A 115,343-nucleotide genomic window follows, 5' to 3' on the forward strand; every position below is an offset into this window, starting at 1 on the left:
GAGTAGGGCTCGCTAGAGCGCATCCGGGTCCGATCGTGACACCGCAGTCAACCGAAAATCCCTCAGGGACAACGTCCATGCCGCCACCGCGGCCAGCACGGCACCGCCGACCGGAAACACCGTCCATGGACTGCCGATGATCGGGGTGAACGACGACGATGACGCGTCGTCGACAGCAGCATCAGAACTGTAGAGATTTCCGACGTAACCCTCATCGTCCTGAATACTGACGCCGGACAGACCCCCGGTTGCGATCCCGAACGGCGACTCCGGTGACTCGGCGGTGCCACCGAGGATAACGATGGATCGTGCCCACATCGCTGCCGGATCCGGAGCACTTTCCGATTGATGTGGCGGCCAGTGCGTCCACGCGAAGGCGCTGCCCGCTCCCAGCGCGGCACCGACGACGATCAGCAACGTGAACAGGTGGGCGGAACTGTACTGACGGTCTCTGACGACGCGCATTCCGGAATCGACGAGAAACCACGCCACCACCAGAGCCAGAGCCACTCCGGCGGCAACGAGATACAGCGACACAGGGAACCAGCTCGGTCGCAGATGTGCCGTCCCAGGAGTGTCCGGCGGTTCGGTGATCGCAACGTGCCACACCACTGCGGCCGCAGCCCCTGTGGCCGCACCGACGCCGGCGAGCACTGCGACGAGCGCTCTGCCGGATGGTCTGTCCACGCGCGAGACTCTACCGGCCAGTCGGTCTCTTGACCTGAAGCATTGTTCAGGTTCTACCGTTCGATGCATGACGACACAGCGCCCCATGCAACCACCCGACAAGCAACCCATCGGCTTCTGGACCGTCCGCGCCGGGGAGGCCGTCCGCGCTCGAACGCGCGGAGTGCTCCGCGACATCGGCATCACCCAGGCCGAATGGTGGCTCCTGCATCAGATTTCACTGCATCCCGCTGGTGCCGATCGAGCGAAGACGATCGACACGATCGGACACAACGACACGCCCGAAGCGATCGTCGACGCAATCGACTCCGCTACCGAGAAGGGTTTGATCATCGAATCCGATTCACGCCTGAAGTTCACACCGGAAGGTCAGCAACGATTTGCCCGCGGCGTGGACATTCAACGAATGCTGCAGGACGAACGCATGCAGGGAATCAGTCAGGACGACTTCGCGACCACCATCCGCGTCCTGCAACGAACCATCGAGAACGTCGGCGGCGACGCATGGCACTGGTAGGGCAGTCGCCCGGAAACGACAGCGTCAGCGTCGCTTTCTGGTGAACAGAACACCGACAACGAGGCCGAGAACAGCGCCGAGGATGGGTAGGCCGAAGACAACGAACGCCGTTGTGTAGGTGATTCCCAACGAGCGGATGTAACTCGAACTGTCCACGACGAACGCGTAGTTGACCCGTCGCGGCCTGATCTCCCACAGCAAGTATCCGAGCGAACCGATCAATCCGAGACACAACCCGACCAGGGTGCTCAACCTACGCATTGCCGTGCGTCCCGCGGGCTGCGTCGGCGAACTCTGCCATGCTCGGGAACTGCACCGCAAAACCGTAGTCGCCGTTCGGCTCCGGTGTTGCGCCCCACCCTGGCCGATCGTGTCTGCGATCGATCCACACCGACGCAAGGCCGTGACGCCGCGCCGGGACGTGATCGTGGAACAGACTCTGTGCCACGTGCAGGAGACGTGATTTGGGCACACCGAAGTCGTCGAGGATCGCGTCGAGCGCATCGAAATGGTTGTCCGCCGGCTTGTATGCGTGCACATCCTCGGCTGTGACGATGGCATCGAATTCAACGCCGAGCCGACGGTTGCTACCGGCAAAACCCGCGCGGTGCACGTTGGACAGAATCACCAGCTTGTAGTGCTCGGCGAGTGATACCAGTGCGTCCGCCGAGTCCGGAAAGGCCGGCCAGTCCGGAACGGAACCGGCGAGTCTGCCTGACCATTCCGGGGTGACCGGAATACCGAGCGCGTCGCCTGTTCGTCCGAATGCGTCGGCCAGGATGTCGGGATAGAGCATCGACGGTGAATCCTGCTGCGCCTGTGCTTCGTTGGGGGCATAGGCGGCGAGCAATTCGTCTTCGGACATCGGCGATCCTGCATCCGCAGCCCATGCGCCGAGCACGTCGCCGATCCCCGACTCCCAATCGATCAGCGTTCCGTAGCAATCGAAGCTCAAGACGTCGTAGTCGGCCAGGTTCATCGGGCTCCCTTGGGTATTCGGTGGCGGTCGGATCCGGATGCCTCTATCGTCTGCAGGTCATGAGCATCGTACTGCGGTTGGCCGACCCTCGACCGATCGATGGTCGGCGGTTGTGACGTCGACCCGGCTACGGCGGGCAACTGCCACCGATGCCGAATTCCTGTACTCGATGGCCTCGGACGCCTCCGTCATGCGGTGGGTGGGCGACGGAAAACCCTGGACAAGAACATATTTCGACCGTCGATTCAGCCGAGCACTGGCGACGACGGACCTCGACACACCCGACCTGCCGATGTGGTCGATCGGCGTCGACGAGGACGTGGTGCCGGTCGGACTGTTGAGCCTCATCCGTCGATCCGATCATGTCGAGGTGGGCTATTGGGTGCATCCGGACCACTGGGGACGCGGCTGTGCTGGGCACATGCTGGGCCAGGTCCGCGAGACCGTGGGCAACCTCGCGTCGGTTGCGACAGTCGCACGCGGCAATGCCGCGTCGCGCCGAGTGCTGGAAAAAGCAGGTTTCACGGTCGTGCAGGACGGTGATCCGTTGACCTATCGTCGATCACCGTCGTCCTGATTCGACTGCTCACCAGGTCCGATCACCAGGACCGCGGCGGACGTGGGCGCACCGATGTTCGCCCGCTCGTGACCCCGCGGACCATCGGACGCGCCAGGAATTCGTGCGGAAAGCCCATGTCGATGGCGCTGACCGAATGCAGCCGAGCCAACTGCGACTCGTCGAAAACGACATCGAGGGCACCGATGTTGTGCTGCAACTGTTCTGCCGTCCGCACACCGATCAACGAACTGACGACGGCGGGATGCAGCAGCGTCCATGCCAACGCCACCTGGGCCGGAGTCGCACCCAGCTCTCCTGCCACCTCGACGACGACATCGGCTGTGCGCACCATCTGAGCCCGACCCAGCCGGGCTCGAAAAGTCGAGCCAACCGTGCCTCCGCCTCCCTATCGTTGTCACCAGAACGAAGGAAAGGCCACCGGCACATGCTCGAACGATGGAATGCAGCACTGGACTACATCGAGGACAACCTCGACCACGACATCGACCCGGCACAGCTTGCTCGCATCACCCTCACGTCCGACTATCACTTTCGACGCGTGTTCTCCGCACTGGCCGGAATCCCACTGTCGGCGTACATCCGACAACGGCGAATGTCGTTGGCAGCCGCAGACATTCTCGCCGGCAACGGGGTGCTCGACGTCGCGACCAAGTACGGCTACAGCGGTGACGCATTCACTCGCGCATTCCGAGACATGCACGGGGTCACACCATCCCACGCCCGCAAGCCAGGGACCACCCTCCGCTCCAGACCACCCTTGGCATTTCACCTGACCATCGAAGGAAAGAGCACCATGGACTACCGCATCACCGAACTGCCCGCATTCCACATCATCGGCAAATCGACGCGAATCCCCCTCACATTCCACGGCGAGAACACCGCCATGACCCAGTTCCACCAGACCCTGCCCACCGGATTCGGCGAACGACTCCGCCGACACGCCGACCTGCCCGAACTCCCCCACATCCTCTTCGTCAGCGATGGCTTCGAGGCCGACCGAACCGACGGCAGTCTCTTCGACTACTACTTCGCCGTCGCCACCACAGCCCCCGTACCGGCCGACCTGGACTCCCTCAGCGTCCCCGCATCGACATGGGCGGTCTTCGAAACACGCAGCGACACCGCACTCGCCCCAGCACTACAACAACTCTGGGCCGACGCATTCAGCGAGTGGTTCCCCTCCCACCCCTTCCACATCACCCCCGGCCCGGAAATTCTGACCGTCACCGACAACACGCCCGACTGGTCATCGGGAGCCGGAGAACTCTGGATCCCGGTTGCCCGCAACCAATGACTCCCCGCCCGCCCTGGTCACTCAATGTGACATTCGGTGGCCTTTTCGGGGGTCAATGGCACATCCAGTGGACTGTGGGGGCGGGGTGTCGGTGCCAACTCATGACTAATCTGGCGTGATGTCCAGTGGTCGCCGGAACGAGTTACGGCGACGGTATCTGTCGCTCGGCCTGGGTGAGGTGTCCGCCGCAGCGGTGTTTGCTTCGATTGCGCTCACCATGGCAGAACCACGGCTCGACGGCAGAGAGGACTCACTGGCCATGTGGTCTGCTCTCACCCCGTTGCTCGCCGTCCTCGTGCAGGCGGGAATCTACTGGTTGATGGCGCGATCCTGGGTCGAACTCAACCCGATGCCACCGGTCATTCGCGCGTTCTATCGCGTATGTCGAGTCGCAAACGTCCCACTGTTGGCGGCTGGGCTCATCGGTGTCGTCGTATGGTTTCCGTCGAGCGCCGGAATTGGCGTCGCACTGCTCGTCGTGTGGCTGTTCGCCGTTGTCGAATTCGTCAACTACTTCGTGGTTCGACTGTCGTATCCCGTACACCGCTGGTGGTCGACAGTCGGTCAGATGCGCACTCCTCGGCTTGTCCTCGACATCAACACGCGTCGCTGATCGAAACAGGGAGCATTAGCACGACATCCCGGTACTCAATGTGACATTCGGTGGCCTTTTCGGGGGTCAATGGCACATCGAGTGGACTGCGTGGGTGCGGGCGCGCCGCCGAGAATCAGGAGCTGCGGCGGGAGAGGATGCTGGTGATTTCCGCCAAGGCCGGCAGAGCTGCGGCGATGGCTTCGCGGTTGTGTCGACTCAGTTCGTCCAATGCGTCCGCGAGTACTTGGGAGCTCGCCGCGTCGTATTCGGCGAGGAGCTTCACAGCTTTCGGCGATGCGGTGAGTGTCGCCCCTCGAAGGTCACCGGCGGTTATCGATCTTTCCACCATGCCGGCGTCGACCATCGCTCTGATCAGGTTGCTCACGGTGGATCGGGCCAGGTTGAGGCGGGTGGCAAGGCGTCCCGGACTCATGGACGGTTCTGCTGCGAGGGCTCGCATCACCTCGATGTGCGAGTCGGCGATGTCGGGCAGCTGCGCGACATCCCGCGTCGCCCGGAGCAGTGATCGCCGCAGGGGCCCCAGCTGTCGGCCCAATTCCGTTGCGGTGGAGTCCATGCGTCGATGATCGCACAGATAGTTTTGCCGCAAACATAGTTTTGTGACAAAATGAAGACCATGACCACAGTCGAGAACCCCATCCCCAGCCAAGATCTGAGCGGCATCGTCGGGCATCGCTTCATCTACACGTACGCCAACAGCTGGCAGTACGAGATGTATGTGAAGAACGCGACCACGATCGACTACCGAATTCACACCGGCATGGTCGGCGGACGCTGGGTCAAGGACCAGGAAGTCGATCTCGTCCAGCTCGACGACGACGTCTACAAGATCTCGTGGAACGAGCCCACCGGGACCTCGGTCGTCGTCAACGTCATCCCAGGAAAGCGTCGTCTGCACGGAACCATCTTCTTCCCGCAGTGGATCGAACTGGACGGAACCAAAACGGTCCTCTACCAGAACGATCACCTCGACGAAATGCGTGCGTACCGCGACGCCGGACCGACCTACCCCATCTATGTCGTCCCCGAGTTCGCCACGATCACGCTCTTCGAGAACGTCGGAGCCGACGACGAGACCATCGTGTCCGACGCACCTGGCGATCTTCCCGACGGCTTTGCAGACCGAACGAACTGACGTGCGCCCCGATCTGACGTTCGTCGCGCACTTGTCCGTCACGGTCGGGGAGCCCATCGATCTCGGCCAGGTCAGCGACGGACATCGACGCCTCGTGCCGATCCTCGGTGGGACCGTTGACGGGCCGGCGATACGAGGACGCGTCCTGGCCGGCGGCGCCGACCACCAGGTCCTCAGATCGGCCACTGTCACCGAACTCGACGCCCGATATGCACTCGAGACCGACGCAGGCGAACGAATCTCGGTCCACAACGTCGGGATGCGCACCGGCAGCGAACAGGACATCGACGCACTGACACGCGGCGAGCAGGTTCCCGCCGACCGAATCTACTTTCGCACCTTTCCCCGACTGTCGACGTCCGCCGACTCCCTCAGCTGGATGAACGGGACACTCTTCGTGGCCACCGGTGAACGTTTACCGAATTCCGTCGAACTGGACGTCTACCAACTCACATGACGGAGGCAGATATGCACCGACCCCAGTGCACTCAATGGCACATTCAGTGGCCTTTTCGGGGGTCAATGGCACATCGAGTGGACTGCCTAGGCGATCAGGTGAGGCTTTCGCCGTAGACGTGGTCGACGGCGATGGTCACCAGTACGCGGCGATCCGCGGCCATTGCGGCGCGGTATTCGGTCCAGTCGGGGTGCTCTCCGGCGGCGGCGCGGTAGTAGTCGACCAGCGCATCGATTTCGGGGCTGTTCGGGTTCGCTCCCGGTCCGGTGAGGGTGACGGTTCCTTCTGCTGTTGCCCAGGCCTTGCCGTCGGCGCTGGTCACTTCGAGTGCAGCGCGCGGGTCTCGGCGTAAATTTGCCGTCTTCGCTCGTCCTTCGGTGACCGAAATCTTGATTGTTCGCTCGGTGCGATCGTAGAACGGCGTCACCGGCGACAGTTGCGGCAGGCCGCTCGCTTTTATCGTGGCGAGTACGCCGAGTCGGCTGCGCTCGAGGAGGTCGTGTGGATCGAATGCTCCGCTGGTCATGGCTTCACCTCGGGGTCGTCGAGCGAACTGGCACGATCATGGTGGGCAACACGGTCGTCGGTGCCGTTGTTCCTCGGCCTGTCGGTACGGAGGTCGTCGGCATATGTTCCGATTGCGCGACGGTATGTGCCGAGCGCAGGCTTCGCTGCCTGCAGTGCCGCCCGCAGCGCGCCAGCACCATCGCCCAGATCCCACAAGATCAGGGCATTGAATGCATCTCGCGCAGAGGAGAATTCGTCGGAAAACTCGAAGTCTTCCAACACACGCGACGCGTCCTCGAGTCGCCCGACATTACGCAGCGAACTGGCGAGCTGAATTCTGGCCTTGCTCTCGTGACGGAATCGAGCCCACTCGACAGCGCCGCCTCGTACAACGGAATCGCAGCCGATTCTTCGCCCAGAAAATCCTCGAGCGACGCACGTTCGAACAGGGCCCGTGCTCGGGAAAGCCTTGTCGCCGAGAGCAACTGATTCATCTCCGACCGCATCAAAGCAGGCTCGCCGTCATCTGCGTGGCACCAGAACGCAGCTATGGAGTCCATCTGGGCCCCCCGGGATTCGGCCGGACCGCTACCGACGAACGACATGCGCTCACGTTCGTCCCCTCACCAGTCCATCCTTGCAGAGCATGCCTACGCTTGGAACCTTCACTCTGCGATGTTCTGTGAACCGAAGCGAAGTACACAATCGGTGTGAGTCGTCATCGACGGTATCGGCCGGGCTGCGAACTCGAAAAGATGGTGAACAGCACCACCACCGACCTGGGTGAAGCCGGGTCTCGAAACGTCCCACTCGATTGACACGTCGGTGAACGGTAAGCAAACGTATAGCCATGCAACTGAGATTTCTGGCCGGCATCTCGACGGCCTTCGCATGCAAGCTTCTGCTGATGCGAGTGCTGACCCTCAAGTTGCAGCGAGACATCGAGGCGCTCAACAACGGAAACTATCGCCCACTGCTCTCGTCGTTCCACCGAGACGCGGTGCTCAAATTCGCCGACGGTGACAGCCGATGGTCGGGCACCCACCGCGGACGACCGGCAATCGAAAAGTTCTTCCAGGACTTCGTCGCCGCCGGCATCCGCGGGCAGGTCACGGAAATCTACAGCGGCGGAGCCCCCTGGCGCATGACCCTCCTCGTCCGCTTCGACGACCAAGCACACGCAGCCGACGGCACCGAGTTGTACAGCAACCGAACGGTGCTCCTTGTCCGCACCAGCTGGGGCAAAATCGTCTCGCAAGAGGACTTCTTCGAGGACACCACACGCATCGACGCATTCGAGCGGAAATTGCGCCAACTTTAGATTCGGTCTCCCCTCCCCCCAGTTTTGCCCCTTCACCCCGGTACTCAATGTGACATCTAGTGGCCTTTTCGGGGGTCAATGTCACATCGAGTGGACTCCGGGGGCGGTCGGGCGGGGGCGGCGATAGGTCACCTGGGGGTAGTCGTCGGTATGCGAGACGCTCGCGTGCACGTTGTACACCTCGCGCACCAGGTGTTCGGTGATCACTTCGTGTGGGGTTCCCGATGCCACGATGCTGCCGTTGTTCAGGACGATGATGCGGTTGCAGAACATGGCGGCGAGGTTGAGGTCGTGGAGGGCGATGTAACTGCTCAGGGGTAGGCCTGCGACGAGGGTGAGGATGTCGAGTTGGTGTTGGATGTCGAGGTGGTTGGTCGGCTCGTCGAGCAGTAGTTCGGTGGGTTGTTGAGCGAGGGCCCGTGCGATCTGGGCGCGTTGGCGCTCTCCGCCGGAGAGGGTGTGCCAGCGTCGGGTGGCTTTCGACGCCATGGCCGTGTCGGTGAGTGCCTGTTCGATCGCGGCGTCGTCGGCGGCTGTGTCTCCGCCGAGGATGCCGTGGTGGGGGATGCGGCCCAGGCGTACGACGTCGCGGACGGTGATGTCGACGTCGGTGTCGGAGTGTTGGTCGACCATCGCTACGCGGCGGGCGATGCTGCGACGACGTTGGGTGCGCAGGTTCTTTCCGTCGAGCAGCACGTCGCCGCTGTCGGGTGCCACGATGCCGGCGAGGATTCGTAGTAGCGACGATTTGCCGGATCCGTTCGGGCCGATGAGCCCGATGGTTTCGCCCGGTTCCGGCGCGAAGCTGATGCCGTCGAGAATCGGGTTCCCGCCGCGTGTCCAACGAATATTGTTCACGTGCAACGTCATCGGGATCTCCTGAGTCTAAACAGAATGAGCGCGAATGCCGGCACGCCGATGAGTGCGGTCACCACTCCGACGGGTATTTCCTGCGGCGCGAACAGCGTTCGGGCGATGGTGTCGACCCACACCATGAAGATCGCGCCGATGACCACCGTCGTCGGAAGCAGTCGTCGATGCCGTGCGCCGACGAGAAAACGTGCGGCGTGCGGCAGAACGAGACCCACGAACCCGATGGCTCCGGCGGCGCTGACAAGCGAGGCCGTGATCAGTGCGGTGATGATCAGCAACAGGATTCGCACCCACTTGACCGGTACGCCGAGGGACGCGGCCGCGTCGTGCCCGAATGTGAAGGCGTCGAGGGCCGAGGTGTTGAACAGACACACCACCATTCCGAGCAGCGCAACCGATCCGCACAGCGCCACGTCCGTCCAGTCGGCACCGCTCAGCGATCCGAGGAGCCAGAACAGCACGCCGCGTGTCTGTTCGGCGTCGGCCGAGGAAATGACGATGAACGACGTCAAGGCCGAGAACAGCTGCGTCCCCGCGACCCCGGCCAGCACCACGCGGTCGTTTCCGCCACCTGCGCCTGCGGCCAGCAGCATCACCAGGACGAACGAGAGCAGCGCACCGGCGAATGCCCCTGTGGACAAGGACAAAGCGCCACCGCCGACGCCGAGAACCGCGACGAGGACCGCTCCGGTGGATGCACCGGACGAAATGCCCAGGACGAAGGGATCGGCGAGGGGGTTACGCAGCAGTGATTGCATGATCGCCCCGCACAGCGCGAGACCCGCGCCGCACACGGCGGCCAGCAAGGTCCGGGGCAGGCGCAGCTCCCAGACGATTCCGTCCTGGATGCGACTGACTCCCGAACTCCCGATACCCATGTGCGTCGATATCACTCGATACACGTCGGGCACCGACACGTTCGCGGGTCCAATGGTGACGGCGACGCCGATCGAGAGCACCAACAACGCCGATCCTGCGAGCAGCAGTGGGACGAGCACCCCGCGATCGGTGCGGCTCATCGCGACGCCATTCCCCAATCCTGCAGGGCGGCCGCGACTTTCTCGACACCGTCGATCGTCCGAATGGACGGGTTCAGATCGGCACCGTTGACAACGATGTACCGCTTGTTCTCGACGGCGGGCATTCGGTTCGTGACCGAGTTCGACTCCAGGAAGCCGATCTTGCTGTCCAGGGCGTCCCCGGCGATACTGCGTCGACTCAGATCTGCGAGCACCAGTGCAGTCGGGTTGCGATCGAGCACACTCTCCCAATTGACTTGTGGCCATTCGTCGGTGGTGTCGGCATAGATGTTCTCGGCGCCGACGGAGTCGGTGATGATGCCCGACGATCCGCAGCAACCGGCCATGTACGGCGTATCGGTGTCGGCGAACCAGTAGGCCAACGACACACCTGACGCGTCGACCGAACCGGAGGCCTTCTCGAACCGATCCTGCAGTTCGGCGACCAGGCGCTCGCCACGGTCTCGTACGTCGAAGACCGCCGCGAGATCACGAATCTCCCGATAGACGGTGTCGATCACCAGCGGCTCCGTGCGAGCACCGTCGGAATTGACGCTCTCGTCCGTCTTGCCCTGACAGTCGGTGGGCGAGAGGTAGTTCGGGACGCCGAGTTGCTCGAACCTGCTCCGATCTGCGACTCCCCCGGGTCCGAGGGTGCCGCCGAAGGACGCGGTCACGAAGTCGGGCTCGGTATCCAACACGACCTCGAGCGATGGCTTGTTGTCTGCGAGCCTCGGCACCCTGGCGTTCTCGGATTCGAGGTTCGAGCGGACCGGGTCGGTCCAGGTGGCGGTGCCCACCATCCGGTCTGCGAGGCCGAGCGAGAGCAGTATTTCCGTCGAGCTTTGGTTCAACGACACCGCCCGTTGCGGTGGTGCGTCGACGACGACGTCGCGTCCGCAGTTCTCGATGGTCAGGGGATAGTTCCCGGAGGTGTCGGTGGACGCGTCGGGGGTCGACGCGGTCGAACAACCGGAGACCAGAAGGATGGAGACAGCGCCTAGTGCGGCGAGAGAGGTACGCATCGAAGAGCTTCCTGCTTGGGGCTCGTGTCGCGGAGCCGCGGGTGGGGTTCGATCACGACGTCCGAGCATTCGGACTTCGAGCTCTCACCCGTCACCGTTGCGCGCCAGCTCCGGAGTTGCACCGGATTCCCTCGTTCGTCGCGTGCTGACCCTATCGCGCGAGAGCGCCGAGAGGTCAGTGCGCCGGCGTCGAGACCGGTACCGACGGATACGAGCTCGGAAAGGCTCCGCGCGCGACCACTACGACTGTGAGTGCCACAGCCACCAGGATCGTCGCCGCAGCGGTCACCGCCCCGATGCCTCTGGCGTCGACGACGACGCCTCCCACCAGGGCCCCGGTGGCAATGGCCAGTTGGAAGGCGACGACGTAGATCGCCGACGCCTTGTCGGCGTCGGCAGGGGCGGCCCGAACCACGGCGGACTGGATGCAGACCGGCAGTGTGGTGAAGGCCAGACCCCACAACGCGATCGCCCCGACAGCAAGGACGGCCAGGCTGCCCGGTGCTGCGCTGAGGGTGCCCCACAGGATCGCCGTCGCGGCCGCGACGGCACCCAGAGCTGCGATGGTGGAGGGCCGCGGCCAACGGTCGTACGTTCTGCCGATCACCCAGATACCGACGACTCCGAACAAACCGTAGAGCATCAGCATCAGCGTCAAAGTGGTTCCGGCCGAACCGATTGCGCGATCGACGATAAGCGAGAAGTACGTGTACGCGGCGAAATGGCCGAGGACGGCCAGGAACGTCACTCCACACAGGATCGCCAGGGTGCCGTCGAGCACGCGCGGTGATTTCTTGTTGCCCGCAGCTGCCCGGGTGACCGGTAGTGCGGGGAGGACGAAGTAGAGCGCCACCGCGATAGCGGCGGCGACGACACCGAGAATCGTTGCAGCAGTGCGCCACCCGAACCACTGACCCATGGCCGCGGTGATCGGATTTCCGGCGACCAACGCCAACGAGGTGCCGGCGTACACCGTGGCGATCGCTTTTCCTTGCTTACCGGGAAGTGCGAGTGACGCCGCGACGGGTGCGACCACGGCCCAGAAGACTCCGTGGGTGGCCGCGCACAGCATCCTCGACAGCACCAGCATCGGGTACCCGACGGACACCGCGGACAGCAGTTGCGAAAGGGCCAGTGCTGCAACGGTGATGACGACGACCCGTCGCCGCGGCCAGTCGCGTACGAACCTGATCAACGGCATGGTCATGACGGCGACGCCGTATGCGTAGAAGGTCAGCAGCAGACCGACAGCGGATTCGCCGACGCCGAGATCGCCCGAGATCTCCGGAAGCAGACCCACGGGCAACGTTTCGGCCGTGACATAGATGAAGGCGGCTGCACCGAGGACCAGCAGCTTGGGGAGGGGCGACGACATGCTGTGTATCGTTACACAGGACGTCGACGCACGCTAAGGTGACCCCGTGAACAATCGGGTGACGATGGCCGACGTCGCGGCGTCTGCGGGAGTCTCCACGATGAGCGTCTCGTACACCTACAACCAACCCGACCGCGTCTCGCCTGCCACCCGAGACCGCGTCCACGCAGCGGCGGCGGCCCTCGGATACGCAGGTCCCAACCGTGCGGCACGCTCGCTCCGCAGCGGAAAGCACAACAGCGTCGGCGTCGTACTCGGTGAAAAACTCACCTACGCCTTCGAGGATCCCCAGGCCCGACGGTTCCTCTCGGGCATCGCCGACGCGTGTCTCGACGCCGACACCGCGCTGGTGATGTTGCCGAACCTGCACCGCGACAGCGATATTGCGAGAATTCGCGACGCGCAGGTCGACGGCTATGTCGTCTGGACCACCGGCGTCGACGACCCCGTCCTCGACGTGCTCGTCGGCACCGGTCGACCCACCTGCGTCCAGGGCGGCCCTCAGCATCCGGGATTGCACTCCATCGGAATCGACGACCGCGCGGCCGCCGACGCGATCGCCACCATTGCTCTGCGCAATCGGCGTCGGCCCGCGATAGTTGCACTGCGACCCGATTCGCGACGCGAATCGACGGTGGTGCACGGCGCCGACGCGTCGGGCATCTCGATGCCGGTGACCCGCGCACGACTCGAGGGCTACCGCGATGCGTGCGTGCGTCGAGGAATCGAGTGGTCGACGGTACCGACGCTGTTCACCACCCACAATTCGCGCGAAGAGGGCACACGGGCAGCACGACTGTTGTTGCGCGACAACGTCGTCGATGTGATGTTCGCGATGAGCGACGAACTCGCCTTCGGCGCACTCGACGCGGCGACGGGTGCCGGTATCGACATTCCCGACCACGTCGCACTGACCGGATGGGACGACTCCCCTGCAGCGGCGGCGGCCCACTTGACCACCGTCGCGCAATCGTTGTTCGACCAGGGCCGATCGGCGGCCCGGTGGGTGCTCGGTCTCAGCGACGCCGTCGACGCCGCGGTGTGGAACATCGAGACGCGAGGGTCGACGGGCACGCTGCGTGAGGGCCAGTAAAAAGGGCGTGCTCCCCGTTTATAGGCGTTAAGCAAACTCTTCGGCTAGTATCGCCGGTGGCCGTCCGGCTACTAGGGGGCACTGTGAGTCGAGAACACGACACGCCGCTCCGCCGTGCCGACCCCAACCCGACGCTCGACGCCCTCACCGGGCTTGCGAACCGGGACGAAATCCTGGCCACCATCACCGCCGCGCTGGTCGACCTAGGCCCTGACCAGCACTTCAGCGTCCTCCTCGTCGACATCGACGGCTTCCGTGAATTCAACGACGCGCTCGGACCGGCCCAGGGCGACGAGCTGCTGTGCATGGTCGCCGACCGACTCACCGCATCGACTCGACCCGGCGACACCATCGGCCGACTCACCGGGGACGAATTCGTCATCGTCGCCTACGGCTGCCATTCCCTGGCAGCCCGAGCGATGGCCGCGGGATTCGCCAGCATCTTCGAGCCCCCCTTCGAGCTCGGCGGCCGTCAACTCACCCTCACCGCCAGCGTCGGTGTCGCGTCCACCACCGGGAGCACCGATCGCGCCACCCAGCTGGTGCACAACGCGACCGCCGCGATGCACGCCGCCAAAGCCACCGGCCGCAACCGGCATCACATCTTCACCGACGAGCTGCACCACACCAACCGCACTCGGCTCGAGCTCCTCGAACGACTGCGCGGAGTCGCCATGACCGCGCGCGAGCTCACCATGGTCTACCAACCCATCGTCGAACTCGCGACCGGAGCCGTGGTCGGAGCCGAAGCCCTCGTTCGCTGGAACCACCCCGAACTCGGACTTCTGATGCCCGACGCCTTCATCCCCCTCGCCGAAGACAACGACCTGATAATCCCCCTGAGCATGTGGATTCTCACCGACGTCGCGGCAACCATCGCCGACTGGCAATCCCGAGCGATCATGCTCCAGGTCGGTGTCAACGTCAGCCCCGCGCACTTCGCCGCAGGAACCCTGGCCACCGACGTCATCGACATCGTCGACACCCACGGCATCGAACGCGGTCGACTCGCACTCGAACTCGCCGAATCGCAGACGCTGCACGACCTCGACGCCGTGCACTACCAACTCCGCGACGTCCAACGCCACGGCGTCCTCATCGCCATCGACGACTTCGGCTCCGGCTTCTCCTCCCTCGAACGACTCGCCACCCTGCCCGTCGACATCCTCAAAATCGACAGATCCCTCACCCAACACCTCGACAGCACCAACCTGCACCGACGCCGCGCCATGACCACCCTCTGCACCGCCCTCGTCGACGTCACCACCACCCTCGGCAAAGACACCGTCATCGAAGGCATCGAGACCACCGAACAACTCCGAATCTGCACCGACATGGGCGTAACCTTCGGCCAAGGACACCTCCTCGGACGACCCATGCCCGTCGCCGAACTGGAGCAATACATCACCCGACACAGCAGCCACAGCGAATCCGCATGAGGAACCGAACGTGAAGATAGACAACGAAATTCAACGCTTCACCGACGCACCCCGCGCCCAACTCTCCACCATCAACCCCAACGGCACCCCACACCTGGTCCCCATCGTCTTCGCTGTCGCGCCCACCGGCGATCACATCTACACAGCCATCGACTGGAAACCCAAAACCACCCAGAAACTGCAGCGACTCGACAACATCCACGCCGATCCCGCCGTCAGCCTCATCGCCGACCACTACTCCGACGACTGGTCCCAACTCTGGTGGATCCGCGCCGACGGCAACGCCCGCATCGTCGACGCGGGAAGCGCCGAAGGCACAGTCGGTACCGACACCCTCGTCGCGAAATACAGCCAATACAAGAACAACCGACCCGAGGGGCCGGTCATCGTCATCGACAAACTGTCCTGGAGATCGTGGTCAGCTTCCTGATCGTTTTACTTCCTCTCCCCCAAGCATCGCCCACCCCACCGCCAGACCTCTACCGTCTGACCACTCCCGGCTGACCACTACCGTCTGACACCACTACCGTCTGACACCACTACCGTCTGACCACTCAATGTGACATCCGGTGGCCCTTTCGACCGTCAATGGCACATCGAGTGGACTGCACGTGGGTCGGAGGGCACCGAAAACCAGTGGAATCGGCAGTAGCAGGGAGTCAGACTGTCGCAATGGTCAGCAAACCTCCCGTTCGGATTGTCACCGACCGTCTCGTGGTTCGACGCGAGACGGCAGACGATGCTGTTGTCATAGCCGAGGCGATCGACCGAAATCGGGTCCGCCTGCTGCCGTGGCTCGGTTGGGCCACCGAGGACGCTGCAAACAGGTCGGCGCAGATCGTCCGCATCGCGGAAAGCCGGAAGTTGTGGGACGCCGACGAAATGTACGACTACGGGATTTTCGGTCGATCCACCAGCGCATTCCTGGGGAAGATTGCATTGCACCGACGAGTCGGACCGGGTGGGATCGAAATCGGGTACTGGCTCGACAGTGCAGCCGAGGGTGACGGCATCATCTCGGAAGCCACCGCGACCCTCACGCAAGAGGCATTGAAACTCGCCGACGTCGATCGCGTCGAAATTCATTGTGATGCAGCCAATTCGAGGAGTCGAGCCGTTCCGCGGCGGCTGGGTTTCGTCCTCGACAGGATCGAGCCGCGAGCTTTGGCCGCTGCGGCCGAAACCGGAGACCACATGATTTGGGTGTATCAGCCCGATCGGCGGTAGGACGGGTCGACGGTGACGTGGGGGCGCGGACGCGCGAGCGCCTGTCGGTACCGGGACCGCAGGTCGGAGAGAACACGTTCCGGATCGTCGCGAATATCGCTCGGCAGGTGAGTCACGACAATGATGCCGGCGTTCTGAGCGCGCTCCCGTCGTTCCACGGTGGCGCGGTGCGCCGCGGGTGACAGGTGATATTCGAGCGAGTCGATCTCCCAGTCGAGGGCGACGTCGTCGAGCCAATTGTCGGCCACCAGTAGCAACCTGCCCGACTCGTCGCGTACCGCGACATTGTGAGTCATCGGGGGAAGACCGCTGCGTGCGTACAACTTCTGCGCGTGTGCTTCGGCAACGGAGTGCGCGCCGGCGGCCAGTTCGCGAAGTACTCGACGAGGCATCGCGGTTCCACGCGTGGTGCCGGCGTCCAGTTCCTTCATGATCGCCTCGATCGTTGCGGCACCCCGCTGAACGACACTGGCAACGAGCGCCATGCACTGCTCGGCGTTCTTCATGCGGCGAATTGCGTCGCACAAACACCGAACAACCGGCGCGACGGGAAGACCCGACTTACTTTCCGCCGTTGGCATCCGCCACGTACGTTCCACCGCGGCGAAGCTCACGGACCTGCGGTGCTGCGCCTCGGGAATGAGCACGAACGTCTCCTCGAACGAGCCGGACGTACCGAGACCATGCAACGCCAGCCCGGCCCGACCACTGATGACGCCATCACGACCGCAGTAGATGGACGCGGCAACCGCCCGCTCCAAGGGCGTCAGCGAACGGTTCTTCAAGAACACCAGGCCAGGTAGCGCCCGTGACCAGATACCGTCCGGCAGCGTGCGCCGAACAATCGTCTTCGACGCGACGCCGAGTTCGAGAAGATGAGCAGTCCGCACCAGCCCGCGATCCGATGCGGCCGCAATTACCCTCGCATCGACCCGTGCGCCGCCCCTCTTCATACAGACAATCCTGCACGCTCGGCCGGACACCGATCGCACCCGACGTCGCACTATCAACAGCCCTGTGGATAACCGAATACCTGTGGACAAACGCATACAGGAGGGGTCGCCCACACTCTGACTCGAGCACGGCCAGGCGCGCTCTCGTGACCGGCCGCGAGTCCACTCGATGTGCCATTGACTGCCGGAAAGGCCACCAAATGTCACATTGAGTGGACGGCGGGGCGGCAACAGGCAACCCACCCACCTCAGCGGGGATACCGTCTATCTTGCAACTCGTGCGTTCTTATTTCGGGAGTGAGACATGACGGCGACAGCAGTTCCCTCGGATCGGTCGGGTACTACGGCACCACGGTCGTTTTCGCCGCCGCAGCGCGGTCGGTTGAGTGAGGTTCCGCATATCGCGGGGCTGGTGCTCGGTGTGTTCGCGGCGGCGCTGTTTCTGTGGAGTCTGTCGCCCACTTTGCGGTATCTGGTTCATGCGCCGCGGGAGTATGTCGACACGTATTACTTCGATGCTCCGGATACGAGTTTGTCGTGGGCGTTGGTTGTCGGGTTGTTGGCGGCGGCGTTGGCGAGTCGGAAGCGCATTGCGTGGTGGCTGCTGACGATCTATTTGGTGTTGTTGGCGATCACGAACGTCGCGGAGGGCATCGAGGACAAGAACGTCAGTTCGTGGATTGCGTTGGCGGTTCATGTCGTCGTGACGGGTCTGCTGATCGCGTCGCGCAAGGAGTTCTACACGCGGGTTCGGCGTGGTGCGGTGTGGAAGGCGCTCGGGGTGCTCGTGCTGGGAGCGGCCGTCGGCACGATTGTCGGGTGGGCGTTGGTGGCGTTGTTCCCGGGTTCGTTGCCGGAGGGTCAGACGTTCCTGTGGGCGTTCAACAGGGTGACGGCGTTGGCGACGGTGGACAACGAGCAGTTCGACGGTAGGCCGAACGGTTTTGTCAATACGGCGTTGGGACTGTTCGGAGCGCTGGCGTTGCTCGGTGCCGTGGTCACGTTGTTCCGGTCGCAGCGGTCGAGCAATGCGTTGACCGGCCGCGACGAGTCGGCTCTGCGCGGCCTGCTCGACAAGTGGGGTGCCGACGATTCCCTCGGCTACTTCGCGACCCGCCGCGACAAGGGCGTCATCTTCGCCACCAGCGGCAAGGCGGCGGTGACGTATCGCGTCGAGGTCGGGGTGTGTCTGGCCAGTGGTGACCCGATCGGCAACCCCGAGGCGTGGCCACATGCGATATCCGAATGGCTCGACCTGGCCGAGAAGTACGGCTGGACCCCAGCTGTCATGGGGGCCAGCGAGATCGGGGCCACGGCCTACAAGCGGGCCGGCCTGAGTGTTCTCGAACTCGGTGACGAAGCAATCCTGAAAACCAAAGATTTCAACCTCAATGGACGCGAGATGCGTCCCGTGCGTCAGGCCGTCAACCGGGCTCGCAAAGCGGGTGTCGTGGTCACCGTGCGTCGTCATCGCGATATTTCGGCCGAGGAGATGGACGAGATCATTGCGTGCGCGGATGCGTGGCGCGATACCGAGACCGAGCGTGGTTTCTCGATGGCGCTGGGCCGGTTGGGCGATCCGCTCGACGGCGATTGTCTTCTGGTGCAGGCGGTTCAGGGCGAGAAGATCGTCGGTGTTCTGTCGCTGGTGCCGTGGGGTCGGACCGGCGCGTCGTTGGACCTGATGCGCCGCGATCCGGCGTCGCCGAACGGTGTCATCGAGTTGATGGTGACCGAACTTGCCACCGGCGCAGATCATTTCGGTGTCAGCAAGATTTCGCTGAACTTCGCGGTGTTCCGTGCTGCGTTCGAGGAGGGTAGTCGGATCGGGGCCGGTCCGGTCCTGCGAATCTGGCGCAGCGTATTGGTGTTCTTCTCGCGCTGGTGGCAGCTCGAGGCGCTGTATCGCTCGAATGTGAAGTACTTGCCGGAATGGGAGCCGCGCTACCTGTGCTTCGCCGACAATCGGGTGCTGCCGAAGGTCGGTGTCGCGTCGGCCATCGCCGAAGGCTTCTTGACTCTGCCGACCTTTCGGCGCGCCTCGAAGCACACCGGGTCCCACGTCGCGGTGCCGGCAGCGTTGGTCGACGCCGAGGACATTCATCCCGACGGCAGCGGACCCGAGACTCCCGCAGACGACACCGTGCCCGGACGTAAACGTCCCGACCAGGTACGCGTGCGCATGGCCAAACTCGATCGTCTCGAAAGTGACGGCATCGAGGGCTATCCCGTCGCCTATCCCCCGACTCACACCGTCGGTGAAGCGGCGGCATCGCCCCAGGGCACGACGGTGCGAATAGCGGGTCGAATACTGCGCATTCGCGACTACGGCGGCGTGTCGTTCGCCGTCATCCGGGACTGGTCGGCCGATATTCAGGTGCTGTTCGACCGCGAACGCGTCGGCGACAGAATCGAGGAGTTCGATGCCGACTTCGACCTGGGTGACCTCATCGAAGTCAGTGGCACCATCGGATACAGCAGGCGTGGTGAACTGTCGCTGTTGGCCACCGAGTGGCGAATGAACGCCAAATGCCTGCACCCCCTGCCAGACAAGTACCGCGGTCTGACCGATCCGGAAGCGCGAGTACGGCAGCGGTACGTGGACCTGGCGATCAACCGCGATGCGCGCGCGCTGATGATCGCACGCTCGAATGTGGTGAAGTCGCTTCGTGATTCACTGAGCGATCGCGGCTACATGGAGGTCGAGACACCGATCCTCCAGCAGGTCCACGGCGGTGCGAACGCTGCCCCGTTCGTCACCCACATCAATGCCTACAACCTGGATCTGTACCTGCGCATCGCGCCGGAGCTCTATCTCAAGCGGCTGTGCGTCGGCGGCATGGAGAAGGTCTTCGAGATCGGCCGGGTGTTCCGCAACGAGGGAGCGGACTTCAAGCACAATCCGGAGTTCACGATCCTCGAAGCGTACGAGGCACACAGTGACTACGAGCGCGCAATGGTGTTGTGCCGCGAACTGATTCAGCGTGCCGCCGTCGCAGCCCACGGCCGCGAGATCATCCTGCGGCCCGACGGCCCGGACGGCGAGATGATCGAGATCGACATCTCCGGGGAATGGCCCGTCAAGACACTGCACGGTGCCGTCGCCGAAAAATTGGGTGTCCCCGTCGAGCCGTCGACGCCCCTGGACGAGCTGCAGCGGCTGTGCGACGAGAACGACATCCCCTACGAGAAGTCGTGGGATGCGGGTGCCGTCGCCCAGGGCATGTACGAGCACCTGGTGGAGGACTACACCGAATTTCCCACCTTCTACAAGGACTTCCCGACGTCGATGTCGCCGTTGACGAGACCGCATCGGAGCATCCCCGGCGTCGCCGAAAAGTGGGACCTGGTGGCGTGGGGGGTCGAACTGGGCACGGCCTACAGCGAGCTGACCGATCCCGTCGATCAACGTCGACGCCTCACCGAGCAGTCGTTGCTGGCTGCGGGTGGCGACGAAGAAGCGATGAGCTTGGACGAGGACTTCCTGCAGGCGCTCGAGCACGGGATGCCCCCGACCGGCGGCCTCGGAATGGGCGTCGACCGCGTCGTCATGCTCATCACCGGCGGCAGCATTCGCGAGACACTCGCATTTCCGCTGGCCAAACCGCGACAATGACGGTCTTCCCGAGGCGATCCTCCACGGGAAAGTTGCAAAACGGGGCGAATGGTGGAAACTGGAGGCTCAAACAAACTTCGAGTAGGCAATGCATGGTGGGGACGAAAACATGGATCACGGGAATCGAACCGAGCGCGAGGCATTGTTTCCCGTGAAACATCCTCCCGGGCGGTACATCGAAGTGGACGGCCAACGTCTGCATCTGTTCGTCCGGGGAACCGGCCCCACGATCGTTCTCTGCGGCGGCCTGGGCAGTAACTGGTTCGACTGGAACGACACCGTCGATATCTTGAGCGCCCGACATCATGTCGTGGTTCTCGACCGCCCCGGCTTCGGACTCAGCGACCCTCTGCCCGATGGCGCCACTCCCACCGTCCGCGGCGAGGCCGACAGGATCGTCGGCGTCCTCGACGCGCTCGGTGTCACCGAGCCGGCCGTCGTCGCGGGTCACTCGATTGCCGGCTTCTACGCAGAAGCGGTGGCCCGGCTGTACCCGTCGCGCATACGTGGTGTTCTTCTCCTGGACTCGAGCGCCGAGTCCGACCCCCGCCGCATCCTTCCGGCGGCTCTGCGAGTGCGCGCAGCGCATTCCCTGTCGACGCTCCTGAGCCGCACGGGCCTTCAGCGTCTCGTCGGCCCGCGCGTCCGACCGATACTCAACCAGGCGACGCCACCCGACGGCACACCGAAGGACGTCGTCGACTGGGTCGACGACATCTACCGCAGGCCCACCTATCTCACGGCTGCACTCGTCGAAGATGTCGTCTACCCGGACCTCGCGGCCGAACTGAACCGACTTCGGAAGCGATTGCCACTGGTCGTTCCCGTTATCGTCGCGGCCGCCCACACCGGACGCCCGTCCCCGTGGGGACGCAGATGGATCAAGACCCAGCGCAAGCTGGCCACATACTTGCGAGCCGATTTCACCGTCGTCATACCCGCCCATCACCACGCCATGATCGACAAACCCGCCGAGGTTGCGGCGCTCATCACCGAACTGGTGTGAACCTCTCCCGTCGACGCACGTAACGTGTGTCGACGAGCCCGTAGCCCAAGACCCGAGCCGAAGCTCGGCGATGGCGCGGTAGCACGAGAGGAAATTGAAGATGGGTGCGATCAGCACAACGCAAGGTCGACAGTCGAAGATGCTCGGTCTGGGCGTTCACCGCCCCGAACGGATAGTCACCAACGATGAGATCTGCGAGTTCATCGACTCCAGCGACGAGTGGATTCAGACGCGATCCGGCATCAAGAACCGCCGATTCGCCGATCCCGAAGAAAACGTCGTCCAGATGTCGATCTCGGCAGGCCGAAAAGCACTCGAAGCCAGCGGCATCTCCGCCGAGCAGGTCGACACCGTCATCGTCGCGACCTCCACACACCTCGAACTGACACCCCAAGCAGCCGCCAAGGTTGCCCACGGACTCGGCACCAAAGGACCGGCCGCGTTCGACATCTGCGCCGGATGCGCAGGCTTCTGCTACGCACTCGCCGTCGCATCGGACCTGGTCAAGGCCGGGACCTCGCAGTACGTCCTCGTCATCGGAGCCGAGCAGCTCAGCGTCACCACCGACCCGTACGACCGCACCACCCGCTTCATCTTCGCCGACGGTGCCGGAGCCGTCGTCGTCGGACAGAGCGACGAAACCGAAATCGGACCCGCCGTATGGGGATCCGACGGCTCGCAGTCCGACGCCATCGTGCAGACCACGGACTGGTACGAATACATCACGACAGCCAACATGGAACGACCCTGGATCAGGATGAACGGAATCTCCGTCTTCCGCTGGGCTGCATTCGAGATGGGCAAGGCCGCGCAGAAGGTACTCGACGTCGCCGGCATCAAAACTGACGAACTGCACGCCTTCATCCCGCACCAGGCCAACAGCCGCATCACCGATCTGCTGGCGAAGAGTCTCAACCTGGACGAAGGCACCGCCGTCGCCAACGACATCGCCGAAACCGGCAACACCTCGGCTGCGTCCATCCCCCTGGCAATGGAAGAACTACTGCGCACCGGAAAAGCCAAAGCCGGAGACACCGCACTCCTGCTCGCCTTCGGTGCAGGACTGTCCTACGCCGGACAAGTCGTCAAACTCCCGAAGCTGTAATCACTCCACCTGTCCGCAGCCCACACCCACCCGCAGTCCACCTATCCGCAGTCCACTCGATGTGACATTCAGTGGCCTTTTCGGCAGTCAATGTCACGTTGAGTGGACTCGGGCCGGGTGGGGTGGGTGCGGGTGGACTCGGGCCGGGTGGGCGGTCCGCCGAAGGTCTGGCCGAGTCAGCTCTCGGGTCGTAGTGTTGGTTCATGCCCAAGCCTCCGTTGCCCGTTGATGCTGTCGAGTTGCTGAAGAAGGCGAATCCCGCTGTCATGGCGGTGGTTCGTGCCGATGGAACTCCGATCACCGCGCCCACGTGGTATTTGTGGGAGGACGGGAAGATCGTGCTCAATTTCGATGCCTCACGTAAGCGGCTGGAGCACATTCGGGCCAATCCCAAGGTCTCGATTTCGGTGATGGACGAGGCCAGTTGGTATACGCATGTGACGGTGCACGGTTCGATCGAACTGCAGGACGACCCGGATCTGGTGGATATCGATCGCATCGCGACGCATTACACCGGCGAGCGGTATCCGGTTCGCGATCAGCCGCGCGTGACCGGCTACGTGACCGTCGACGCGTATGTGGGCTGGGGCAAGGTCGGTTCGTAGACGTCGCGTTGCCGCTTGCGACGGTCCAACTCAGGTGCAAGACTCCCGCAATGGTCAATCCGCAGGGTGAAGGTAGCGACGCGTTCGAGAAGGACGAGCCGTACGGGGGTCAGCAGTACCCGCCGTATCAGGACCCGAACACGAGCTACCAGAACCCGCAGTACGGACAACCCCAGTACCAAAACCCTCAGTACCCGAACCCTCAGTACGGGCAACCCCAGTACGGACAGCCGCAATACGGTCAGGCCCCGTATGTCGGAGCGGGTTTTCGGCCGGCACCCGCCACGAACACGTTGGCGATCGTGTCGCTCGTGTTGGCGGTGTTGGGTCTGACGTTCATCCCGCTGATCGCGTCGGTGTGTGCGGTGGTGTGTGGCCACGTTGCGAAGGGCCAGATCAAGCGCACCGGCGAGGGCGGGTCAGGATTCGCGACGGCAGGTCTGATCGTCGGCTACGTGTCGGTCGCCCTGTTCGTCCTCGTCGTGGCTGCTATTTTCATCTTCGCGATAGCAGCCTCGAATTCATCCACGTATTGAGTTCGGTTGCTGCGCCAGTCGGCCGTTCATCGCTGCGGCCCACAGGCCGGCGATGACTGCCAACGCAATGACGAACAGCGCCAAGGCGTTCCATCCGAGTGACTGAAAGACCACTCCGCCGAGCCAGCCGACGACGGACGATCCTCCGTAATAGAACAGGTTGTACAGCGATGTCGCCTGCGCCCGTCCGTGGACGGCTCGCTGGCCGGTCCATCCCGACGCGATGGCGTGGGCGGCGAAGAATCCCATCGTGAAGATCACCAGCCCGGTGAGGATCACGGCCAGGTTCGACGCCATCGTCAGTGCGACTCCGGCGATCATGGTGGCGGTCGATCCGGCGAGGACGATCGACCGGCCGTGCTTCGTCGCCAACTTCCCCGCCACTCGCGAGGACACCGTGCCACTGAGGTAGGCCACGAAGATCAGGCTGATCAGAGACTGTGGAAGTCCGAAAGGTGCTGCCTCGAGCCGGAATCCGAGGAAGTTGTAGACCGCGACGAATCCTCCCATCAGCAGGAACCCCTGGCCGTACAGCGCCAGCATCCCCGGCTCTCGAAGATTCACCCACAACCGACCGGGTAGGTCACCGATCTTGCTGTGCACGAGGGTGGTTCGCGGCCGCGGTGCCAACCACACGAACAGTCCTGCTGCCAGCGCCGCGATCACCGACACCGTGAGGGTTCCGATTCGCCAATTGGTCTGTTCTGCAACGGGTCCTGAGACTATTCGCCCCAGCAGCCCACCGAGCGTCGTACCGGACACGTAGGTCGCCGCTGCCAGCGCGGTGTGATTGCGGTGCACCTCCTCGCTGAGATAGGCGATCGCGATGGCCGGAAGTCCACCCAGCGCAGCACCTTCGAAGAATCGCAGGACCAGCAGCACCTCGAGAGAAGGCGACAGAGGCACCAGCAAACCCAGTGTCGTCGCGACGAGTATCGAGGCGGTCATCGCTCGAACGCGTCCGATTCGGTCGGCCGCTACCGACCACGGAATGACCGACACCGCGACGCCGACGGTCGCCAGGCCGACGGCGAGCGAGGACTGAGACGGAGTGATGTCGAGACTGGACGCGATCAGCGGCAGAATCCCCTGTACCGAGTAGAGCTGCGCGAACGTCGCCACTCCGGCGAACAGCAGCGCCAACACGAGACGCCGGTACTCGGTCGATCCCTTGGGATGCCCCTCCCACTCCAGAACCTCGGGCTGCGTCGTAGTCATGTCCAAGACGTTAGAAGCGCTCACGGTATACGTCCAATGCATGAGACCTCAGCGTTCGATACGTCAGCGGTATGCTTCGCCCATGCGCCGCCAGACCACCGAGCTGCTACCACTTCTGCCGACACTGGTCGCGGTGGCGGACACCGAGCACATCACCGACGCCGCCCACGTCCTGGGAGTCCCGCAACCCACCGTCAGTCGGCAGGTCGCCCGCGCATCGGCGATCCTCGGCGTCGACATCGTGGAACGACGGGGTCGCGGCATCGTGCTGACCAGTGCCGGCCGCGTCCTCATCCCGTATCTGCAACGAGCCCTGAGCGACATCGATGCCGGTATCGACGCCATGACCGAGCACGACGCCCGAGCACGTGGCCGCATAGCCGTCGCGTTCCAGAACACACTCGGTGAGGACGTCGTGCCCGCACTGATCCGGCACTTTCGCGTCGACCATCCCGCGGTGACGTTCGATCTCGACCAAGGCGCACGCGCACGCTGCCTGGATCGCCTCGCAGACCGCACGTCCGACCTGGCGTTCGTGTCTTTGAGCGCCGAACACACCGACACGAATTCCTTCCAGCTGTACGACGAGCGGCTGATGCTGGTGGTCCCCGAACATCACCGCCTCGCGTCGCGGAAGACGGTCGATCTCGCAGACACCGCCGACGAGAACTACATCGCCATGGGTCACGGCTTCGGAATGCGATCCATCTGTGACGAGTTGTGGGCCGATGCCGGGTTCAGTCCGCGCATCGCGTTCGAGGGACAGGACACCCATACCGTGCGCGGACTCGTCGGCGCCGGCCTCGGCATCGCCATCCTGCCGCGGATCCGTGCACACGGCGCCGAGGGTGGAACGGTCGACGTGGGACTCACCCAACCGGCTGCGCGCAGGCGAATCGGCATGGTGTGGGAGCCGGGAACGGACATGCCCCGCCAGGTGGCGGCCTTCCGCTCGATGGTGCAACGCAGTGGACGCACACTCGTGATTAGGTGAGTCGATGCAACTGGTTCTGGTACGGCACGCACTTCCGCGACGATCGGAGTCCTCGGCCGATCCCGATCTCGACGAACTGGGCGTCGAACAATCCCGCAGAGTGCCCGATGCGCTGGCACGCTTCACGGTGTCCCGAGTCGTGTCGAGTTCGCAGCAACGCGCGATCCGGACCGCGCAGCCACTCGCCGAACGGCTCGGTCTTGAGATCACGACCGACGACCGTCTGACCGAGTACGACCGGGACTTCGGCGGCTACGTCCCGATCGAGGCCGCGAAGACCGAATTTCGCGACGCCTACGACCGCATCAAGGCCGGTCACCTACCCGAGCAGGTCGACGAACAGGCCTTCCGCCGGCGAGTTCTCGCCGGAGTGGCCGATATCGTCTCGACCGCCGCGCACTCCGATACCGTCGTCCTCTTCGCTCACGGCGGCGTCGTCAACATGCTGTTGCAAGACATTCTGCAGACCCCGAAGGTGCTCGGATTTCCCATCGACTACTGCTCGGTGACGCGTGTGCTCTTCTCCCGCAGCGGTGCCCGATCGGTCTCGTCGGTCAACGAGACCGCCCACGTGTGGGACCTGTTGCCGCGCAACCGACAATCCACAGAGACCTCTTAAAGTCCCTGGTAGAGGGGCAGAACGGTCGCTGTGGATCGCTCCGAGTGGTCGGTGCGGCCGGCGGTGGCAGTTAGCCTCGAAGTCATCATGGGTGAAATGCGCATCTTCCGACGTCCTGCCGTTGCTCTCGTCGCACTGGCGTTCCCTCTGGTGGCTGTGGGTGCGTTCGCACTCGGCACCGGCTACGATCTGGGCGGAGAATCGACCACGACGACCGCCGTTGTCGCAGACACTCAGCAGGCCCCGGCCGAGGCACAGCAGACGGCCGATCCCCTGTCCAAGGCCAGGAGCAGCCTCAACAGCGCCTCGCTCCCGATCACCTTTCTCTCCAGCGGCATCGGTCAGCTGACCGAAGGCGGAACGCAGCTCAACGACGGCGTCGGCCAACTTGCCGACGGCATCACCCAGGCTCACGACGGAACCATCCAGCTCGCCGACGGGTTCGGCCAGTACCGCGACGGCATCGGCCAGCTCGGTGACGGCGCATCGCAGATCAGCGGGGGTGTCGACCAGGTCGTCGACCAGCTCGCCGGATTCGGAGCTCTGCAGGCCGACTTCACGGCAAAGCTCGCCGCCACGGCAGACACGGTCGATCGCTTCCCGCATCCGGGATCCGACGCGATTTCCGGCGAGATCCGCGGAGTGATCGACAACCTCAACACTCAGGCGTTCGGTCCCGATACGCTCGCTCAACTGCAGACCCTCAAGGGTGGTGCTCAGCAGCTGTCGACCGAACTGAACGACCCCAACAGTCAGTTCCTCGGTGCCACCGCGCAGCTCGGCGACGCAACCGTGCAGTTGCGTGACGGACTCGGCCAGCTCGACGACGGCGGGCAGCAACTCAAGGCCGGCACCGATCAGCTCGTGACGTCGGTGAAACCCGTCGAGGGGATCGTCAACGGCATCGCCACCAATGTGCGCGACGCCTCCGCCGCCCTCCCGACAAAGGCGGCCGCCACGACCGATGACGCCACCTCCGACCAGAACATTGCAGCGACGGCGACGAGCACCGGTACCGGTGCCACCCCGTATCTGATCGCCGCCCTCGTGGCACTCGGAGCTCTCGGCTGCGTCAGCCTCGTGCGGGTCCTGGGCAGGGACACCAAGCCGCGGTGGCTCGCCGTCGGAGCGGCCGTCGCCGCAGTGGGTGTCAGCGCGGCCGTCGCATTCGCCTTCGCCACCGACGCCGCCCTCGGACCGGTGATCGGAGCCGGCGCGTTCCTCATCGTGTCGGCCGCGGCTTATCTCGCCACCGCAGGTGCCATTCAACGAGTGCTCGGTGCTGTGGCGGGCCAGATCGTCAACGTCGTCGCCCTCGTGGTGCAGGTCGTCGTCTGCGGCTTCGCGTACGCATCGACGGCACCGATCTGGGGAGACGTCGCAGCCTTCATGCCGATGAGCTACACCGCCGCCGGTGCCCGCATCATCGCGTCGGGAGAGATGAGCGGGACCGGGTGGCTGGCGATCGGTGCCACGGTGGCGCTGCTTGCCGTCTCGGCACTCGTGTACGTCAGCGCGCGGGCAGGCTCAACCGACGGGCCGGAGCGGGTGGATGGCGGGCGGGGCCGCGAGATGGGCACCGAATTCGCTTAGCGCCTGCTGCAGGTGCGGGGTTTGCATGTGGCCGTCGAGGTCCTCCTGCGATTTCCATACCTCGATGGTGATGAAGGTGCCGGGCTCGACCGCCGACTCGAACAACTTGTAGGAGACGTTGCCGCTCTCCTTGCGTGACTCGGCGACCAGAGCCACGAGCCCGTCGCGCACGGTGTCGATTGCGTCCGGCTTGGCGGTGATCGTCGCGACTACCTCGAGATCGTTGATCATGCGGAATCGGTTCCTTCGTTCGGCGAGACACACTCTTCCTCACCGAACGTACTCCCGACCCACCTAAGGTGAGGTGTCCACGCGGGAAGGGAAGAAGCAGTGAATCAGACGGCAACCGAGGATCGCGCCACGAAGAAGGAATGGCTCGGCCTCGCGGTACTGGTGGTGCCGATCCTCGTGGTCTCCATGGACATGTCGGTGCTGTATCTCGCACTGCCCTTCATGACGGCCGATCTCGAACCCACCAGCAACCAGACCCTGTGGATCCTCGACATCTACGGATTTCTGCTGGCCGGTCTGCTGATCACCATGGGCTCGCTCGGCGACCGTATCGGACGGCGGACCCTGCTGATGGTCGGCGCGGTGGTCTTCGGCGCGGCATCGCTCGCCGCGACGTTCTCCACGTCCCCCGAGATGCTGCTCGTCGCACGTGCTCTGCTCGGAGTGGGCGGAGCCACCATCGCGCCGAGCACACTGTCGTTGATCCGCAACATGTTTCACGACCCTGCGCAGCGCAAGGAAGCGATCGGCCTGTGGACCGCCGGTTTCGCAGGCGGCGCAGCCGTGGGCCCGGTTGTCGGAGGCGTTTTGCTGGAACACTTCTGGTGGGGTTCGGTCTTCCTGATCAACATCCCCATCATGGTCGTGCTCTTCGTTGCGGCCCCGCTACTGGTCCCCGAGTTCAAGGACAGCGACCCCGGAAAGTTCGACCCGATCAGCGTGATCCTCGCGATCTCGTCGATGCTCTCGATCGTGTTCGCCATCAAGCACGGGGCCCAGGACGGTATCGACGCCACGACGATCACCACCGCGATCCTCGGCCTGGCACTCGGCTTCGTGTTCGTCATCCGGCAACGCAAGGCATCGAACCCGCTCATCGACGTGACGCTCTTCGCCGAACGTGCTTTCAGCGCTGCAGTCGTCGTGCAATTTCTGGTCATCTTCTCCATGACCGGCTTCAGCCTGTTCGCCTCCCAGTACCTGCAGCTGGTTCTCGGACTCGGACCACTCCGCGCCGGACTGTGGTTGCTGATTCCCGCTGCCGCAGCGGCGGCCGGTGCCGTCACCGCACCGACGATGAGCAAGGTGATCCCCACCGGCACCATCATTTCGGCGGGCCTGCTGTCCATCGTCTTCGGCTGCGTCGCACTGATATTCGTGCAATCCGACTCCGGCCTGCCGCTGCTGCTGACCGGAATGGCCCTGGTCACGTTCGGAATCGGAGCAGCATCGACTCTGAACTCCGACATCGTGCTGACCGCTGCGGCCCCCGAAAAGGCCGGGGCTGCATCGGCATTGTCGGAAACCGGGGCCGAGCTCGGCGGTGCCGTCGGCATCGCGATTCTCGGCACCATCGGCAGCACCGTCTATCGACACCGCATGGAGGACGCCATCCCGGCGGGCACACCGGCCGAGATCGCCGATCCGGCCCGCGAAACCATCGGCGGCGCAATAGCCGTGGCCGACTATCTGCCGGAGCCATTCGCATCGCAGTTGACCGACGTAGCGCACTCGTCCTTCATCGACGGCTTCAACCTCGCCGCCGGTACGAGCGCCGTGCTGATGTTCGTCAGTGCCGTGGTCGTGTTCCTGCTGCTCCGTCGGGTTCCTGCTACTCCGTCGTAGTCAGACCGCGTCGGCGAGGTAACGCGCCAACCACCGCGTCGCCGACACTCCGTCTCCGACGTCGTACGTCTGATATTCCTGGTGGATGCCCGAGCGGTAGAAGGCCTCGATTTCCCGCTGACGCTGAGCGTTGGCCTGATCCGACAGCTGCCCCTGCAGTACGGGTAAACCACCGGACGCAGCGAGGTCGGCGATCAACGATTGTGCTTCCTGGGTGTACTGATCTGCGACGTCGGGCGCAGGGTTGGACGACACGGCGAGGAAGCCCGCGAGTCGCGCCACGTAGTCGTCCTTGGGCGTCGAGCAATACAGATCGCCGACGGCGCAGAACGTGCGCACCACCGGACTGACGTAGCCGAATCCGCCGACCCTGGGTCCACCGACGCCGGTACCCACCACAGGGGGACCGACCAGGGCGTCGGTGTCCGACCGCTTCGGATCGGAGACGAGCCCGACCGCCACCACCTTGTCGGCCGGAACCACCCCGAGACCGGTTCCGATGGACGCGGCGAGATCACCGGCCGCGTCCGCTCCCTGGCTGTAGCCGATGATGCCAAATTTCGTTGCGCCGCAGCGATCCGCCATCGCCTTCAGCATTCCGCCTGCGTTGGTGACGGCAGCAGCACGCGACTGCCCGTACACCTCGCCCTCCCACGGGAACGCGGTGGCGGGATACGAGACGTACTCGGTGCGGATGTCGCCGCCGAGACGATCAATGACGTCGGTCAGCATCCCCGGCTTGGGCGCAGCACCGGAGCTGGTCTCCCACGTTCCCGGAATCGCGACGACGTACATCGAGGGACAACCGCCGGGATCGGCGACGGCGGGCGACGCCCCGACGACCAGACCGGACGCAACAGCTGCAGCGACGCCGACACCGGCGCAGAATTTCTTGACACTCATGGGGAGGGGGCCTCACTGGGTGATCGAACGCTTCTTGTGTTCGATCACCACAATGACAGCGGCCTGTGACCATCCGATGCCCACATGGTTAACGGACGTAACCGTGCGTCACACGGTTCGCCGCCACCCGTCGGGATCGGTCCCGCCCGTCGGGATCGGTCGCGCCCGTCGGGATCGGTCGCGCCCGTCGGGATCGGTCGCGCCCGTCGGGATCAATGCGGCTTTCAGTCGCTCAGAGTGCAACAAAGGGACATTGATCCCGACGGGACGGGCGAAAAACTACCTACCGCTGCGGCGCCTGGGTGGGCACGATCGGCGACGGCAGTGCGGTTGCTCCCTGCAGGAAGGTGTCGACGGCGGCCGCGCAGGAGCGGCCCTCGGCGATGGCCCACACGATGAGCGACTGACCGCGGCCCATGTCTCCGGCGACGAAGACGCCAGGGACGTTGGTGACCCACTCGTTGGTGCGCTCGACGTTTCCGCGCTGGTTGAAGTCGACGCCCAGGTCGGTCAGCAGACCGCCCTTGTCGGGTCCGACGAAGCCCATGGCGAGGAGCACGAGATCGGCTTCGAGGGTGAACTCGCTGCCTTCGATCTTCTCGAACTTGCCTGCCTTGAACTCGACCTCGCAGGCTTCGAGTGCGGTGACCTTGCCGTTCTCACCGACGAAACGCTCGGTGTTGACGGAGAAGACGCGCTCGCCGCCTTCCTCGTGTGCGGACGCGACGCGGTACATCAGCGGGTACGTCGGCCATGGGGTGGAGGTGGCGCGCTCCTCGGGCGGACGCGCCATGATCTCGAACTGGTGGACGCTTGCCGCGCCCTGACGGTGCGAGGTGCCCAAGCAGTCGGCCCCGGTGTCGCCGCCGCCGATGATGACGACCTTCTTGCCCTCGGCACTGACCGGCGGCTGCTCGAAGTCGCCCTGCTGGACGCGGTTGGCGTGCGGCAGGAACTCCATGGCCTGGTAGATGCCGTCGAGTTCGCGGCCCTCGATGGGCAGGTCGCGCCAGGCGGTGGCACCGCCGGAGAGGACGACGGCGTCGAACTGCTCACGCAGTTCGTCGGCCGAGATGTCAACGCCCACATCGACACCCGTGCGGAAGACGGTGCCCTCGGCCTCCATCTGCGCGAGCCGACGATCGATGTGGCGCTTCTCCATCTTGAACTCGGGAATGCCGTAGCGCAGCAATCCGCCGATGCGATCGGCACGCTCGAACACGGTGACGGTGTGGCCGGCGCGGGTGAGCTGCTGCGCAGCAGCAAGTCCCGCCGGTCCGGAGCCGACGACGGCGACGGTCTTGCCGGTCAGGTGCGTCGGGTAGACCGGCGTGACCCAGCCTTCCTCGAAGGCCTTGTCGATGATCTCGACCTCGACCTGCTTGATGGTCACCGGATCCTGGTTGATGCCCAGGACACACGCCGCCTCACACGGAGCGGGGCACAACCGTCCGGTGAATTCCGGAAAGTTGTTGGTGGCGTGCAGGCGATCGATGCTGTCGCGCCAGCGATCCTTGAACACCAGGTCGTTCCACTCGGGAATCAGGTTCCCGAGGGGACAACCGTTGTGGCAGAACGGAATGCCACAGTCCATGCATCGGCTGGCCTGGGTGCGCAGAGTGTCCTTCGAGAAGTCCTCGTAGACCTCTTTCCAGTCCATCAGGCGCAGATCGACGGGCCGCCGCTTGGGTACTTCGCGAACCGTGTTCTTCAAAAATCCCTGTGGGTCACCCACGAGCTGCCTCCATGATCGCTTCGTCCACGTCCGCGCCGTTCTTCTCGGCTTCGGAGATGGCCAGCAGTACCTTCTTGTAGTCGCGAGGCATGACCTTCACGAAATGGTTCACCTGCTGTGACCAATCCGCGAGGATCCGCTCGGCCACCTCGGAGCCGGTCTGCTCCTGGTGACGAGTGACGATGTCCTTCAACCAGGTGAATTCGTCGCCCTCGAGCTCGTCGATGTCGACCAGCTCGGTGTTGAGGTTGGCCTCGAACGTCTTGTTCGGATCGAAGATGAACGCGACGCCGCCGGACATGCCGGCACCGAAGTTTCGTCCCGTCGTGCCGAGGATGACGACCTTGCCGCCGGTCATGTACTCGCAGCCGTGATCGCCGACGCCTTCGACGACAGCAACGGCACCGGAGTTACGAACCGCGAACCGCTCGCCGACGACGCCGCGGATCAGGGCTTCACCGCTGGTGGCACCGAACAGGAACACGTTGCCGCCGATGATGTTGTCCTCGGCCACGAAGCCCTTCGGAGCGTTCAGCGACGGTCGCAGCACGAGATGTCCACCGGACAGGCCCTTGCCGACGAAGTCGTTGGCGTCTCCGTTGAGGCGCAACGTCATACCGGAGGGCACGAACGCACCGAAACTGTTGCCGGCCGAGCCGGTGAACGTGATCTCGATGGTGTCGTCCGGGAGGCCGACGCCGCCGTAGGCCTTGGTCACCTCGTGTCCGAGCATCGTGCCGACGGTGCGGTTGACGTTAGTGATCTTGGACTCGAACGCGACCTTCTCGCCCTTGTCCAACGCATTGCGGCTGGCCGAAATCAGCTGCTGATCGAGGGCCTTGTCGAGACCGTGATCCTGAACGCCTGTGTTGTACAGGTTCTGGTTCATGAACGCCGATTCGACCTCTTCGAGGATCGGCGACAGATCGAGCTTCGACGCCTTCCAGTGCTCCTTGGCCGCGGTCGTGTCGAGCAGACCGACCTGGCCGACGGCTTCGTCGAGCGTGCGGAAGCCGAGCTCGGCCATGAGCTCACGTACCTCTTCGGCGATGAACATGAAGAAGTTCTCGACGAACTCGGGCTTGCCCGCAAAACGCTTGCGCAGCAACGGGTTCTGTGTCGCAACACCGACGGGGCAGGTATCGAGGTGGCAGACGCGCATCATGATGCAGCCCGACACGACGAGCGGAGCGGTGGCGAAACCGAACTCCTCGCCGCCGAGCAGAGCAGCGACCATGACGTCGCGGCCGGTCTTGAGCTGGCCGTCCACCTGCACGACGATGCGATCGCGAAGACCGTTGAGCAGCAACGTCTGCTGGGTCTCGGCCAAGCCGAGCTCCCACGGTCCACCTGCGTGCTTGACCGACGTCAGCGGCGTCGCGCCGGTGCCGCCGTCGTGGCCCGAGATGAGCACCACGTCCGCGTGCGCCTTGGACACACCCGCCGCAACGGTGCCGACTCCGACCTCGGAGACCAGCTTGACGTGAATACGAGCCGACGGGTTCGCGTTCTTCAGGTCGTGGATCAGCTGCGCCAGATCCTCGATCGAGTAGATGTCGTGGTGCGGCGGCGGCGAGATCAGACCGACACCCGGCGTGGAGTGCCGAACCTCGGCGACCCACGGGTACACCTTGTGAGCCGGAAGCTGGCCGCCCTCACCGGGCTTGGCTCCCTGCGCCATCTTGATCTGGATGTCGGTGCAGTTCGTCAAGTAGTGCGAGGTGACGCCGAAACGTCCCGACGCGACCTGCTTGATGGCACTGCGTCGCCAATCGCCGTTCTCGTCCGGCTCGAAGCGCGAGACGTCCTCGCCGCCCTCACCGGAATTCGAGCGTCCGCCGAGACGGTTCATCGCGATGGCGAGGGTCTCGTGTGCCTCGGCCGAGATGGAGCCGTAGCTCATCGCGCCCGTGGAGAAACGCTTGACGATCTCGCTTGCCGGCTCGACCTCGTCGATCGAAATAGCCTGTCGCTCTTCGGTCTTGAAGCGGAACAGACCGCGCAGCGACGCGAGCCGCTCGGACTGGTCGTCGACCATCTTCGTGTATTCCTTGAAGATGTCGTACTGACCGGTGCGGGTGGAGTGCTGCAGCTTGAAGACGGTGTCGGGGTTGAAGAGGTGGTACTCCCCTTCCCGACGCCACTGGTACTCGCCGCCCGTCTCGAGCTCACGGTGTGCGCGTTCCTGACGGTTGTCGAGGTACGCGACGCCATGTCGCGCTGCGACGTCGTCGGCGACCTGATCGAGATCGATACCGCCGAGATGGCTGTTTAGCCCGGTGAAGTACTCGTCGACCAGTTCCTGCGACAGGCCGATGACCTGGAACAGCTGGGCTCCGGTGTACGACGCGAGAGTCGAGATGCCCATCTTGGACATCACCTTCAGCACGCCCTTGCCTGCAGCCTTGATGTAGTTGCCGACGGCCTTGTCGAAGTCGATGCCGGTGAGGGCACCGCGCTCGATCATGTCCTCGATCGACTCGAAAGCCATGTACGGATTGACCGCTGCCGCACCGAATCCGATGAGCAGAGCCATGTGGTGGACCTCGCGGGCGTCACCGGCTTCGATGATCAGACCCACCTTGGTGCGCGTCTTCTCACGAACGAGATGGTGGTGCACTGCCGAGGTGAGGAGCAACGACGGGATCGGAGCGAGCTTCTCACTGGACTCTCGGTCGGAGATCACGATGATCCGCGCCCCGCCCGAAATGGCAGCGGAAACCTGAGCGCGGATGGCCTCCAACGCCTTTCGGAGACCTTCACCGCCCTCGGCAACCGGGTACAGGCCACGCACGACCACCGAGCGCAGCTCTTCCTGCGTGCCCTCGTCGTTGATGTGGACGAGCTTGGCGAGGTCGTCGTTGTGCAGGATCGGCTGGGGCAGCACGATCTGCTTGCAGCCATCGGCGCCCGGGTTGAGCAGATCGCCCTCGGGACCGATGGTGCCGCCGAGGCTGGTGACGATCTCTTCACGGATCGCGTCGAGCGGCGGGTTGGTGACCTGGGCGAACAGCTGCGAGAAGTAGTCGAACAACATCCGCGGACGTGCCGACAGCACGGCGATCGGGGTGTCGGTACCCATCGAACCGATGGCCTCGGCACCGGACTTCGCCATCGGCGAGACCAGCACGTTCAGTTCCTCGGTGGTGTATCCGAAGATCTGCTGGCGGATCAGCACGCGATCGTGCGGCATGTGCACGTGCGGCCGCTCGGGTAGATCGTCGATCGACGTCAGGCCCTCGTCGAGCCACTGCTGGTAAGGGTGTTCGGCGGCGAGCTCGTCCTTGATTTCGTCGTCGGAGACGATGCGGCCCTGTGCGGTGTCCACCAGGAACATCCGGCCCGGCTGCAGACGCACCTTGCGGACGACCTTGGACGGGTCGATGTCCAGCACGCCGACCTCGGAAGCCATGACGACCAAGCCGTCGTCGGTGACCCACAGGCGGCTGGGGCGAAGACCGTTGCGGTCCAGAACTGCGCCGATGACGGTGCCGTCGGTGAAGCACACCGAGGCCGGTCCGTCCCAGGGCTCCATCAACGAGGAGTGGTACTTGTAGAACGCCCGACGCGCGGGGTCCATGGATTCGTGCCGCTCCCAGGCCTCGGGAATCATCATCAGCACGGCATGCGGCAGGCTGCGGCCGCCGAGGTGCAGCAGTTCGAGCACCTCGTCGAAACGTGCTGTGTCACTGGCTCCGTGGGTGACGACGGGGAAGATCTTCTCGAGCGCTTCCGAGCCACCGAACACGTCGGAGGTGATGAGGGCCTCGCGGGCGCGCATCCAGTTCTCGTTGCCGGTCGCGGTGTTGATCTCACCGTTGTGTGCGACCCGGCGGAACGGGTGGGCCAACGGCCACGACGGAAACGTGTTGGTCGAGAAACGCGAATGCACGAGTCCCAGTGCACTTTCGACGCGCTCGTCCTGCAGGTCGAGGTAGAAGCCCTTGAGCTGGGGCGTGGTCAGCATGCCCTTGTAGACGAACGTCTGCGAGGACAGTGACGGGAAGTACACGGTCTCGCGACCGGGGCCGTCCTTGCCTGCGCCCTCTTCACCCAACTCGTGTTCGACGCGCTTGCGAATTACGAAGGCACGACGCTCGAGTTCGAGGTCGGTGATCGCCGCGTCGGGAGCGGAGAAGAACAACTGACGGAACGTCGGCATCGCGTCGCGCGCCAACGCGCCCAAGGAGGAGTCGTCGGTGGGGACCTCACGCCATCCGAGGACGGTCATGCCTTCGCTCTCGACGATGCGCTCGACACCCTCGCACGCGCGTGCTGCGTCGCTGCGGCCCTGCGGCAGGAATGCGACACCTGTTGCGTAGGCACCGGGTGCGGGGAGCTCGAAATCTACGACGGCGCGGAAGAACGCGTCCGGTACCTGGATCAGAATGCCCGCACCGTCGCCGGTGTTCGGTTCGGAGCCCGCGGCACCGCGGTGCTCGAGGTTGACCAGTGCGGTGATCGCCTTCTCGACGATGTCGCGACTGCGGCGACCGTGCATGTCCACCACGAATGCGACACCACAGGAGTCGTGTTCGTTGACGGGATCGTAGAGGCCTTGCGGGCCCGGAGTGTGCTTCATACCTAGCCTTCGGATAAGTCCAGCCTTGAAACTCGTCGGCGACGGTGTGGTGTAACCGGCTGCTCGAACGGCCTGCGGTGCGTCCTCGCCGTTGAAGCAGCACCTGTCGATCTTCCACGCTTTCCTCTGCACGGGCGGGTGGGCTCGTGGTAGAAAAGTGAAGGTCTCGACGGATCAGGCCGTGGTGAGGCCGATCCAATTACGAACGATAAGTCAGTACCAGGGTGCTCTCGCAAATAAGGTAAGCCTACTTCGGGCTCTCACCTGCGATTTTCCACCGAATCGACGGGGTCCGGAATCCGGCTCTGCATCGACACGTCGACATCGTTGTCGAACTACACGAATGTAAGGCATCACCCGCGCTCACACGCCGGGGTTCGAAGAAACTACTGGCCGCAGCGATCGAGATCAGCTGCGGCCAGTGTGGTGGGCGGAGGGGGACTTGAACCCCCACGTCCCGAAGGACACTGGCACCTGAAGCCAGCGCGTCTGCCATTCCGCCACCCGCCCGGGTGACGGCGAGAACACTAACACGCACCCCGCCGTGCTCGAAAATCGCCGTCTCGAGCTGCCCCGAGCAACCGGCGGCACAGCGTTGCTGTCGGCCGCACCGTATATCATGCTTGCAGCGCGACTTCGTGATGACACGCGGCCGTCGCACCGTTGTAGGCAACAGGCACCACAGGGTGGAAGAACACAGTGAGAGGAGGGGTCACGATGGGCATCGTTCAGCGTTTCGAACGCAAGCTGCAGAGCGCTGTCGGCGACGTCTTCGCCCGCGTGTTCGGCGGCGGCGTCGTACCGGCCGAAGTCGAGGCGGCGCTGCAACAGGAGGCGTCCGATCTCGTTCGCCCCTTGGACGGCGGTCATTACCTGGCACCCAACAACTACGTGATCACGATCAACAGCTCGGATCACGAGGAACTTGCCGGTGATCGCGAGCTCACGGTCAAGGCTTTCTCGCGTCACCTGGACGATTACATCCGTGATCAGGGGTGGCAGACCTACGGTGACGTGGTGGTTCGCTTCGAACCGTCGCCCACCCTTCACACCGGACAGTTCCGGGCCAGTGGCTCGGTCGATCCCGATGTGGGACGATCGGCGATTGCTGCGCAGAACAGCTCTGTTCAGCAGAACGCGTCGGCACAGCCAGCCCGTCCCGTCCCTTCAGCCACGCAGCGACCGACTGCCCCACCGATGTCGATATCAGGAGCCGGCCACATGACGCAGAACCCAGGCTACGACCCGCAGCGCGACCCCGCGGACGGACATCGTCCGGATCCGCGCGCGCGCAACGGATACGCCGGTGGCCAGGATCCCCGCTACGCGGCGCGTGAGCAGAACGGATACGACGCGCAGGGTTACGCGCCCGCCGATCGAGATCAGCGCTACGACCAGCAGCCGTACAACGCCCAGGGCTACGAGAACCAGGGCTACGACGAGCAGCCGTACGCCCAGCACGGCCAGGCCTACAGCGCCGCCGGCGGCCCGGAGCAGGGATACGACCAGGCCTACGGAGCACCCAACGGTCAGGAGCAGGGTTACGACGCCCAGGGCTACGACCGAGCGGGCTACAACGCGCAGGGTTACGACGCGCAGGGCTACAACGCCCAGGGTTACGACGCGCAGGGCTACAACGGTGCCGGTGACGACTACAACGGTGGCGAGCAGGGCGGTGCTTACAGCGAGGCTCCCTATCAGGAGCAGGCGTACGGCGAGCCCGCCGGCCGCTATGCCGAGCCGCAGGGTGCCGGTTACCCACAGCAGGGCTACCAGCAGCCCGCCTACGACTACCCGCCCGCCCAAGCGCCCTACGGCCGCGGCTACCCCCAGGGTGCCGGTGATCGCGGGGACGGCTACGGCTACGACCAGCCGGCGTCCTACGCAGGTCAGTCCCAGGCGCTCGCCGCGACCCTTCAGCTCGAGGACGGCAGCGGCCGCTACTTCCAGCTCCGGGACGGACAGAACATCATCGGGCGCGGCCAGGACGCCCAGTTCCGCCTCCCCGACACCGGGGTGTCACGCCGACACATCGAGATTCGCTGGGACGGCCGAGTGGCCATGCTGTCCGATCTGGGATCCACCAACGGAACCACCGTCAACGGTGCACCCGTCCAGGATTGGCAACTGGCCGACGGCGACGTGATCCGCGCCGGTCACTCCGAGATTCTGGTCCGGATCGTCTGATCACCGGAGTGGCCCGGCCGACCGAGATGTTCGTCTCCTCGACTCGCAGGTTCGCCCACCCGTATGTCGTCCACACGAGCGACTGCACCCTATGATGCTGCGAGACAACCATGTCTGTCGCGCCGCCGCGTCGGATTGTGGGGGATGCAGGTCCGATCGCGAAGGAGGAGGTGAATCGTCGTGCAGGGATTGATTTTGCAACTGACCAGGGCAGGTTTTCTGCTTCTGTTGTGGTTCTTCGTCTGGGCCGTTCTTCGGACGCTGCGCAGTGACATCTATGCCGCAGCCGGTATGCGTGTGCCCGCCCGCTACTCCGGTGGCTCGAAGGTGCTCCCGTCGTTCAACAAGCAGAAGGTGGCGAAGTACCTCGTGGTGACCCAGGGCGGCCTCGCCGGCACGCGCATCTCGCTCGGCACTCAGCCGGTTCTGATCGGACGCGCAGACGATTCGACTCTCGTTCTGACAGACGACTATTCGTCCACCAGGCACGCTCGCCTCTCGCCTCGCGGCGGAGATTGGTACGTCGAAGACCTGGGCTCGACCAACGGCACCTACCTCGATCGAGCCAAGGTCACCACCGCTGTACGCGTTCCACTGGGAACTCCGGTTCGCGTCGGCAAGACCGTGATCGAGTTGCGCCCGTGACCCTTGTTCTCCGCTACGCCGCCCGCAGCGATCGCGGTCTCGTTCGCTCCAACAACGAGGACTCCGTCTACGCAGGTGCGCGACTGTTGGCTCTGGCCGACGGCATGGGCGGTCACGCCGCAGGCGAAGTGGCCTCGCAGTTGATGATCGCCGCGCTGGCGCACCTCGACGACGACGAACCGGGCGAGGATCTGCTCGGCAAACTCGAAGCCGCCACCCGCGAGGGCAACGCCTCCATCGCCGACCAGGTGGAAGACGAGCCCGAACTCGACGGCATGGGAACCACGCTGACCGCAATCCTGTTCGCGGGCAAGCGAATGGGTCTGGTGCACATCGGTGACTCGCGTGCCTACATGCTGCGCGACGGCTCGCTCACTCAGATCACCCGCGACGATACGTTCGTCCAGTCACTGGTCGACGAAGGCCGCATCACCGCCGAACAGGCGCACACGCACCCGCAACGCTCACTGATCATGAGGGCGCTGACCGGTAACGAGATCGAGCCGACGCTCACCGTCCGCGAGGTCCGTGCCGGCGACCGCTACCTGTTGTGCTCCGACGGTTTGTCGGACGTCGTGAGCGACGAAACCATCGAGAACACCCTCGCCGAGGGCGAGACCGGGCCGTGCGCCGACCGCCTCATCGAACTAGCCCTGCGCAGCGGTGGCCCGGACAACGTCACCGTCGTCGTCGCCGACGTCATCGACCTCGACTACGGCCAGAGCCACCCGATTCTCGGCGGCGCAGCCAGCACCGAGGACGAAGAAGACGCTCCGCCGCCGAACACTGCAGCGGGCCGCGCCGCCGCCATGCGTCCCCCGCGCACGACGCCCAAGCGCGTGACCGCCCCTGTGGTGACACCGGAGAAGAAGTCGCACAAACTGCGGTGGTCGCTGATCGCGCTGACCCTGATCGTGTTGGCCGGAATCGGTGTCGTGGTTGCCAATTCGGTGATCAAGGGCAATTACTACGTCGGTGCCGACAACAGCAAGGTCACCGTGCTGCGCGGTCTCCCCGGTTCCGTTCTCGGGTACTCGTTGCAGAGCGTGGAATTGATCGGCTGCCTCGACGACAACGGTGGCGTCACATTGACTGCACCCGACGCCGCGCCGGCCGATTGCGTCCCGTTCGAGATCGACGACCTGTTGCCGGCCGCGCGCGAGCAGGTGACCGCAGGACTCCCGTCGGGCTCTCTCGACGACGCCCGCGGTCAGGTGCAACGGTTGGCCTCGGGAGACCTACTGGAGGTCTGCGAGACCGAGCCGGCAGTGACCACCACAGCCGCACCCGCCCCGACGACGCCGATCATCGCGCCCCCCGGAGTGCCGTTGCCTCCGCCCGCGCCGGAGCCCGTTCCGGAAGCTGCCCCGACCACTACCGCCGTGCCGACACCGACCGTCGCGCAGATCCCAGGCCAGAACTGCAGGACCGGTACTCGATGAGTTCCAATCCGTCCGCAGGAGGCTCCTTTCCGAGTCCTCCCGGTGGGTTCGCTCCCGCACCGATCCAGTCGAATCGTCGCAATGTCGAATTGCTGCTGCTCGGTGCCGCGGTCCTGATCACCACCATCTCGTTGATCCTCGTCGAAGCCAGCCAGGAACAGACGATCACCTGGGACCTGGCCAAGTACGCGCTGGCCTACCTCGCACTGGTGACGGTGGCGCACTTGGCCGTACGACGGTTCGCCCCCTATGCGGATCCGCTGCTGCTGCCGATCGTCGCGCTGCTCAACGGTCTCGGCCTGGTGCTGATCCATCGACTGGACCTGGCCGATCAGCAACAGGCGCAGTACCTCGGCAACCCCATTCCCTCGCCCGACGCCAACCAGCAGGTGCTGTGGACGACGCTGGCCATCGCCGGCTTCGTGGCACTGCTGGTGCTGCTGCGCGACTACCGCACCCTGGCTCGCTACGGGTACACCCTTGGCCTGGCCGGCTTGATCCTTCTCGCCATTCCCGCGCTGCTGCCGTCGGCGTTCTCCGAGGTCAACGGATCCAAGATCTGGATTCGGTTGCCCGGCTTCAGTTTGCAGCCCGGTGAATTCGCCAAGATTCTGCTGCTGATCTTCTTCGCGTCACTGCTGGTGTCCAAGCGCGAACTGTTCACCACGGCAGGCAAACACTGGCTCGGCATGGACTTCCCGCGCGCTCGCGATCTCGGGCCCATCATCGTCGTGTGGATCGTCTCGGTCGCGGTGCTCGTGTTCGAGAAGGACCTGGGCACGTCGCTGCTGATCTTCAGCACCGTTCTGGTGATGATCTACATCGCCACCGAACGTGTCGGCTGGATCATCATCGGCAGCGGTCTGCTGATGGTCGGATTCTTCTTCGCCTACCAGGCGTTCAGCCACGTGCGCGTGCGGACACTGACCTGGCTGGACCCGTTCGCGGACTACAACGACACCGGCTACCAGATTTCCCAGTCGCTGTTCGGTCTGGCCACCGGTGGGCTCGCCGGCACCGGCCTCGGCAGCGGTCGCCCGTCGCAGGTTCCGTTCCCCAAGACCGACTTCATCATCGCCACCGTCGGCGAGGAACTCGGCCTCATCGGTTTGGCCGCAGTGCTGATCCTGTATCTGCTGTTCGTCATTCGCGGAATGCGTACTGCGCTCGCCGTCCGAGACAGCTTCGGCAAGTTGCTCGCCGCCGGGCTCTCGTTCACCGTCGCCGTCCAGCTGTTCGTCGTCGTCGGCGGCGTCACCAAACTCATCCCGCTGACCGGTCTGACCACCCCGTACATGTCGTACGGAGGATCCTCGTTGCTGGCGAACTACCTGTTGGTGGCCTTGCTGATCAAGATCTCCGACGCAGCGCGTGAGCCTGCGACCCCCAAGAAGAAGCCCGCTGTGGCCGCCCCGATCGCCGAGGCGCCGACCGAAATGGTGAAGCGCGCATGAACACTCCCCTACGCCGCGTCTCCATCGCCATCATGGTGATGGTGGTCGCCCTGCTCGCCAACGCGACCTACGTTCAGGTCATCAAGGCCGACGACCTGCGCACCGACCCGCGGAACTCCCGCGTTCTGCTCGACGAGTACTCACGTCAGCGCGGTCAGATCTCGGCCGGTGGCCAGGTTCTCGCATCGTCGGTTGCCACCGACGATCGCTACAAGTACCTGCGCACGTACCCGCAGAACTCGATCTCCCCCGCAAGCCCGCAGGCCAACGCCCCAATCACCGGCTTCTATTCGATGCTGTACTCGAGCACCGGTCTCGAACGCGCCGAGGACCCGGTACTCAACGGATCCGACGACCGGTTGTTCGGCGGACGCCTGTTCGACCTCATCTCCGGCAGGGATCCCCGCGGCGGCAACGTCGTCACCACCATCGACCCGGTCGTCCAACAGGTGGCGTACGACCAGCTGACCGCCAAGGGATACACCGGCTCCGTCGTGGCCCTCGACCCCGCCACCGGCAACATTCTCGCCATGGCCAGCACGCCGAGCTACGACCCCAACCTGCTGGCCAGCCACGACGGCAGCACCACGTCGACCGCGTGGGAGAACCTGAGCGACGATCCGGGCAAGCCGCTGGTGAACCGCGCGATCTCGCAGACCTACCCACCGGGATCGACGTTCAAGGTGATCACGACCGCCGCTGCGCTCCAAGCAGGCGCCACCCCGGACGATCAACTCACGGCCGCGTCGAACATCACCCTTCCTGGAACGTCGACGACGCTCGAGAACTACAACGGTTCGACGTGCGGAGGCGGTCAGACCGCCTCGCTACGTGAGGCGTTCGCACGGTCGTGCAACACCGCCTTCGTCGAACTGGGCATCGACACCGGCGCCGACAAGATGCGCGAGACCGCCGCCAAGTTCGGTATCGGAGAGGACACCAGCATCCCGCTCACCGTTGCCGACAGCACCATCGGATCCATCGACGACGACGCGGCTCTCGGCCAGTCCAGCATCGGTCAGCGCGACGTGGCGCTCACCCCGCTGCAGGACGCCGTCATCGCCGCGACCGTCGCCAACGGCGGTGTACGGATGGCTCCGAACCTGGTGCAGCAGTTGCAATCTCCCGACCTGTCGGACCTGTCCAGCTACCAACCCCAATCGATGGGTGAGGCGATCAGCTCCGACACGGCCGCGACCCTGACCGATCTGATGATCGGTTCCGAGAACAACACCAGCGGGGAAGGCAAGATCCCCGGGGTGCAGATCGCGTCGAAAACCGGTACCGCAGAACATGGTTCGGATCCTCGCAACACCCCGCCCCATGCGTGGTACATCGGTTTCGCACCGGCGAAGGACCCCAAGGTCGCCATCGCCGTCATCGTCGAGGACGGCGGAGATCGAGCCCTCGCCGCCACCGGCGGTTCGGTCGCAGCACCCATCGGCCGCGCCGTCATCGCCGCCGCATTGCAGGGGAGGTGAGCATCGGTGCCACTGAGTAACGGAGCCGTCATCGCGCAGCGCTACAGACTGCTGCGCCTCATCGCCACCGGCGGCATGGGACAGGTCTGGGAGGCGATGGACAATCGCCTCGACCGCCGTGTCGCCGTGAAGGTACTCAAAGCCGAGTTCTCCGAGGATCCGGAGTTCTTGCAGCGCTTCAGGTTCGAGGCCCGTACCACCGCTCAGCTGAACTACCCCGGAATCGCCGGGGTGTACGACTACGGCGAGACCCGCGACGGTGCAGGCGAATCGCTCGCCTACCTGGTGATGGAACTGGTCAACGGCGAACCCCTCAACGCAGTGCTGGGTCGCATGTCGCGCCTGCCGCTCGGCCATGCCCTCGACATGCTCGAACAAACCGGGCGCTCACTGCAGATCGCGCACACGGCAGGGGTCGTCCACCGCGACGTCAAGCCCGGCAACATCCTGATCACCCCCACCGGGCAGGTCAAGATCACCGACTTCGGCATCGCCAAAGCCGTCGACGCCTCCCCGGTCACCAAGACCGGAATGGTCATGGGCACCGCCCAGTACATCGCTCCCGAACAAGCCCTCGGCGAAGAGGCGACCTCGGCATCCGACGTCTACTCACTCGGCGTCGTCGGATACGAAGTACTCGCGGGCACACGGCCTTTCGTGGGCGACGGCGCCTTGACCGTCGCCATGAAACACGTCCGCGAAGCACCGGCACCCATGCCGGTCGACCTACCACCTGCCGTCCGTGAGCTCATCGAGATCACGATGGTCAAGGATCCGGCCGCCCGGTACGCCAACGGCGGTGAATTCGCCGACGCCGTCGCCGCAGTTCGCGCCGGCCGTCGGCCGCCTGCACCCGGCAACTCGCGCGGTACCGGAACCGGGAGAGTCATGATGCCCGGGGTCGTGCCCAGCCCGCAGCCGCCTCCGCCGTCGAGCACCCAGATGATGCCGACCTCGCAACGGGATTACCGGGGCCCGGCTACCGGCACTGCAGCTGCAGCGGTCCCCGAGCAGACCGGCATGTCCTCGGCACAGAAGGCGTTGGCCTGGGGCGGCGGCGCGCTCCTGCTGTTGGCCATCCTGATCGGCGGTTACGTACTGCTGACCGGTGGCAGGGACGACTCGCCGACACCGTTCGTGCAGCCAACGACCACCACGCAGCCGACGACCACGACCACAACGACCACCGAGCCGACGACCACCACCGAAGAAACCACGACCACCGAAGAAACGACGACCACCACCACGACGACCACGACCACCTCGGAGGAGCCGACGACCACCGAAGAGAGCACGACGACCTCGGCGCAGCCCACCCAGACGACGACTCGCAGGCCGCTGATCGAGATTCCGTTCCCGCAAGCACCACAAGGACAACGATGACGACTCCCCGTACGCTCTCCTCTCGCTACGAGCTGGGCGAGATACTCGGTTTCGGCGGTATGTCCGAGGTTCACCTCGCTCGCGACACACGACTCGATCGTGACGTCGCCATCAAGGTTCTGCGCGCCGACCTCGCTCGCGACCCCACGTTCTACCTGAGGTTCCGACGTGAGGCACAGAACGCTGCTGCGCTCAATCACCCCGCCATCGTCGCCGTCTACGACACCGGTGAAGCGGAGACCGAAGCCGGTCCGCTCCCGTTCATCGTCATGGAATACGTCGACGGCGACACGCTGCGCGACATCGTGCGCGCCGAAGGACCCATGGAGCCGCGTCGGGCCATGGAGGTCATCGCCGACGTCTGTGCTGCGCTCGATTTCAGCCACCACAACGGCATCGTGCACCGCGACGTCAAACCCGCCAACATCATGATCAACAATGCAGGCGCGGTGAAGGTGATGGACTTCGGCATCGCCCGTGCCATCGCCGACTCGTCCTCGCCGATGACTCAGACCGCCGCCGTAATCGGAACCGCGCAGTACCTCTCGCCCGAGCAGGCCCGCGGAGAACAGGTCGATGCGCGTTCGGACGTCTACTCGCTCGGGTGCGTGCTGTTCGAGATCCTGACCGGCGAGCCGCCGTTCAAGGGGGATTCGCCGGTCGCCGTCGCCTACCAGCACGTCCGTGAAGACCCCCAGCTGCCGTCGCTGGTCAACGACACCGTCCCACGCGAACTCGACTCGATCATCCTCAAGGCAATGGCCAAGAACCCGGCCAATCGCTACCAGAGCGCAGCCGAGATGCGTACCGACCTGGTCCGCGTTCTGGGTGGACAGCGCCCGAGTGCGCCCATGGTGATGAACGACGAGGATCGAACCACCATCCTCGGCTCCGTCGATTCCCGTCAGGCCGATTTCTCCGGCAAGGACAAGCCCGCCGCTACCGCGGCACCTCGGTCGTCACGCCACACGGAGGACTACGACGAACCGAAGAACCGCCGCGGCCTCAAGATCGCGTTGATCTCGGCGGCCGCGATCATCGTCGTCGCTATCGTCGGTGCCTTCCTGTGGTCGCTCGGTCCCGGTGCCGACCCCAAGACCGTCGCCGTGCCCACCGTCGTAGGACTGTCCGCAGACGAGGCACAGCGTCAACTCGAAGAAGCCGGCCTGCGAGTGAGCATCCAGGAGAAGCCCGACGCGGCGATTCCGGAAGGCTCGGCCATCGGCACCAATCCGGCGGCCGGATCACAGACCGAATCGCCGGGGAACATCCAGCTCGACGTGTCCTCGGGACCGCAGCAGGTGCAGGTTCCTCGACTGACCGGCCTCACCCAGCAGCAGGCGTCGGATGCACTGAACGAGGTGGGCCTCCAGCTCGATGCCACCGTCGCCCGTGCTCCGTCGTCACCCGAGAACCTCGACAAGGTCGTCGAGCAGAATCCGTCCTCGGGCGTGAGCATGAACGCGAACTCGCAGGTTCGCATCACCCTGGGCACCGGGCCGGCGCAGGTGCGGATGCCCGACGTCGTGGGGCAACTCGTGAACGTGGCGCAGCCGAACGTCGAGGGAGCCGGACTGCGCGTCCAGGTGCAGAACATCGACTCGGGACAGCCGACGGGTCAGGTCGTCTCCACAGACCCCGTGGGCGGCACCAATGTCACCGAGAACACCGTGGTCACGCTGCGCGTGTCGAACGGCGACAAGATCCCCATGCCCGACCTCGCCGGTCTGACCGAGGCACAGGCGTTGGCCGCGCTGCAGTCGGCCGGCTGGACGGGCACGGCAGCGGAACTGACGGCGACAAGGGAAGCGACGCTGGATCCGTTGATGGTCGGGCGAGTGGTGAATCAGACGCAGCCGGCAGGGTCCGAGATCAGCAAGTCCGACACCGTCACGATCAGCATCGGTGCCCTGGGTATCCCCGGGCGTTAGCGATCGACGATCAGGCGAAGGCCTCGGCGACCTGCGCCTCCAGGGTTCCCACCAAACCGGAATCGGTGGGCATACCGCACACTGCGAGCCAGTTGGCCAGCATCCGGTGCCCGCCCTCGGTGAGGATGGACTCCGGATGGAACTGCACGCCGTGAATGGGTAGCTCGGTGTGCCTCATGGCCATCACCAGACCGGATTCGGTACGGCCGATGATCTCGAGCTCCGCGGGGATGGTGTCCTCGCGGACGGTCAGCGAGTGATAGCGGGTGGCCGTGAACGGCTCGGCCATCCCTTCCAGGACGCCGACACCGGTGTGATGGACGAGGCTGGTCTTGCCGTGCAGCAGCTCCGGAGCCTTCTCGACCGTGGCACCGAACGCGGCTCCGATGGCCTGATGGCCCAGACACACACCGAGCAGCGGGGTTCCGGCCCGCGCGCTCGCCGAAACCAGGTCCATCGTGGCCCCGGCGCGCTGCGGGGTTCCCGGGCCCGGGCTGAGCAGAATGCCGTCGAACTCCGCGGCGACAGCGTCGCGATCGGCGAGTCGCTCGTCGTCGTTGCGCCACACCTCGACCTCGGCGTTCAACTGGCCCAGGTACTGGACGAGGTTGAAGACGAAGCTGTCGTAGTTGTCGACGACGAGAATGCGCATGTCGACAGCGTACTCAGCGCGGCTCCGCGAAACGCATGCGCACCGATTCGGTGTACGCCGGAACCGAGAGGTTCTGATAGGCCGCGACCTCGTAGCGCAGGCCGTAGCGCAACGCATACTGCTCGTACAGCCGCACCCCGGGCTCGTTGTCCAGCGCCGCCCGCAGTCGATCCGGGTCGCCGAGAGCCGTCATCACGTACGGCGGACTGTACGTCCGGCCGCCCAGCAGCAGTGTGTTCCCGATACACCGCGGCGCTGACGACGCCACCAGACGCTGATCCTGCATCGCCATCGCCGACGCACCACCGGCCCACAGGGCGTTGAGGACACTCTGCACGTCGACCTGATGAACCACCAGGTCGTCCGGAGACGCGTCGGACGCATACGACCCGTCGGGACCGCGTGGAGCGTCGGCCATCGTCACCGTCAACCCCGTGCCGGACGCCTCCTCCCGGCCCGCCGCGTCCGAGAGGGCGTCGACCCGGGCCAACGCGTCGGCCACCTCGGAGTCGCCTGCCGCCGTGCGTTGCTGCAGGAGATCGACCTGCTGCTCCAGCGCATCTCTGCTGCGCAGCGCATCGTCGCTGCTTCGCTGGGCCGAATCGACCAGATCGGCGAGCCGTGTCGTGTCGCCGCCCCGCAACTCGTTTCCGTCCGAGGCATGTCGCGTGGTTCCGAGCAGCAGACCGACCACAGCGCACACCGCCACAGCGAGCACCCACCATCGGGTCTCGGAGGAATCGGTCGATCGTCGTCTCACAGAGTGCTCGCCACTGTTCGGTAGGTCGGTGCTGCGCTGATCTGAGTTAGCGTGTACTACAAACCGGGTGGATGACCGCCACGGCTCTCCGGGAGACAATAACCTGGGGATGCACGCAACTCGATCGATCCACAGGTTGTCACCGTCAGTTGTCCACAGGCACGGCGCACGCCGATGACCGTCAAGAACACGAAGAGGACGCAATGCCGAAGTCGAAGGTACGGAAGAAGAACGACTACACGATCAACCCGGCCAACCGCACGCCGGTGAAGGTCAACGCCGGCCCGTCGCCGGTCTGGTACGTGGTCCTGATGCTCGGATTCATGCTGGTAGGGCTGCTGTGGCTGATCGTGTACTACCTGGCCCAGGAAGACATCTCGTTCATCGGCAACCTCGGTGCGTACAACTTCCTCATCGGATTCGGCTTCATGGTCGTCGGCCTCGTCATGACCATGCGATGGCGCTGAGAGCCGGCCGAGTTACACCCATGTCATTCATCCCCAATGTGGATAAACCCTGTGGATAACTTTCCCAACCATCCACAGGGTGTGTACGAACACCGATGGGCGACGCCGGCCGTAGCCGTCGGCGCGCTGGTGGCAGGCGGTATCGCACTCGCCATCGGTGCCGTCCTCGCCTCCTCGGACGCCGCCGGAACCTTCCTCGTCGGACTCGCCGCCGTCGGAACCTGGGTAATGGCAGCCCTCGCGGCCGCACAACGCCCCCGACTCGCCATCACACCCGACGGCTCCCTGGTGATGAAACGACTCACCGGCACACGTACGTACTCGCGCGCCGACATCGTCCAAATCAAAGTGGTCCGCTACCCGAGACTGGGACGACGAGTGCCGATGCTCGAACTGGACGTCCGCCCACCCGACGAGGACGACGATCGACTCATCATCTTCGGTCGATGGGACCTGGGAGCCGACCCACGCGACGTGTTCGAGGTACTCGACACCTACGGTCTGGTGCCGCCGAACAACTGACCGCCCACCGTCCCCGCCCCCTCCGGGGTACTCAATGTGACGTTCAGTGGACTTTTCGGGGGTCAATGGCACATCTAGTGGACCAGTGAGCCGTCGCAAAGCCGCCGGGCACCAGCCAGCAGCACGTGGGGATTGCCGAGCTCGCGATCGGCGTCGTCGGGAGTCAATGTGACGTCCAGTGGCCTTTTCGGGGGTCAATGGCACATCTAGTGGACTTCAGAGGCCCATCTGCGCGCGGAGGTCGAGGACTCGGACCGCGATGGTGCCCAGGGCTATCAGGGCTACTGCGGCCACGGAGAGCCAGGCGAGGGATATCCCGGCACGAGGCTGCGCGCTGTTGCGGTTGGGTAGGAACACCAATCCGGCGGTCGCTGCCGCTCCGGCGACAAGTCCGCCCATGTGGCCCCACAGCGAGATGCTGGGGATGGAGATGCTGATGAAGATGTTCAGCGCGATCACGATCAGGACCGGGGTCGGGGAGCGCTTGAGTCGCAGCAGAATGACGGCCTGCGCACCGAGCAATCCGAATACGGCACCCGACGCGCCGGCGGTGGCTGCGAGGGGGTTCTCGAACAGCATGACCGATGCACTGCCACCGAGCAGCGACAGGAAGTAGACGGCGAGATAGCGGCTGCGGCCCAGCACCAGTTCGACGTCCCGGCCGATGATGTACAGGGCGAACATGTTCACCAGCAGGTGAATGGGTCCTATGTGGATGAACCCGCTGCTGAGGAGGCGCCACACATCGCCGTCCGCGACCAGCAGGCTGTTCAGTGCCCAGGCGTCGGCCAGCGAGGATCCGCGGAAATTGCTCATGAGGTCGCCGGATTGAGCGGCGGTGAGGCCGAAGATCACGACGTTGATCGCGATCAGCGCGAAGGTCAGGGGTGTCTTGGCGGAGCGTGTCATCGGCGCGCCGGCGACCGTACGTGCGGTCCGGACGTTCTTGTTGCCGTCGCGCACACAGTCGACACAGTGTTGCCCTACGGCCGCGGGCTGCAGGCACTGTGGGCACGCGGGCCGGCCGCATCGAGAGCAGGCCAGGCCGGTCGGGCGATCGGGATGTCTGACGCACACCGACTGGGGTGGGTTGGGCTGGTCGCCGTACGCGCCACCCCAGCCGGGGTTTGTCATCGTGTAATTCCTTCTACAACCGAATCAGGCGATGGTGATGCTGTTGATGACGACCTCTTCCACCGGGCGATCGCCGCGGCCGACCTGCGTGCTCGAGATGGCGTCGACGACCTTCTTGGACGCCTCGTCGGTGACCTCACCGAAGATGCTGTGCTTGCGGTTGAGGTGCGGGGTCTTGCCGGTGGTGATGAAGAACTGCGAGCCGTTGGTGCCGGGGCCTGCGTTGGCCATGGCCAGCAGGTAGGGGCGGTCGAAGGAGAGCTCCGGGTGGAACTCGTCCTCGAACTTGTAGCCCGGTCCGCCGGTGCCGGTTCCGGTCGGGTCGCCGCCCTGGATCATGAAACCGTCGATGACGCGGTGGAAGACTGCGCCGTCGTAGAACGGTCCGGTCTTGGCTCCCGACGCGTTCTGCGTCGTGTATTCCTTCGACCCGTCCGCGAGACCGACGAAGTTCGCGACGGTCTTGGGGGCGTGATTGCCGAACAGTTCGATGACGATGTCGCCGCGGTTGGTGTGCAGCGTTGCCGTTTGGGTCTTGTTTGGTGAAGTCACGCTCACCATCGTGCCATCTCGAGCGACCGGGTAGTTCACAGGTGGTGTATTGGGAGGGTCGATCGGGGCGCTGTTGTGGAACAGTGAGGGCATGACGAGCACAACGAAAACCGAGCGGGTTCACTCCTCCACCGGTACGGCGGCGTCGACGCTGCTCGGTGCCGCTTCCGTCGTGAGCAAGGGCCCTGCCGGAGTGGGCCTGCTCCTCGCCAAGCGCGGCTACGGCCTGGCGCGTAAGCAGGCTGCGCAGCGTCGCGCGGCAACCGCCGAGCGGATTGCCCGGGCCGATCTGACCAAGGCAGCTCTCACGGCTGATCGGACGCCGGGAAACAAGCGTCGCGTCCTGGCGCTCGGAGCTGCCGCTGTCGCCGTCGGAGGTGTCGTGTTCTACCTCAGCCGTCGCCGCCACGAAGTGCCGCCGCCCGCAGATGCGCCGCCCAGCCTGGTCGATTACGAAGACGAGTCGACGTCACAGGTATAGCAGCTTCTGTAGTAGATCGAACAGGCCCGGCCGGGGCCTGGTTTCTGCATCGTCACCCCGGCCGGCGACGACCAGCGCGACGTTGTGTTCGACGCTCGAACCGTCCGTGAGGTAGTCGCCGTGACCTGTGGTGCCCGGACGCCCGTCGCCCTCGTCGGTCGCCAGTTGGGTCACTCCATCGAGTGTGCCGGGATCGCGACCGAAGGCACCGATGTCAGCAACGATGTCCCCGCGCGCCTCCGCCGCGAAAACGTGACCGTCGGGAACCTGTAGGTCGGTCACACTGTCGGTGCCGAGGCCAGGTGATCCGAGGGCCACGAACTCGTCGACGCCGGTGCTTTCGTGCAGGGCAGCGGCTGCGGTCAATGATCCGTACGAGTGTGCGAGCACCGACAGATGTGGATCGTTCGACCGGGCCGCATCGAGGCCCTCCAGAAAGGGCGCCAATCGCGTCGCCCCTGCGTGCGCTGCTGCGTCGGATACGACGGTTCGATGGGGATCGAGCAGGCCCCATCCCAGCTGTGGTGCCTGGTAGTTCATCCACGTCACGGCTGCGACGGTGGGCGGCGGATCCTCCGAAAATGTCTGTTCCACAGTATTTATGAGGTTTTCCAGGTCGCCGTCGTAACGTACCGCGTCTCCGTGGACGGTCGAGCCGAGGCCGGGTACGAACACCGCCACGTGTGTTGCCGTGTCGACGTCACCTATCGCAATCGCGGCAGTGGTCTCCGCATACGTCGAATTGTCGAGCGCCAACAGTTGCCTGTCACCCTGCGCCAGAGTGCTCTCGATCGCGTCGAGCGAACTCAACCGCGTTCGCGTCTGTTCCAAGCCGGCGTCAGCATCACTGAATAGTCCTCCGAAAATGTTGTCCTGCAATTGGTTTCCGAGTTCACCCGCCACAGCCTGCAGTCGGAGGCGCTCACTGGCAAGTACCCGACGGTTCGCTGAATCCCGAATTCGGCCCGGCACGCCGTCCAGATTACCGATGAGAGCCGGGTGCTCGACGAGCAGTCGAGTGCGCTCGGCGGGCGAGAGTGCGCTCCAGAACGCCGCATTCGTGGCCGGGCTCCCGTCGACCGGCACTACCGATACCCCTGCCGTGGCCAGTTTTCCCGGTGAGATGTCGCCGGCGAGGCGTCGGGCAAGGTCGTCGTCGAACGCGGTCGCGGCTCGCATCAGTTGGGTGATGCGTTCGGCCAACTCGGTGTAGCGGCGACGCCGATCGCGAATGGTCGACGACAGGTCCTGCTGCGCAACCGAATACGACGTCAGCACGTCGGTCACCGAACCGTCGCGTCGGATATCGAAGTGCTCGCGCGCGGCGTCCGCTTCCACAGCGGTCAGCGCCGAGACGAGTTCGGCCATGTCGATGGCCGCCGGAGTGGTGCACAGCGCTACCCGCAGTAGCTCCGTCGCACAGTCCCCCACCTGTGCACGGAGAGCTCCCATGGCATCTCGGTATGCCGTTGCCGCGGGGCCCTGCCATCCGTCGTCGACGACGGTCTCCAGCAGTGAGCTGTGCACGGCGGTCAATTCACGCCAACTGTGCATGAACTTATTCGAGACGGCGGTCAGCGCCTGACTGTCCCATGATCTGACGTCATCGAGCGTGACCATCGCAATCCCCCCGCAGAGTTGTCGTCGTACTCGACGAGTCAACGTCAGCGAGACGGTGCAGCGAGGAATCTATCCCCAGGCTGTGGATGAAATCTGGGGATGACGGGCATATCGGTGTATCGCTACACGATTCTGCGTACCGGCCCGCGATGTCCGTCGCCGGGCTCGGTGGGGCGAGACGCCTTCGGGGGACGACTCCGCTTGGCGCGGTACAGGTCTGCGTCTGCAGCGCGGTAGATTTCACCCCACCGGCGGCCGGCAGGCATACACGCCAGACCGACGCTCCACTCGGCTCGATGGGATCGGCGCAAGCCGTCGATGACCTGCCAGGCTTCGGCCTCGAGAACCCCTGGCATGAACAGGACGAATTCGTCTCCGCCGAGCCGGCCCAGAACATCCCGTTTCGTCAGTTGCCCCTTCCACGCCTTCGAGACGCGAGTGAGCAACACGTCGCCGGCAATGTGGCCGTACTCGTCGTTGATCTCCTTGAAGTTGTCGAGATCGAGCACCGCCAGACTCACCGTCAGACCACGAGCGGCGCACGCGGGCAACATCTTCTCGATCTTCGACTCGAAACCGAATCGATTGAGCAGGCCCGTCAACGCATCATGAGTGGCCGAATACCGCATTCGACGCGCGAACACCCCGAACACTTCCGTTGCGCCGACGATGCCCAGGGCGACCAGAATGTAGCTGATGAAGGGCGTGCCGTAGGGGGCGACAGCGGCACCCACGACCGCAGACACGGCCAGCACCGCAACCCATATTCCAGCGTCGCGCTCGGACCAGAACGCACCGATGTGCATACCGAGGAACATCGCCGCTTGCACACAGATCAAGAACGCGGGCATCGTGTTACTACTGCCCAATGCACAGGCAAGCGCGCCCACCGACAGGGCGGTGGCGGTGCCGACCGCATGCTTGGGACTCGGCGCTCCTGCCCGGGCGAGAACAACGATCGCCGCCGGCCCCAGAACCACTGCGAGCGCGGCGAAGAGCTGCTGCGGGCCGGACAGGTCCGACCACGATGCGATGCCGTTCGCGATGTAGAGAACCGTGGTCACCGCGGCGAATACCGCCAGCATCCGGCCGGACTCGTCGAACCTGAGTCTGCTCACCAGCACACACCGTCGACTACGCGTGACGCCTCACCGAGGCACGCAACGAACCGGACACCACCGCTCACGCGATTCCCCCCAGGCACCATCGGCCCTCCCCACGCACTACGACCATCGCCTCATCGGGCCCACCCGTGACCGGACTCTAACACCTCCGAGCTTCGATCACGACCCGCAGCAGCGATTCCGTAGCAGGTCAGGACGCTTTCTCGGCCCGCGCTGCCTCCCGCGCCAACATGCGATCGCGCGATTCCTCGAACTTCGTCGCCTTCGCCTCGAGATCCTGGACGAATGCGGCCAGACGATCGCGATCGCGTTCGCCCTCACCACTGAAGTCGTTGCGCTCGAAGATGTTCCATTTCCGCAACACCGGCATCAGCACCTCGTCCAGATGCTGGCGGAGATCGTAGATCCCGTGTTTCGCCAGGATCATGGCGTTCTTGCGGAAGTTCGGCATGTTCAGTCCCGGCATCTGAAAGTCCGTCGCGACATCGGCGATGGCCCGGACCATCTGGTCCGGGACCAGGTCGAGCGACGCCTCGCCCAGGTTCCGGTAGAAAATCATGTGCAAATTCTCGTCGGCAGCCACCCGGGCCAGCATTCGATCGGCGATCGGGTCACCACAGGCCAGACCCGTGTTGCGGTGGGACACGCGCGTGGCGAGCTCCTGGAACGTCACGTACGCCACCGAATGCAAAAAATTGGAGCCGTCCATCGGGGCATCGACACCGACCGTCATGTGGTGCATCCGAGCCCGCTCCAGCTCGACCGGGTCGACGGCGCGTGTGACGACCAGATAGTCGCGCATCACGATCCCGTGACGGTTCTCCTCCGCGGTCCAACGGCCCACCCAGGTGCCCCAGGCTCCGTCCAACGAGAAGTTGTCGGCCAGACCGCGGTGGTACGACGGCAAATTGTCTTCGGTCAACAGATTGGTGATCATCGCTGTGCGAGCCAACTCCGACAACGACGACTGCTCCAGCGACCAGTCCTCTCCGCCCATCGCTGCAAAATTGCGACCCAGATCCCACGGCACGTAATCATGCGGATGCCACTCCTTCGCCATCGACAGATGGCGATTCAGGTTGGCTTCCAACGTGCCGTCGAGTTCGGTCAACAGCTCTTCATGATCGAGAACACGCGTCATCTGTGGGGCTCCTCCGAGAAATATGAGACGCCCGAACCGAAGACCGATCCGAGACGCCGAGATCGAACGACGGCACACCCCCCTGCGGTGCGCCGTCGCGACCTGTCCCGTCGATCCGAGAACCGACGCTGCTGTACCCGAAGAACGCTAGGGACCGCGGACGTGATGCGAAACGAATCGAACAATGATCTGGATATCTGGGCACCGATCTCGACAGCGGTTGGTCCGAGTCACAACAGTGGTCGATGCATCCCTGCCACTCCGCCGGGACTCGATGTCACGTTCGGTGGACTTTTCGGGGGTCAATGTCACATCTAGTGGACTTGGAGTGAGGGACAGTCGAGGGGACTTGGGGTGAGCGGCAGTCGAGTGCAGACACGAAAAAGGACGCCCATCGGAATGGACGTCCTTTTGATTGTGGAGCCTAGGAGATTCGAACTCCTGACATCTGCCTTGCAAAGGCAGCGCTCTACCAACTGAGCTAAGGCCCCGGGTGTTGCTGTCGAACGTGCACGAACTTTACACGTTCTCTCCGAGCGATTGTCACCCGGTGGAGATGCTGTGCCAGACGCCTTCCGAGCTGCGCGTGGAGCGCACCTTCGATACTGTCAGCACTGCGATCACCACCGAAGCAACAAGAAGAAGGATTTTCACGTCCTGCCTCTTTTCGTTCGTTCGGTGTGGGCCTAGGAGGACTTGAACCTCCGACCTCTTCCTTATCAGGGAAGCGCTCTAACCGCCTGAGCTATAGGCCCTCGATACTGCTTCGGGCCGAAGAATTGCTCTCCTCGAACCGAGGGATGAGATTACCGTATCGGGCCGCTGTCTTCCAAAACGGCCCGATACGGCAGTCGTTCGTGCTGGTCAGTCGCGATCTGCCAGCGTCACTTCGACGCCGCCGACCAGGTCCGACGACAGGTTGTAGATGAAGGCACCGATCGTGGTGAGTGCGGTGAACAGTACGACATTGATCACACCGATCACTGCGGCGTAGCCGAACACCTGACCGGCGCTGACGAGTCCGCCGTCGCCGGATTCGTTGACGATCTCGGTGAAGGCACTGTTGAGTCGGTCCCACACACCCATGCCGTCGAGCACGGCGTACAGCAGGCCGACGGCCACCATCCACACGAAGAACAACGACACAGCGATGACCAGAGCGATCTTGAGCGTCGACCAGGGATCGATCTTGCGAATCTGGATCGTCGCCCGCAGAGGATCGCCGTCCGCGCTGGGTACCGCCGTGATGGCGGTGGGGGCTGCGCGATCGGCTGCCGTCGGCTCGGGATGCCGGGTGGCGGACAGATCCGGCATGTCCTTCGCCAGATCCTTGCGCTCGATGTGCCGAGTCGGCCCGTCGATCACGGCCGCCTTCGACCGCGCTGCCTCGCGTCGTTCGGTCTTGTCCTCACCCGATTCACGCTCACCCGATTCACGCTGGCCCGGTGCTGCCGAGGCGGCCGCAGCTGCCGCTGTCGAACGATCGAACTCACCTGTTGCCGGCAGTGCGGTGCCGCGCCCGGACAGGTTCGTCTGAGGTTGGTTCTGGGGCTGCTGACGGTCGTCGGGCCCCTGCTGTGCCGGACGCTGGCCGGGGCCGCGCTGCCAGGGCGGAGTGCCGGAACCGCCCTGCGGGCCGTCTCCGCGTTGAGTCGGTATCGCCTGGGTCGGTGCCGGAGCCTTCGACTCGGCTGACCCCTCGGCGGCCGGAGCAGCGTCATTGGCGGGACGCGGCGGCGATGCGGGACCGGACGGTCCCTGACCCTGCGGCGGCTGGCCGTTGGCGGGGCGACCGCCGTCGGCGTTTGCTGCACCCGGCTCACCGGGCCGACCGTTGGCCGCCTGAGGCGGGCGAGACTGAGCCGGTCCCTGCGGTGCCGGTCCCTGTTGAGGTGCTCGCGGCGGCGGTCCCTGAGGTGCCGGCTGACCCTGAGAACCCGGCTGACCTTGCGGTGCAGGTGGGCGCTGCGGCGGCGGTCCCTGCGTCGGACGAGGCGGGCCGGCCGGACCACCCTGTGTCGGGCGTGCCGGTGGCCGAGCACCCTGCTGCGGTGCCGGTCCTCGCCCGGCCGCGGGTGCCAGACGCGTCGCCGGCTGGGGGCGACTTCCCGGTCGGGCACCTTCGGGAGGTGCCGGACGCGATGGCTGCTCGGTCTGCTCAGCGTCCCTGCCGTCCGGTCCACCCGTGGGGCCGGGCCTGCTGCCAGGCCGGTTGGGAGTGCTCACTTACGACTCCTTCGGTGCATCGTCTTCGGGACCTGCTGCGTCCGGTTCGATCTCGTCGGCGTTGCGCGCTATCGCGAGCAGTGTGTCGCCTTCACCGAGATTCATCAACCGCACGCCCTTGGTCTGTCGGCCGGCTTTCCGAACCTGCTTGGCAGCGGTCCGGATGACGCCACCACTGGACGTGATGGCGTACAGCTCGTCCTCGTCGTCGACGATGAGAGCTCCCACCAGCGTGCCACGCTTGGGGTCGTACTGGATTGTCAGTACACCCTTTCCGCCGCGGCCCTGCTGCGGGTAGTCCTCCATCGCGGTGCGCTTGGAATAACCGCCCGACGTCGCGACCAGCAGGAACTTGTTCTCGCTGACCACGTTGAGCGAGAGCAGCTCGTCTTCGCCGTTGAAGCGCATGCCCTGGACACCGGAGGTGGCGCGGCCCATGGGGCGCAGTACCTCGTCGGTGGCCGAGAATCGGATCGATTGGCCTTGAGCCGAGACGAGCAGCAGGTCGTCGTCGGACGACGCCAGAACTGCCCCGACCAACTCGTCCTCACCGCGGAGGTTGACGGCCACGATGCCGCCGCTGCGGTTGGAGTCGAAGTCGGTCAGACGCGACTTCTTGACCAGACCGCCCTTGGTGGCGAGCACCAGGTAGGGAGCATCTTCGTAGGTCTTGATCTGGATGACCTGCGCGATGCGTTCGTCGGGCTGGAACGCCAGCAGGTTCGCGACGTGCTGTCCGCGCGCCGTGCGGTTGGCCTCGGGCAGCTCGTACGCCTTTGCCCGGTAGACGCGTCCCTTGGTGGTGAAGAACAAGATCCAGTCGTGCGTCGAGCAGACGAAGAACTTGCTGACGATGTCGTCCTGCTTGAGGCCCGCTCCCTGCACGCCCTTGCCGCCGCGCTTCTGCGACCGGTACAGATCGGTTCTGGTGCGCTTGGCGTATCCGGTCTCGGTGATCGTGACGACCACGTTCTCCCGGGCGATCAGATCTTCGTCGTTGACGTCGCCGTCGGCAGCGATGATGCGCGTGCGACGGTCGTCGCCGAACTTCTCGACGATCTCGGCCAGCTCGTCTCGCACGATCTGACGCTGACGCTCCGGCTTGGCCAGAATGTCCTGCAGGTCGGCGATGGTGCGTTCGAGTTCGGCCAACTCGTCGATGATCTTCTGGCGCTCGAGAGCTGCGAGGCGTCGCAGCTGCATGTCGAGAATTGCCTGCGCCTGGATCTCGTCGATGTCGAGCAGATCGATCAAGCCCTGCTTGGCGAGATCGACCGTCTGCGACGCACGGATGAGGGCGATGACCTCGTCCAACGCGTCGAGCGCCTTCACGAGACCGCGCAGAATGTGGGCCCGCTCCTCGGCTCTGCGCAGGCGGTACCGCGTACGACGAACGATGACGTCGAGTTGGTGAGTGACGTAGTACCGGATCATCTGATCGAGCCGCAGGGTGCGCGGCACGCCGTCGACGATCGAGAGCATGTTGGCACCGAAGCTGGTCTGCAGCTGCGAGTGCTTGTAGAGGTTGTTGAGCACGACCTTGGCGACGGCGTCGCGCTTGATCGTCACGACGATGCGCATACCGACGCGGTCCGAGGACTCGTCGTCGATCTTCGAGATACCGGACAACTTGCCGTCGCGAACCTGCTCGGCGATCGAGGTGATCAGGTTGTCGGGGTTGACCTGGAAGGGCAGTTCGGTGATGACGATCGTCGTGCGACCGTTGGAGTCTTCCTCGATCTCGACGACGCCGCGCATGCGGATCGAACCGCGGCCGGTCGAGTACGCATCCTGAATTCCCTGGCCGCCGACGATGAGTCCGTGGGTGGGGAAGTCGGGACCCTTGACGCGTTCCATGCAGGCCGCGAGAGTCGCTTCCTCGTCGGCCTCGAAGTTGTCGAGAGCCCAGAACACCGCGTCGCCGAGTTCACGCAGGTTGTGCGGCGGAATGTTGGTGGCCATACCGACGGCGATACCGTTGGAGCCGTTCATCAACAGGTTCGGCACACGCGACGGAAGTACCGTCGGCTCTTGGGTTTTGCCGTCGTAGTTGGGGATGAAGTCGACGGTTTCCTCGTCGATGTCGCGCAGCATCTCCATGGCGAGCGGGGTCAGACGCGCTTCGGTGTATCGCATGGCGGCGGCGCCGTCGTTGCCGCGGGAGCCGAAGTTGCCCTGGCCGTCGACCAGTGGGTACCGCATCGACCACGGCTGAGCCAGACGCACGAGCGCGTCGTAGATCGAGGTGTCGCCGTGGGGATGGTAGTTACCCATCGTTTCGGCAACGGGCCGTGCGGATTTCACGTAACTACGGTCGGGACGGAAGCCCGAGTCGTACATCGCGTACAGCACACGTCGGTGCACCGGCTTGAGACCGTCGCGGACCTCGGGGAGCGCGCGGCCGACGATGACGCTCATCGCGTAATCGATGTAGCTGCGCTGCATTTCCTGCTGGATGTCGACCGGATCGATCCGGTCGCCGCCCTCGGCGTTGGTGGTCGAGCCCGGCGGGGGTCCGACCGGCGGTTCGGTGATGTCAGACATAGAAGATCTCCTCGAAAACGGTCGTCGGACGCACCGACACTGAGTGCGGTGCGTCCGAGAAACGACTAAACGTCAAGAAAGCGAACATCTTTCGCGTTACGCGCGATGAAGCTTCGGCGGGCGGACACGTCCTCGCCCATCAGGACGCTGAACAGTTCGTCCGCGGCCGCGGCATCGTCGAGAGTGACCAGACGAAGAACTCGCACTGCCGGGTCCATCGTGGTTTCCCACAGCTCCTTGGCGTTCATCTCGCCGAGGCCTTTGTAGCGCTGGACTCCGTCCTCGACGTTGATCTTGCGCTTGTTGGCGATACCGGCCTCGAGCAGACCGTCGCGCTCGCGGTCGGAGTACGCGAAATCCGGTTCGCCGCGGCTCCACTTGAGCTTGTACAGCGGCGGCATGGCCAAGTAGACGTGACCGTTCTCGATCAGCGGCCGCATGAACCGGAACAACAGGGTCATCAGCAGGGTGGAGATGTGCTGGCCGTCGACGTCGGCGTCGGCCATCAGCACGATCTTGTGATAGCGCAGTTTGGCGATGTCGAACTCGTCGTGAATGCCGGTGCCGAACGCGGTGATGATCGACTGGACCTCGTTGTTCTTGAGGACACGGTCGATGCGGGCCTTCTCGACGTTGATGATCTTTCCGCGCAGCGGCAGGATCGCCTGGAACATCGAGTCACGGCCGGATTTGGCCGAGCCGCCGGCGGAGTCGCCCTCCACGATGTAGATCTCGGACTTGCTCGGATCGTTCGAGCGGCAGTCTGCGAGCTTGCCGGGCAGGCCACCGATATCGGTTGCGCTCTTGCGCCGCACCAACTCTCGCGCCTTACGCGCGGCCATGCGGGCCTGCGCGGACGAGACCGCCTTGTTGATGATGGTCTTGGCATCGGCCGGGTTGGACTCGAACCAGTGCGAGAGGTGCTCGTTGCACGCCTTCTGCACGAACGAGCGAATCTCGGTGTTTCCGAGCTTGGTCTTGGTCTGTCCCTCGAACTGGGGCTCCCCGACTCGCACCGAGATGACGGCGGCGAGGCCTTCACGGATGTCGTCGCCGGTGAGCTTGACGTCCTTTTCTTTGACCAGTTTCTTCTCGATGGCGTACTTGTTCACCGTCGATGTCAGCGCAGTACGGAAACCCTCCTCGTGGGTACCGCCCTCGTGCGTGTTGATCGTGTTGGCGAAGGTGTGCACCGATTCGGAGTAACCGGCGTTCCACTGCATGGCGATCTCGACCTCGTGGCCCTCGCCCTTGCCGGTGAAGCCGACGACCGAGTTGTGAATCGCGGTCTTGGTTCGGTTGATGTGCTTGACGAAGTCCACGAGACCGTCGGGGTAGTGGTACGTCCGCTTGCGCACCTTGGTCGGTTTCGCCGCTGCGGCGTCGGCCTGCTCTTCCTCGGCGGTTTTCGGTGCCTCGGCGGTCTCGCCGAGTTCTTCCTCGGTCGCGTCGGTGGCCGCCACTCGCTCGTCGGTGAAGTTGATGGTCAGTCCCTTGTTGAGGAACGCCATCTCCTGCAGGCGACGGTGCACGGTCTCGAAGCTGTAATCGAGGGTCTCGAAGATCTTGCCGTCGGCCCAGAAACGCACCGTGGTGCCGGTCTCCGTGGTGTCGCCGACGGTCTCGAGTGGGCCGGGCTTGGCGTAATCGTACGTCTGCTTGTAGCGGTGACCGTCACGCGCGATCTGCAGTTCGACCTTGGTCGAGAGTGCGTTCACGACGGAGATACCGACGCCGTGCAGACCGCCGGAGACGGCGTAGGAGTCGGAGTCGAACTTGCCACCGGCGTGCAGCTGGGTCATGACGACCTCGACGGTGGGAACACCGGAGGAGTGCATGGCGACGGGGATGCCGCGGCCGTCGTCCTTGACCTCGACGCTGCCGTCTTCGTGGATGGTGACGTCGACGGTGGAGGCGTAGCCGGCCATGGCCTCGTCGACGGAGTTGTCGACGACCTCCCAGATCAGGTGGTGCAGGCCTCGTTCACCGGTGGAACCGATGTACATACCGGGCCTCTTACGGACTGCTTCCAGGCCCTCGAGGACCGTGATGGAAGAAGCGCCGTAATCCTTGCTGTTCTCACTGTTACCTGACTTCTGGGCAGCCACGGTTAGCTGGTTCTCCTTCTACGCGTCCACTACCCCGCTCACACCTGACGTAGGTGCTACCGCAGGGTCGGCACGGTCGTTTCCGCCGTGCTCGGTCCATGCGTTTGTTCCGGGCTTGATGTCGTACCGGTCCATAGTACTGGGTGGCTGCGACAGCATGGGGACGATGACACCCCTAAAAGGCCCCTGATTGCTTCACAGGCGCATTTTCTCGACATCGGACGACAAAGATGAAGGGTAAAACCGGCGATTCGGCTACAGATCGAGGACGATCCGTTCTCCGTCCGACCGCGAGACGCAGATCAACATCTCGTGCCGCTGCTCCTCGGTCGTCAACCGATTCTCTCGATGCTGCGGTGTTCCGCTGAGCACTCGCACCCGGCACGTGCCGCAGAAACCCTGCTGGCACGAGTACGCGACGTCCGGCCTGATGCGTCGAATGGCATGCAGCGCAGTCTCTTCCGCACCGACCGACAGAATTTCGCCGGAATCGACGAGCTGCACCTCGAATTCCGTCCCGTTCTTCACCGGCGGCGGTGAGAAGCGCTCGAAGTGCAGATGCGTGGCCGAGAGGGCGTCGAACGAGGCGCGAACGAGGTCGATCATCGGCGGCGGACCACATACGTAGACCGAACCGCCGGGGGCCGTCGAGCCCAACAGATCCATGCTCGACGGCATGCCGTCCACGTCGTCGGTGCGCACGGTGACCCGGGCGGGATCCCAGCCCTCGATCTCGTCGAGAAACGGCATCGACTCGCGGGAGCGGCCGCAGTAGACGAGGTGCCAGTCCATGCCCAGATCGCGGGCACGGCGCACCATCGAGATGATCGCGGTGATGCCGATTCCACCGGCGACGAATACTGCCTGTTCGGACGGTACGAACGGAAACCCGTTGCGCGGCCCCCTGATCGACACCGCAGTGCCGACCGTCAGCGCGTGCATTTCCGGAGATCCGCCGCCGCCGTCCGGCACGAGTCGTACTGCGATCGAGTACGTGTCGTCACTGGGCAATCCGCACAGGGAGTACTGCCGACGCCGACCGGAGGGAAGGTAGAAATCCAAGTGCATTCCCGGTGCCCACGGCGGCAGAGCCGACCCGTCAGCGGCGGCGAAGGTCAGCTGGACGACCTGTTCGTCGATGCACAGAACGTCACGGGAGACCAGTGTCAGTTCTCGGGTACGCGCGACGGGAGGCGCCGCGAACGAGGCGTCGTACTCACCGTTGTCGAGGAGGGCGAACCACTTGTCCAGTGCATCGGTGACCAGCGACACCGTCTGATCCGGCTCGTCACGCCCGTACAGATTCTGTGGAATCGTGCGGCCTACTCGGAACGAGTCGACCTTTCGAGCCATCGCGTCGAGCCTGCTCCGCAACGTGCGTTTGGTCATCGATCAGCGGACCGCGCCGCCGGCGAGGTGGCGAGATACTGCACGGCCTGGGCCGTCGAGCCTTCCTGAGACGGGTGATATGTGCTCTTGAAGTACCGCAGGGACGCCTTGACCATGGACATCGGCGTCGGAAACAGACCGGACTTGGCGACGCGTCGGAATTCACGGAACGACGGCGTGCGCTCCTTCGGCGACAGATGCGCCAACGTCGGATCCTGGCTCATGAGGTAGCGCACGCCGCGCGTCCAGAACCAGACGAGAGTGGGTGCAATGACCACGTAGGTACGGATACGCCGGGCCGGCCGAACGTCGAAGTAGCGCATCACCTCGTACGCCACCGAACGATGCTCCACTTCTTCGGCGCCGTGCCACCGCAACAGATCGAGCATGACCGGATCGACGTCGGCTTCGTCGAGCTCGCGCGCGTTGAGAACCCAGTCGCCGAGGAACGCGGTCAGATGCTCGGCGGCCGCGATCAAGGCCAGCCGCTCCACCAGGCTGTTCTGACCGTGGCCCGAGCGATTGCCGAGTGCGCGACCGAACAGGAACTTCATCTGGTCGACGTACGGATCGACATCGATGCCGTGGGCCCGAAGCTGATCGTGGACCTCGGTGTGGGCCTGTGCATGCATGGCTTCCTGGCCGATGAAGCCGATCACGTCGTCGCGCAACTGATCGTCGTGGATGAGCGGCAGCGCCTCTTTGAACGTGCGCACGAACCACTCCTCGCCCTCGGGCAGAAGCAGGTGCATCACGTTGATCAGGTGGGTGGCCAGGGGATTGCCGTCCATATAGTGCAGCGGCAGAGTTTCCCAATCGAATTCGACGTTCCGAGCGTGCAGAACCACTCTGTCTTCGGGGGTTCCATCGACGTCGACCGCCGTTGTCGACGCCTTCTTCGTAGGTGCAGACACAACTTCTCCTCGTCCGATGGCCGCATGGAACAGTATTCGGTCCCCCGACCGTTGCGTGTCCCGAATCACGCTACGCATACCAACTGTCTCACAGCAACACTGCCCCCAACATCTGTTGAGGATCACCTGGACCAGGGGCTACGTCGAACGCGCATTGGGAACAGTCACTATCCGTAGGTGTCCCGCGGACCACGACCTTTGACATGGCGCTCGCCTTTTCGCCAGCTCTGAGTCGTCGGCCCGGTGATCCGAAGCGACGTCACCACACCGTGGCCCACCGCCGCCGCGATCTTCGCCAGAATCTGCGACTGCATCAACCGAAGCTGCGTCGCCCACGCAGTCGACTCGGCGGAGATACTGAGCACTCCGTCCTTGAGACCGGTGGGGTCGGCGTGTGCCGAGATGTCCTCACCGACGACGCTGGGCCAGCGCCCCAGCACGGCACCCTCCGATACCTTGGCCGACCACCCACGCTTGGACGCGATGCTGTTGGCCAATGCACCGAATGCCTGCGGATCCCGATCGTCGGGGCCCGCTCCCGACCAACCCCGTCGTCGACGCCCCCGCAGTGCCCGGACACCCCCGGTCGGTGACGAACGACCTTGACCGACCGACTTGCCGCTCGCCTTGGCCGCGGCCCGGGCATCTTCGAGCGCCCGACGCGCAAGGTCGACGCCCTTCAACTCCGGCTGCTCATCCGGTACCGGTGAATTCGTGTCGTCGCTCATGACACCTCACCCTCCGACGTCGCCAGCTCGGTGATGGTCGAAATACGGCCTGCCGCACCGGAATCGGATTCCTGACGAGCCTCGACACCGTAGCGTCGTGCATCGAGTTCGGGTGGCACGTCCTCGGGAACCGCGGCGGTGATCAGTACCTGTTCCGCGTCGGCCGCGACTGCCGCGAGGGCCGTGCGCCGCTTGCGGTCGAGCTCGGCGAACACGTCGTCGAGCATCAGGACGGGGTCTGTCCCGTCCTCGCGCAGCAACGAAAAGGAGCCGAGCCGAAGAGAGAGTGCATACGACCACGATTCACCGTGGCTGGCAAAGCCTTTGGTGGGTCGGTCGCCGAGCATCAGTTCCAGATCGTCTCGATGGGGCCCGACCAGACACACCCCACGTTCGATCTCTCGCTGCCTCATCACCGAAAGTTGGTGCAGGAAAGCAGCTTCCAGCACGTCGACGTCGTCGGACTCCGGTGCTCGGCCGGCATCGGAGAATTCCGGCGGCAGTGCCTCGGCGAGGCTGCATCGATAGGACAACGTGGCGAGCCGCGATTCCGGCGCGATCGACTCGTAGGCCTGCTGCACGAAGGGCATCAGCTCGTGTACCAAAGATATTCTGGCCGACAGCAATCGGGCACCGTGGGCAGCAAGATGGCCGTCCCAGACATCGAGCGTGGCCAGAGCGCTCGAGCCGTCGGTGGACGACGAGCCTCGGCGCAACGCCCCGCTGGCGGTTTTGAGCAGTGCCGACCGCTGACGCAGCACCTTGTCGTAATCTGCACGCACAGCGGCCATTCGAGGAATTCTGGTGGTGAGCAGCTCGTCCAGATACCGACGGCGCTCACTCGGGTCGCCGCGCACCAGCGAGAGGTCCTCGGGTGCGAACAACACACTCTGCAGTACACCCAGAATTTCTCGTGGTCGACGCAGCGGAGACCTGTTCATCCTCGCCTTGTTCGCCTTGCCCTCGAGCAATTCGACGTCGATGATCAACTCGCGTCCGTGGTTGACCACGGCGCTGCCGACGAACGCGGTGGACGCACCTGCCCTGATCATGGGCGCATCGGTCGAGACCCGGTGCGAGGACAGCGTCGACAGATAACCGAGTGATTCCAGCAGGTTGGTCTTACCGTGGCCGTTGGGCCCGACGAACACGGTCGATCCCGGGCCCAGGTCGACGATGACGTCGTCCCAGGACCGGAAATCGTGAAGTTGCAAAGACCGGACGAACACTTACTCGGTGTTCTTCGGCGCGGGTGCGCGCAGTGTCTCGTCCGCATCCGCCTTCTTGACGGCATGCCCGCCGAACTGGTTCCGCAACGCCGACACTGCCTTCATTGCAGGCGAATCTTCTTGTCGCGAAGCGAATCTCGCGAACAGAGCTGCGGAGATGACCGGGGCTGGTACGGCATGCCGAATGGCCTCCTCGACGGTCCATCGACCCTCGCCGGAGTCCTCGGTGTACCCCGAGATCTCACTGAACTCCGGATCCTGACCGAGTGCCTCGACCAACAGATCGAGCAGCCACGACCGCACGACGGTGCCCTTGCTCCAGGCCCGCAGTACGCCCTGCACGTCCTGCACCAATTCTTCGGCCTCGAGGATTTCGTAGCCCTCGGCGTACGCCTGCATCAGACCGTATTCGATGCCGTTGTGCACCATCTTCGAGTAATGCCCGGCACCGACAGGACCGGCGTGGACGAAACCGTCCGCGCGCTCCCCTTCCGGACGCAGGGCGTCGAAGATCGGCATAGCGCGTGCAACGTGCTCGTCATCTCCGCCGACCATCAGGCCGTAGCCGTTCTTCAATCCCCAGACACCGCCCGAAACTCCGGCATCGATGTAACCGATTCCCTTGGCGTCCAACAGTTCTGCGTTGGGCTTGTCATCGGTGAAACGCGAGTTTCCACCGTCGATCACCAGGTCGCCCGGTTCGAGAACATCCCCGAGCCCGGTGATGGTGTCCCGGGTGATCTGGCCGGAGGGCACCATCACCCACACCACCCGGGGAGCGGTGAGGGACTCCGCGAGACCGGCGAGCGACGGAGTGTCCGTCACCTCGGGCCTCGGGTCGTAACCGATGACCTCGTGGCCGTGCTCGCGCAGCCGCTCGCGCATGTTGAAGCCCATTTTTCCGAGACCGACCAAGCCCAGCTGCATGAGGAAGCGTCCTTGTCTGTGTCAGGTGTAATTCCGGTCGAGCGGGAGTGGAGTCGGCGGAACGACTCGTCCGATCCCGCAACTTCAACAGTAACCAGGCAGGATCAGCCCGGCAGCCTGACCGGCATCAACAGATAGGTGTATTGGGACTGAGGCGCCGCGAACTTGCCGGAATCGTCGGGCACCAGCTCCTCGTCCGACGTCGGACGCAGCACTGCAGGCCGACTCGGGGTGGTGAAACCGAACGTGACCTTCTCGCTGTGCAAGGAGGATAGGCCGTCGATGAGGTACCCCGGGTTGAACGCAATGGTGAGCGCCTCACCCTGGAAGTCGGCCGGCAGAGCTTCCTCGGCCCGGCCGGCATCGTCGCCGCCTGCCGAGAGCAGCACACCTTCGGCGTTGAATTCCAGGCGCACCTGCGCACCGCGTTCGGCGACCAACGCCACGCGCTTGATGGCCTCGACCAGCGACGCGATCTCGAGTGTTGCGACGGCGGTGTGCTCTGCCGGGAGCAACTGACGGAACTTCGGGAATTCCGCATCGAGCAGACGCGTGGTCGTGCGGCGCCCGTCGCTGACGATTCCGAGCAAACCGTCGCTCCCGATGGAGGAACCCGAACCGAGAGCGAGCTCGACGGGCGAACCCGCGTTGCCGCCGAGAGTCTTGGCCGACTCGGACAGGGTCTTCGCCGGAATCAGCACTGCAGTGGTGGTGTCGGCGCCGGCGGGAGTCCAGTCGACCTCACGAACCGCCAACCGGAATCGGTCGGTCGCAGCCAGCACGACGTTGGTGCCGTCGATCTCGACACGGATACCGGTCAGCATGGGAAGCGTGTCGTCCTTGCCCGCCGCAATGGCGACCTGGGCAATTGCCTCGGAGAAGACATCACCGGCCAGCGAACCGGTGTTGCTGGGCAACTCGGGTAGCTGAGGATAGTCCTCGACCGGCATCGTCGGCAGCGAGAATTTTGCGCTTCCGCAGTTGACGAGAACGCGAGTCCCGTCGACGGTGACGTCGACGGGCTTGTTCGGCAACGACTTGGTGATATCGGCAAGTAGCTTGCCCGACACCAGAACTCGTCCTGCGGTGGCCACTTCGGCCGAAACCTTCACCTGGGCGGAGACCTCGTAATCGAAGCCCGAGACCGTCAGACCCTGTTCGTCGGCAGCAAGCAGAACGCCACCGAGAACGGGAACGGGCGGCCGGGACGGCAGGCTGCGGGCCACCCACGCCACGGAATCGGAAAAATCTTCACGAGCAACGCGAAACTTCAAACTTCCAAGCTCCATCGCTCGGCATTTCCTCTCGTTCGGGGCATTCGTGTGCACAGTCGAGCGGTGCGACCACGATCGTCGCGGCTCCAACCGATGCAACGACGAGTCTGGCACATCCAGCGCAAGCACACCGTATGCCCTTCGAGACGAAGTTGAAAGCTCGGGCGAGGCCGCGAAGGGCACCGATGCGGTCGTCGGAAGGGGGCTGTGAACGGATCGTTCCCCAACACCTGTTTTCAAAGAAGTTCTTTCAAGGAGAAAACAGAAGTATTAATAGGTCCTGTGCAATCTGTGCATGGAGCCCTCGCGATGCTGGTGGCTCGGCGTGGTGTCGTGGGGATGAACTCGGGACCAATCTGCGGTTGACGGACGGCTGCCTGTGGACCAATCGCATCGGTGCACAGGCGCCCACATTCCATCCCCAGAAGTCGACGGTTGTCCACATGGTTATCCACAGGTGTGAATCAATGGTCGTCGGCTCCGAAATGTCATCCGATTCGGTCCAGAATCGGCGCGGAATCGACCCAGATTCGATCCGGAATCGACTGGAGATCGTGTTCGATCGACGCCCGAGTCGAACCGAGGCGGCACCGATCACCGACGAAAACGGCGACGGCGCCGACCCCCGCGATGGGAATCGGCGCCGTCGCCGTCGTTGCCGAAGGACTGTGGAGCTATCGCTTCGAGCGCTGCTTGATGCGCGCCGTCAACTCCTGGACCTGGTCGTAGACCTTGCGACGCTCGGTCATTTCCTTGCGAATCTTCTTGTCCGCGTACATCACCGTCGTGTGATCTCGGCCGAACGTCTGACCGATCTTCGGTAGCGACAGGTCGGTGAGCTCTCTGCAGAGATACATCGCGATCTGCCTGGCCATGGCCAACGCTCGGGCCTTACCCGGTCCGCACAGGTCCTCGATGGAGGTGTCGAAGTACTCCGCGGTGACGGCCATGATCGTGGCCGCGTTGATCTCCAAGCTGGACGAATCGGGAATCAGGTCACGAAGGACGACCTCGGCGAGGGTGAGGTCGAGGGCCTGTCCGTTCAACGAAGCGAATGCCGTCACGCGAATGAGGGCGCCTTCGAGCTCGCGGATGTTGCGCTCGATGCGGCTGGCGATCAGCTCCAGGACGTCGTGCGGCACGTCGAGTCGATCCATCCGAGCCTTCTTGCTCAGAATGGCGATCCGCGTCTCGAGCTCCGGTGGCTGGACGTCGGTGATCAGGCCCCACTCGAAGCGGGTACGCAGCCGCTCCTCGAGGGTCGCCAACTGTTTGGGTGGTCGGTCGGACGAGACGACGATCTGCTTGTTGGCGTTGTGCAGCGTGTTGAAGGTGTGGAAGAACTCTTCCTGGATACCTTCCTTGCCCTCGATGAACTGAATGTCGTCGACCAGCAGCACGTCGGTCTCGCGGTAGCGGCGTTTGAACGCCACCTTGCGGTCGTCACGGAGACTGTTGATGAAGTCGTTGGTGAATTCTTCGGTGGAGACGTACTTGACCCGCATGCCCGGGAACAGGCGCTGCGCGTAGTGCCCGGCCGCGTGCAGCAGGTGCGTCTTGCCCAGGCCCGATGCCCCCCACACGAACAACGGGTTGTACGCCCGGGCGGGTGCTTCGGCGATGGCGACCGCGGCGGCGTGCGCGAACCGGTTGGAGGCGCCGATCACGAACGTGTCGAAGGTGTACTTGGAGTTGAGGCTGTTGGCACCCGACGACGGTGGCGTCGACTCCGGTGGTTTGGTGAAGTACGTCGGCCACGAGTTCTGGACACTGGCGAGGGCTTCCCGCTCGTCGTCCACTTCCTCGTAATCGGCGGTCTCGGAGTCCGACGGCTCGTCGTCTCTGCTGGTCAGGACGCGGCGCCGGTACGTCGGGGAACTGACGGCATCGGGATACGTCGAGCGCTCGGTTTCGAGCTTCTCGTCCTCGGGGGCGGAGATCCGAACGCCGAGACCTTCGACACCCTGTCCCAGATGACGCCCCAGGGCTCCCAGGATGGGTTCGCGCAGGTCACGTTCGATCGCTTCCTGAGCGAAGGTCGACGGGACGGCGAGCAGAGCGAAGCCCTGAGTCAACGTGAGCGGTTTGACCAGCGCGAGCCAGGCCTTCTGGCCCTTGGTCAGCGGCGACCCACTGTGTCGGTCGGACGTCAGCTCCGCGACTACCTCGGGCCAGATGCGCGCAAGCGCATCCGGATCGTCGTTCACGTCGATCCCTCCGTCGTCGAGCTTGTAGGTCTCGCCGGACTCCGACAACCGATTCGGTGCGGCGTTTCGAACCCGCGCAACCGCGTCGTCGGATAGCGTCGTCGATCGTGCGCCTCCGCGGCCGAGACAAGGGTCCTTCGGTGGACCCCGCAAGGTACGAATATGCCACCTGAACTGTGTTTCCACACAATTATCCACAGGTGTGGATAAACGACACCGATGTGAGCCCAACCGTCACCGAGTGGCGTGGTAGTACGTATACGACAGTCTGACCTGCGGCGATAGCCATTGTCAGTCGTTCGATCGCAGCAACGACCAGTTGCGCGGCGCCGCGGAACGACAGATATTGTCGACTCTTCGGCCCGTCCGAGGTCTCGTCGTCCGTGGCCTGTGTATGAATCGACGGATCGGTCGATGTCGAGCGAGTTTGACCACCGGTGACTCGATCAGTACTCTCGAACAGTCACCCAATAGCGAGGTGGCCGATGCTTGCTGGCTGCTCACAGTCTGTCTTCACTCGGATTTCTCGCTCGGGAGGCTAGCGAGTTCATCCGAACTCGCTGAGAACCTTTACAGCAGGCGCCGACAGATCGGCGTCTTCGAATCTCGAGGAGTGTTGACCGTGGCCAAGGGCAAGCGGACGTTCCAGCCGAACAATCGCCGCCGCGCGCGCGTTCATGGCTTCCGTCTTCGTATGCGTACCCGTGCGGGTCGTGCAATCGTTTCCGCACGTCGCGGCAAGGGCCGCAAAGAACTCACAGCCTGATAACCGTTCGTCCGAAGCTTGGAGCTCGGGATGCTTCCTGAGCCGAATCGGCTGCATCGCGCACGTGACTTCACCGTGGTGATGCGTCGAGGACGCCGAATGGGTAGATCGGACCTGGTCGTACACGCAGTTGCGCGTCACGAGCAGGACATCGCATCCACCGTTCATGGGCCACGTTTCGGATTGATCGTCAGCAAGGCAGTCGGGCCGGCCGTAACTCGTCATCGAGTTGCGCGCCGGCTTCGGCATATCTGTGCCGAGGTGATCGACGGGCTCGCGGTGAACACCGACGTGGTCATTCGAGCACTTCCGGGTGCTGCGCACGCATCCTCGGCAGATCTACACGTTCAACTGCGTTCAGGTTTGAAGAAGCTCGGTCTACTCGAAGCTCCGAAGGGTCCGCCGTCATGACATTCATGGGCAACCTTCGTTCCATTCCTGCTCGAACTCTCGTCTACTGCATCGTGTTGTACCGGACCTATGTGTCCCCGATGCGGCCCCCTACCTGTCGCTTCTCCCCCACCTGCAGTGAATACGCCATCGAGGCGCTCCAGGTGCACGGGATGCCGAAGGGCTCGCTCCTGGCAGTCGTCCGCCTCCTCAAATGTGCTCCCTGGCACTCTGGAGGCTGGGACCCGGTGCCCGAACCCGGTAGGTGGCGCGCAACCGTCACCGAGCTGACCGAAACCGAAGAACACCACGATCTCCTGCGAGTGGAAGAACAGAGGAGTACATAGAGCCGTGCTCGACTTCATTTACTACCCGGTTGCCTGGATTCTCTGGGTGTGGCACAAGGTGTTCGGCTTTGTGTTCCAGGATCCCAGCAATGGCTTCGCCTGGGCATTGTCCGTCGTCTTCCTCGTCTTCACCCTCCGGCTGATCCTGTACAAGCCCTTCGTCAAGCAGGTCCGCACGACGCGGCAGATGCAGGAACTGCAGCCGCAGATCAAGGCGCTGCAGAAGAAGTACGGCAAAGACAAGCAAAAAATGGCCGTTGAGATGCAGAAGCTGCAAAAAGAACACGGCTTCAACCCGTTGATGGGCTGCCTCCCCGTGCTGGCACAGGCACCGGTGTTCATCGGCCTGTTCCACGTGCTTCGCTCGTTCAACCGCACCGGTACCGGTGTCGGGCAGCTCGGCCTGAGTCCGGAAGAGAACCGCGAACTCTCTAATTATGCGTTCAGCGTTGCCGATGTTCAGTCGTTCCTGGATGCCCGCCTGTTCGGTGCACCGATCTCGGCCTGGATCACCATGCCGCAGGATCAGCTCAACGCCTTCGCCGTCGGTCCCGACGCGACCATTCCGTCCACGTGGGTCATCGCGGCTGTGTCCATTCCCCTGATGATCATTGCGGCCGTCATGACGCACCTGAACTCGCGTGCGTCCGTGGCCCGGCAGAGCGCCGCCGCGGCCGCAAACCCGCAGTCCGCCATCATGAACAAGCTCGCCCTCTACGTGTTCCCGCTGGGTGTTCTGGTGTTCGGTGCACTGTTGCCCGTCGCCATCCTGCTCTACTGGGTCAGCAACAACACCTGGACCTACGCGCAGCAGCACCTGGTGTTCGGCAAGATCGACAAGGAAGAGGCCGCCAAGGTAGCGGCCGCCGTCGAGAAGCGCTCGGAGAATGCGCCCAAGCCTGGAGTGAAGCCGGTCTCGACGACAAAGCCCAAGCCCGGTGCTCGGCCGAAGCTCTCGAAGATGGCACCGACAGGTGAAGAGTCCTCGACCGATGCCGGAACCGCCGGGACGGAGTCCTCGTCAGGGTCTGCCACCCCGAGCAAACCGCGACCGCAGGCGAACAGGAACAAGTCGACCAAGCGCAAGCGGCGCTGACCGACACGTCGAGAGAAGGACGAACATGGCAGCGCACGCCGAAGAAGCACAGAACGACGAAGTACGGAACGCAGCAGCTGGGGATGGAGTGGGTGACGTGATGGTCGAGACCGATCAGGTGAGTGCCGTCGAGACGGAGTCCGACGACGAAGCTACTGTCGACGACGCCGTACAGAAGACTCCGTCGGTCCCCACGAGTGTCGATGACGTTGCGGACTCGAATGAAGACGATTCGGATGAGGACGACGAAGACGACGAGGATTACTTGGTCGAGGAAGGCGAAATCGCCGGCGACTACCTCGAGCAGCTTCTGGACGTGCTCGACTTCGACGGAGACATCGACCTCGACGTGGAGGGTGATCGCGCGATCGTCAGCATCGACGGCGGAGACGATCTCGCCAAGCTCGTCGGTCGCAAGGGCGAGGTACTCGACGCTCTGCAGGAACTGACCCGTTTGGCTGTGCAGCAGTCGACGGGCGAGCGCAGCAAGCTGATGCTCGACGTCGCCGGGTGGCGTGCCAAGCGACGCACCGAGCTCGGGAACCTGGGTGCCGAAGCAGCACGTCGAGTACTCGAATCCGGAGAGCGTGAGGAACTGACTCCGATGACTCCGTTCGAGCGCAAGATCGTGCACGACGCAGTCGCCAAAATCGACGGCGTTGCGAGCGAGAGCACCGGCGTCGAACCCGCTCGACGGGTAGTCGTCGTCAAGGCATAGCGACACTTTCGAGAAGCGATGGCCCCCACTTCGGTGGGGGCCATCGTCGTTTGTGTCGAAAGCTCGGGTTTGAATTGCATGGATGTAATTTGCCTTGGGTATTAGCGATCGGATGGGCTCCGAGAGCAAAAAATAGAGGGCCCAGCGGTATCGGACGCTTTCGTCACTGTGACGGGTGGTTGCAGGGGCGGCTCTGTCCGTGATTCCACGTGTTGGACGATGTTTCACGTGACGGACGATGTTTCACGTGACGGACGATGTTTCACGTGAAACGAACGCTGAGGCAGATGTCGATCAATAGGTCGAGGCGGCTCCCCCCTTTCCGGCGGTCATCTGCACGCCGATCACGCGACCAGATCGCGGCCCCGTTTCGTCGACAGCCGATGATCGAGGAACGCTTCACAGCTTGATGGAGTCGAGAGTCTCAACCAACTTTTGGACCCCAGCCGATGCCAGTAGCCAAGACCACCCATTGTGCATACGTTCAGATTCGCCCGCACAGTTCTGTCGGCGTCACGCACGCGGGTGCTCAGTTCCAAGTTCCGAGGAAGGAATCAAGTCACGGTGGGACCGCGGACTATCCGACCGTCGGTTCGCTTGCCGCGATGCGTGCCCGCGGCGAGCACATAGTCACCGTGGCCGCTTGCGCGACGATATGACAGGCGGGCCTCGGTGTAGCGGGCTGGCGCACCGGGCTAGTTCATGACCTCGAACTCTGCTGTCGTGTCTGGAGAAGGTGTGCTCCTCACTTGCCGAGCCGGTGTCGGATGAAGACGTGAGCCGATCGACGGACGGTGGGTTGTCACCGTGCTGTGCGTGCTGCGCGAACTTCTAGAGGCATGAGGCGTAGCAGGATCCGTCTGGGCGATGATGACCTCACTCTGGAACGCGACGGCGGAGTGTCCGGGGGCGGTGACGACGCAGGGTCAAATGAGCATGGTTGGTTCACCATGGCGTGACGTGTGGCGGCCGGCAGTGCGTAGTCACCGTCGGTCGCGTCACGCTCAGCTGGACTCGATACACCAGCATTGGATCTCGAAGGTCTGCGAACGCAGGATCACTCATCGTGGGTGCGCCCCGGCATCGCGTCATGGACACGACGGTCGCATAGGGAGAACTACCTCCCCCCGGATGACTTGCGAGGGGTGCGGACACGTGTGCGTGTTTCACGTGAAACAGTCGGGTTTCTGGCCGGCTGTCACTTACCGAGACTGGGCTCGATTGGACTGATGCCGGCTCGCTTTACGCTTCCGACCCCAATTGCTCGAGGACGGATCGACGTCGCCGCTCTCGATCGCCGTGCAGGCTTCGTCCTCGAATTGCGTCTGCGGGTGAAGTGGTCCAACCGATCGGAGGCGTCCGAGGGTCGCCTGCGAATCTGACGTCCGGACGGATTGTCAGCAGGACCCGTTTAGAACCTGGCGCCGAGACGGACTGACGGTCATCGAGACTACGGCGACGTCGACGGCGAACGTGACCCGCAGAGAGTTGGATCGTGTTTCACGTAAAACACGATCTAGGACACGATCCTGTTCTCGAAGCGTCCGACGGTTTTGAATACGCTCCGGCCGATGCTCACGACATTCGGCGGGCCCGGCCCGAGGAGCAGTCCGAGCCGCGCGACATTTTCCGACAGGTCAAACGATGCTCGAAGCTGTCCGGTTGTATCCGAAAGCGTGGGTGCCAATCGCGGACGACGCCACGGCGGGTGCTCGCAAGAGCCGGTCCGAACGAGGGGGTGCGGAGTCGGCTTCGAGCTTGGTGCTGTGGGGCGAGGCTGTGGTCGAGAGTGAGGGCGACGTGTAGCAGGCTCGGTCGAGGCATGATCGATTGCGGTGTCATTCGCGCGACGAATCTGCCGATGCTGTTCGACTAGAGTGAGCTGTCCGGTTTCACGTGAAACAGCGGAGGGCGCCGCCCGACAGCACGCAGACGGCTATCAGAGTTACGACTCGTCTCGACGAACTGGTTGCTCAAAACCTGGGCGGGGATGGCGGATGCCTTTCATTGAACGCGGTCCCCAACGCCGTCCTCGGGTGTGCTCATCGCATCGGCGAACTGTGTGGGACCCGTGATGGTGGTCGGGTGAATGTGCCGGTTGAGTGCTTCCCTTGGCGCGCTCGCCGAGTGTCCATATAGCAATGGTCGTAGGGGGCCCGGCCGAGGACACATGACGGCGGTGGGCACAGGGCAGCGATCCGCTTCTTGTCCCCGCCTGACGCTCCCCCATCGGATGGGAGACAGGAAGGGCTCTCGTACCGGATGGGTCTGGTCGTACGGGCATTTCGTTCACCATCGCCGGGCCGAGAAGTCCCACTCGATGTGTATCGGTGCACAAGTTCTTTGGAGTGCGCTGAGGACACCGGGTCGGTCGCTCGAAGTACACGCAACCGTCGCCTCCCCAGCCGTCGGACCGTGGCGCGGTTTCACGTGAAACACCGGCGTACGCGGCAACGGCGAAGTGTTGGGAAAGATGAACCGTCGAATCGGGAGCGGGTGCGCGAACGGCGATCCTGCTGTGCTCGACCCATCGAATCGGGACTCCAACTCCCGGTAACTCGCGATCTCGGCAACTTACAGAGGTGTCGTTTGGCGATCCGTGCCCGAGCACGGGATGATGTTTCACGTGGAACAAGAAGCGTCGGATAGCACCGAGTTGATGGCCGTCGCCGAGCAGATGTTCGGAGATCGACTGGATCTTGCTCGGAGATATCACGAGTCCTTGGCTACCGCCGGAGTCGAACGGGGGCTGATCGGTCCACGCGAAGTTCCGCGACTCTGGGAGCGGCATATCCTCAATTGCGCTGCGATCGGCGAGCTCATCGACGAGGGCGAGACTGTGGTCGACATCGGTAGCGGTGCCGGTCTGCCCGGTATCCCTCTTGCCATCGCTCGACCGGATCTTCGGGTGACGCTCGTCGAGCCTCTTCTGCGGAGAACCGTCTATCTGGCCGAGTTCATCGACGAACACGATCTGAACGTGTTGGTCGTACGTGGGCGGGCCGAGCAGCCCGGCGTGAAGAAGGAAGCCGGCGGCGCGGATGTCGTCACGTCAAGGGCTGTGGCCCCGCTGGAGAAGCTCGCCAAATGGTCTCTCCCCCTCGTTCACGAACGCGGCCGGATGCTCGCGCTGAAGGGTTCCAGCGCGAGTGAGGAGATCGAACGCGACAGGACTTCCCTCACCCGTATGGGTGCTGGCAAGCTGGAGGTCGTGGAGTGCGGTGTCGGTCTTCTTCCGACACCCACCATCGTCGTTAGGGCAGTCCGTGAGCCGCGGCGGCTCAGTCGCCACTGATGATCGATTGCGGGAATCGCTCCGCGCCGTTTGTATCGAACGTAGAACACATTCAGTTCCGCACTAAGGAGCACATATGTCGGGTGGGTCGGATCCCGCTGTTTCACGTGAAACAGAGTCCAAGAAGAAGTCGTCGAACGCAGCCGCCAACAAGGCGGGGGTGACGAGTGGCTTCGAGTACACCAACTCGATTTCGACCGACGACACCCCGATCGGGGCCGCCGCGCACCGGGCCAGTCAGGTCCTTCACCCGGGATCGGTGACGTTGCCCAAGCCGGCGAAGCGCCGCATGCTGACGATTGCGAATCAGAAGGGTGGCGTCGGCAAGACCACGACGGCGGTCAACCTCGCAGCCGCACTCGCGCTCCAGGGCCTGACGGTCTTGGTGGTGGATCTGGACCCTCAGGGCAACGCCAGCACGGCACTGGGCGTCGAACATCATTCCGGTGTGCCGTCGAGCTACGAGGTGCTCATCGGCGAAGTGAAGGCCAAAGACGCGATCCAGCAGAGTCCGCACAGTGAGCGGTTGTTCTGCATCCCGGCAACGATCGACCTCGCGGGCGCGGAGATCGAATTGGTCTCGATGGTGGCCCGGGAAGGACGCCTCAAGACGGCGTTGTCGGTCGAGGAGTTGGCCGGACTCGACGCCGATTTCATCCTCATCGACTGCCCACCGTCACTCGGTCTGTTGACTGTCAACGCGCTTGTGGCGGCCACCGAGGTGCTGATTCCCATTCAATGCGAGTACTACGCACTGGAGGGTGTGGGGCAGCTTCTTCGGAATATCGAGCTGGTTCAGTCCCATCTCAATCCTGAATTGCACGTCTCGACCGTCATCCTCACGATGTACGACGGCCGCACCAAACTGGCTGATCAGGTCGCCGAGGAAGTGCGGAAGCACTTCGGCGATGCCGTGCTGCGTGCCGTGATTCCGCGCAGTGTGAAGGTCTCCGAAGCACCCGGGTACGGCATGACGGTGTTGGATTACGACCCCGGTTCGCGTGGAGCAATGAGTTACCTGGACGCCGGACGAGAGCTCGCTGCTCGCTCGGCCGGCATCGACGCACGAAAGAAGTAGGACATGAGTCAAGCACGTAAGGGCGGTCTGGGGCGCGGACTCGCGTCGCTCATCCCCACGGGCCCCGATGCCGGACCGCGCCTCGGTAATGCAGCAGCCGACGTCATCATCGGTGCCGACCGCAACGCCAAGGACAAGCCGGACACGTCGACGAAGCCCAAGCGGGCAACGGCGTCCGACGACACCACAGAGACCGCAACGGCGCCTACTCCGACGCCGCCGGTTCTGAACGGGGACGACCTCTCCCCTGTCGGTGCCGTGTATCGGGAGATCTCGCCGGACCGAATCGAGGCCAATCCCAAGCAGCCGAGGCACGTCTTCGACGACGAATCCCTTGCCGAACTGGTGCACTCGATTCGCGAATTCGGCCTCATGCAGCCGATCGTGGTGCGTCTCGTATCCGGTTCTGCGGCTGCAGGAGATGCCAAGTATCAACTCGTCATGGGCGAGCGGCGGTGGCGCGCGAGCCAGGAAGCGGGCCTGGAGAAGATCCCCGCGATCGTCCGGGAAACCACAGACGACGCAATGCTGCGCGACGCACTGCTCGAGAACATCCATCGCGTACAGCTCAATCCCCTCGAAGAGGCGGCCGCATATCAGCAGCTGCTCGAGGAATTCGATGTCACGCACGAAGAGCTCGCGGCAAAGATCGGACGGTCACGCCCCGTCGTGACCAACATGATCCGTCTGCTGAAGCTGCCGATTCCGGTACAGAGACGTGTCGCAGCCGGTGTCCTGTCGGCGGGACATGCACGCGCACTGCTGTCGTTGGACGCGGGATCGGATGCACAGGAATCGTTGGCTGCGCGCATCGTGGCCGAGGGTCTCTCGGTGCGAGCGACGGAAGAAGCCGTCACTCTCGCCAATCGCGAGGACGGTAAGTCCCCCGAACCGGCGGCGAAGCGCAAGCCGATCCAGATGCCGGGCCTTCAGGATGTGGCCGATCGCCTCTCGGATTCGTTCGATACGAGGGTGACAGTGAGTCTGGGTAAGCGAAAAGGCAAGATCGTCGTCGAATTCGGGTCGGTCGACGACCTTCAGAGAATCGTCGAGATGATGGAAGCTCAGAAGAAAAAGTAGCCGCGTTTTTTTCAGGACCAGTCATACCAGGGCGTAACGTCACTGTGACGTATATCGACGACGAGTGGTCCCGAAAACGGCAAATTGGATCGAAAACTATTGTGATGCACTGGGTTTCGAGGATCCTCCCCGATCACCAGGTAGCGCGACCCGGTCGCCTATCCTGGTCGAGGAGAGAATCGGCTCCCCACCGAGAATCGAGCGGTGGAACGACTGCACGGAGGCTGAGGTACGCGGTGTCGGCGATGGTGACCGGAGTGACCCTCGGCTCGTTCGAACATCTGCCGGCACATTCTCGGCGGTGTAGCTTCTGGGTCCTCGATCCCACGTCCGACGGCGCGGCAGTGGACCTCGAATTCGAGAACGAGGTGTGGCTGTCGACGATCATGCTCGAGTGGGGATCGTGCGGACAGCTGTTGTCCGTGGACGGCGACACGATCGGGTGTGCGCTGTACTGCCCGCCCCGCGCAGTTCCTCGGGCGTCGACCTTCCCTACTTCGCCCGTCAGTCCCGACGCGGTCCTACTGACCCAGCTTCGTATCGATTCCCCGGCCGATGCGGATCTGCACTCGGCAACCCTGATTCAGGCCGTGGTCGGCGATCTCGTCAATCGTGGTGTTCGTGCCTTGGAGGCCTTCGGCATTCGCCACAATGCGGACGACGCGTCGCCGGCAATTCCCAACGCGACGGCACATGCGACGTGCTCGGCTGCGACATGCATGATCGACGCCGACTTTCTGGAGAAGGTCGGCTTCGAGGTGGTGGCGCCGCATTACAGGTTCCCGAGACTCCGCCTCGAATTGGATCGCGATCACGGGTGGAAGCAGGACGTCGAATCGGCGCTCGAGCAATTGCTGGTGGCGGCGAGTATCTCGGTGGTCGACATCGAACAGAAGTCGACGGTCGGAGCTCGCTGAACGGCGAGCTCCGACCGGTGGCTCGGGGGCGCCGTCGATCAGGGACGGTCGGCGGCTGCGAGTTCCTCGGCCAGTAGTTCAGCGAACGTGAACGTGCCGGTCGGTTGGTCGTCCTGACCCAGGAGGTACAACCGCTTGACGGCGATCAGGATTGCTTCGGCAATGATGTCTCGGAATCGCGGATCGCTCAGTACTTCGACGTCCGATTCGTTGGTGAGGTAGCCGAGGTCTATCTGGATGGTCGGCATGTTGGTGAGCCGCAACAGATCCCACGTGCGGCCGTGACTACGGCAATCGAGAAGTGGTGTGCGAGCCACGATTTCGCGTTGCACGTAGCTGGTGAGGACCTGGCCGATCATCGAGGTGGATCCGTGCGAGTTACCGAAGTGGAAGCTGGCCACTCCATTGGCCACAGGACTAGTGCTCGACGCGCAGCGCAGCGAGATCATCAGATCTGCGCCCCAGGCGTTGGCGGTCTCCGCGCGGTCGGCCACCGACGGGTTGGTGCCCCGTGCACGAGAGAGGAACGTTTCCATTCCGGTCGCCGCCATTCGGCCTTCCAGACGACTGGCCAGATCCCACAGAATTTCCGATTCGGAGACGCGTCCGAATGTGCCGTCGACGATGCGTCCGGTGTCGGCGCCACCGAGATCGGGGTCGATGACGATTCGCTTACCCGTCAACTGTGGGCCGGATTTGCGTACGAGTTCTTCTTCGCTCATCGCGTGGGGCGATCCACCGGTGACGCGGGTTCCGAGGAGGTCGAGCGAACGCAGTGTCGCCGGACCACAGATACCGTCGGGTGCCAGACCGATCTCGCGTTGAAAAGACGACAGGCCCTCGTGCGTCTTCGGACCGAAGAAGCCGTCGACGCGCTCGTTGTAGAAACCGAGGTCCTGCAGGCGTGTCTGCAGGGTAGCGACATCGTCGCCGTACAGCGGAGCGGACAGCTGGTAGATCAGCGTGCGGGCACCGAGGTGGTAGGACGCTTCTTTGAGGGCACGGTACGTGGCCGGTCCGACGACACCGTCGACCAGTAAGCCGCGATGCTGCTGGAACGCGCGCACGGCACCGTCGAGGGCCCGGTCGAACACCGATCCTGGGGCCGTCCAGTGGCCGTCGTCCATCGGGCCGGGCGGAACCACGGCCTCGTGGAGGAAACCGAGTGCCGAGAGAGTGCCGCGGACCTCGGCGACGGCGGGTCCGGAATCGCCGTGACTGAGCTCCTGCATCCTGGAAAAACCCTCTCGATCGTCCTGACGGTCAACACGCACTTCGATGCGCTGATGTGCCGACGCAAGCATCGGCACATCAGATGATTGTCGCAGAAAGACAGGCTTCTGCGGCAATCCACACCAAGCGTGGGTGAGTCAGATAACGCCTTCGAGGTCCTTGAGCAGCGCGGCCTTGCCCTTTGCGCCGACGATCTGCTTGACCGGCTTGCCACCCTGGAACAGGATCAGCGTCGGGATGGACATGACCTTGAAGTCCCGAGCCGCCTGCGGGTTGGCGTCGATGTCGAGCTTGGCGATGGTCAGCTTGTCCTTGTGTTCGGCAGCGATCTCCTCGAGCACGGGAGCAACCATCTTGCACGGGCCGCACCAGGTGGCCCAGAAGTCGACCAGAACGGGCTTCTCGCTGGTCAGAACGTCGTCGACGAACGACGCGTCGGTGATGGTGACTGTGCTCTTGTCGTCGGACATGTGAATCTCCTCGGTGTGGGTCTGCAACAGGTGGTGGGTCTACCGGTCAGGCGTTGACAGCGTCGACCGGCTGATCGGCGTGCTCGAGTGTGTTGGTGGTGATGTCGCCCTGCTCGGCCAGCCAACGCTCGGCGTCGATGGATGCGGTGCAGCCGGTACCCGCAGCGGTGATGGCCTGCTGGTACACGTGATCGACGAGGTCGCCGGCAGCGAACACCCCTTCGACCGAGGTGGCCGACGTGGGCGATGCGATCTTGACGTATCCGGCATCGTCGAGTTCGACCTGGCCCTTGACCAGTTCGCTGCGAGGATCATGGCCGATCGCCACGAACATCCCGGTGACGTCCAGAGTCGTCTTCTCGCCGGTGACTGCATGTTCCAGAGACAGGCCGGTGACGCTGGTGTCGCCGAGCACTTCGAGAACCTTGGTGTCGGTGAGGAAACGAATCTTCTCGTTCTTCTTGGCGCGCTCGAGCATGATGCGCGACGCGCGGAACTCGCTGCGGCGGTGCACGATCGTCACGCTGCGGGCGAAGCGCGTGAGGAAGGTTGCCTCCTCCATTGCCGAGTCGCCACCGCCGATGACGGCGATATCCTGGTCGCGGAAGAAGAACCCGTCGCAGGTGGCGCATGCGCTGACGCCGCGTCCGAGGAGCTTCTCCTCACCGGGAATGGAGAGGTACCGAGCGGCTGCACCCATCGCGAGAATGATCGCGCGAGCTCGGTAGGTCTCGCCGCCCGCCGAGACAGTCTTGATCGGCCCGGTCAACTCGAGCTCCTCGACGTCCTCGGTGCGGATGTCGGCACCGAAACGTTGCGCCTGTTCGCGCATCTGTTCCATCAGATCGGGGCCCATGATGCCCTCGCGGAAACCGGGGAAGTTCTCGACCTCGGTCGTCGTCATCAAGGCACCGCCGAACTGGGTTCCCTCGAACAGGATGGGCTCCAACTCTGCGCGGGCCGCGTAGACACCGGCGGTGTATCCGGCCGGTCCCGAGCCGACGATGATGAGATCGTGAACCTTGGGGGTACTCAATGCAGACCTTCCGATCTTGTGCGGCGTGTTCTTGGCGTCGACGCGAAAGTGCACTGAGCACTGCCTATCGACGTACATCTGGTCAACACCACCCTAGAGGCAGTTGTTCCCCGGTGAGAGATGTGTCAGCCGATATCGCGACGCGTGAGGACGTCGGGATTGCCGCCGCGGCAATCGTTGCCCACTGCCAGAGCGATGAACTGCGCGGGCCCGGCCCCGGCGAGGACGAGGAGAGTTCCCTGTCGGCCGTCGATTCGAACCTGACTGGATCCGAGAACGGCGGCGGCGGGGTCCACGCCGTTGGCGTCGAGACACGCGGCCAGGTCTGCCGGATCCGACAGGCTGCCGGGGTCGCGTTTACCGATGACGGTGAACGCGACGTTCGAGTCGAGATCGGTGGAATCGAGAACGAGGGACGAGTCGGTTGGCGTGGTCCCCGGCTCGGCTACGACGGGATCCGACGTGCCCGGGCTGTGCAGGACGGCGGCGAAGGTGACCGAACCACCCGCGAGAAGTGCTGCAGCAGCGGCAATTCCGACGATGGCATGTCGGCGTGTACGCGCGCTACGTGGAGGTCTGCGAAGCGGAAGGACGTCGGCGGTACGGTCCGCCGACTCTGTGTCGGCCAGGGTCTCGAGGGTGCGATCGATCTGCCGGGCGACGTCGGCGGGAACGGGCATCGTGCCGTTCGGATCCTCGCCCAACTCGTGCAGCCGAGCGGTGACGGTGTCCAGTGTCACCAGTATGCGCATCGCCTCGGCGTCGGCACGCACCAACGGCCACAGCCGACTGCTGACGTCCTCGGGTAGAGCATCTGCATGCAGATCGGCCAGCAACTCGGGTGAGAACGGGGCACCGGGTAGAGCGTCGGTGTTCGACGACACGTTCCTACCTCCCTTCGCCGAGTCTTCTTTCCCTCTCACACGGTTTAGACGCGAGGGGTCTAGATTCGGTTCCCTGCGTCCTTGAGGTATGCGAGCTGCGTCGACAACTTGAGTCTGCCGCGAGCGCATCGACTCTTCACGGTACCGGTGGGAACCCCCAGCAACGCTGCGGCGTCGGCCACGGAGTAGCCCTCCATGTCCACGACGACCACCGCCGCTCGTTGGTCGGGCGGCAGCGTCATCAGGGCCTGTCGGACGAGGATGCTGGTCTCGGATTCGGAGATGCGGTCCCGAGGCGACACCGGTTCGTGACTCTCGTTCTCGCTCAACGGAACCGACGGACGTGCCTTGTTTCGGCGAATGCGATCGAGGCACGCGTTGACGACGATCTTGTGCAACCAACTGCGGACTGCAGCGTCGGCGCGAAACGACCCGGCCGTTCGATGCGCGGAGAGCAATGCCTCCTGCAACGCGTCGGATGCGTCCTCGGGTGTGTAGCTCGTGCGGCGTGCCGTGAGCCACAGGTGTTCCTGATGGCGATGGATCAACGTGGCGAATGCGGTCGGCTCACCGGCTGCGTGAGCAGCCAACAATTCCACATCCGTGCGCTCCCCCAGCGCCGAATCGATACGTTCGGTCATACGAAAACGGCTCCCCCCGTGTTAACGCATTGGGGGGAGCCTAGGCCATCGATACCGAGAAGTACGAAACGAACGCGATTTGCCTCTGTATCGCCGGTTTTACGTGTCGAAACCGATCCCGGAGATCGAGGTAGCGATGCGGCCACCCTGCTCTCCGAGGGAGGTGATCCACACCAGGACGTTGCCGGTGGGTTCGGTGCCGTCGAGTGCGATGTCGGTGCGGCCGTTCTGCAGAGTGGCTTCACCGAGCAGCGTGGTGTCGCCGAGGCTCGGTGAATCGTTGGGAGCGGACCTGATCTCGACGACCGTTCCCGGCGACGTCGATTCGATCCACGCGTTCTTCAACGTCGACGACGGGATGGTGACGAGCAGTCCGACACCGTTCTTCAGTGCCGGGAACTGCTGGAAGTAGGAGTCGGTGGTCCAGGCCGTGCTGGGGTTGTTGTCGATCACGTTCGATGCCGTGCCCGGGTTGTCTGCAGACCCCTGTGGGGAGAAGACGCTGACATCGCTCATCGCGACGGGTCCACCCGTCGGCGCCGGGGGCGCAGCGGTGTCGCCGGCCGGCGGTGCGGCAGCCGGGGTCGTCAGCCCGAACTCCTGGCTGTCCAGCGGCGCATCGGTGTTGTCGCCCGCGATGGAGGTGAACAACCAATAGCCGGCGAACGCCAGAATCAGCACCGTCAGAGCGCCGAGAACGGCGATGGCGATGTTGGTTCGCGTCGACTTCGCCTTCTCTGCGGCCAGCTCTTCCGGGTCTGCGAGCGAGTGACCGCTGGCTCCCGGGGCACGCTGGCCCAGTCGCAGTGCCGGCATCAGGTCGGTCTTGTCGTTGACCACCGCGGCCTGATCGAGAACGTGCTGCACCGTCGCGGCGGTGCGAATGCCACTGTTCTGCTCGAGCGCTCGTACCGCGACGGCAGAGATCTCGAACGGAACGTCGGGGCGAATTTCGCGAGGCTCGCGCGGCGCACCCTTGTCGTCCCGATCGGCCGGACGCATGCCGCCGACGCTGCGCAGGGATGCCGCGTCACCGGGAACGACGGCTTCTCCGGTGGTGTCCGACAACGGCCAGCGTGCAGTGATCAGGGCGTAGAGCATGGCACCGAGACCACGGACGTCCGAACTGGAGTCGGCGTCCGCCAGAGTCGCGGGAAACGCCAGGACGGCGTTGCCGCTGGTACTGATGCGTACGCGATCGGGGTGGTCGATCGACAGCGCGCCGCCGCTGCGGTGCGCAGCCTCGGCCGCGGCGGCCAGGACCTTGATCGCACGAGCGGCACCGGTGGGGGCAGGAACCGTATCGGCCATCTCGCGCAGCGAGCGACCGGGAGTCCACTCGGCGACGACGATGCCGCCGGAGCTACCGCGCACCACGTCGAGCACCCGGGCGAGGCCGGGAGAGTTGATCCGACCGAGGCGCAGCGTCCGGGACAGGATTGCCTGCGGGCCCTGAGTGCGGTCGTTGGGTGACGCCGTGGACTGCTGATCGGCGTCGACGAACGTCAACGCGACCTCGCGGTCGAGCTTGACGTCGTGGGCCTGCCAGAACTTCAGACCGCGAGCTCCACCGTGCGGTGCCAACAGGCGGTAGCGTCCCCCGGCCACCGAAGCACCGGGAATCAGCGTCGGTCCGCGAAGGGTGCGCCCGGGGGCGTCCGCGGTGGCCTGGTCCTCGGCTGGTTTTTCGGCAGCTTTGTCCGTCGTCGGCTTCGGTGCTACTGGTGTGTCGACTGCCGCCGATTTCTTCGTCGCGTCCACCGGTGTGCTGTCGGTCTTCGGCTCGGCCTTGCTCGCGTCGTCGACCGGCAGCTTCGCCTTCGAGATGGAGACGGTCTTGTCCGACGGCTTGGCCGCCAGCGCTGCCTTGGAGATCGCGATCGTCTGATCCTTGGGAGCGGACGCTTTGGTTTCCTTCTTCTCGGTGGCCTCGGCACTCGATGCTGCCGCCGACTCAGGCGTGCTGGGTGTGCTCGGCTTCTTCGAAGAATCAGGTGCTTTCGGGTCCGCTGTCTTCGACTCGGGTGCTTTCGACTCGGGTGCTTTCGACGACGCAGCAGACTCGGCCTTCACGGGCTCGGTGCGGTCCTGGGTGTCGACTTCGACTCCGCCGCTCGTCCGGTCGGCTTCGTTTGCTGGAGACTGTGCCGGCCCCCCAGCAACATCGTCGTCGGTCACTGTTACTCCTTCAGGCGAATATGCCCCGTGTTGTTCTACAAGCGGTCGACCTGCAGGGGCGTCTGCCCCCGGGTGCCGTTGACCAGGGTACGGGAGTCGATCCCGCGCAGTGTCCCATGTGGGCTCGGTTCGAATAACAGGAATCACGCTGGTTTCCGCGGCAGCCGGATCCGGCACCGAACCGGACGTCGCAGGCTCGGGCGGGGCCGACCGTCCGAGGACCCGGCGGACAAGACGGCTCAACGCGACGGTGACGGCCAGTACTTCGGGAATCTTGCCGAACCACAGGATGGAGAACGTGATGCCGAGCATGATGACGGCGTCCATCGCGACGCGCACGAAGTTGCCGATCCAGCCGTTCGCCATGGCGTCGAATCCGACGATCCGGTCGATGGCGAGCATGGCTGCGCCGCCGGCCAGCGAGGCGATGAGAACCAGCCAGACAGTCTTCCCGACGTTGGCCATCCGCAGGTTGCCGAGGCTCTTGTGCAGCAGGTACCCGCCGATGACGGCACCTGCGGTGTAGCCGAGGCCGGTCGCGGCGCCGAGGAGCAGCACCACCTGGTCGGGATCGGATGCGACGATCGGCGCGAGCAACGACAGGCCGATCTTGACGGCGGTGATGCCGAGCACGATCCACGTCGGAGTCCAGGCCTTCTCACGCGCGTAGAACACGCGGAGATGGATCAGGACCAGGGCGTACGGGATCAGGGAGAACGCCGACCAGCTCACGGCCTCGCCGAGTCTGGGTGCGACGTCGGCGAACCGGCCGAAGCCGTACAGCGCCACGCCCACCCACGGGCCCGCGAACGTCAGGAACACGACGATCGGCACCAGCGCAACCATCGTCAGGCGGGTCGCGACCGACAGATCGTCGACGACGGACGGGGTGTCTCCGTTGGCGGCGTTGCGACTGAGTCGAGGCATGATCGCCGTCAGCACCGTGACGCCGAGGATGCCGTAGGGCAACTGCAGCACGATCCAGGCCTGGGAGTAGATCGTGTTGCTCGCGATGTCGGTGCCCGACGCGATCCTGGTGGCCACGATCAACCCGATCTGGCTGATGACGACGTAGAGCACGATCGCAGCGGCCATCGCGCCGAACTTCTTGAGCCGCTCGTCGAATCCCCAGAGTGGGCGCAGGTCGATGCGTTCGCGGCGCAGCGCCGGGACCAGCGCAACGACCTGGGTGATGACACCAGCGGTGACGCCGAGGCCGAGAACGAGAAGTTTGGGGTTGCCCATCTCGACCGGGTTCACGCTGATCTCGCCCGGCATGAAGAAGTACAGCGCGAAGACGCCGAGCACGATGAGATTGTTGTAAACGGGTGCCCAGGCTCCGGGCCTGAAGTTCTGCCGGGTGTTGAGCACCGCCGTGAGCAGGCCGGAGAGCCCGTAGAACATCAGCGCAGGCAGCACCAGATAGGTGAACGCGATGGTCAGGTCCTCGTTGACCTTCGGATCGCCGTCGAGCATCAGCCGCGCCAACAGCGGGGCTGCGATCGTTGCGGCGAGCGCCACGGTTCCGAGGAGCGCGACCGCGATGGTGAACAGGCGTCGGACGAAGTCACGTCCGCCGTCGGCGTCCTCTTGTTCTGCGCGTACCAGGACAGGAACGACGATCGCTCCGAGGACGGCACCGAGCACCAGCTCGGAGATCATGTTCGGCAGAATCGTCGAGACGGTGAATGCGCTGGCCAGGGCGGGGCCGAGGGTGGCCGTCATGGCTACTTGCTTGGCGAATCCGGTAATCCGGCTGACGAGGGTGGCCACCGCAATGGAACCGGAGGCGGCCAGCAACGACTTCTGAGGTCTGGGTTCGGGCTGCGGTGGTGACTCGTTGCCGCCCGGTGGAGTCTGCGGCGGAGGGATGTTCCCCGACGGCGCGGCGGGTGGGTAGTCCTCGTCCCGGAACCGTGGGATGAGCTGAGTTGCGGAGTCGTCCGCTGCCGGTTGACCGTCGAGCGGGGGCGGTGCCGGATAGGAACGCATCTCCGGTCGCGGTTGCCGCTCCCAGGGGGCGGGGCGTGGGGGCGTCGTTCTCCGGAACACCTGCGCTGCGGGCATGCGTGACCGGGGCAGGTCGCCGTCGTACGGCACATTGCCTGTCATGGTCTCTCGTACCCTTCGTCGGCCGGGTCGGGTTGTCCTCGGAATCGGTGCCAGAGTCGTCGGCCTGCAAGCAACAGTAGGAGCGCGCCGGCGCAGGCGGTAATTATCGCGAGAGCTTGACCGTATGCGTTCGATCGAACCGACACCGTCGATACCTCGCCGAGCCGGGTGCCGTCGAGGGTGGTGACGGAGAAGTCGACCGACAGATTGCGTTTGTCGTCCACCTCGGCGGGCACGGTGATGGTTCGCGATCCGCGCGCCGGAAGTTGGGTCACACCGACGTCGCTGATCGTCATCTCCGGTGGCGCGTCCACTCGGAGTAGCACGTTGACCGGCACCGGTAGGTCGTTGCGGGCCACGAGCAGCAGCGGACTCTGCTCGGAGGCGAGTGTGTAGACGCCGCCCGGGGCCAGCACGGTCACCGATCCGTAGACGGTGTCGAGTCCGACGCGGGTCGCGGTGAGACGGGTGCGTGCCATGGCCGCGGCGTCCTCGCTTTCGGCGCTGGCGCGACCCGCGGTCGACAGGGCGCGGAGCATGTCCTCTCGCAGCGGGGCGGTGTACAGGCGCGGAGTCAGTGCGGACTGGGGATCCTCGACCAGCGACTGCGCCAGGGTGTCCACGCGTGCGCTTTGTGTTCGCACCGTGTCGATGGCAGACGCATCGAGATCGGTCGGCACATCGATGCTGGTCACCGGGATGCCGGTGGGGGGCTCGGTGATCAGGCCGGGCAGCGGGCGAGGCGTCGCCAGGCCCGAACGCAACAGCGAGGACACCGTCGACAGGATTGCCGATGGTTCGTCTCCTCCCGCGGTCCAGTACTGCGGCGGTGCGACGGTCACCGTGCGGCCGGGTCGATCGGCTCCGACGAGGGCGTGAAAATTGATGGCGCCGAGGGCGTCCTGCAGCCGTGCGGTGCGAGAGTCGGTGCCCAGGTCGAAGCGTTGATTCGCCGGGGTCAAGGGCGGGGTCGACGGGGTCGTCCCGACGCCGGCCAGTGCGGCTGCGGTCGCCGAGTCGTAGTGGGTGGCGGCCAAGGTGCCGGTCGGATCGGCGGCGGTCGGCGCGGTGTCGGTGGACACCAGCAGAGACGTCGGCGACGACGTGGGTGGGCTGATGCTGTTGTCGGCGACGAGGACGGTCCCGGTTCCCGACGATCTCAGCGCGTCCGCAGCGCCCGCGTCGACGCCGCCGGTGGCACTCCAGGTGAAACCGCGTACCGAACTGATGCCGAGGATGCCGTCGACGATGTCGGCCGGGGCGGCGACAGCGCTGCTGAGCAGCGAGGAATCACCGATGTCGGCGACGGCGGCGAGGTCGGCCTGAGCGAACGGCAGGGCCGTCACGCACATGTTCGACGCCAGTGCCTCGAGCCGCGTCAACCACTGGGCTGCGGCCCCGCTGCCGGAGCCCTCCCGCGCGGAGCTGGCCGGATCGGCCGGGTTGTCGACGACGAGGTAGCCGCGGGTCATGTTCGAGACGGTGACCAGCAGGTCGGGATCGATGCCGATGCACAGGCTCGACGCCAGTTTGCCGTCGGGATCGAGACCGGGCTGCGTCGCGAATTCCAGGGCTTTGAGCAGGGTGTCGAGCCGACCACCAGCGGCGAGCTGGGTCGCCAGGTCGTCGTCGATCAAACGCACTCGATCGTCGATGGAACCGGGGATTCCGGCTGCGAGACGGGGAATGTCGGCGAGTGGCCACAACACCGTCATTGCAACGGGGTTCCGGGTGTTGGGGGGTAGCGGCATCGCGTCGGGCGCTGCGGGGTCGAGCTGACCGGGATTCCGCGGCAGTCCGACGACGGGTAGCAGGAAGCGGGCGTCGTCGAGTCGAGCCGTCCCGCCGTATTCGGGGGTGCCGTTGACGTTGAGTAGTAGGGGGTAAACGCCGGGAGCGTCGATCCCGAGGGAGGGCTCGGTACTGCTTCGTAGCTGCATCGACAGATCGAACTGGCGGCTCTGGTCCTTTTTCAGCGACTCCGCGACCGTGACGAAAGTCCCGACGCGGTCGAATCTTTCCTGGTCGAGGGTGAGCGAGGTCCGCAGACCGGACGTCGTGTCGATGGCCGCCGCACCCTGTAGGCGAACGCTGACGTCGTCGACGCGTCGATCGCCGGTGTTCTTCACCGTCGCGCGAACCGTGACGAACGGATCGCTGCTGGTGGTGACCGTCGAGGGTGCGACCGTATCGATGCTCAGCGTCAGGAACGGATCGCCGGCCTGCGTCATCGGGGTATCGGGAACGGCGCTGGTCGTGCCGCTGGTGTCTCCGGCGGAATCTGGCTGCGCCGTGGCGGTAGGGAGCTGTTGGGGTCCCAGTGCTGCGGTGCCGACGGCCGGCGCTGCAGCGAGGAAAAACGAGGTCAATGCGGCGGCAGCGACCTTCCGGGCCCGCACGATCACTTCCCGCCGGGCGTGGGTGCGTTCGTGTCGCCGCCGGTTGCCTGCTCGCCGTTCATGTCCTCGATGAGGCGGGTGGCGATGGCGGCGAGTTTGCGTTCGTCGGCGTAGGCGAGCCGGGACGGCAGTTCGCTCAGCGGTACCCAGGCGACTTCGGTGACTTCGAGATCCTCGTCGGACAGTTCACCGCCCAGGAAGCGGAGGAGATAGTGATGAACGGTCTTGTGGACCCGGCGGCCTTCGGTGACGAACCAGTAGTCGATGCTTCCCAGCGACGCCAGCACGGTGCCGCGGATGCCGGTCTCCTCGGCGACTTCGCGCATGGCCGTCTGCTCGGCGGTTTCGCCCTGCTCGATGTGTCCTTTGGGCAGGGACCAGAGCAGGCGTCCGCGCCGGTCGGTGCGGCCGATCAAGGCTGCGCAGCGGGTGGCAGGCGGGCCGTCGAGGCCGTCGACCACCAGGCCTCCGGCAGAGGTTTCTCGGACGGTCCGCAGCTTGGGTGCTTCGGTGTCGGCGCGTGCTTGACGCCGCCGCGGGTTGCGGCGGCTCCTGTTCGCACGTTCGGCAGCAGACACCCGATCCATACTAGTTGCCTCGGCGCCCCGCTCCGGCTTGCCGCACCGTGGCCGATGGCCGAGACGATCCGGTCGGTACTGCGCCAGTAGGCTCTTCCACCGTGGCCGATCAGTCCCTGTCTTCCGTTTCCCCCGAGCACGCCGATGCGCGCCGGGAAAGGTTGCTGGCTGCAGCTGCGGTGACGTTGCGTGAACTCGCGCCGGTATTGACCCCGCTGGGCGCGTTGTTCGCCGCCGCGGGCCACGAGCTGTACCTCGTCGGAGGGTCCGTTCGGGACGCGGTTCTCGGTCGTTTGGGAACCGATCTGGATTTCACCACCGACGCCAGGCCGGAGGTCGTTCAGACGCTGCTGTCCGGGTGGGCGGACCATCAGTGGGACACGGGCATCGCGTTCGGAACGATCAGTGCGGCCAAGGACGGCCAGCAGATCGAGATCACGACGTTCCGCACCGATTCGTACGACCAGGTCTCGCGCAACCCCGAGGTGCAATACGGCAGCAGCCTCGAAGAAGATCTCGTTCGACGCGATTTCACCGTCAACGCCATGGCCGTGCGGTTGGGTGCGGACGGCGTGCAGGAGTTCGTCGATCCGCTCGGCGGCATGGACGCGTTGCTCGAGGGCGTTCTCGATACCCCGTCGGCACCGGAAACGTCGTTCGGTGACGATCCGCTGCGGATGCTGCGCGCGGCTCGTTTCGTGTCGCAACTCGGCTTCTCGTTGTTGCCGCGGGTGCACAGCGCCATCGTCGACATGGCCGATCAGATCGACCGCATCACCGCCGAGCGCATTCAGGTGGAGCTGGACAAGCTGATTCTCGGTGCCCACCCGATCGAGGGCATCGACGTGATGTGCGAGACCGGTCTGGCTCAGCGCATCATTCCCGAGGTGCCGAACATGAAGCTCGAAATCGACGAGCATCATCAGCACAAGGACGTGTACTGGCATTCGTTGACGGTTCTGAAGCAGGCCATCGACCTCGAGGACGGCGACCCCGATCTCGTATTGCGTTGGGCCGCACTGCTGCACGACATCGGCAAGCCCGATACCAAACGTAACGAGCCCGGCGGCGGCGTCAGCTTTCACCACCACGAGGTCGTCGGGGCCAAGATGGTGCGAAAGCGTATGCGCGCGTTGAAGTACTCGAAGAAGATGATCGAGGACGTCTCGCATCTGGTGTTCCTGCATCTGCGATTCCACGGATACGGCAAGGGTCAGTGGACCGACTCGGCGGTGCGTCGCTACGCCACCGATGCCGGCGAGCTACTGCCCAAGTTGCACAAGCTGGTTCGAGCCGATTCGACCACCAGGAACAAGCGTCGAGCGGCTGCCCTGCAAGCCACCTACGACGATCTCGAAGAGCGCATCGCCCGCATCGCCGAGCAGGAGGACCTGGCGCGGGTTCGTCCCGACCTCGACGGCAACGCGATCATGGAGCTGCTCGGTATCCCCGCCGGTCCCGACGTGGGCAAGGCGTGGAAATACCTGAAGGAACTGCGCCTCGATCGAGGACCACTCTCACGTGAGGACGCCGAAGCTGCGCTGCTCGAGTGGTGGCCGACGCAGTAGCGCGTCCCGCGCACGTGCGCGGAACTTCGTAGCCCACTACGAGCTTCCACTCACGACGAGCGAAGCTCGGCCTTGACGAGATAGACGTTGTAGCTGTCCCACTCCGAGACGGTGAAGTACAGCTCGTTCGCCGTGGACCAGGGATGAATGAAGCCGCCGTAGGTCTTGGGGTACTCGGCGGTATCGATCAGGGTGCTCGGGGCGGTCCACTCACCCTGCGGTGAATTTGCTTCGCGCAGAACGATATCGCCGCGTAACGGATCCAGATACGTCATCCGCCAGAGGCCTCGGGCGCCGTCGTGCTGGACCGACAGTTCCCCGGCCATACCGTCGGCGATGGGGGTGGCCTCGTTCGATCCGACGGGAGCCCAGGTGCCGTTCACCCAGTACTGGTAGGCGGTCTTGTTCAGTACGTCCGCTTTCGGGACGCGTGCCAGGCCGACCTGTCCGGCGCGACCGTTGACGGTGCCGAACATGTACACGTACTCCCCCGCCGGGACCATCGTCGACACCTGGAACTTGGAGAACCCGAAGACGTTGTCCCACTTGGCATGCTCGTCCTTGACCCAGGTGGAACCGTTGTCGTCGGAATAGGCGATGCCGCCGTAGTTGGTCCACCACATGCCGGGGATCGTGCTCCACCGCCGGATGGACATGTACGACATGTACTGCCGGTCGTCGATCGCGAACCCGGACGTGGGGATGACGGTGGTCTCCCAATTCTTGATCTTGCGCGAGGGTAGTAATTCGGCTGCGTGACAGCGGGAATCCTGCACCATCGAGTCCAGGGTCATACCGTCGGACAGGTCGGTGTCGGTGCTGTGTCCCAGTACGTTCGACCGCCAATCGTCTCCGCCGACCACACCGAATTCCCAACCCTTGCCGAAGGAATCGCCGAAAACGACGGCGACCTCGCCCGGTTTGCTCTCCCACATGATGCCGAGGTCGGTGCCGTCGACCTGCCAGCGCTTGTCGGTGCGGTTCTCCGATCCCGGTCCGGTCAGCTGCGAGACCACCTCGACGTGTCCGAGGGCCGGTGCCACCGGCGGTACCGTCGTCGGCCCGGACTCCGCCGCGGTGACCGCGGGTGCCGGCGGCGGGGTTTTCGGAGTTCCACCGGGGCCGGGAATCGGGATGGGAATGGTCTCGGGTTGCGGGTCGATCTCGATGCGAGGGAACGGGAGATGGTCTGCGGAGCCGGTGGTGGGCGACTCCGTGGCGTCGGTGAGGTCGGGGCAGGGGTCCGCGCACGGGTCGGCCGACGGCTCGGCCTGGACACGGGTGTTGTTCGGCGGCGGGTCGGGCACCGGCACGAGTTCGATCGACGGATACGGCACGGGGATCACCACACGATCCGGCAACGGCGGCAGCTGCGGCGGATTTCCGGGCCCGACGGGCTCTGGTGGGTAGTCCTTGGGGTCGAATCCGGTTTCTCCACAGGAATTCACCGGCGGCGGCGGGGCCGCGTACGCGGGGGTGCGGAAAGAACGGCTGTACCTGCGGCAACCGCGATGATGCAGCCGAGCGACGTCGTGCGGCCATGCATGCGGTGCCCCCGTGTTGTCCGACGAAACCTAGCGGTCCGATACGGGAAGATACACCACGTCAGCGCGGTGCGCGCCTCGTGTTGAGTACCGCTGCGACGAAGCCGACGGCGTAGATTCCTGCTCCGACGAACACCAGCGCGTGCGCAGTGGGATCCTGGCTCAGCTCCGTGGCGTCGGGGCCGACGGCGAATGCGGCCGCGGCGAGGGCGCCGACGAACGCGACGTTGAACACGGTGTCCTGCAACGCGAAGACTCGTCCGCGATGCGCGTCGTCGATCTCGATCTGCATGGCCGCGTCCCCACTGAGTTTGACGGTCTGCCCGGCGATCCCGAGGAGAAAAGCTCCGAGCAGCAGACTGGTCTGGGTGAGGCCGGAGACGGCACCCACCTGAGCGGCGATGGCCAGGACGAGGGCCGTGGCGATGGTGCGAGTGCGGCCGAACCGCGGGACGGCGAACGGGGCGATGACGGCGGCGAGGAACATTCCGGTGGCCGTGGCTCCGACGGCAATGCCGAAGCCGGCGAGGCCGCCGGGCAGGGAACTCTGCGTGCTCTCCCGCAGCACCAGCACCATGATGAGGGTGTTGATGCCGAACACGATGCGGTGTGCCCCGATGCCGATCATCGCGGTGGTCACGCCCGGCGACCGCCACACCGCCAGGGCACCCGATTTCAGGCCGGCGGCAACGTCTTTCAGCGGGTTGCCGGGCGAATCGTCTGTATCGGGACCGAGAGACCGCGGCGCGAACCGTCCGGCCGCAACAGCACCGACCACCGAGCCGGTCGCGGCCAGCCCCACGGCGACACCCGAACCGAGATCCCCCGCTCCGACGGCACCGATCACTGCGACCGCCAGTCCCGCACCGGCCGCCGCGAAACCGGAGCCGACGGTGGCCAGTACCGAGTTCATCGGCACCAGCCACGATTGCCGCACCACATGCGGCAACGATGCCGACGCGCCCGCGAGGACGAACCGACTGAGCCCGACGGTGGCCAGAGCCAACAGCAGCAGCGGAGCGGCGTCGACCCCGGCACACAGCAGCCCGGCGGTAGCGGTGATGAGAGCGATGCGAACGATATTGGCCCACAACAGAACCGATCGACGATCCCAGCGGTCCAACAGCGCACCTGCGAACGGGCCCACCAACGAGTAGGGCACGAGCAGAACAGCGAAACCGGCGGCGATCTCGGCGGGGTTGGTGGCGCGTTCGGGATTGAACAGGATGGCACCGCTCAATGCGGCTTGGAACAATCCATCACCGAACTGGCCGGCGAAACGAACAGTGGTGAGCTTGCCGACGCCCGGGGACTCACGTAGGCGGGTACGAAAGGAGGCGTCGTTCACCGACGGGACTCTATCTCGCGTCGGTCACACCGATACGGCGGGCTTGTCTGCCTTCCACCACGCGATCGTGGCGGCTGTGCCGTCGGCGAGCGGGGTGGGCTCGAGGCCGAGAACGCGCTCGCTGTGGCTGGAATCGAGGATGTAGGGGTCGCGGAACTGGTACAGGGTGTCCCCCAGCTCTTTCATCGGACCGGAAACGAGCCCCAGTGCTCGCATGACCCAAGCCGGCACGACACCGATCTTCGGGGTCGGCAAGTGCGCTGCAGCGGAATACATCTCGATCATCTCCCGCTGAGTCACCGCGGGGGCGGTCGGTGCATGCAGGACGGTGTTCCACGTGGACGGTCGTGTGGCCGCGACGATCATCGCGGCTGCGAAATCCGGCACGTACGTGAAGGAATGGGGTAGGTTCGCGGCCCCGATCACCCTAATGGTCTTACCAGCGAGCACATTGGCGACCACACGTTCTCCCATGTGCGAGACGAGCACCCGTGGGCCGTAGAAGTCGGATGCCGCGATGCTGACGGTGGGGGTCGAGTGAGTGTCGCGTGCGGCCAGGAGTTCGGTGCGCACACCCAGCTTGCGGAACGTGGCATTTCTGGGCGAGTCCTCGCGAATGGGCCCGTCGACCCGGCCGTAGGCGTAGAGACTCTCGGGGAACACGACGACCGTGCCCGCGGCCGCGTCGAGCACACGTCGTTCCATCGCCTCGAGCTTGTCGCGCCACACCTTGTTCTCGTAGGCGGCGTGGGTGCAGTGATAGATGGCGGTTGCTCCGTCGACGTGCGCTCGGAGGTCGTCGGACTCGACGTCGACCGATCGCCGTTCGATGTTCGGATGCTGTGGCCCGCTGCCGGACCGAGTGAGGATCCGTACCGTATGTCCCTGCGCGGCAAGCTGTTCGGCGATCGTCCAGCCGACGGGTCCGGCACCGGTGACGACGTGAAGTTCTGACATGGCTACTCCGTTTCGGTAAACGAGAGCGGTGCTCTCTGATGTATCGAGTGTGCACCTTCGCTCGGAGAAAAGCAAGAGCAGTGCTCTTGGAAAAGAGCGGCAGTTACAGTAGCGAGCATGGCGAGCACTCCGCGTACCCGAGCCCGCGCCCAGACTCTGAGCGACATCACCCGCATCGGACGCGAGCACCTGGCCGCAGACGGTGCTGCGGCCCTGTCGCTACGCGCGGTCGCCCGAGATCTGGGCGTCGTCTCCTCGGCGGTCTATCGCTACGTCTCGAGCCGGGACGAACTACTGACGTTGCTCGTCGTCGACGCGTATTCCGAGCTGGGCGACGAGGTCGACGCGGCCGTCGACGCCGCGGACGGCCCTGCCGACCAATTCCGGGCGTTGAGCCGGGCGGTGCGTCGATGGGGACTGCGGGAGCCGGCTCGGTACGCGCTGCTCTTCGGCAGCCCCGTACCCGGCTACCACGCGCCCGCCGAACAGACCACCGGCCCGGGGACCCGGGTGATCACCACATTGGTCGCAGTCCTGCAGTCGGCCTGGGACATCCGTCGCCCGGACATCGAATCGGCACCCACCGAGTTGGCGTCGCTGCACGCAAGTTTCGAGGACATCCGCGCCCAGATGGACATGGAGCTGCCCGACGAGCTCATCGCATTGGGCGTGATGGTGTGGGCGTCACTGTTCGGCGCGATCAACTTCGACGTGTTCGATCAGTACGGCGCGACGACGTTTGCCGACCGGGACGCGTTGTTCGAGTTCCAGTTGGGGATTCTGACGAAGATTGCCGGGCTCGAGTAGGACCGAGGACTGGCCGTCGTGCTTGTGCCACATCCGGCGGTGTGCGGTGCCACAATGGCTGATGTGGCAGCGCATGCGGAGGAACCCGAGGATCGGACGGCGTCGGCACTGCACGATGTTCGTCCCGGCAGTCTGCTGGTGTCGTCCATCGAACTCGTGGAGCCCACGTTTCGGCGCACCGTCATCTACATCATCGAACACAACGACGCGGGCAGTCTCGGCGTCGTGATCAATCGCCCCAGTGAGACCGCGGTGCAGAACGTGCTGCCCGATTGGTCCGAGCTCGCCGCGAAGCCGCGGGCCCTGTACGTCGGTGGTCCGGTCAAGCGCGATTCGGCACTGTGTCTGGCCACGCTGCGCACCGGTGCGTCGATCGACGGGGTCGCCGGTCTGCGCCGAGTCGACGGCCGGGTGGTGATGGTCGATCTGGATTCCGACCCCGCCGACATCGCGCCGTACGTGGAGGGTGTGCGCATCTTCGCCGGGTACTCGGGGTGGACGTTCGGGCAGCTCGAAGGTGAACTGGACCGAGAAGACTGGATCGTGTTGTCGGCCTTGGCTTCCGATGTGATCGGTCCGCCGCGCGTCGACCTGTGGGCGCAGGTTCTGCGTCGTCAGCCGATGCCGTTGGCGCTGTTGGCATCCCACCCGATCGACGTCGAACGGAACTGAGAGCGGCTGCGCCGCACGTGCGCGAAAGTGCCTTCGGGTCGTTCCGCAGGCTCCACTCCCGCCTCGTAGCAGGGGTCGAGTTTCCACTCACGACCCAGGACGCAACCTAGTGCGAAAAAGCCCGCGCGGTCGAGTGTCCGCCCGATTTCAGACCGTCGATCACCTCGTCGATGGCGATGCACAGCATGCGGCCGAGGTCTGCGCTGAAGCCCTCGCGGACGACGATTCTGAGTACGGCGACGTCGGTGGCGTTGCCGGGCATCGTGTACGCCGGCACCTGCCAGCCGCGGGCACGCAGTTCGTGGGACACGTCGAACACGGTGAACTCGCAGTGCTCCTTCAGCATGAACGACAGGACCGGGATGGCCGATCCGTCGGTGATCACGTCGATGTCGGGATGTTGCGCGAGATGAGTGCTGACGCGAACTGCGGTGTCGCGCAGTGCTTTCATGATGTCGGTGTAGCCGGACCGGCCCAGGCGCAGAAAATTGTAGTACTGGCCGATGACCTGATTGCCCGGCCTCGAGAAGTTCAGCGTGAAGGTGGGCATGTCGCCGCCGAGGTAGTTCACGCGGAACACGAGATCCTCGGGCAAGTCTTCCTTGGTCCGCCAGATGGCGAATCCGATTCCCGGATAGGTCAATCCGTACTTGTGTCCGCTGGCGTTGATGGACTTGACCCGAGGCAGACGGAAGTCCCATTCGAGCTCCGGGTACAAGAACGGTACGACGAAACCACCGCTGGCCGCGTCGACGTGAACCGGTACGTCGGGTCCACCGCCGCCGGCGATCTCGTCGAGGACGGCGCAGATTTCCTGTACCGGTTCGAGTTCACCGGTGAACGTGGTGCCGAGAATCGCCACGACGCCGATGGTGTTCTCGTCCACCGCGTCCCGAACCTGTTCCGGGGTGATGACGTAGCGACCGCGCTCGACGGGCAGGTACTTGGGTTCGACGTCGAAGTAGCGACAGAATTTCTCCCACACCACCTGGACATTGCTGCCCAACACCAGGTTCGGGGTTCCTGTCCCGGCGCCCTTTGCCCGCCAGCGCCACTTGAGCGCCAACCCCGCCAGCATGACTGCTTCACTGGAGCCGATGGTGGACACGCCGGTGGCCGACGACGGGTCCTCGCGGTCGAGGCCGGGTGCGTGGAACAGGTCCGCGACGATGTTGACGCAGCGTTCTTCGATGGCCGCGGTGGACGGGTACTCGTCCTTGTCGATCATGTTCTTGTCGAACGTTTCCGCCATCAATTTCTCGGCCTGCGGATCCATCCAGGTGGTCACGAACGTCGCCAGGTTGAGGCGTGAGCTGCCGTCGAGCATCAGTTCGTCGTGGATGTAGCGGTAGGCGGCGTCGGGGTCGAGTTGATTCTCGGGGAGTCGCAGTGCGGGTACAGGATCGGTGGCGAGCCGGCCGGTGTAGGCGGCAGAGACGACGCCGTCCGTGTGCAGTTTCCTGGGCATTGTCTTCTCCGATTTCTCGACTGACACCAACCTAGTCCGCGACGACCGCCGCCGGGCTCGGTTCCAGTCGACGCGCGAAATGCTGAGCGATGACGGTGCACACCATCAGCTGGATCTGATGGAACAGCAACAGCGGCAGGACGATCAACCCGATGGGTTGGCCGACGAAAAGCACGGCGGCCATCGGCAGTCCGCTCGCCAAGCTCTTCTTGGATCCGCAGAACAGCAGCACCAGACGATCCTCGAGCGAGAAACCGAACCACTTGCCTGCGTACCAGGTGATCGTCAGAACGAGGGCGAGCAGCAGGATGCACACGGCGACGACGATGCCGATACGCCACAGGGCGACCGACGACCACACGTGTTGGTTCATCGACGCGCTGAAGGCGGAGAAGACGACCAGCAGAATCGATCCCCGGTCGACGAGCTTCGTCGACGCGCTGTGGCGGGTCAGCCAGCCCGTCACCCAGGGTCGGAGCAGCTGACCGACGGCGAACGGGAGCAGCAGCTGCGCAACGATGTCGAGGATCGAGCTGGGATCGATGCTCGCCGAACCCGTGGTGGTCATCAGCGCGAGCACCAGCAGCGGGGTGACGAACACGCCGAGGATGTTGGAGAACGACGCGCTCACCACGGCACCGGCCACGTTGCCTCGGGCGATGGAGGTGAAGGCGATCGAGGATTGGACGGTCGAGGGCACCAGGCAGAGGAACAGCACTCCGGTGTAGAGGTCCTCGCTGAGCAGACTCGGTTCGAGGACCCTCAGGGCCAGGCCGAGCGCGGGGAACAGCAGGTACGTCGACGCCAGGATCACCGAGTGCAAGCGCCAGTGTTTGACGCCTTCCCAGGCGTCACGTGGGGACAGTCGCGCGCCGTAGATGAGAAACAGCAACCCGATGGCGACGCGTGTCACCCAGCCGAGAACGTCCTCGGCGGTTCCCGACGCCGGGAAGATGCTCGCCAGCGCGGCGACCGCGAAGATGCTCAGCAGGAAGGGATCCAGGACGGTGTCCCGCAACGCTTTCACTCGGCCACTCAGTCCGCAGTGGTGGTGCGGGCACGGTCGGTGAGGGTGTTGAGCGTTCCCGCGATCGTGTCGGCGGCTGCGGTTCCGATGGTCAGTCGATCACCGTTGGCGAAGGTGACGAATGCCGCCGGCCCGGCTTCGGTGGCGACGGCGTAGTTGCCGCGGCCCTTCGCTCGCAGACCCCACCCGCCGAAGTCCTTGGCCGGGTTCACCGTCCGCACCGAGGCACCGGTGATCTCGGCGATGTCGTAGTCGAATGCCGCCATTCCCAGGCTCGAGACGTAGAGGCCGTCACTGTCGATGTGCACGGTGAATCGCAGCAGGGACAGGATCAGGATGGTCAGCGGAACGAACAGAAAGATCGGCCACGGCGAATTCGAGAGGTAGCACGTCACGCCGGCTCCGGCCGCAGACAGCGCGATCACCGTGACTGCGGCGACGCGGCTCGCTCCGACGGGAACCACCAGCGGCAGTTCGAGGCCGCACCGAGGTAGGTCGGTGTGCAGGGGTGCGGTGGCGACGACGCGTTCGCGGTGATCCCGCAGGCGCGTCGCTCCGAACAGTCCGATGGCGAACCCGGCAACGGTACCGACGGCGATGGCCCAGCCGGGAATGGTGACGCTCTGCTCGGTGGGTAGGTCGAGTTCGCGTGCGAGGGTCGCGATCTCCAGCACTCCGATCGTCCCGACGACGGTGAGCCCGATGATCAGCATCGTCCGACGCATGATCAGCAGCACTCGGGCCAGGGCGGCCACCGCGCTCACACCGCCGCCGACCAACACGATGACGATGGCGACGGTCCAGGCGTTGGCGAGCGGATTGGAGAAGTCGTCCGGCTGGGTTCCGCTGAAGTGAGTCGCCACCTGGTCCGGCAGGCGACCTTCCCACAGATAGGCCAGGACGAGGCAGAGAGCGGCAACCGCGAGCGGGAGGACGACGCCGAAGACGACTCCGGCCGGATCGAAGGTGCGCAGACTCTTCTGTTTCATGCGCTCAGCTCGGCTGGCAGGCGTCCTTGAGGCTGCACGAGATGCACGATTGTCCGCATCCGTCGGCCTCGGCGGGTGCCGGCACTGCCGCGGCTGCGCGGGCACCGATGGATCCGCCGGCTGCGGCGATGAACAGCGCTGCAGCGAGGGCAACGACCACTCCGACGACCGCTGCGATGCCGCTCAGTGCGAGTGCGGCTACGCCGCCGATGGCCAGTACCAGCGCAGATGCGGCTGTGGTCGGGCCGGCGACACGGTTCGCGAGGACGAACGTCTCGTCGTCGCGCATTGCCTCGGGGGTACGGACACCGGCGAATCGATTGCGCGGGAGCCGGCCGAGCAGCGACAGGGCAGCGACAGCCCCGACGACGAGGGCGAGCACGAACAACACAACCGAGACGATGACCACCTGGCCAGGATACGGCGCAGCGAGGTCCTGGTACCAGGCGGGCCGCGTCACACTTTAGGCTGGTAGGTGTGACCGATTCCGTTGAAGCATCCACCGAGTCCGTTCCCGAGTACCGCTACACAGCCGAACTCGCCGGGCTCATCGAGGAGCAGTGGCAGGACCTGTGGGAATCGCAGGGCACCTTCGACGCGCCCAACCCGGTCGGAGCGCTCGCCGGAGACGTCCCCAAGGACAAGCTCTTCGTCCAGGACATGTTCCCGTATCCGTCGGGCAGCGGCCTGCATGTCGGGCACCCCTTGGGCTACATCGCCACCGATGTCTTCGCGCGGTACCACCGCATGCAGGGACGCAACGTACTGCACGCACTGGGCTACGACGCCTTCGGACTGCCCGCCGAGCAGTACGCCGTGCAGACGGGTACGCATCCGCGCAGCACCACCGAGGACAACATCGTCAACATGCGACGCCAGTTGCGTCGCCTGGGTCTCGGGCACGATCGTCGACGGTCCCTGGCGACGACGGATGTCGACTTCTACCACTGGACGCAGTGGATCTTTCTGCAGATCTTCAATGCCTGGTTCGACGACGAGCTCGGCAAGGCGCGCCCCATCTCGGAGCTGGAGGCGGAATTCGCCTCGGGTGAGCGGACCTTGGACGACGGCCGCTCCTGGGAGTCGCTGACCGTCGGTGAACGCCGCGAGGTGATCGACGGCTTCCGTTTGGTGTACGAGTCCAACTCGATGGTCAACTGGTGCCCTGGCCTGGGTACCGTGCTGGCCAACGAGGAGGTCACCGCCGACGGACGTAGCGATCGCGGCAACTTCCCGGTCTTCCGAAAGAACCTGCGCCAGTGGATGATGCGCATCACTGCGTACTCCGATCGGCTGGTCGACGACCTCGAATACCTGGATTGGCCCGAGAAGGTCAAGACCATGCAGCGCAACTGGATCGGACGCTCTCGCGGAGCGCAGGTCTCGTTCTCCGGGATCGAGGTGTTCACCACCCGTCCGGACACACTGTTCGGTGCCACCTACGTCGTGCTCGCGCCCGAGCACGATCTGGTCGACGGCATGGTGGCCGAGCAGTGGCCGGCCGGAATTTCGGACAAGTGGACCGGCGGCGCCGCGACACCGGCCGAAGCCGTTGCCGCATACCGCGCGTCGATCGCCGCGAAGTCCGATCTCGAGCGGCAGGAGAACAAGGAGAAGACCGGCGTCTTCATCGGTGCGTACGCCGAGAACCCGGTCAACGGTGAGCAGGTGCCGGTGTTCATCGCCGACTACGTGCTGACCGGTTACGGCACCGGCGCCATCATGGCCGTTCCAGGCCACGACGCACGTGACTGGGAGTTCGCGACGGCATTCGATCTGCCTGTGCGCGAAGTTATCTCCGGTGGCGACGTCACTGAGGCCGCCTACGTCGGCGACGGTGCGCTGGTGAACTCCGGCTTCCTCGACGGCCTGCCGGTCGACGAGGCCAAAGCCGCCGTCATTGCACGCCTGGAATCAGAAGGCAAGGGCCGCGGCACCATTCAGTACAAGCTGCGCGACTGGCTGTTCGCGCGCCAGCGCTACTGGGGCGAGCCGTTCCCGATCGTCTGGGATTCCGAAGGCAACCCGCACGGACTGCCCGATTCTGCTCTGCCGGTCGAACTTCCCGAGATCGAGAACTACGCGCCGGTCTCGTTCGATCCTGACGACGCCAGCTCCGAGCCGTCCCCACCGCTGGCCAAGGCCGACGAGTGGGTCAACGTCGAACTCGATCTGGGCGACGGACTGCAGACCTACACCCGCGACACCAACGTGATGCCGCAGTGGGCCGGCAGCTCTTGGTACCAGCTGCGCTACGTCGACCCCACCAACTCCGAGGCCTTCGCAGACCCGGAGAACGAAAAGTACTGGGTGGGGCCGCGTCCCGAAATCCACGGACCCAACGATCCGGGCGGAGTGGATCTCTACGTCGGTGGCGTCGAGCATGCGGTGTTGCACCTGCTGTACTCGCGCTTCTGGCACAAGGTGCTGTTCGATCTGGGTCACGTCAGCTCCAGCGAGCCCTACCGACGCCTGTACAACCAGGGCTACATCCAGGCCTACGCGTACACCGATTCCCGCGGGGTCTACGTACCTGCAGCCGAGGTCGTCGAACGCGACGGCGGCTACTTCTACCAGGACCAGCCCGTCAACCGTGAGTACGGCAAAATGGGTAAGTCGCTGAAGAACTCGGTCTCGCCCGACGAGATCTTCGCCGAGTACGGTGCCGACACCCTGCGTGTCTACGAGATGTCGATGGGTCCGCTGGACACCTCACGCCCGTGGGCGACGAAGGACGTCGTCGGCGCGCAGCGCTTCCTGCAGCGCGTGTGGCGACTGGTGCTCGACGAGGTGACCGGCGAGGTTCGCGTCACCGACGCCAAGCCCACCGAGGACACCCTGCGAGTGCTCAACCGGGTGATCGACGGTGTGCACGCGGATTACGCTGCGCTGCGCGACAATACGGCCGGTGCCAAGTTGATCGAGCTGACCAACCACATCACCAAGGCGTACCCGGACGGTGCTCCACGCGGTGTGGTGGAGCCGCTGATCCTGATGCTCGCTCCCCTGGCGCCGCACCTCGCCGAGGACCTGTGGGGCAGGCTCGGACACGAGAAGTCGTTGGCGCACGGGCCATTCCCGCGCGTGGAGAAGAAGTGGTTGGTCGCCGATACCGTCGACTACCCCATCCAGGTCAACGGCAAAGTCCGCAGCCGCATCACGGTCTCTGCCGATGCGACGAAGGACGACGTCGAGAAGACGGCATTGGACGACGAGAAAATCGTGGCCCTGCTGGACGGGAAGGCCCCGACCAAGATCATCGTGATCCCTGGTCGCATGGTGAACATCGTTCTGAAGTAACCCCCGCCTCCGCCGAACTCGAAGTTATGGATAAAAATGTTGCGATTTCCGTCCATAACTTCGAGCTCGCGGGGGTTTAATTTGTTGCATGTCACTGGCTGGTAGAGGGTTTGCGTTGAGGCTGATCGCCTCCGTCGTACTGCTTCTCGGGTCCGTAACTCTGGTGAGTGTCCCTGTCGCACAAGCAGATCCGGGACCCGGCTCACCGATTCCTGCCGACGATCCGTTCTACGATTGGGACGGCGGCCTGGACGTCTCCCCGGGAACGGTGCTGCGGTCGAGGTCCATGACGTTCCGTACCCCCACCCAGCCGACGCCGATCACAGGCAGCCAGGTGCTCTACAGGACTACCGACCAGCAGGGCGACGGCGTCGTCACGGTCGCCACAGTGCTGCGGCCCTTGATCCCCGGGCCGACGCGGATCGTCTCGTACCACATGGCGTACGACGCCCTCGGCTCGCAATGCAATCCCTCGTACACCCTCAGCGGCGGGTCCACGAGTCCCATTGCCGGCGCGGAACAGGCGGTCATTGCCGGTTACCTTGCAGCCGGCTACACCGTCGTCGTGCCGGATTACGAGGGCGAGGAGCTCGAATGGACGATCGGTCGGCAGTCGGGCTACGCCGCTCTGGACGGCATTCGTGCCGCGCAGTCCCTCCTGCAGCTTCCGTCCAGCACGCCCGTCGGCATGGTCGGGTACTCCGGCGGATCCGTCCCGACGCAGTGGGGTGCCGAAGTTGCCCCCGAATACGCGCCCGAGCTCAATCTGGTCGGCGCGGCGGCCGGCGGGCTGCCCGTCGACCTGGCTCACAACCTTCCGTACGTCAGCGGTAACAGAGAGTGGGCGGGTGTCATCCCGGCACTGATCGTCGCCTACGAGCGTGCGTACGGACTCGACCTGAACAGTTTCATCTCCGACTACGGCTTCGAGGTGATCGACCAGGTCGATCAGGAATGCATCGCCCAGTTCGCCGACGACTACCCGACACTCACCGACGCCTCGATGGTCAAGGCCCCGTACACCTCCCTGCTGGATGTACCCGAGGTGGTGGCGGCGATCGACGACAACATCATGGGCAGCCAGGGCACCCCGCGGACGCCGATGTTTCTGGCCGTCGGTCACGCCGATCCGATCGGCGACACCGTCATGATCACCGGCGACGTGCAGGGACTGGCGTACGGCTACTGCGGCCGGGGCGTCGATGTGCAGTACGCGCAGTACGACGGCCTGACGCACAGCGACGCCTTCCCGGTATTCGAGGCGCAGAGCCTGCAGTTCCTGACCGAACGGTTCAACGGTGGGCCGACGCGCAGCAACTGTGTGACTATCCCGCCCGGCAATGCTCTGACACCGACTTCGTAGTTCTCTCAGATGGCCCCGAGATCGGCGGACAGCCAGTGTTCGGGGCGCAGGTAGAACACCACGTTCTCCTCTTGCTCTCGGTTGGCCATCTCGAGGTAGCCGTCGACCTTCTCCGGGGGCAGGTAACGGGCTGCCATGGCGCGCAGCAGCTCCGGGGTGCTCGGCTCCTCTCGCGCCACGGGGCCCTCGACGCTGACGTAGCGGATCGTCGGATCGGACTGCTCGATCATCAGGGTAAATCGCCCTGCAGTCCTGATCAATTGGGCCTTCTTGGACGTGGCACCGGTCAACACCCAGGCTTCACCGCCGGGGGTGTAGTCGTACCAGATCGGTACCGTCAGCGGGCCACGGCCCGCCCCGGCCGCTACCGAGAGGGCGGCGATATGCGATTCGGCCAGATACTCTTCGCGTTCTGTCTTCGACAGTGCCATGAATCAACCGTAAGACTTCCCCGGGCGAAGTTCCAGACCTGATTCGACGCCCAATGTGGCCTGATCCTGGTCCGCCGTGGACAGTGGAGGGATGCCGATCGACGAGCCGAAGATTGCGGGTAGCCCCGTGGGTCGCCGAGTCGTGCTCGGCCTGGTGGCGGCCGGGGTCGCGGGCATCGTCGGTGGGGGCGCGGTCCAGAAGGGTCTCGCGTCGGTACTCGGGCCGATCGGTAACCACGATCCGACGGGACTGATCGGACTGATTCCCGTGGGCGACAACTTTCGCTTCTATTCGGTGACGCAGGGCGCGCCGCGCAAGGACGAGAACTCCTATGCCCTGACGGTGGGCGGTTCCGTCGACACGCCGCGTACGTTCACTCTGCAGGACCTCCGCTCGATGCCGCAGACGTCGTTGGTACGTGACTTCCAGTGCGTGACGGGATGGCGGGTACCCGAAGTTGCCTGGAGCGGAGTGCGATTGGCGGATGTCCTCGATGCCGTCGCACCCACCGCGTCGGCGACGTCGGTGCGGTTCACCTCGTTCGACGGCACGTATACCGAGAGCCTGACGCTCGAGCAGGCCCGTCGCGACGACGTGCTGGTTGCGTTGACCATGCTCGACGGCCCCGTCACCCACGATCACGGAGGTCCGGTGCGGCTGTTCGTCGCTTCGATGTACGGCTACAAGAGCATCAAGTGGCTCGGCGGAATCGAGCTGACGGACAACGTGGTTCCCGGATATTGGGAGAAACGCGGATACGACATCGACGCATACGTCGGCGAATCGAACGGGCGTCGCGATGACCCCACGAGCTGACGACCGCGCACGGTTCGACCGAGTCGAGCGGTACGTGCACTGGGCAGTCGGGGTCTTGGTGATCGTCTGCATGGTGACCGCGGCGATTCTGTACATCGGGTCGCTCGCGGTGCTGGTCGGCAATCGCCCGGTGGTGGAGTTCGTGCACGTGTGGTCGGGCTTTCTGTTGCCGATTCCGTTGATCCTCGGTGCGGTCTCACGCAGCTATCGCACGGACCTCGGCCGTCTCAACAGATTCGTCGCCGACGATTGGAAGTGGTTGCGCTCCAAAGCACGTCGACTCGGGGCGGTGGGGGTCGGGAAATTCAACGCCGGCCAGAAGCTGAACGGTGCGCTGAGCGGCGGGTCGATTCTGGTGCTCCTGCTCACCGGTGCCGTGATGTATTTCCAGAACTGGAGTCCGTTGGACTGGCGCATCGGCGCGACATTCGTACACGACTGGTTCGCCCTGGGATTCGGGCTACTCGTCGTCGGACACATCACCTATGCCTGGCGTGACCCGGAAGCAATGCGCGGAATGACACAGGGTGCCGTGACCAGCGAGTGGGCAGAGCACGAGCATCCGGAGTGGTGACAACAGTTCAGTCGAGCGTCCTCACGCTGGCCGTATCGCAACACCGGGCATCAGTATTCGCAGGACACCCTGCGCCACTTCGGTTGCGGACTCCGCAGGACGCGTCAGGCAGCGGAAGAGAATGTTGTTGGTCAACATGATTGCGGCTTCGAGTGCCGGTGCGTCGTCGCTGAACACGCCGCTTTCACGTCCGCGTTCGAGGATGGGGACCACAGCGGACGGGAGGTAGAGGTTTTCGATGACCGTCGTGATGGTGCTCGGTTGGTGGAATTGTTCGAAGCTCAAGGCGAGCAGCATGCCCGAGCTCATGGCTCGATTGTCGATGACGAACTCGCCCAACGAAACCAACGTGCGTTGCAGTGCGGTGGCGGGGTCGACTCCGAGGCGTTCGTCGGCGCGACGGAGGCGGAGCACACGGTCGAATTCGGGCTTCAGCGCCGCAACGATGATGTCGACCTTGCTCGGAAACAGTCGTCGAAGGTCTTCTACGCGGATCTTCGCCGCCGCCGCGATGTCGGCCAGGGTGACCAGGAAGTAGCCGTTGTCGACGAACAGAGTTTCGGTCGCCGCGATCACGTCGGCCTCGAGGTCGGGCCGCAGAGCATCCGAGATTTCGCCCGGATCGGGTTGGGCAACGGTGCGGTCGGAATGCAGTGGGTCTATGGCCCACTGGAGAATCGAGTTGGTGGCCGATGCAACGTCGTCGGAGGACACCGAGCCCGGCGTGAGCACCTCCCGGAGCGCCAACCCGTCGAGCAGAGCCCCGACGACCGCCGAGAGGTTTGTCAGCGACAGTGGTTGGCGCAACGAACCGCCGTGAGCCTGCACCGCTTGACCGATGATGGATCGCAGGTCGGTGTCGAAGCGCTCGAACTCGGGGATGACGGCCTTTCGGGCACCGTTGTGGTCGGCAGCCAGCAGCACTGCGACGAGGCGACGTCGCATGAGACCGGACGTGAGGTCGTCGAACAGCGCCGACACCGGAGCTTTCACGTCCTGGCTGCCGGTAGTAGCCGCAGTACCGGTGTAATCGAGTGTGAGGTGGTCGAGGAGGTCTTCGACGAAAGCTTCCTTGCCACCGGACCCGCCGCCGCGAGAGTTGCCGGGGTACGTGTTGTGGAAAGTTTGGTGCGACAGCCCCGCGCGTTCGACGACGGCCGAGATCGAGAGCGAACGCGCAAGATCGGTCGTGTCCATCTCACCGAGCAGGCGATATCCGGCCTGAAGGAACTGCTCCCGTGGGAGTGACTTCTGGTTCACCGACTACCGCCTTCGTCCACCTGCACCGCATTGTTGGATCTTGAACTATAGCAATTGGATGGTCCGGATCCTGCTGTTTAGTTTCAACTAAAGCATGGTGTAGCCGGACATGCTTTGTGGAGTAAAGCCTCGAATAAGCTTGTGTTGCATAGAGTTCGGCAACCGTGGTCAGATTCAGATCGGTCCGTAGGCCGATTGCATCAGGAGGCCAAGATGGTAGCGACGAGTCATCGACCCCAACTTTATTCGCGAGTCTCGGTGTCGAGCGGCGTCCGCTCTCCACTCGGTACCAGGCCCGGCGGAGCGAGGCCCACCCCTGCGCCCGCGCGGGCTGTGGGGGTGTACACCTCACCGGGCCTGACCGCGCGTGAGATCACCGTGCTCAAGGCGTGGCTGGACTGCGATTCCAAGGTCGACGTGGGCGCACGCCTCCACATCGCATTGGGCACCGTCAACACGCACCTGACGAGGATCCGCGACAAGTACTCCCGCGTCGGACGCGCCGCTCCCACGAAAGCTGCACTCGTCGCGCGCGCCCTGCAAGACGGCATCGTGAAACTGGACGAGCTCTGAAGCTGGGTTGTCCGCGTTGCTGAAGCCTGTGGATGCGTTCCCGAGCTCTTTGGCAGTCGCCGCCCCGGACCGTAAGCGATAGATCATCCGAGTGAATGAGAAGACTCCATTCGTCCACTGGCAAGGGTGAAGAGGGAGATGCAGTCGGTCCTGTGAACAACGCCGGGGACGAAGCTCATGTTGTGAGTGGAAACTCGACCCCTGCTACGAAGTTTCGCTCACCTGGTGCGGAGCACCAATTCCGTGGGGTGAGCATCGGCGGGGGTATCGATTGCGTTGCGCACTGCACGGGCAACGGTGCTGGGCTGCAAGAACTTCGAGCCGTCGTACTCCCCGCCTTCGTGCGCGACGATCTCCTGCTGCATCTCGGTGTCGATGCGTCCTGGGTGCACCGAGGTGACGCGCAACGACGGCTCCTCGAGGCGCAGTGCATCAGCGAAGGCGCGGAGCGCGAACTTGCTCGCCGCGTAGGCACCCCAACCCGGGTTGGCGCGTATGCCGGCACCCGAATTGATCAGCACCACATGGCCTTCGGCGGAGCGCAGTGCAGGGAGTAGCAATCGAGTGAGTTCGACGACGGCGATGACGTTCACCTCGTATTGGCGACGCCAATCGTCCGCCGTCGACTCTTCGACCGTCCCGAGCGCTGCCACCCCGGCGTTGTGCACCAACACATCCAGAGAATCGATGTTCGACGCGGCGGCGGCCACCGCGTCCGGATCGGTCAGTTCCACCGGCCACGGGGTGGACCCGGACAGTTCCGACGCAATGGGGGCGAGGGACTCGGTGGACCGACCACCCAGCAACACGTGATGGTCCGGAGCGAGCAATCGAGCGATATGGGCCCCGAGACCCCGGCTTGCTCCGGTCACCAACGCAGTACGAGTCATGAACTCAGGTTAGCTAGAAGCTCATCCCCGCCTCGGATGCCCATGCCTGGGTGGTGTTCGCGCCGTCGAGTTCCTCGCGAATGATGTCCGCGTGGCCGGCGTGCTGAGAGATTTCGCGAAGGATGTGCAGAACCGTGAATCGTGCACTTTGCCAGATTCGTTCGGGTGCCCACGGCGCCGTCGGGACAGGTACCGACAGGTCGAGGTCCAAAGTTTCCAGCGCTGCCGAGGTGGCACCGGCCACCTCTTCCCATTCGGCGACGAGTCCGGCGACGGTCTCGTTTTCGGCCATCACGTACTCGCTGCCGGCGGCGGCCATGTCGAATTCGGCCGTCTCGTCCAACTCTGCGATCACTGTCATCCAGTGGCGCTCGTTGCTGATCACGTGGTGCAGCAGTCCGCCGAGGGTCAGCGCGCTCGCGGTGGTGCGGGTGCGTGCCTGTTCCTCGCTGATGCCGCGGACGGTGATGAGAAAGTTCGCGCGCTGTTCGGCGAGCATTTTCTGGATGTCGGTGTTCTCGGTGGCCATCGTTTTCCTCCTGGTAGCTGGTGAAACTCACACTAGGAGCGATCGCGGACACGTTCGGTCCGCAATCCAACCGAGCAGAAATCGGCCGCCGGACGCAAACTATCTGCATGGGCGATCGCGGTTTCACTTCCACGCAGCTGGCCGCACGTGCGGCGTATCTGCTCCGAGGCAACGACCTGGGCACCATGACCAGCGCAGCACCCAGGTTGTACCCGCACATGTGGAGTTGGGACGCCGCATTCGTTTCCGTCGGCTTGGCACCGCTGAGCGTCGAGCGGGCCGTCGTGGAGATGGACACGTTGCTCTCGGCGCAGTGGAAGAACGGGATGATTCCGCACATCGTGTTCGCCAACGGTGTCGACGGCTACTTCCCCGGCCCTGCGAGGTGGGCCACCGGGACGTTGGCGACCCACGCTCCGATGAGTCCGCAGACCTCCGGAATCACCCAACCACCCGTCCACGCGATCGCCGTGCAGCGCATCCTCGATCACTCCAAACGCCACGGCCGCACGACGCGAGCGGTGGCGGAGGAGTTCCTCGATCGCCGCTGGGGTGATCTGGTGCGGTGGCATCGTTGGCTCGCCCAGGCCCGCGACGTCGACGACAACGGACGCATCGCGCTGTTCCACGGCTGGGAGTCCGGCATGGACAATTCGCCGCGATGGGATTCGGCCTACGCCAATGTGGTTGCCGGAGAGATGGATCCGTATTTTCGCGAGGACAAGGCGGTCATCACCGACTCGTCTCAGCGGCCCAGCAACATCGAGTACGACCGCTACATCTGGTTGGTGGAGGAGATGAAACAGGTCGGCTACGACGACGATGCGTTGAAGACGAAGATGAGCTTCGCCGTCGAGGACGTGTTCGTCAGTGCCATCTTCGCCGTCGCGTGCGACGTCCTCGCCACCATCGGGGAGGACCACTCGCGGCCGCGCTCGGATGTGCGCGAATTGCGCGTGTGGGCGGACAAGTTCCGCAAGGGAGTCATCGCGACCACCGACACGCGTTCGGGTGGGGCACGAGATTTCGATCTGCGGACGGGTCAGTGGATCGGCACGGAGACCATTGCCATGTTCGCGCCGCTGCTGTGCGGAGGACTGCCGCGCGAGCAGGAGCGCAATCTCATTCGGATCTTCGAGGGCACCCGGTTCTGCGGACATCCGGATCTGCGGTACGCGGTACCGCCGTCGACGTCCCCGGTGTCGAAGGACTTCCGTGCTCGCGAGTACTGGCGGGGACCGGTATGGCCGGTGATGACATGGCTGTTCTCGTGGGCTTTCGCACGCCGCGGGTGGTCGGAGCGATCACTGTCATTGCGAGACGAGGGTCTGCGCCAGGCAAGTGACGGCAGCTTCGCCGAGTACTACGAGCCGTTCACCGGCAAGCCGCTCGGCAGCATGCAGCAGTCCTGGACGGCCGCTGCAGTGCTGGATTGGCTCGGATGAGCCGGACGGGTCAGCCGAGGTAGCTGTCGACCAACGGGCCGACGATGTCGAACGAGGTGGCGTCGGGCACGAGGTACTTGGCGATCGTGCCGCAGACGAAGGGGTGCCACGCGGAACCGGAGTCGGTTCCCATCGAGGACACGGCGAGGATGTCACCGAAGTAGATGCCCGGCAGGTGCCGCTGGGCGAGTTCGTCGTTGTGCGAGGCAACGGCGAGCAACTCTTCGGCGTGGCTGCGATCGATGTCGTCGCCCATGGATCCGAGCAGGTCGGCGCTGTCGGCGCTGGACCGAACGGGGTCGCTGTCGAGCAACGTCAGTGCACCGACCGTGACGCCGCGACTCTGCAGCTCGACGGCGATGGCGTGCGCGAGTACTCCACCGAAGGACGTGCCCAGCAGGTGTACGGCCCCGTCGGTCTGGATGCGAACGATGTCGTCGGCGTACTGCGAGGCCAAGGCGACGAGGGACTCCGCGAGCTCTCCCGACGTCGGGACCTGGACGCCGTAGATGGGACGCGCGTCGTCGACGTGTGCTGCGAGTTCCGCGTAGCAGTCGACCAGCCCGACGAGGGGG

101 protein-coding genes, 3 tRNA genes, 2 pseudogenes and 1 riboswitch (2 of these 107 cut by a window edge) are annotated in these 115,343 nt (G+C 64.5%); of the genes and pseudogenes, 49 read left to right on the forward strand and 57 right to left on the reverse strand.

Annotated elements, in window-relative coordinates; translation table 11 throughout:
* On the forward strand, positions 1–6 hold the 3' portion of the coding sequence (locus CH281_RS03705) for a hypothetical protein (protein WP_027494940.1). It extends 207 nt beyond the left edge of the window; only the last 6 of its 213 coding nucleotides appear in the window; its start codon lies beyond the left edge, outside the window; its stop codon occupies positions 4–6.
* A 6-nt stretch (positions 7–12) separates the two neighbouring features.
* Here the strand turns inward: CH281_RS03705 and CH281_RS03710 are convergent, their stop codons facing one another.
* The gene (locus CH281_RS03710; protein WP_094692995.1) at positions 13–687 is read right to left on the reverse strand and encodes a hypothetical protein; all 675 of its coding nucleotides are present in this window, start codon (positions 685–687) and stop codon (positions 13–15) included.
* A 67-nt stretch (positions 688–754) separates the two neighbouring features.
* On the opposite strand from CH281_RS03710, the gene CH281_RS03715 reads away from it, so the two are divergent.
* Positions 755–1,204 (forward strand): MarR family winged helix-turn-helix transcriptional regulator, encoded by a 450-nt coding sequence (locus CH281_RS03715; RefSeq protein WP_032389476.1) that lies wholly within the window; start codon positions 755–757, stop codon positions 1,202–1,204.
* Between the two features lie 24 nt (positions 1,205–1,228).
* Here the strand turns inward: CH281_RS03715 and CH281_RS03720 are convergent, their stop codons facing one another.
* Together CH281_RS03720 and CH281_RS03725 are read right to left on the reverse strand one after the other, a co-directional pair.
* Entirely contained in the window at positions 1,229–1,465 is a 237-nt protein-coding gene (locus CH281_RS03720; protein ID WP_032371437.1) for a hypothetical protein, read from the reverse strand.
* Entirely contained in the window at positions 1,458–2,183 is a 726-nt protein-coding gene (locus CH281_RS03725) for a haloacid dehalogenase type II (RefSeq protein WP_032371436.1), read from the reverse strand. Before CH281_RS03725 ends, CH281_RS03720 begins: the two co-directional genes overlap by 8 nt.
* A gap of 112 nt (positions 2,184–2,295) precedes the next feature.
* Here CH281_RS03725 and CH281_RS03730 point away from each other — a divergent pair, with 112 nt between their 5' ends.
* Complete coding sequence (locus CH281_RS03730) at positions 2,296–2,760, forward strand: GNAT family N-acetyltransferase (RefSeq protein WP_179274102.1); 465 nt, start codon at positions 2,296–2,298, stop codon at positions 2,758–2,760.
* 22 nt (positions 2,761–2,782) lie between these two features.
* Here the strand turns inward: CH281_RS03730 and CH281_RS03735 are convergent, their stop codons facing one another.
* Positions 2,783–3,094: an aldo/keto reductase gene (locus CH281_RS03735; protein WP_094692999.1), complete on the reverse strand. Its 312-nt coding sequence runs from the start codon at positions 3,092–3,094 to the stop codon at positions 2,783–2,785.
* A 93-nt stretch (positions 3,095–3,187) separates the two neighbouring features.
* Between CH281_RS03735 and CH281_RS03740 the strand changes: the two genes are divergently transcribed.
* On the forward strand, positions 3,188–4,057 hold the full coding sequence (locus tag CH281_RS03740) for an AraC family transcriptional regulator (RefSeq protein WP_094693001.1): 870 nt from the start codon (positions 3,188–3,190) through the stop codon (positions 4,055–4,057).
* Between the two features lie 118 nt (positions 4,058–4,175).
* Positions 4,176–4,670, forward strand: coding sequence for a hypothetical protein (locus CH281_RS03745; RefSeq protein ID WP_179274103.1), 495 nt, complete (start codon positions 4,176–4,178; stop codon positions 4,668–4,670).
* Positions 4,671–4,785: 115 nt separating this feature from the next.
* On the opposite strand, the gene CH281_RS03750 is transcribed toward CH281_RS03745, so the two are convergent.
* Positions 4,786–5,229 (reverse strand): MarR family winged helix-turn-helix transcriptional regulator, encoded by a 444-nt coding sequence (locus CH281_RS03750; protein ID WP_094693005.1) that lies wholly within the window; start codon positions 5,227–5,229, stop codon positions 4,786–4,788.
* A gap of 60 nt (positions 5,230–5,289) precedes the next feature.
* Between CH281_RS03750 and CH281_RS03755 the strand changes: the two genes are divergently transcribed.
* Both CH281_RS03755 and CH281_RS03760 read left to right on the forward strand, forming a co-directional pair.
* Positions 5,290–5,808 carry a phenolic acid decarboxylase gene (locus tag CH281_RS03755; RefSeq protein WP_204847195.1) on the forward strand — a complete coding sequence of 173 codons (519 nt, stop codon included), beginning with the start codon at positions 5,290–5,292 and terminating at the stop codon, positions 5,806–5,808.
* Position 5,809: 1 nt separating this feature from the next.
* Positions 5,810–6,265, forward strand: a complete 456-nt coding sequence (locus tag CH281_RS03760) for a DUF3237 domain-containing protein (RefSeq protein WP_094693009.1) — start codon at positions 5,810–5,812, stop codon at positions 6,263–6,265.
* Positions 6,266–6,359: 94 nt separating this feature from the next.
* On the opposite strand, the gene CH281_RS03765 is transcribed toward CH281_RS03760, so the two are convergent.
* Both CH281_RS03765 and CH281_RS27200 read right to left on the reverse strand, forming a co-directional pair.
* A complete protein-coding gene (locus tag CH281_RS03765) occupies positions 6,360–6,791 on the reverse strand; it encodes a PPOX class F420-dependent oxidoreductase (RefSeq protein ID WP_032400943.1) in 432 nt (143 codons plus the stop codon).
* A pseudogene (locus tag CH281_RS27200) lies at positions 6,788–7,377 on the reverse strand (tetratricopeptide repeat protein). Before CH281_RS27200 ends, CH281_RS03765 begins: the two are co-directional and overlap by 4 nt.
* Positions 7,378–7,622: 245 nt before the next feature.
* On the opposite strand from CH281_RS27200, the gene CH281_RS03780 reads away from it, so the two are divergent.
* The gene (locus CH281_RS03780) at positions 7,623–8,093 is read left to right on the forward strand and encodes a nuclear transport factor 2 family protein (protein WP_027494954.1); all 471 of its coding nucleotides are present in this window, start codon (positions 7,623–7,625) and stop codon (positions 8,091–8,093) included.
* Positions 8,094–8,174: 81 nt separating this feature from the next.
* Here the strand turns inward: CH281_RS03780 and CH281_RS03785 are convergent, their stop codons facing one another.
* From CH281_RS03785 to CH281_RS03800, 4 genes are all read right to left on the reverse strand, one after another.
* Complete coding sequence (locus CH281_RS03785; RefSeq protein WP_032371428.1) at positions 8,175–8,963, reverse strand: ABC transporter ATP-binding protein; 789 nt, start codon at positions 8,961–8,963, stop codon at positions 8,175–8,177.
* Complete coding sequence (locus tag CH281_RS03790) at positions 8,960–9,985, reverse strand: FecCD family ABC transporter permease (RefSeq protein WP_094693109.1); 1,026 nt, start codon at positions 9,983–9,985, stop codon at positions 8,960–8,962. The genes CH281_RS03785 and CH281_RS03790 overlap by 4 nt, the downstream gene beginning before the upstream one ends.
* On the reverse strand, positions 9,982–11,010 hold the full coding sequence (locus CH281_RS03795) for an ABC transporter substrate-binding protein (protein WP_048319045.1): 1,029 nt from the start codon (positions 11,008–11,010) through the stop codon (positions 9,982–9,984). The genes CH281_RS03790 and CH281_RS03795 overlap by 4 nt, the downstream gene beginning before the upstream one ends.
* A riboswitch (cobalamin riboswitch) is annotated at positions 10,998–11,194 on the reverse strand. Its footprint overlaps the gene before it by 13 nt.
* Positions 11,186–12,385, reverse strand: coding sequence for an MFS transporter (locus tag CH281_RS03800; protein ID WP_032407768.1), 1,200 nt, complete (start codon positions 12,383–12,385; stop codon positions 11,186–11,188). Its footprint overlaps the riboswitch before it by 9 nt.
* A gap of 46 nt (positions 12,386–12,431) precedes the next feature.
* Here CH281_RS03800 and CH281_RS03805 point away from each other — a divergent pair, with 46 nt between their 5' ends.
* The 4 genes from CH281_RS03805 to CH281_RS03820 all read left to right on the forward strand — a co-directional run bounded on the left by CH281_RS03805 (position 12,432) and on the right by CH281_RS03820 (position 16,144).
* Complete coding sequence (locus CH281_RS03805) at positions 12,432–13,478, forward strand: LacI family DNA-binding transcriptional regulator (protein ID WP_032407767.1); 1,047 nt, start codon at positions 12,432–12,434, stop codon at positions 13,476–13,478.
* Between the two features lie 83 nt (positions 13,479–13,561).
* Complete coding sequence (locus tag CH281_RS03810; RefSeq protein ID WP_052060782.1) at positions 13,562–14,917, forward strand: putative bifunctional diguanylate cyclase/phosphodiesterase; 1,356 nt, start codon at positions 13,562–13,564, stop codon at positions 14,915–14,917.
* A 10-nt stretch (positions 14,918–14,927) separates the two neighbouring features.
* Positions 14,928–15,347, forward strand: a complete 420-nt coding sequence (locus CH281_RS03815; RefSeq protein ID WP_032407766.1) for a TIGR03668 family PPOX class F420-dependent oxidoreductase — start codon at positions 14,928–14,930, stop codon at positions 15,345–15,347.
* 242 nt (positions 15,348–15,589) lie between these two features.
* Positions 15,590–16,144, forward strand: a complete 555-nt coding sequence (locus CH281_RS03820; protein ID WP_032367599.1) for a GNAT family N-acetyltransferase — start codon at positions 15,590–15,592, stop codon at positions 16,142–16,144.
* Here the strand turns inward: CH281_RS03820 and CH281_RS03825 are convergent.
* Positions 16,126–17,097 carry a hypothetical protein gene (locus tag CH281_RS03825; protein WP_032367600.1) on the reverse strand — a complete coding sequence of 324 codons (972 nt, stop codon included), beginning with the start codon at positions 17,095–17,097 and terminating at the stop codon, positions 16,126–16,128. The genes CH281_RS03820 and CH281_RS03825 overlap by 19 nt on opposite strands.
* Before the next feature lie 304 nt (positions 17,098–17,401).
* Between CH281_RS03825 and lysX the strand changes: the two genes are divergently transcribed.
* From lysX to CH281_RS27205, 5 genes are all read left to right on the forward strand, one after another.
* Positions 17,402–20,713, forward strand: coding sequence for a bifunctional lysylphosphatidylglycerol synthetase/lysine--tRNA ligase LysX (lysX, locus tag CH281_RS03830; RefSeq protein WP_032367601.1), 3,312 nt, complete (start codon positions 17,402–17,404; stop codon positions 20,711–20,713).
* A 109-nt stretch (positions 20,714–20,822) separates the two neighbouring features.
* A complete protein-coding gene (locus tag CH281_RS03835; RefSeq protein WP_179273856.1) occupies positions 20,823–21,719 on the forward strand; it encodes an alpha/beta fold hydrolase in 897 nt (298 codons plus the stop codon).
* Between the two features lie 100 nt (positions 21,720–21,819).
* Positions 21,820–22,824: a beta-ketoacyl-ACP synthase III gene (locus CH281_RS03840; RefSeq protein WP_027494965.1), complete on the forward strand. Its 1,005-nt coding sequence runs from the start codon at positions 21,820–21,822 to the stop codon at positions 22,822–22,824.
* 203 nt (positions 22,825–23,027) lie between these two features.
* Positions 23,028–23,429 carry a PPOX class F420-dependent oxidoreductase gene (locus CH281_RS03845; RefSeq protein WP_032367602.1) on the forward strand — a complete coding sequence of 134 codons (402 nt, stop codon included), beginning with the start codon at positions 23,028–23,030 and terminating at the stop codon, positions 23,427–23,429.
* Positions 23,430–23,479: 50 nt separating this feature from the next.
* The gene (locus CH281_RS27205) at positions 23,480–23,965 is read left to right on the forward strand and encodes a DUF4190 domain-containing protein (protein WP_094693015.1); all 486 of its coding nucleotides are present in this window, start codon (positions 23,480–23,482) and stop codon (positions 23,963–23,965) included.
* Here CH281_RS27205 and CH281_RS03855 read toward each other — a convergent pair.
* Positions 23,951–25,183 carry an MFS transporter gene (locus tag CH281_RS03855; protein WP_032367604.1) on the reverse strand — a complete coding sequence of 411 codons (1,233 nt, stop codon included), beginning with the start codon at positions 25,181–25,183 and terminating at the stop codon, positions 23,951–23,953. The two genes, CH281_RS27205 and CH281_RS03855, sit on opposite strands and share 15 nt — an antisense overlap.
* 82 nt (positions 25,184–25,265) lie before the next feature.
* Here CH281_RS03855 and CH281_RS03860 point away from each other — a divergent pair, with 82 nt between their 5' ends.
* The 3 genes from CH281_RS03860 (at position 25,266) to CH281_RS03870 (ending at position 28,389) form a co-directional block, all read left to right on the forward strand.
* A complete protein-coding gene (locus tag CH281_RS03860; RefSeq protein ID WP_094693017.1) occupies positions 25,266–26,177 on the forward strand; it encodes a LysR family transcriptional regulator in 912 nt (303 codons plus the stop codon).
* A gap of 4 nt (positions 26,178–26,181) precedes the next feature.
* Positions 26,182–26,796: a histidine phosphatase family protein gene (locus tag CH281_RS03865; RefSeq protein WP_032367606.1), complete on the forward strand. Its 615-nt coding sequence runs from the start codon at positions 26,182–26,184 to the stop codon at positions 26,794–26,796.
* 63 nt (positions 26,797–26,859) lie between these two features.
* Entirely contained in the window at positions 26,860–28,389 is a 1,530-nt protein-coding gene (locus CH281_RS03870) for a phage infection protein (protein WP_256983349.1), read from the forward strand.
* Here CH281_RS03870 and CH281_RS03875 read toward each other — a convergent pair.
* A complete protein-coding gene (locus CH281_RS03875) occupies positions 28,324–28,617 on the reverse strand; it encodes a putative quinol monooxygenase (protein WP_032367959.1) in 294 nt (97 codons plus the stop codon). The two genes, CH281_RS03870 and CH281_RS03875, sit on opposite strands and share 66 nt — an antisense overlap.
* Positions 28,618–28,719: 102 nt before the next feature.
* Here CH281_RS03875 and CH281_RS03880 point away from each other — a divergent pair, with 102 nt between their 5' ends.
* Positions 28,720–30,246 (forward strand): MFS transporter, encoded by a 1,527-nt coding sequence (locus tag CH281_RS03880; RefSeq protein ID WP_032367607.1) that lies wholly within the window; start codon positions 28,720–28,722, stop codon positions 30,244–30,246.
* On the opposite strand, the gene CH281_RS03885 is transcribed toward CH281_RS03880, so the two are convergent.
* From CH281_RS03885 to CH281_RS03900, 4 genes are all read right to left on the reverse strand, one after another.
* Positions 30,247–31,149, reverse strand: coding sequence for a cutinase family protein (locus tag CH281_RS03885; protein ID WP_094693019.1), 903 nt, complete (start codon positions 31,147–31,149; stop codon positions 30,247–30,249). It abuts the gene before it with no gap.
* Positions 31,150–31,432: 283 nt separating this feature from the next.
* Entirely contained in the window at positions 31,433–32,884 is a 1,452-nt protein-coding gene (locus CH281_RS03890; RefSeq protein WP_032367609.1) for a glutamate synthase subunit beta, read from the reverse strand.
* On the reverse strand, positions 32,877–37,466 hold the full coding sequence (gene gltB, locus CH281_RS03895) for a glutamate synthase large subunit (protein WP_032371414.1): 4,590 nt from the start codon (positions 37,464–37,466) through the stop codon (positions 32,877–32,879). The genes CH281_RS03890 and gltB overlap by 8 nt, the downstream gene beginning before the upstream one ends.
* 424 nt (positions 37,467–37,890) lie before the next feature.
* Positions 37,891–37,976, reverse strand: a tRNA-Leu gene (locus CH281_RS03900).
* Positions 37,977–38,183: 207 nt separating this feature from the next.
* Here CH281_RS03900 and CH281_RS03905 point away from each other — a divergent pair.
* The 7 genes from CH281_RS03905 (at position 38,184) to pknB (ending at position 47,989) form a co-directional block, all read left to right on the forward strand.
* The gene (locus CH281_RS03905; RefSeq protein ID WP_094693021.1) at positions 38,184–39,653 is read left to right on the forward strand and encodes a DUF3662 and FHA domain-containing protein; all 1,470 of its coding nucleotides are present in this window, start codon (positions 38,184–38,186) and stop codon (positions 39,651–39,653) included.
* 180 nt (positions 39,654–39,833) lie between these two features.
* Positions 39,834–40,298 (forward strand): FHA domain-containing protein FhaB/FipA, encoded by a 465-nt coding sequence (locus CH281_RS03910; RefSeq protein ID WP_027494977.1) that lies wholly within the window; start codon positions 39,834–39,836, stop codon positions 40,296–40,298.
* Entirely contained in the window at positions 40,295–41,740 is a 1,446-nt protein-coding gene (locus CH281_RS03915) for a PP2C family protein-serine/threonine phosphatase (protein WP_032385262.1), read from the forward strand. Before CH281_RS03910 ends, CH281_RS03915 begins: the two co-directional genes overlap by 4 nt.
* The gene (locus CH281_RS03920) at positions 41,737–43,194 is read left to right on the forward strand and encodes an FtsW/RodA/SpoVE family cell cycle protein (protein ID WP_027494979.1); all 1,458 of its coding nucleotides are present in this window, start codon (positions 41,737–41,739) and stop codon (positions 43,192–43,194) included. Before CH281_RS03915 ends, CH281_RS03920 begins: the two co-directional genes overlap by 4 nt.
* On the forward strand, positions 43,191–44,675 hold the full coding sequence (locus CH281_RS03925) for a peptidoglycan D,D-transpeptidase FtsI family protein (RefSeq protein WP_032367613.1): 1,485 nt from the start codon (positions 43,191–43,193) through the stop codon (positions 44,673–44,675). The genes CH281_RS03920 and CH281_RS03925 overlap by 4 nt, the downstream gene beginning before the upstream one ends.
* Positions 44,676–44,681: 6 nt before the next feature.
* The gene (locus CH281_RS03930) at positions 44,682–46,058 is read left to right on the forward strand and encodes a serine/threonine-protein kinase (RefSeq protein ID WP_032367614.1); all 1,377 of its coding nucleotides are present in this window, start codon (positions 44,682–44,684) and stop codon (positions 46,056–46,058) included.
* Entirely contained in the window at positions 46,055–47,989 is a 1,935-nt protein-coding gene (pknB, locus tag CH281_RS03935; RefSeq protein WP_094693023.1) for a Stk1 family PASTA domain-containing Ser/Thr kinase, read from the forward strand. Before CH281_RS03930 ends, pknB begins: the two co-directional genes overlap by 4 nt.
* Positions 47,990–47,999: 10 nt before the next feature.
* Here pknB and CH281_RS03940 read toward each other — a convergent pair whose 3' ends face one another.
* Both CH281_RS03940 and CH281_RS03945 read right to left on the reverse strand, forming a co-directional pair.
* Complete coding sequence (locus CH281_RS03940) at positions 48,000–48,641, reverse strand: aminodeoxychorismate/anthranilate synthase component II (protein WP_032389450.1); 642 nt, start codon at positions 48,639–48,641, stop codon at positions 48,000–48,002.
* A 13-nt stretch (positions 48,642–48,654) separates the two neighbouring features.
* Entirely contained in the window at positions 48,655–49,401 is a 747-nt protein-coding gene (locus CH281_RS03945; protein WP_032367617.1) for a DUF881 domain-containing protein, read from the reverse strand.
* 203 nt (positions 49,402–49,604) lie between these two features.
* On the opposite strand from CH281_RS03945, the gene crgA reads away from it, so the two are divergent.
* Positions 49,605–49,868: a cell division protein CrgA gene (gene crgA, locus CH281_RS03950; RefSeq protein ID WP_027494985.1), complete on the forward strand. Its 264-nt coding sequence runs from the start codon at positions 49,605–49,607 to the stop codon at positions 49,866–49,868.
* A 36-nt stretch (positions 49,869–49,904) separates the two neighbouring features.
* Positions 49,905–50,390 carry a PH domain-containing protein gene (locus tag CH281_RS03955; protein ID WP_045841529.1) on the forward strand — a complete coding sequence of 162 codons (486 nt, stop codon included), beginning with the start codon at positions 49,905–49,907 and terminating at the stop codon, positions 50,388–50,390.
* Between the two features lie 216 nt (positions 50,391–50,606).
* On the opposite strand, the gene CH281_RS03960 is transcribed toward CH281_RS03955, so the two are convergent.
* Positions 50,607–51,524: a rhomboid family intramembrane serine protease gene (locus CH281_RS03960; protein ID WP_094642762.1), complete on the reverse strand. Its 918-nt coding sequence runs from the start codon at positions 51,522–51,524 to the stop codon at positions 50,607–50,609.
* A 24-nt stretch (positions 51,525–51,548) separates the two neighbouring features.
* The gene (locus CH281_RS03965) at positions 51,549–52,085 is read right to left on the reverse strand and encodes a peptidylprolyl isomerase (protein ID WP_094621787.1); all 537 of its coding nucleotides are present in this window, start codon (positions 52,083–52,085) and stop codon (positions 51,549–51,551) included.
* 82 nt (positions 52,086–52,167) lie between these two features.
* Here CH281_RS03965 and CH281_RS03970 point away from each other — a divergent pair, with 82 nt between their 5' ends.
* On the forward strand, positions 52,168–52,557 hold the full coding sequence (locus CH281_RS03970; RefSeq protein ID WP_052054687.1) for a hypothetical protein: 390 nt from the start codon (positions 52,168–52,170) through the stop codon (positions 52,555–52,557).
* Here CH281_RS03970 and CH281_RS03975 read toward each other — a convergent pair.
* The 15 genes from CH281_RS03975 to dnaA form a co-directional block, all read right to left on the reverse strand.
* Positions 52,546–54,177: an alpha/beta hydrolase gene (locus CH281_RS03975; RefSeq protein ID WP_094693025.1), complete on the reverse strand. Its 1,632-nt coding sequence runs from the start codon at positions 54,175–54,177 to the stop codon at positions 52,546–52,548. The genes CH281_RS03970 and CH281_RS03975 overlap by 12 nt on opposite strands.
* Positions 54,178–54,299: 122 nt before the next feature.
* Positions 54,300–55,295, reverse strand: a complete 996-nt coding sequence (locus tag CH281_RS03980) for a GGDEF domain-containing protein (protein ID WP_256983350.1) — start codon at positions 55,293–55,295, stop codon at positions 54,300–54,302.
* Between the two features lie 196 nt (positions 55,296–55,491).
* Complete coding sequence (locus tag CH281_RS03985; protein WP_094693113.1) at positions 55,492–56,442, reverse strand: acyl-ACP desaturase; 951 nt, start codon at positions 56,440–56,442, stop codon at positions 55,492–55,494.
* A gap of 418 nt (positions 56,443–56,860) precedes the next feature.
* Positions 56,861–56,933: transfer RNA gene (locus tag CH281_RS03990), tRNA-Ala, on the reverse strand.
* A gap of 190 nt (positions 56,934–57,123) precedes the next feature.
* A tRNA-Ile gene (locus CH281_RS03995) sits at positions 57,124–57,197 on the reverse strand.
* A 109-nt stretch (positions 57,198–57,306) separates the two neighbouring features.
* Complete coding sequence (locus CH281_RS04000; RefSeq protein WP_256983351.1) at positions 57,307–58,668, reverse strand: DUF3566 domain-containing protein; 1,362 nt, start codon at positions 58,666–58,668, stop codon at positions 57,307–57,309.
* Positions 58,669–61,212: a DNA gyrase subunit A gene (gene gyrA / locus CH281_RS04005; RefSeq protein WP_027494992.1), complete on the reverse strand. Its 2,544-nt coding sequence runs from the start codon at positions 61,210–61,212 to the stop codon at positions 58,669–58,671.
* A gap of 65 nt (positions 61,213–61,277) precedes the next feature.
* Entirely contained in the window at positions 61,278–63,320 is a 2,043-nt protein-coding gene (gyrB, locus tag CH281_RS04010) for a DNA topoisomerase (ATP-hydrolyzing) subunit B (protein ID WP_094693027.1), read from the reverse strand.
* Between the two features lie 255 nt (positions 63,321–63,575).
* Entirely contained in the window at positions 63,576–64,673 is a 1,098-nt protein-coding gene (locus CH281_RS04015; protein ID WP_370878759.1) for a PDR/VanB family oxidoreductase, read from the reverse strand.
* 32 nt (positions 64,674–64,705) lie between these two features.
* On the reverse strand, positions 64,706–65,623 hold the full coding sequence (locus CH281_RS04020) for a metal-dependent hydrolase (protein WP_032371404.1): 918 nt from the start codon (positions 65,621–65,623) through the stop codon (positions 64,706–64,708).
* Positions 65,624–65,790: 167 nt separating this feature from the next.
* Positions 65,791–66,351 (reverse strand): DUF721 family protein, encoded by a 561-nt coding sequence (locus CH281_RS04025; RefSeq protein WP_094693031.1) that lies wholly within the window; start codon positions 66,349–66,351, stop codon positions 65,791–65,793.
* Complete coding sequence (gene recF / locus CH281_RS04030; protein WP_094693033.1) at positions 66,348–67,580, reverse strand: DNA replication/repair protein RecF; 1,233 nt, start codon at positions 67,578–67,580, stop codon at positions 66,348–66,350. The genes CH281_RS04025 and recF overlap by 4 nt, the downstream gene beginning before the upstream one ends.
* Positions 67,581–68,507: a phosphogluconate dehydrogenase (NAD(+)-dependent, decarboxylating) gene (gene gnd, locus CH281_RS04035; RefSeq protein ID WP_027494998.1), complete on the reverse strand. Its 927-nt coding sequence runs from the start codon at positions 68,505–68,507 to the stop codon at positions 67,581–67,583.
* Positions 68,508–68,611: 104 nt separating this feature from the next.
* Entirely contained in the window at positions 68,612–69,796 is a 1,185-nt protein-coding gene (gene dnaN, locus CH281_RS04040; RefSeq protein WP_032407801.1) for a DNA polymerase III subunit beta, read from the reverse strand.
* Between the two features lie 659 nt (positions 69,797–70,455).
* Positions 70,456–71,988 carry a chromosomal replication initiator protein DnaA gene (gene dnaA / locus CH281_RS04050; RefSeq protein WP_027495001.1) on the reverse strand — a complete coding sequence of 511 codons (1,533 nt, stop codon included), beginning with the start codon at positions 71,986–71,988 and terminating at the stop codon, positions 70,456–70,458.
* A 622-nt stretch (positions 71,989–72,610) separates the two neighbouring features.
* Between dnaA and rpmH the strand changes: the two genes are divergently transcribed.
* From rpmH to CH281_RS04095, 9 genes are all read left to right on the forward strand, one after another.
* Positions 72,611–72,754 (forward strand): 50S ribosomal protein L34, encoded by a 144-nt coding sequence (gene rpmH, locus CH281_RS04055; protein WP_026347786.1) that lies wholly within the window; start codon positions 72,611–72,613, stop codon positions 72,752–72,754.
* 30 nt (positions 72,755–72,784) lie between these two features.
* Positions 72,785–73,165: a ribonuclease P protein component gene (gene rnpA / locus CH281_RS04060; RefSeq protein ID WP_032367623.1), complete on the forward strand. Its 381-nt coding sequence runs from the start codon at positions 72,785–72,787 to the stop codon at positions 73,163–73,165.
* Positions 73,162–73,491, forward strand: a complete 330-nt coding sequence (gene yidD, locus CH281_RS04065; RefSeq protein ID WP_027495003.1) for a membrane protein insertion efficiency factor YidD — start codon at positions 73,162–73,164, stop codon at positions 73,489–73,491. The genes rnpA and yidD overlap by 4 nt, the downstream gene beginning before the upstream one ends.
* A 4-nt stretch (positions 73,492–73,495) precedes the next feature.
* Positions 73,496–74,587, forward strand: coding sequence for a membrane protein insertase YidC (gene yidC / locus CH281_RS04070; RefSeq protein WP_094693037.1), 1,092 nt, complete (start codon positions 73,496–73,498; stop codon positions 74,585–74,587).
* A gap of 25 nt (positions 74,588–74,612) precedes the next feature.
* Positions 74,613–75,305 carry a Jag family protein gene (locus CH281_RS04075; protein WP_032392635.1) on the forward strand — a complete coding sequence of 231 codons (693 nt, stop codon included), beginning with the start codon at positions 74,613–74,615 and terminating at the stop codon, positions 75,303–75,305.
* A gap of 2,617 nt (positions 75,306–77,922) precedes the next feature.
* A complete protein-coding gene (gene rsmG, locus CH281_RS04080; RefSeq protein WP_032371601.1) occupies positions 77,923–78,600 on the forward strand; it encodes a 16S rRNA (guanine(527)-N(7))-methyltransferase RsmG in 678 nt (225 codons plus the stop codon).
* Positions 78,601–78,676: 76 nt separating this feature from the next.
* The gene (locus CH281_RS04085; RefSeq protein WP_027495008.1) at positions 78,677–79,678 is read left to right on the forward strand and encodes a ParA family protein; all 1,002 of its coding nucleotides are present in this window, start codon (positions 78,677–78,679) and stop codon (positions 79,676–79,678) included.
* A gap of 3 nt (positions 79,679–79,681) precedes the next feature.
* Positions 79,682–80,758 (forward strand): ParB/RepB/Spo0J family partition protein, encoded by a 1,077-nt coding sequence (locus tag CH281_RS04090; protein ID WP_094693039.1) that lies wholly within the window; start codon positions 79,682–79,684, stop codon positions 80,756–80,758.
* Positions 80,759–80,994: 236 nt separating this feature from the next.
* Positions 80,995–81,675, forward strand: a complete 681-nt coding sequence (locus tag CH281_RS04095) for a hypothetical protein (RefSeq protein ID WP_094693041.1) — start codon at positions 80,995–80,997, stop codon at positions 81,673–81,675.
* A 38-nt stretch (positions 81,676–81,713) separates the two neighbouring features.
* Here the strand turns inward: CH281_RS04095 and CH281_RS04100 are convergent, their stop codons facing one another.
* The 8 genes from CH281_RS04100 to CH281_RS04135 form a co-directional block, all read right to left on the reverse strand.
* The gene (locus CH281_RS04100; protein WP_032371397.1) at positions 81,714–82,907 is read right to left on the reverse strand and encodes an N-acetylmuramoyl-L-alanine amidase; all 1,194 of its coding nucleotides are present in this window, start codon (positions 82,905–82,907) and stop codon (positions 81,714–81,716) included.
* A gap of 138 nt (positions 82,908–83,045) precedes the next feature.
* Positions 83,046–83,378: a thioredoxin gene (gene trxA, locus CH281_RS04105; protein WP_008711582.1), complete on the reverse strand. Its 333-nt coding sequence runs from the start codon at positions 83,376–83,378 to the stop codon at positions 83,046–83,048.
* Positions 83,379–83,424: 46 nt separating this feature from the next.
* The gene (trxB, locus tag CH281_RS04110) at positions 83,425–84,414 is read right to left on the reverse strand and encodes a thioredoxin-disulfide reductase (RefSeq protein WP_032371600.1); all 990 of its coding nucleotides are present in this window, start codon (positions 84,412–84,414) and stop codon (positions 83,425–83,427) included.
* 125 nt (positions 84,415–84,539) lie between these two features.
* A complete protein-coding gene (locus CH281_RS04115; protein WP_094693043.1) occupies positions 84,540–85,298 on the reverse strand; it encodes a hypothetical protein in 759 nt (252 codons plus the stop codon).
* Positions 85,299–85,357: 59 nt separating this feature from the next.
* Positions 85,358–85,939 (reverse strand): RNA polymerase sigma factor SigM, encoded by a 582-nt coding sequence (gene sigM, locus CH281_RS04120; RefSeq protein ID WP_094693045.1) that lies wholly within the window; start codon positions 85,937–85,939, stop codon positions 85,358–85,360.
* A 99-nt stretch (positions 85,940–86,038) separates the two neighbouring features.
* Positions 86,039–90,229, reverse strand: coding sequence for a murein biosynthesis integral membrane protein MurJ (locus CH281_RS04125; protein ID WP_179274105.1), 4,191 nt, complete (start codon positions 90,227–90,229; stop codon positions 86,039–86,041).
* Positions 90,226–92,628 carry a glycoprotein gene (locus CH281_RS04130; protein ID WP_256983356.1) on the reverse strand — a complete coding sequence of 801 codons (2,403 nt, stop codon included), beginning with the start codon at positions 92,626–92,628 and terminating at the stop codon, positions 90,226–90,228. Before CH281_RS04130 ends, CH281_RS04125 begins: the two co-directional genes overlap by 4 nt.
* Positions 92,629–92,630: 2 nt before the next feature.
* On the reverse strand, positions 92,631–93,206 hold the full coding sequence (locus CH281_RS04135; RefSeq protein ID WP_027495017.1) for an NUDIX hydrolase: 576 nt from the start codon (positions 93,204–93,206) through the stop codon (positions 92,631–92,633).
* Positions 93,207–93,307: 101 nt separating this feature from the next.
* On the opposite strand from CH281_RS04135, the gene CH281_RS04140 reads away from it, so the two are divergent.
* Positions 93,308–94,774: a CCA tRNA nucleotidyltransferase gene (locus tag CH281_RS04140; protein ID WP_032371394.1), complete on the forward strand. Its 1,467-nt coding sequence runs from the start codon at positions 93,308–93,310 to the stop codon at positions 94,772–94,774.
* Between the two features lie 50 nt (positions 94,775–94,824).
* Here CH281_RS04140 and CH281_RS04145 read toward each other — a convergent pair.
* From CH281_RS04145 to CH281_RS04155, 3 genes and pseudogenes are all read right to left on the reverse strand, one after another.
* Positions 94,825–96,320 (reverse strand): annotated as a pseudogene (locus CH281_RS04145) (DUF4185 domain-containing protein).
* Between the two features lie 59 nt (positions 96,321–96,379).
* Complete coding sequence (locus CH281_RS04150; protein ID WP_094693051.1) at positions 96,380–97,666, reverse strand: MFS transporter; 1,287 nt, start codon at positions 97,664–97,666, stop codon at positions 96,380–96,382.
* A gap of 24 nt (positions 97,667–97,690) precedes the next feature.
* Positions 97,691–98,623, reverse strand: coding sequence for an NAD-dependent epimerase/dehydratase family protein (locus CH281_RS04155; protein WP_094693053.1), 933 nt, complete (start codon positions 98,621–98,623; stop codon positions 97,691–97,693).
* A 117-nt stretch (positions 98,624–98,740) separates the two neighbouring features.
* Between CH281_RS04155 and CH281_RS04160 the strand changes: the two genes are divergently transcribed.
* On the forward strand, positions 98,741–99,430 hold the full coding sequence (locus CH281_RS04160; protein ID WP_094693055.1) for a TetR/AcrR family transcriptional regulator: 690 nt from the start codon (positions 98,741–98,743) through the stop codon (positions 99,428–99,430).
* A gap of 54 nt (positions 99,431–99,484) precedes the next feature.
* Complete coding sequence (locus CH281_RS04165) at positions 99,485–100,102, forward strand: YqgE/AlgH family protein (RefSeq protein ID WP_032371389.1); 618 nt, start codon at positions 99,485–99,487, stop codon at positions 100,100–100,102.
* Positions 100,103–100,208: 106 nt separating this feature from the next.
* On the opposite strand, the gene CH281_RS04170 is transcribed toward CH281_RS04165, so the two are convergent.
* The 4 genes from CH281_RS04170 to CH281_RS04185 are packed head-to-tail and all read right to left on the reverse strand — an operon-like array spanning position 100,209 to position 103,995.
* Positions 100,209–101,570 carry a glutamate decarboxylase gene (locus CH281_RS04170; protein ID WP_094693057.1) on the reverse strand — a complete coding sequence of 454 codons (1,362 nt, stop codon included), beginning with the start codon at positions 101,568–101,570 and terminating at the stop codon, positions 100,209–100,211.
* Between the two features lie 31 nt (positions 101,571–101,601).
* Entirely contained in the window at positions 101,602–102,597 is a 996-nt protein-coding gene (locus CH281_RS04175) for a bile acid:sodium symporter family protein (RefSeq protein ID WP_094693059.1), read from the reverse strand.
* 8 nt (positions 102,598–102,605) lie between these two features.
* Positions 102,606–103,586: a DUF1648 domain-containing protein gene (locus CH281_RS04180; RefSeq protein WP_032385234.1), complete on the reverse strand. Its 981-nt coding sequence runs from the start codon at positions 103,584–103,586 to the stop codon at positions 102,606–102,608.
* A gap of 4 nt (positions 103,587–103,590) precedes the next feature.
* Positions 103,591–103,995, reverse strand: coding sequence for an SdpI family protein (locus tag CH281_RS04185; protein WP_027495026.1), 405 nt, complete (start codon positions 103,993–103,995; stop codon positions 103,591–103,593).
* Positions 103,996–104,063: 68 nt separating this feature from the next.
* On the opposite strand from CH281_RS04185, the gene leuS reads away from it, so the two are divergent.
* Both leuS and CH281_RS04195 read left to right on the forward strand, forming a co-directional pair.
* Positions 104,064–106,886 (forward strand): leucine--tRNA ligase, encoded by a 2,823-nt coding sequence (gene leuS / locus CH281_RS04190; RefSeq protein WP_094693061.1) that lies wholly within the window; start codon positions 104,064–104,066, stop codon positions 106,884–106,886.
* An 88-nt stretch (positions 106,887–106,974) separates the two neighbouring features.
* Positions 106,975–108,249 carry a lipase family protein gene (locus tag CH281_RS04195; protein ID WP_094693063.1) on the forward strand — a complete coding sequence of 425 codons (1,275 nt, stop codon included), beginning with the start codon at positions 106,975–106,977 and terminating at the stop codon, positions 108,247–108,249.
* A gap of 5 nt (positions 108,250–108,254) precedes the next feature.
* Here the strand turns inward: CH281_RS04195 and CH281_RS04200 are convergent, their stop codons facing one another.
* Positions 108,255–108,680 (reverse strand): pyridoxamine 5'-phosphate oxidase family protein, encoded by a 426-nt coding sequence (locus CH281_RS04200; RefSeq protein WP_094693065.1) that lies wholly within the window; start codon positions 108,678–108,680, stop codon positions 108,255–108,257.
* A 91-nt stretch (positions 108,681–108,771) separates the two neighbouring features.
* Between CH281_RS04200 and CH281_RS04205 the strand changes: the two genes are divergently transcribed.
* Together CH281_RS04205 and CH281_RS04210 are read left to right on the forward strand one after the other, a co-directional pair.
* Positions 108,772–109,497 carry a molybdopterin-dependent oxidoreductase gene (locus tag CH281_RS04205; protein WP_094693119.1) on the forward strand — a complete coding sequence of 242 codons (726 nt, stop codon included), beginning with the start codon at positions 108,772–108,774 and terminating at the stop codon, positions 109,495–109,497.
* Positions 109,481–110,071 carry a cytochrome b/b6 domain-containing protein gene (locus CH281_RS04210; RefSeq protein ID WP_032392621.1) on the forward strand — a complete coding sequence of 197 codons (591 nt, stop codon included), beginning with the start codon at positions 109,481–109,483 and terminating at the stop codon, positions 110,069–110,071. The genes CH281_RS04205 and CH281_RS04210 overlap by 17 nt, the downstream gene beginning before the upstream one ends.
* 21 nt (positions 110,072–110,092) lie before the next feature.
* Here the strand turns inward: CH281_RS04210 and CH281_RS04215 are convergent, their stop codons facing one another.
* Positions 110,093–111,331 (reverse strand): TetR/AcrR family transcriptional regulator, encoded by a 1,239-nt coding sequence (locus CH281_RS04215; RefSeq protein WP_032392620.1) that lies wholly within the window; start codon positions 111,329–111,331, stop codon positions 110,093–110,095.
* 339 nt (positions 111,332–111,670) lie between these two features.
* Here CH281_RS04215 and CH281_RS27210 point away from each other — a divergent pair, with 339 nt between their 5' ends.
* Positions 111,671–111,904 carry a LuxR C-terminal-related transcriptional regulator gene (locus CH281_RS27210; protein ID WP_032367970.1) on the forward strand — a complete coding sequence of 78 codons (234 nt, stop codon included), beginning with the start codon at positions 111,671–111,673 and terminating at the stop codon, positions 111,902–111,904.
* Positions 111,905–112,122: 218 nt separating this feature from the next.
* Here the strand turns inward: CH281_RS27210 and CH281_RS04225 are convergent, their stop codons facing one another.
* Both CH281_RS04225 and CH281_RS04230 read right to left on the reverse strand, forming a co-directional pair.
* Entirely contained in the window at positions 112,123–112,794 is a 672-nt protein-coding gene (locus CH281_RS04225) for an SDR family oxidoreductase (protein WP_094693067.1), read from the reverse strand.
* Between the two features lie 13 nt (positions 112,795–112,807).
* The gene (locus CH281_RS04230) at positions 112,808–113,323 is read right to left on the reverse strand and encodes a DinB family protein (RefSeq protein ID WP_094693069.1); all 516 of its coding nucleotides are present in this window, start codon (positions 113,321–113,323) and stop codon (positions 112,808–112,810) included.
* A 107-nt stretch (positions 113,324–113,430) separates the two neighbouring features.
* Between CH281_RS04230 and ggh the strand changes: the two genes are divergently transcribed.
* Positions 113,431–114,768 (forward strand): glucosylglycerate hydrolase, encoded by a 1,338-nt coding sequence (ggh, locus tag CH281_RS04235; RefSeq protein ID WP_094693121.1) that lies wholly within the window; start codon positions 113,431–113,433, stop codon positions 114,766–114,768.
* Between the two features lie 10 nt (positions 114,769–114,778).
* Here the strand turns inward: ggh and CH281_RS04240 are convergent, their stop codons facing one another.
* A protein-coding gene (locus CH281_RS04240; RefSeq protein WP_094693071.1) for a thioesterase domain-containing protein crosses the window boundary here: on the reverse strand, positions 114,779–115,343 show its 3' portion. 122 nt of this gene lie beyond the right edge of the window; the window shows 565 of its 687 coding nt (coding positions 123–687); its start codon lies beyond the right edge, outside the window; its stop codon occupies positions 114,779–114,781.

The sequence above is a fragment of the Rhodococcus sp. 06-221-2 genome (assembly GCF_002258365.1).
In the GTDB taxonomy this organism is placed as follows: domain Bacteria; phylum Actinomycetota; class Actinomycetes; order Mycobacteriales; family Mycobacteriaceae; genus Rhodococcoides; species Rhodococcoides fascians.

Coding starts and splice junctions, on each gene's coding strand:
- trxA (WP_008711582.1), bottom strand. CDS start 83,378: ATGTCCGACGACAAGAGCACAGTCACCATCACCGACGCGTCGTTCGTC.
- CH281_RS03840 (WP_027494965.1), top strand. CDS start 21,820: ATGGGTGCGATCAGCACAACGCAAGGTCGACAGTCGAAGATGCTCGGT.
- CH281_RS03905 (WP_094693021.1), top strand. CDS start 38,184: ATGGGCATCGTTCAGCGTTTCGAACGCAAGCTGCAGAGCGCTGTCGGC.
- CH281_RS03975 (WP_094693025.1), bottom strand. CDS start 54,177: ATGGTCACGCTCGATGACGTCAGATCATGGGACAGTCAGGCGCTGACC.
- CH281_RS03795 (WP_048319045.1), bottom strand. CDS start 11,010: ATGCGTACCTCTCTCGCCGCACTAGGCGCTGTCTCCATCCTTCTGGTC.
- rnpA (WP_032367623.1), top strand. CDS start 72,785: ATGCTTCCTGAGCCGAATCGGCTGCATCGCGCACGTGACTTCACCGTG.
- CH281_RS04200 (WP_094693065.1), bottom strand. CDS start 108,680: ATGGCACTGTCGAAGACAGAACGCGAAGAGTATCTGGCCGAATCGCAT.
- CH281_RS04160 (WP_094693055.1), top strand. CDS start 98,741: ATGGCGAGCACTCCGCGTACCCGAGCCCGCGCCCAGACTCTGAGCGAC.
- pknB (WP_094693023.1), top strand. CDS start 46,055: ATGACGACTCCCCGTACGCTCTCCTCTCGCTACGAGCTGGGCGAGATA.
- CH281_RS03835 (WP_179273856.1), top strand. CDS start 20,823: ATGGATCACGGGAATCGAACCGAGCGCGAGGCATTGTTTCCCGTGAAA.
- CH281_RS03985 (WP_094693113.1), bottom strand. CDS start 56,442: ATGACGCGTGTTCTCGATCATGAAGAGCTGTTGACCGAACTCGACGGC.
- gnd (WP_027494998.1), bottom strand. CDS start 68,507: ATGCAGCTGGGCTTGGTCGGTCTCGGAAAAATGGGCTTCAACATGCGC.
- CH281_RS04195 (WP_094693063.1), top strand. CDS start 106,975: ATGTCACTGGCTGGTAGAGGGTTTGCGTTGAGGCTGATCGCCTCCGTC.
- CH281_RS03790 (WP_094693109.1), bottom strand. CDS start 9,985: ATGAGCCGCACCGATCGCGGGGTGCTCGTCCCACTGCTGCTCGCAGGA.
- CH281_RS04015 (WP_370878759.1), bottom strand. CDS start 64,673: ATGGCTCGAAAGGTCGACTCGTTCCGAGTAGGCCGCACGATTCCACAG.
- rsmG (WP_032371601.1), top strand. CDS start 77,923: ATGTTTCACGTGGAACAAGAAGCGTCGGATAGCACCGAGTTGATGGCC.
- dnaN (WP_032407801.1), bottom strand. CDS start 69,796: ATGGAGCTTGGAAGTTTGAAGTTTCGCGTTGCTCGTGAAGATTTTTCC.
- CH281_RS04100 (WP_032371397.1), bottom strand. CDS start 82,907: ATGCAGGAGCTCAGTCACGGCGATTCCGGACCCGCCGTCGCCGAGGTC.
- CH281_RS03765 (WP_032400943.1), bottom strand. CDS start 6,791: ATGACCAGCGGAGCATTCGATCCACACGACCTCCTCGAGCGCAGCCGA.
- CH281_RS03735 (WP_094692999.1), bottom strand. CDS start 3,094: ATGGTGCGCACAGCCGATGTCGTCGTCGAGGTGGCAGGAGAGCTGGGT.
- CH281_RS03920 (WP_027494979.1), top strand. CDS start 41,737: ATGAGTTCCAATCCGTCCGCAGGAGGCTCCTTTCCGAGTCCTCCCGGT.
- CH281_RS03820 (WP_032367599.1), top strand. CDS start 15,590: ATGGTCAGCAAACCTCCCGTTCGGATTGTCACCGACCGTCTCGTGGTT.
- CH281_RS03860 (WP_094693017.1), top strand. CDS start 25,266: ATGCGCCGCCAGACCACCGAGCTGCTACCACTTCTGCCGACACTGGTC.
- CH281_RS04225 (WP_094693067.1), bottom strand. CDS start 112,794: ATGACTCGTACTGCGTTGGTGACCGGAGCAAGCCGGGGTCTCGGGGCC.
- CH281_RS04205 (WP_094693119.1), top strand. CDS start 108,772: ATGCCGATCGACGAGCCGAAGATTGCGGGTAGCCCCGTGGGTCGCCGA.
- CH281_RS03720 (WP_032371437.1), bottom strand. CDS start 1,465: ATGCGTAGGTTGAGCACCCTGGTCGGGTTGTGTCTCGGATTGATCGGT.
- CH281_RS03725 (WP_032371436.1), bottom strand. CDS start 2,183: ATGAACCTGGCCGACTACGACGTCTTGAGCTTCGATTGCTACGGAACG.
- CH281_RS04075 (WP_032392635.1), top strand. CDS start 74,613: ATGGCAGCGCACGCCGAAGAAGCACAGAACGACGAAGTACGGAACGCA.
- CH281_RS03965 (WP_094621787.1), bottom strand. CDS start 52,085: ATGGTGAGCGTGACTTCACCAAACAAGACCCAAACGGCAACGCTGCAC.
- CH281_RS04090 (WP_094693039.1), top strand. CDS start 79,682: ATGAGTCAAGCACGTAAGGGCGGTCTGGGGCGCGGACTCGCGTCGCTC.
- CH281_RS03825 (WP_032367600.1), bottom strand. CDS start 17,097: ATGAAGAGGGGCGGCGCACGGGTCGATGCGAGGGTAATTGCGGCCGCA.
- CH281_RS04125 (WP_179274105.1), bottom strand. CDS start 90,229: ATGACAGGCAATGTGCCGTACGACGGCGACCTGCCCCGGTCACGCATG.
- lysX (WP_032367601.1), top strand. CDS start 17,402: ATGACGGCGACAGCAGTTCCCTCGGATCGGTCGGGTACTACGGCACCA.
- CH281_RS04085 (WP_027495008.1), top strand. CDS start 78,677: ATGTCGGGTGGGTCGGATCCCGCTGTTTCACGTGAAACAGAGTCCAAG.
- crgA (WP_027494985.1), top strand. CDS start 49,605: ATGCCGAAGTCGAAGGTACGGAAGAAGAACGACTACACGATCAACCCG.
- ggh (WP_094693121.1), top strand. CDS start 113,431: ATGGGCGATCGCGGTTTCACTTCCACGCAGCTGGCCGCACGTGCGGCG.
- CH281_RS03865 (WP_032367606.1), top strand. CDS start 26,182: ATGCAACTGGTTCTGGTACGGCACGCACTTCCGCGACGATCGGAGTCC.
- CH281_RS03940 (WP_032389450.1), bottom strand. CDS start 48,641: ATGCGCATTCTCGTCGTCGACAACTACGACAGCTTCGTCTTCAACCTC.
- CH281_RS03745 (WP_179274103.1), top strand. CDS start 4,176: ATGTCCAGTGGTCGCCGGAACGAGTTACGGCGACGGTATCTGTCGCTC.
- CH281_RS03750 (WP_094693005.1), bottom strand. CDS start 5,229: ATGGACTCCACCGCAACGGAATTGGGCCGACAGCTGGGGCCCCTGCGG.
- CH281_RS03740 (WP_094693001.1), top strand. CDS start 3,188: ATGCTCGAACGATGGAATGCAGCACTGGACTACATCGAGGACAACCTC.
- CH281_RS03785 (WP_032371428.1), bottom strand. CDS start 8,963: ATGACGTTGCACGTGAACAATATTCGTTGGACACGCGGCGGGAACCCG.
- CH281_RS04210 (WP_032392621.1), top strand. CDS start 109,481: ATGACCCCACGAGCTGACGACCGCGCACGGTTCGACCGAGTCGAGCGG.
- sigM (WP_094693045.1), bottom strand. CDS start 85,939: ATGACCGAACGTATCGATTCGGCGCTGGGGGAGCGCACGGATGTGGAA.
- CH281_RS03960 (WP_094642762.1), bottom strand. CDS start 51,524: ATGACAAACCCCGGCTGGGGTGGCGCGTACGGCGACCAGCCCAACCCA.
- CH281_RS04025 (WP_094693031.1), bottom strand. CDS start 66,351: ATGAGCGACGACACGAATTCACCGGTACCGGATGAGCAGCCGGAGTTG.
- CH281_RS04155 (WP_094693053.1), bottom strand. CDS start 98,623: ATGTCAGAACTTCACGTCGTCACCGGTGCCGGACCCGTCGGCTGGACG.
- CH281_RS04230 (WP_094693069.1), bottom strand. CDS start 113,323: ATGGCCACCGAGAACACCGACATCCAGAAAATGCTCGCCGAACAGCGC.
- CH281_RS03800 (WP_032407768.1), bottom strand. CDS start 12,385: ATGTCGTCGCCCCTCCCCAAGCTGCTGGTCCTCGGTGCAGCCGCCTTC.
- CH281_RS03855 (WP_032367604.1), bottom strand. CDS start 25,183: ATGACTACGACGCAGCCCGAGGTTCTGGAGTGGGAGGGGCATCCCAAG.
- yidD (WP_027495003.1), top strand. CDS start 73,162: ATGACATTCATGGGCAACCTTCGTTCCATTCCTGCTCGAACTCTCGTC.
- CH281_RS03970 (WP_052054687.1), top strand. CDS start 52,168: ATGACGAGCACAACGAAAACCGAGCGGGTTCACTCCTCCACCGGTACG.
- CH281_RS03925 (WP_032367613.1), top strand. CDS start 43,191: ATGAACACTCCCCTACGCCGCGTCTCCATCGCCATCATGGTGATGGTG.
- CH281_RS03715 (WP_032389476.1), top strand. CDS start 755: ATGACGACACAGCGCCCCATGCAACCACCCGACAAGCAACCCATCGGC.
- CH281_RS04165 (WP_032371389.1), top strand. CDS start 99,485: ATGGCTGATGTGGCAGCGCATGCGGAGGAACCCGAGGATCGGACGGCG.
- CH281_RS04170 (WP_094693057.1), bottom strand. CDS start 101,570: ATGCCCAGGAAACTGCACACGGACGGCGTCGTCTCTGCCGCCTACACC.
- CH281_RS03885 (WP_094693019.1), bottom strand. CDS start 31,149: ATGAGTGTCAAGAAATTCTGCGCCGGTGTCGGCGTCGCTGCAGCTGTT.
- CH281_RS04180 (WP_032385234.1), bottom strand. CDS start 103,586: ATGAAACAGAAGAGTCTGCGCACCTTCGATCCGGCCGGAGTCGTCTTC.
- gyrA (WP_027494992.1), bottom strand. CDS start 61,212: ATGTCTGACATCACCGAACCGCCGGTCGGACCCCCGCCGGGCTCGACC.
- CH281_RS03755 (WP_204847195.1), top strand. CDS start 5,290: ATGACCACAGTCGAGAACCCCATCCCCAGCCAAGATCTGAGCGGCATC.
- CH281_RS03780 (WP_027494954.1), top strand. CDS start 7,623: ATGCAACTGAGATTTCTGGCCGGCATCTCGACGGCCTTCGCATGCAAG.
- CH281_RS03845 (WP_032367602.1), top strand. CDS start 23,028: ATGCCCAAGCCTCCGTTGCCCGTTGATGCTGTCGAGTTGCTGAAGAAG.
- gltB (WP_032371414.1), bottom strand. CDS start 37,466: ATGAAGCACACTCCGGGCCCGCAAGGCCTCTACGATCCCGTCAACGAA.
- CH281_RS03955 (WP_045841529.1), top strand. CDS start 49,905: ATGTGGATAAACCCTGTGGATAACTTTCCCAACCATCCACAGGGTGTG.
- CH281_RS27205 (WP_094693015.1), top strand. CDS start 23,480: ATGGTCAATCCGCAGGGTGAAGGTAGCGACGCGTTCGAGAAGGACGAG.